Here is a 114307-nt window from a genome sequence, read left to right on the forward strand (position 1 = left end):
CACCGTACTGCACATAGGTGGGCGCATCGGTGGCGCGCACAATCACCACCCGCACATCGGGCCGGTTGGTGCCGATGATGAGCTTGCGGGAGGTTTCCGGATCTTCCGTAGGAACGATACCGGCTGCCGCCAGAAGGGGCAGGGTTTCGTCGAAAATGCGGCCCTTGGAAAGGGCGATGGTAATGCCGTTCAAGGCCAAATCCCGTGCAAAAGCTTGATTTTACCGTAACGGCTCGGGTTTTTCTTCTTTACCGTCAAGACCCTCCTGAAGCCTGGCCCCGCCGCCCGGAACAGAGCGGCCCGGGGCCAGCCCTCAATCAGCAGCCGCCAAGGCCTGGGCGGCGACTTCGTCCTGGGTCAATTCCTCCGGCAGACAGCCCACGGGAGGCCCCAGTTGCTCATTCGCCTGTTCAAAGCGCACCAGGTAGATGAACTGCTCTTCCGGCCCCATCCCGGCGGCCACCCGGCCGATCTGGACCACCACGCCCCGGTCGCCGGGGGCGGCCAAGCCGGCCTCCGCCGGAATATCCGGAATATGGCCGTCGTTGTAGAGGGCCTCCCGGGCGAAAACGATGTCGCCGATCTGAAACATTGCGCTCATGCCGTACTCCTTGGGTTTGGGGGATAAGTCCATCAAGCAAGGGGGATACCAGGCCTCTGTTTCCTGGGCCCCGCGCCTAGCCTGCCAGGAAGGCACCAGGCCCCTGTCAGCTTTGCGACACAGGGGGATGTCCGGATTTTCCCTTTCCCGGGGAAACTCCCGGGCATTCCATCTGTCCTACCAGCGCCCCAAGGCCCAGGGACCGCCTGACAAGGTCCCGCCGGGGGCCACGGACCCCGATCCGTGTCCGCCACCCCCACCTCAACCGGAGACCCCCTTCGCTATGCTTTACCCCGAACTCTTTCACAGTCTGGAAAAAGCCCGCTGGAACATGGCCACGGACATTCCCTGGGACCAGTTTGCGCCCGATCGCCTGAGCGACGAACAGGCCCTGACCGTGAAGATGAACGCCATTACGGAATGGTCGGCCCTGCCCGCCACGGAAATGTTCCTGCGGGACAATCGGGAGGATTCGGACTTTTCCGCGTTTATGTCCATCTGGTTTTATGAAGAGCAGAAGCATTCCCTAGTGCTCCAGGAATATCTGCGCCGCTTCCGCCCCGAACTGGCGCCCACGGAAGCGGAATTGGACAAGGTGCGTTTCGAGTTCGATCCGGCCCCGGCCCTGGAAACCCTCATGCTCCATTTCTGCGGCGAACTGCGCCTCACCCAGTGGTATCGGCGCGCCAGAGAATGGCATACGGAACCGGTGATCAAGTCCATCTACGACCACATTTCCCGGGACGAGGCCCGCCACGGGGGCGCTTATCTGAAATACATGAAGCGGGCCATGGACCGGTTTGGTGACACGGCCCGCACGGCCTTTGCCAAGATCGGCATGCTCATGGCCAGCTCGGGCCGCTCCGGCAAACCCCTGCACCCCACCAACCTCCACGTGAATCAGTCCCTTTTCCCCAACGACACCATCCAAAGCCGTTTGCCCGACCCGGACTGGCTGGAACACTGGCTGGATAAGCAAATTCAATTCGACAAGACGTGGGAGAGCCGGGTGGTCGGTGGTATCCTGCGCAACTTATCCAACCTCTTCGGCCAGACCTTCGAGACCCTGCAGGATCTCAACCGCTACAGAAAGGCCCTGGCCCCAGCTTAATCCCCCATGGTGTCCTCCCACTTCGCCCTCGATACCCGCTCCCTGTTGGCTATGGCGGTGGGGCTTTCCGGGCTGTGGTGTGCCGCCATGTGGCTTAACTGGCGGCGCCATCGCGCCATTCCCGGTCTGGGGGCCTGGACGGCAGCCGCCGGCTTCATCATGGTGGGCACCCTGGGCCTGGCCCTGCGGGAGCAGATTCCCGGCTTTGTTTCCATTGTTCTCTCCAACACGGCGGTGGTTCTGGGCAATGCCCTGCTCTGGTCCGGCATCCGCAGCTTCCGCTTTCGCAGCCCGGGGTATCCCCTGGTCCTGGTGCTGGTACTGGTCTGCGCCCTAGTCCAGACCCTGGCTTCTTCCGTCCTGGATTCCCTCCTCTTCCGGGTCGTTTTCATCTCCTCCCTGCTGGGCGTCCTGGATCTGCTCTGCGCCTGGGAGCTGGTCCGGGCCGGTCCCTGGCCGACCCGCCGCCCCGGCCTCATCGCCACCTGGCTGACCCTCTTCAATGCCTTCGGCCACTTCCTCCGGGTCGGCGCCACCCTGCGCTATCCGGAAGCGACGTCCTACCTGATGGCGGCCAACACCATGCATGCGGAATTCACCTTCTGCTTCATCCTGCTCCAGATGGGACGCATGTTGTGCCTGCTCACCCTGGTCAGCGACCGGCTCCAGGAAACCCTCAACCAGCTGGCCACCCGGGACCCCCTGACCCGCCTTTTCAACCGCCGGGCCTTTCTCGAGCAGGCCGAACTGGAACGCTCCCGGGCCAACCGGAACGGCCACAACAGCGTGGTGCTGATCCTGGACCTGGACCATTTCAAGGAACTCAACGACAGCCACGGCCACAACCACGGGGATTTGGCCCTGGAAGGCTTCGCCGGCATTCTCACCCGCAGCCTGCGCCAGCACGATCTGGCCTGCCGCTGGGGCGGGGAGGAATTCTGCGTTCTGCTGCCGGAAACGGAAATGGAAGAAGCCCTGGTGGTGGCGGAACGCATCCGCCTGCGCTGCGAAGAGCGGGCCAGCCGCTCGGAAACCTTTACCACCGTCAGCGTCGGTCTGGCCCTGCTGGGACAGAGCGGGGAATTGACGGATGCCATCACCCGGGCCGACCGGGAGCTGTATCGGGCCAAGGAGCAGGGCCGCAACCAGGTCCGTTCCAGCGACCGAGGGGATGCTTTAAGCAACGCCCCGGCGGCCTAGGGCCCCGCGCCCCCGTGCTATCCTTGCCCGGTTTTTGTTCTGGATTTCCCCATGTCCGCCTATCCCCTGCCCACCTTTGAAGACAAAATCTGCCCGCCGGACCAACTGGCCGCCCGGGCCGCCCAACTGGCCCATCCCCTGGTATTCACCAACGGCTGTTTCGACATTCTGCACCGGGGCCACGTCACCTATCTGGCCCAGGCTCGGGCCCTGGGCGCCGCCATGGTGGTGGCGCTGAATACGGACGCCTCGGTGAAGCGCCTGGGCAAAGGGGATGACCGGCCCATCAACTGTCTGGAAGACCGGCTGGCGGTCATGGCCTCCCTGGAATGTGTGTCCCTGGTCACCTGGTTTGACCAGGACACGCCCCTGGAAGCCATTCTGGCCAGCCACCCGGACATCCTGGTGAAGGGCGGGGACTGGGCCCCGGAAAAAATCGTCGGCGCCCGGGAAGTCCAGGCCTGGGGTGGCAGCATCCATTCCATCCCCTTTCTCCACAACCGGTCCACCACCGCCCTGGTGCAAAAAATCCGTAGCCTTTGACCCACGTCAAACGGAATATCCCTAAGAACAGGGACACTGACTTTTTCCCAAAATCTTCATAAATAGGTCAAACCATGAGTGGATTCCGCATTGCCGTCATCGGTGCCGGGGATACCGGTACGCCCTTGTTGAAACAGCTGCTGGCCGCACCTTTCGTCACCGTGCTGGGGGTTGCCGATCTGGATCTGTCCCTGCCCGGCATCGCCTTGGCCCAGGAAGCCGGTGTGCCCACCACCAATAATTTCATGGACCTGGCCAAGCTGGGCACCTCCGTGGACATCATCATCGATGTCACCGGCGCCGCTGCGGTCAAGGACACTCTGCGCAAATACATGGTGGAAAGCGGCAACGACCACACCCTGATCATGGCGGAACAAATCGCCCTCCTGCTCATGTCCCTCTCCGCTGGAGAGCTGGTGGATGGCAAGCACGGCACCCAGCACTACAGCTAGGCAAAGCCGCCCATCCGCCGGTCGCAGGGCCTTCCCCCACCGGCCCAATAAAAAACCGCCCCGAGAGGCGGTTTTTTATTGGGCGGCAATCACCCCAAACCTAAAGCACCACCTGGGTCCCCAGTTCCACCACCCGGTTGGTGGGAATTTTGAAAAAGGTGGTAGCCGACCCGGCGTTGCGGAACAGGGCCACAAAGAGCTTTTCCCGCCAGAAGGCCATTTCCGAACCCAGCCGGGGAATGAGGGTTTCCCGGCCAAGGAAAAAGGAAGTTTCCAGCATTTCAAAGCGCAGCCCCGCTTCCGCCGCCAACTCCAGGGCCCGGGGAATATCCGGATCGTCCTTGAAGCCGTACTGGACAATGACCTGGTAGAAATTTTCCTTGAGCCGGTGCACTTCCACCCGGTCAATTTCCGGCACATAGGGCACGTCGAAAATTTTCACGGACACAATGACGATGCGCTCATGGAGCACCTTGTTGTGCATCAGGTTATGCAGCAGGGCATGGGGCACCCCGTTGGGGTCCGCATTCATGAACACCGCCGTGCCCGGCACCCGCACCGGGGGCGCCACTTCGATGCTGTCGATGAAGGGCAGCAGTTGCAGGGCTTCCCCTTGCAGCCGTTCCGCCAGCAGTTGGCGGCCCCGCTTCCAGGTGGTCATCATGACGAACACCGCCACTCCCACCACCAAGGGGAACCAGCCGCCATCGGGAATCTTCATCACATTGGCGGACAGGAAGGTAAGTTCCACCACCAGGAAGCCGGTGAAGAGGGCGATGGCCCGGGGCCAGCCCCAGCCCCACACCCGGGCCACCACGGCGGTAGCCAGCAGGGAGGTAATAACCATGTCCCCGGTCACCGCAATACCGTAAGCCGCCGCCAGGTTATTGGAGGATTTGAAGCCCAGCACCAGCACCGCCACGGCACAGAACAGACCCCAGTTCACCCCGGGCAGGTAAATCTGGCCCTGTTCCTTTTCCGAGGTGTGCTGCACTTCCATACGGGGCACAAAGCCCAGCTGCATGGCCTGGCGGGTGACGGAAAAAGCCCCCGAAATCACCGCCTGGGACGCAATCACCGTGGCCACGGTGGATAAACCCACCAGGGGATACAGAGCCCATTTGGGAGCGGAAAGGAAAAAGGGATTCTGGATGGCGTCGCTGTGGGCCAGGATCAGGGCCCCCTGGCCGAAGTAATTGAGTACCAGGGCGGGCAGCACGAAGGTGAACCAGGCCAGCTGGATGGGACGACGGCCAAAGTGGCCCATGTCCGCATAGAGGGCTTCCGCCCCGGTCACCGCCAGCACCACGTTGCCCATGGCCACCAGGGCCATGGCCTGGTTGGCCAGGAGAAATTTCACCCCATAGAGCGGATTCAGGGCCAGGAGCACATGGGGATTGTGGAGAATGGCCCCGATGCCCAGGAGGGCCAGACAGGAAAACCAGAGCACCATGACCGGCCCGAAGAGGGCCCCCACGGTGGCCGTGCCCCGCTTTTGCACGGCAAAGAGGGCGAAGAGCACCAGCAGGGTAATGGGAATGACGAAGTGGTCCAGGCCGGGGGAGGCAATTTCCAGCCCCTCCACGGCGGAAAGCACGGACATGGCGGGAGTCACCATGCCGTCCCCGTAGAACATGGCTGCCCCCAAGATGCCGATGATCACCACCGCCTTCTGACGGCGCCGGTTACCCGCCGCATCGTGCAGGGCCAGGGCGATGAGGGCCATGATGCCCCCTTCCCCCCGGTTATCCGCCCGCATAATGAAAGCCACGTATTTCAGGGACACCACCACAATCAGGGCCCAGAAAAACAGGGACAGACTGCCCAGAACATTGGCCTCGTTCAGGGGAATGGGATGATTCCCGGCGAACACTTCCTTCATGGCGTACAGGGGACTGGTCCCGATGTCGCCATAGACCACGCCCAGAGCCGCCAGGGCCAGGGCCGCCAGGCGGGAATGGGAAGAAGCAGAAGAACCGTGCATGACTACTCCGACAAAAAAGACCGCCCGACCCCGGATATCACTCCGGCACCGGTCCGGCCATGCGTTGCTTGAGCTGTTCCCAATAGACCGACTCCAGGCTGAGATTAACCGCCTCCCCGCGCAACAGGGAAAGCCGGGTCATCAACAGACAGAGCCGCTTCCAGGCCCGGTCCCGCTCGCCTTCGTCGAGCAGTTCCAGCTGGCTGCGCAATTCCGCCACCTCCCGCCGTAATCCCACTTCCGGCGGCACAAAGCCCGCATTTTTGAGAATGCGATTGGCCATGCGCTGTTCCTCCGGCACCAGGGGATCCTCCGTCAAATCCAGGGGCTCACCGCTGCCCGGCAGATCGGATAACTCGCCCCGCTCCAGGGCTTCCTGGATGCGTTGCTCGGCCAGGGTGACAAAGGTGAACATGGACACCTCCCTCCCCACTAAACAATCTGGGTGAGAACGGTAAAAACGGGGTGTGGGCCTAGAACCGGAAAGGGTTCTGGGAAAAGGCGGAAAAGCGGGACGGCAGGTACATGGAAACCCCCAAAAACAGTTTTTTTCTAATATAAATTTTTCGCCATTCTACCCGCCCCCGGGCTTTGGGAAAAACCGGCGCCCCGCCGCCCCTTTTCCCTGGCGGATCAAGGCTATGCCAAATGCTTTAAGGGCCCTAATGGAGATGATTAAAAGCGAAAGCTTAGGGGAAACTCTTAAGCTTTCGCTTTAATCTGCCTCAAGCCTGATCCTGACCGTGCTCCGAGCTTCCCAGAGCCAGCCGGGCGGCCAAGGCACCCTTGACCGCGGCCACCACGGAGGCCCAATCGTCCGTTGTTTCCTGACGGAAAAGGCGCAGGGACGGATACCAGGGACTATCCTCCCGGCCCTGCAACCAGCGCCAATCGGGCTTGAAGCGGGACAACAAAAGCCAGGCGGGCAGCCCCAAGGCGCCGGCCAGATGCACCGCCGCCGTATCCACGGAAATAAGCAAATCCAGCTGCTCTAGCACCGCCGCCGTATCGGCGAAATCCCGTAATTCCGGCCCTACGTCCAGCAGGGGCAGGTCCGTGGGCAAGGTCACCCCCGGCCCGGGGGGCACCAGGCAGATCAGGCGCAGGCCGGGCAGGGACCAGAGGGGCGCCAGCCCATGGAGATCGGGCAGGGAGCGGTGCCGGTCATTTTCAAAGCGGCTATTGCCCCGCCACACCAGGCCCAGGCGAAAACCATCGGCGGGCAAGCGACAACGCCAGTATTCCCGCCGTTCCGGAGAAACGGACAGATAGGGGACGGTAGCGGGCAAATCCGCCAAAGTGGTATGAAAAAGAGCCGGCAGACTAAGGGGCAGGACGCAGAAATCGTGGGGAGCCAGCGCCAGGTCCGGGGACCAGGCCACCACCTGGTCAGGCCCGGACAGGGTCTGAAATAGGGGCAACAGGGGCGCCCGGCACACCAGGGTCAGGCGGCTCACCCCCCGGGCTTTGAGCAGGGGCACATAACGGCAGAACTGGATTTCATCCCCCAAGCCCTGTTCAAACCACACCACCAGGGAACGTCCCGCCAGGGGCTCCCCCCGCCATTGGGGAAAAGGTAGATCGGGCACATGGATGCCCAGACGGTTTTCCGGCGCCAGCCGGGCTTCCAGCAGGGGCCAGGCCTCGGCCCAACGCCCCTGACGCAACAGCAGATAGCTGTAATTGAAGCGGGCCTGGGCATGGTCCGGATTAAGAGCCAGGGCCTGGCGAAAGCAGGTCTCCGCGGCCTGATCTCGATTCAGGCAGGCTAGCAGCACCCCCAGATTGGAATGGGCTGGCCCCAGGCTGGGGTCCAGGGCCAGGGCCTGCCGGTATTCCGCCTCAGCCTCGGGGAAACGCTCCAGGTCTGCCAGGAGACGGCCAAAACTGTTGTGGATGGCCGCTATCCCGGGCAACAGGGTCAGGGCATTGCGGAAGCTGATTTCCGCCGCCCTGTGCCGCCCCACCTCCCCCAGAACAATGCCCAGATTGGCCCAGGCTTCCCCCAGACCGGGGTTGGCCTGCAAGGCCCCCAGGAAATGGTCGGCGGCCTCCGCTGGATTCCCCTCGGCAAGCAGGGCGCAGCCCCGATGAAAGGCCTCGGCCCCAGGCACCGCCGCCGTTTCCATATCCGTTCCCGTTTGGGACCCCAATGTTTCCCCATCCATGGTCCGCTCCCCCTCCACAAAAAAACAGGCCCGGAGCGCTAGGGCGGTCCGGGCCTGCTATTAAACGGCAAAGGCTGCCGAATTAAAACGGAATGTCGTCATCCATGTCGTCGAAAGACGGGGCCTTTTTCTTGGCCGGGGCGGGAGCGGCGGAGCGCTCATAGTCCCCACCGGCGCTACCGCCACCGTAGGAATCCCCAGCGGGGGCGCCGCTGCCTTCCCGGCGGCCCAGCATCTGCATTTCCGTGGCTTCGATTTCCGTGGTGTAACGCTCCTGGCCTTCCTTATCCTGCCATTTGCGGGTGCGGATGCGGCCTTCGATATAGACGGAAGAGCCCTTTTTCAGGTACTGGCCGACGATTTCCGCCAGCTTGCGGTAGAACACCACCCGGTGCCATTCGGTCACTTCCCGGCGTTCACCGCTAGATTTGTCTTTCCAGCTTTCGGTGGTGGCCAGACGGACATTGGCCACCGCATCCCCATTAGTCATGTATCGGGTTTCCGGATCGGCGCCCAGGTTGCCGACCAGGATTACTTTATTCACAGAAGCCATGCAGCCCCCCTTGAAAGTGTTGGTTTAAAAGAATTATTGCGCCTGCTGCTGGGAGCGGGGCGGCGGGACCACCATGGACAGGCTGAACACCAGCCAGGCCAGCCCCAAGACGGTGGTACATCCCCAGACCGCCCCGTTGCCCAGGCGATGGGCCAGGGTGCCCCCCACAGCCCCGCCGAGGAACAGGCCGATGGACTGGGTGGTGTTATAGATGCCCAGGGCCGCCCCCTTGGCTTCGGGGGGTGCGATCCGGGAAATCAGGGACGGCTGGGTGGCTTCCAGAATGTTGAAGGCCACAAAAAACAGGGTCAACCAGATGGCCAGGGGCCAGAGGCCACTGCCGAAGAAGAAAAAGCCCAGTTGCACTACTACCAGCAGGGCCACGGCGGCGTTGAACACCAGCTTCATCTTGCCGTACTTTTCCGCTGCGATCACGGCGGGCACCATGCCCACAAAGGAAATCAGCACGGCGGGCAGGTAGATTTTCCAGTGTTCCCCCACGGCCAGCCCACCGCTTTGCACCAGAGCGGAGGGAATGAGCACCCACATGGCGGTTTGCATGACGTGGAGGGCGAAAACGCCGAAATTGAGGCGCCCCAGACGACCGTCCTTCAACACCCGGCCAAAGCTGGCGTCCCCTTCCGCCTTCACCGCGGGGGGCGCGTCTGGCACCACCTTGAGCACTACCCCGATGGCCAGCACGGAAAGGGCCCCGGTAATGAGGAAAATACCCGGCATACCGATAAGGCCATACAGCACGGGAGCCGCCACCATGGAAAAGGCGAACACCAGGGCGATGGAACCGCCGATCATGGCCATGACCTTGGTGCGATGCTGTTCCCGGGTCAGGTCCGCGGCCAGGGCCGTGACGGCGGCGGAAATGGCACCGGCGCCCTGAATCACCCGGCCCACCAGGATCATGGGCAGATCCTGGGCCACAGCGGCCACAAAACTGCCAATAGCAAACAGCACCAGGCCGAAGACGATCACCGGCTTACGCCCGAAGCGGTCGGAGGCCAGGCCGTAGGGAATCTGGAAGAGGGCCTGGGTCAGGCCGTAGGCCCCGATGGTCAGGCCCACCATGGCCAGGTTGCTGCCGCTGGGCAGGGAATGGGCGTACACCGCAAAAACCGGAAGAATCAGGAAGAGGCCCAGCATGCGCAGGGCGAAAATACCGGCCAGGCTGACCCCGGCTTTCTTTTCCTGGGCATTCAAGCCGTCAGCGACGGCAGGGGAAACGGAAGACGACATGGGAGTGGTAAGGGAGATAAACCCAAAGAGACCGGTTTTCCGGCGGGAAGTTGCGTATCTTATCAGGTTTGCCCTGACCCCAGTCTGCCCGCCCAGCCCACCGAGGGGGGCGAAAAAAGCGGGGCGTGGCCGCCGCCCGGCCCGGATGGCGGTAGAATTCCCCCCGCCGTATGACCACCGCCCCACCCGCCCCGGCCCATTCCTCCGCCCAGCTTTATCCTTGGTAATGGCCGTCCGAATTCCGTATATTTCAAGGTTTGGCCTCGGGCCCCTGGCCCCGCCCTCACCCCACAGCTGAAAATCCATGGACGAAATCAAGATCCGCGGTGCGCGGACGCACAATCTCAAAAACATCAGCCTGGACCTGCCCCGGGACAAACTTATCGTCATCACCGGCCTTTCGGGCTCGGGCAAATCCTCCCTGGCCTTCGACACCCTCTATGCGGAAGGCCAGCGCCGTTATGTGGAGTCCCTTTCCGCCTACGCCCGCCAGTTTCTCCAGCTCATGGAAAAACCGGATGTGGATTTGATCGAGGGTCTGTCCCCCGCCATTTCCATCGAGCAGAAGGCCACCAGCCACAACCCCCGGTCCACCGTGGGCACGGTGACGGAAATCCACGATTACCTGCGTCTCCTCTTCGCCCGGGCCGGCACCCCCTATTGCCCGGAGCACGGGGAGCCCCTGGAGGCCCAGACCGTCTCCCAGATGGTGGATGCGGCCCTGGCCCTGCCGGAGGAAACCAAGCTAATGATCCTGGCCCCCGTGGTGGCCAACCGGAAAGGGGAACAGCTGGACCTGTTCGCCGACCTTCGGGCCCAGGGCTTCGTACGCCTGCGGGTGGACGGCAAAATTTACGAAATCGACGCCCTGCCCAAGCTCACCAAAAGCCAGAAGCACAACATTGACGTGGTGGTGGACCGGCTCAAGGTACGGGAAGACATGCGCCAGCGCCTGGCGGAAAGCTTCGAAACCGCCCTGCGCCACGCGGACGGCCGGGCCATCGCCCTGGAAATGGATTCGGGCACGGAACATCTGTTTTCCGCCAAATTCGCCTGCCCCATCTGCTCCTACGCCTTGCAGGAACTAGAGCCCCGGCTCTTTTCCTTCAACAATCCCATGGGCGCCTGCCCCAAGTGCGACGGCCTGGGGGTCATCCAGTTCTTCGACCCCAAGCTGGTGGTAGCCCATCCGGACCTGTCCCTGGCGGCGGGAGCCATCCGGGGCTGGGACCGGCGCAACCAGTTCTACTTCCAGATGCTGGGTTCCCTGGCGGACCACTACAGTTTCGACGTGGACACCCCCTTCAAACAGCTCCCCGACGCCATTCGGGAACTGGTGCTGTTCGGCTCGGGCAAGGAGGAAATTCCCTTCCGCTATATGAATGAGCGGGGCCGGGTGGTCATCAAGGAACACCCCTTTGAAGGCATCATTCCCAACCTGGAACGGCGCTACAAGGAAACGGATTCCATGGTGGTGCGGGAAGAGCTGGCCAAGCTCATCAACAACCGCACCTGCCCCCATTGCGAAGGCAGCCGCCTGCGCCTGGAAGCCCGCAATGTGCGGGTGGGCAGCAAGACCCTGCACCAGATCAGCCACCTGCCTCTGGCCGAAGCCCGGGAATATTTCCAGCACCTGGAACTCCATGGGCACAAGGCTCAGGTGGCGGAAAAAATCCTCAAGGAAATCGTCGCCCGGCTCCAGTTCCTCATCAACGTGGGCCTGGATTACCTGTCCCTGGACCGGTCGGCAGAAACCCTGTCCGGGGGTGAAGCCCAGCGTATTCGCCTGGCTAGCCAGATCGGTTCCGGCCTCACCGGGGTCATGTATGTGCTGGACGAGCCCTCCATCGGCCTGCACCAGCGGGATAACGACCGGCTCCTGAAAACCCTGGCCCAGCTGCGAGACATCGGCAATACGGTGATTGTGGTGGAACACGACGAGGACGCCATCCGGGCCGCGGATTACGTGGTGGATATCGGCCCGGGGGCCGGGGTCCATGGGGGCTACGTCACCGCCGAAGGCACTCCGGAACAGGTGGCCGCCAATCCCCAATCCCTCACCGGCGCCTACCTGTCTGGGCAAAAGAAAATCGCCGTACCGGCCCAGCGCCGCCCGGCGGACCCGGAACGCCAGCTGCGCATCATCGGCGCCAAGGGCAACAACCTGAAAAACGTCACCCTGGAAGTGCCGGTGGGCCTGTTCACCTGCATCACCGGGGTGTCCGGCTCGGGCAAATCCACCCTGATTAACGACACCCTGTACGCCGTGGCCGCCCGCCACCTCTACAACGCCTCCACCGAACCGGCGGAATACGAGGAAATCCAGGGGCTGGACCACTTCGACAAGGTCATCAACGTGGATCAGAGCCCCATCGGCCGCACCCCCCGCTCCAACCCGGCCACCTACACCGGGGTCCTCACCCCCATTCGGGAGCTGTTCGCCGGGGTGCCCGAATCCCGCTCCCGGGGCTACGGTCCGGGCCGCTTTTCCTTCAACGTCAAGGGCGGTCGCTGCGAAGCCTGCCAGGGGGACGGGGTGCTCAAGGTGGAAATGCACTTCCTGCCCGACATTTACGTACCCTGCGACGTCTGCCACGGCCATCGGTACAACCGGGAAACCCTGGAAATTCTCTACAAGGGCAAAAACATCCACGACATCCTGGGCATGACCGTGGAACAGGCCCGGGAATTTTTCGACGCCGTACCCAGCATTGCCCGCAAGCTCCAAACCCTGGTGGATGTGGGTCTCTCCTACGTCACCCTGGGGCAAAGCGCCACCACCCTCTCCGGCGGCGAAGCCCAACGAGTCAAGCTGGCCCTGGAACTCTCCAAACGGGACACGGGCCGCACCCTCTACATCCTGGACGAACCCACCACCGGCCTCCATTTCCAGGATATCGCCATGCTCCTCAAGGTGCTGCAACGCCTGGCGGATAACGGCAATACGGTGGTGGTCATCGAGCACAACCTGGACGTGATCAAAACCGCCGACTGGCTGGTGGATCTGGGGCCGGAAGGGGGGGACGGGGGCGGCCGCATCATCGCCACCGGCACCCCGGAAGCCATCGCCGCCACCCCGGACAGCCACACGGGACGCTTTTTAAAGCCCCTGCTGGCCCGCTAGGCCCAAAGGGCCAGGTCCGCTCCAGGACCTGGCCCCCACCCGGCCGTCTATTTACCGAAGTGGGCATACCGCTGCTCCCCCGGAAAAAACGTGGAATATTGCCGCGAAAATTCCCCCCGTCCCTTCCATACTCATCACTAGGCCATTCGTCATAGACAAATTACCAAGAGGTGAGGCCATGAAAGCCACCCGCCATCGCCAGGTCCAGGACCGGCGCCAAACAGAAAGCGGCCCCCCTGCGGGCTGGAAAGACCGGCGCAGCGGCGTAGAACGCCGCCTGCCCCAGGTCATCGAAAACGAGGTCAGCCTGGCCGAATTTTTCGCCGCCTATCAGCAGACCCAAACCGTCCTGCGGGAATCGGCGGAAGACACCGTCCCCCTTCCGATTCCACCCCTTACCAAGATAGTTTGAGGGAGGGATAGGCACGGGGAACGGTGTGATTTTCGGCCTTGCCCCCCATCCCTGGGCCACGAAACCTAGCCCCATTCCCGGGCGCCAGCCTTTTATCCCGGTAAACGAAAAAAGCCAATGAATCTGCATTCATTGGCTTTTCCAAATCTTTTGGTGGAGCGGATGAGGATCGAACTCACGACCTTCGCATTGCGAACGCGACGCTCTCCCAACTGAGCTACCGCCCCACACCGAGGAGGCGGATTATAGCAACTCCGCCGCTCTTGTCAAAAAACCACCCGGCTCTTGGGGGGTTCGGGAGGCCTGGAGAGAATCCGGGGCCCGGGCAATACGCGGGAAGGGAAGAAAGCACCGGAAAGCTATCCGGAAGGATTCTCCAGCCTAAGCCAACAGCCCTGCCCCCTACAACCTCGCCAGACAGGGCCTAGCGACCTTGCCCGGCCCCGAAGGCGGCGCGGCGCAGGCGGTCGGCCACGGCGGTCCAGTCCGGGCCGGTGGGGATGGCTTCCACCACGATTTCCTCCGCGCCGGATTCATCCGCCGCCCGCAGGGCGCCGTACAAATCCCGGGCGTAACCTTCCGGGGTGATGGGCAGCATGCGCCAGAAATGGGGCATCCCGGCCTGGGGCGGATGGCTGTGGGCCAGTACGGCGCAGCGGCCGCCGCGATGGCGCACCACGTTGAGGTAATCCAGCAGCCGCTCCGGGGCCAGGATGCGCAGAGCGGTGCGGGGCGCATAGTGCCCCGGCAGGGTGCCGGAGGCCCGGGGAGAGGCGGCGTCGGGACGCTGGGGCAGGACGCCGATCACGGCGGCAATCTGTTCCGGGGTGATGTGGCCCGGGCGCAGCAGATGGGGCTCGCCCCGGGAAAGGTCGATGATGGTGGATTCAATCCCCACCCGACAGGGGCCCCCATCCAGCACCATGGCCACCCGATCCCCCAGTTCGCTGACAACGTGGGCGGCTTCCGTGGGGCTGATGCGGCCAAAGCGGTTCGCGGAAGGGGCGGCTACCCCGCCGCTCCCCCCGGCGGCGGCAAAGGCCCGAAGCAGGGCCTGGGTCACCGGATGGGCGGGAATGCGGATACCCACCGTGTCCTGGCCGCCGGTCACTGCATCGGGCACTCGGGGCGTCTTTTTCAGAATCAGGGTCAGGGGGCCGGGCCAGAAGGCTTCCGCCAGCTCCCAGGCTTCCCCGGGAATGTCCATGGCCCAGTCTTCTAGGTAGGAAGCATCGGCCAGATGGACGATCAGGGGATGGTTGGCCGGGCGGCCTTTGGCGGCGAAGATATTGGCCACCGCCTCCGGATTAGCCGCATCCGCCGCCAATCCGTAGACGGTCTCCGTGGGAATGCCGATCAGGGCGCCCGCCTGGAGCAGGGCCACCGCCCGGTCAATATCCGCCTGGCTGACCGTGTTCATGGTTTAGGGCTCCCCGATACCCAGGGCACTGCGGGCCGCCAGGGCGGCGGCCTGAACCTGGGCGGGGTCGCTGCCGATCACCGTAAAGTGGCCCATCTTGCGCCCCGGCCGAGCCTGACGCTTGGCGTAAAGGTGGAGCTTGAGATTGGGCACGGCCAAGAGGCGCTGCCAATCCGGCTCCCGATAGGTGCCGTCCGCCCCGAACCACAGGTCCCCGAGAATATTTACCATCACCGCCGCCGAGTGGGCCCGGGCTTCCCCCAGGGGCAGCCCGCAGAGGGCCCGCACCTGCTGCTCGAACTGGCCGGTGACACAGGCATCCAGGGTGTAATGGCCGCTGTTGTGGGGCCGGGGCGCCATTTCATTGACCACCAGCTTGCCCCGGGTGACGAAAAATTCCACCCCCAGGGTGCCGATGTACCCCAGCCGCTCCCCGATGCGCTCCGCAATAGCGTGGGCGTTATCCAGGGTGCAGGTGGAGGCCCGGGCAGGGACGATGGAAACATCCAGAATGCCGTTACGGTGCTGATTCTCCCCCGTGGGGAAGCACTGCACCCGGCCTTGGGCGTCCCGGGCTAGAACCACGGACACTTCGTAGTCCAGGGGCAGCTTCTGCTCCAGCACGCAGGCCTCTTCCTTAAAGCCCCGGAAAGCGGCCAGAGCTTCGTCCCGGTTTTCCACCACCGCCTGGCCCTTGCCGTCGTAACCGAAGCGGGCCACCTTGAGAATGGCGGGGAACAGGGCCCCATCGGCCCGCTCCAGGTCGGCCACGCTGCGGATCACGGCAAAGGGGCCGTGGGGCAGACCGTTGTCCCGCAGGAAGGTCTTTTCCGCAATGCGGTTCTGGCAAATGGCCACGGCGGCGGCGGAAGGATGAACCGGCTTGCTGCGGGCCAGGTATTCCAGGGTTTCCGCCGGCACATTTTCAAACTCGGTGGTAATGGCGGCACAGGCGCCCGCCAGCTCGTCCAGGGCACCCCGGTCGCTGTAACCGGCCTGGAGATGGCGGTCCGCAATGCGCCCCGCCGGGCTTTCCGGGTCCGGGTCCAGCACCCAGACCTGATAGCCCATTTCATGGGCTGCGGTGACGAAAAAGCGGCCCAGTTGGCCGCCGCCGAGCATACCGAGGGTTGCGGGAGGAAGAATCATGATCTTGCTTTACTGGCTCCAGGGAAGGGACGGGGCCTCACGGGCCCCGCCCCCGGCACCGGCATACTGCCGGCGCATGAGAAATATCACACTTCCGGCAACTTCATGGCCAGCACTTTGGCGCTCTGGGCTTCCCGGAACTTGGCCAGCTTGGCCGCCAGTTCCAGGTCCCGGGTCGCCAGCTGGGCCACCACGAAGAGGGCCGCATTGGCGGCCCCCGCCTCGCCGATGGCGAAGGTGGCCACCGGAATGCCCTTGGGCATCTGGACGATGGAGTAGAGGGAATCCAGACCGGAAAGGGCCTTGGAAGTCACGGGCACCCCCATCACGGGCACGGTGGTCTTGGCGGCCAACATGCCCGGCAGGTGAGCGGCGCCCCCGGCCCCGGCGATAATGGCCTGGAGGCCCCGTCCGGCGGCGCTTTCCCCATACTGGAAGAGCAGGTCCGGGGTACGGTGGGCGGAAACCACCCGGGTTTCAAAGGGCACACCGAAATCCTTCAACTGCACGGCAGCGGCCTGCATCACCGGCCAGTCGCTGTCGGAACCCATGACAATGCCGACCAGGGGCTGGGAAGTCTGACTCATGGAAGCAATCCTTTCTGGGTCAAAAAGCCGGAGGGCTTAAAGCCCGGCCTTGCGCTCGGCGGCCTCAATGGTATTGGCCAGGAGCATGGTGATGGTCATGGGGCCGACGCCACCGGGCACCGGGGTAATGAGGGACGCCACTTCCTTGCAGGAGTCGAAATCCACGTCACCGCACAGCTTGCCCCCCTGTTCCGGCGGCAGGCGGTTGATGCCCACGTCGATAACCACGGCGCCGGGCTTGATCATGTCCCCGGTAATCATTTTCGGGCGACCCACGGCGGCCACCAGCACATCGGCCCGGGAGGTATGGAATTTCAGGTCAGCGGTACGGGAATGGCAGACCGTCACCGTGGCGCCCTGGGCCAGGAGCAGCATGGCCATGGGCTTACCCACAATATTGGAGCGCCCCACCACCACGGCTTCCTTGCCGCCCAAATCCACGCCGCCCTTTTCCAGCATTTTCATAACCCCGTAGGGGGTGCAGGGAATGAAGCGGGGATTGCCCTGCATCAGAGCCCCCACGTTTTCCGCATGGAAACCGTCCACATCCTTTTCCGGGGCAATGGCTTCCAGCACCTTATCCGCATCGAACTGGGACGGCAGGGGCAGTTGCACCAGAATGCCGTGGATTTTCGGGTCGGCGTTGAGTTCGGCAATCTTGTCCAGCACCACCTGGGGCGCCACATCCTTGGGATAGGTGAGCTTTTCCGAGTAGAGCCCCACCTTTTCGCAGGCATTGACCTTATTGCGCACATAGACCTGGGACGCGGGGTCTTCCCCCACCAGAATCACCACCAGGCCGGGACGGTGCCCCTGGGCCGTGAGGGCATCCACCCGGGCGCGGAAACTGGTGCGCAGTTCTTCCGCCAGGGCCTTGCCGTCGAGGATTTGAGCCGTCATGAATTCCCTTTTCGAGACGCTAGAACGTAAAAGGGGAAAGGCCGCTGCCTTTCCCGCAAAGAAAACAGTATTTTACACCATGGGACGGCCGGACACAGCCGCCCCGTCCGGGCCGCCCCGGCAAAGTAAAAAATGAAAATATGTGAAATTAAGCATTCCTTTTCTGGCCGTTTTATCGCAAGCTATAGTGACAAATAACAACCGCCGCACGCCCCATGTCAGCGGCGGGACCTGCTGGAGACGGAGATGAATGCTTTTTGGCGGCTGTACGAGACCGTAGAAGAAACTTTTTTTAATTCCCTGTCGAAAAAGCTCTCCAGCTTTTTTCTCCTGTTTCTGCTCAATCTGGCCTTCCTGGCCACCTATTTTTATTACATCGGCGACATTGAGCAGCTGGCCCGCCAAGGGGCGGCCGCCCAGGGGCAGATCCAGTCGCTCCTGGATAAAAGCTTTTATGTCATGGTGGGCCTCACACTGGTGAGCTTTGCCGCCACCATCGGCCTGGTGTTCTACCTGCGCTTTCTCATTGTCCGCCCGGTCAAGGGCATCACCCACATCTTCAATGAAATCGCCCGGGGCGAAGGGGACTTCTCCCGCAATCTGCCCCTCATTACCCACGACGAGCTGCGGGAATTAGCGGAAAGCTACAACCGTTTCGCGGAAAAAATGCGCCAGATCGTCAGCGAAGTGCGCAAGATGTCCGTGGTCATCGCCCGGGAAGCGGTGCACGTCAAAGTGCGGGTGGAGGCCAGCGCCACCAGCGCCCGGGAACAGGGGGATCTGACGGATCAGGTATTCACTTCCAGCAGCGAATCCACCCGGGCCATCGAAGAAGTGGGCTCCAGCACCCACGCCATTTCCGATTCCACCGCCGCCAATCTGGCCATGGCCCGCCAGTCCCTCCAGGAAATGCAGGAGGTGGCGGGCAAAATCAATTCGGTGAATGAAAAGGTGCTGCGCTTCAACCACACGGTGGATGACCTGTCCCAACGCTCCGCCAGCGTGAACACCATTGCGGCCCTGATCCGGGCCATTGCGGACCAAACCAATCTGCTGGCCTTGAATGCGGCCATTGAGGCAGCCCGGGCCGGGGAAGCAGGACGGGGCTTTGCCGTGGTGGCGGACGAGGTGCGCAAACTGGCGGAACGGGTGAACAAGGCCACGGAAGAAATTACCGGCAATATCACCGGCATGATCGACCTGGTGAGCAACACTCGGGCGGAAAACGACGAAATCAGCACGGACATCGGCCAGACCCGGGAGGTGGTGGACCGGGCCGCCCACCAGTTTGAACACATGGTGGAAGACTTCGGCAAGACCAGCGAAGCCCTGCTCCAGATCGCCTCCGCCATGGAGGAATTAAGCGCCACCAACGGCCAGGTCCATGACGACGTGACCGTGGTCCATGATCTTTCCGGCAAGGTGGCTCGCCATATGGAGGATTCGGAACAGCGCACCGCCAGCCTGACCTCGGCCACGGAAGCCATTCAGGAGCTAGTGTCCCGCTTCAAGATCGGCCAGGGAGCGTTCGACTTCGCGGTGAACCGGGCCCGCCAGTTCCGGGACCAGGTTCAGGACGCCCTGGAGCAGATCGCCCACAGCGGCAAAGACGTATTCGACCGCAATTACCGGCCCATCCCGGACACCAATCCCCCCAAATTTCGGGTGGTGTGGGGCGAAGACTTCTCCCGTCTGGCCCAGGAAACCCTGGACAGCTGTCTGCGGGACATTCCCGGTGCCGCCTTTGCGGTAGCCGTGAATACGGACAGCTACCTATCCACCCACAATCAGAAATTTTCCCAGCCTCTCACCGGGGATTACGAAAAGGATCTGGTGGGCAACCGGACCTGCCGCAAATTCGAGCGGCCGCCGGAAATGCGGGCAGCCCAGAACAAGGAAGCCATGCTCCTGCAAACCTACCAGCGGGATACGGGGGAAGTGCTCTGTGATCTGGCCATGCCCATCCTGGTGGGGGGCCGGCACTGGGGCAATATCCGGGTGGGGGTACCCACGGAAGCCTTGCTGACCCACTGAGACAGCACTGGGCCGGCGCCCCGCCGTTCCACCGGCGCCACCCAATAAAAAAGCGGGCATGTAGCCCGCTTTTTTATTGCCCGGTCGAGCCTCAGTTTTCCTCCCCAAGGCCAGGGAGCCCGCCCGATATCAGGCCGAGGGGCGGCTGCCCACCCCCAACACGCACTGAACCAGTTCCGCCAGGGAACGCACCCCCATTTTTTCCATCACCCGGGCCCGGTGGGCTTCCACGGTTTTCATGCTGATGTTCAGGTCGTCCGCAATCTGCTTGTTGAGCTTACCTTCCACCACCCGGTCCATCACCTCCCGCTCCCGGGGGGACAGGCTTTCCAGGCGGGTAGCCACGGAGCGCTGCCGATCCCGCTGGGCGCGCCGATCCCGCTCTTGCAGCAGGCAATGCTGGATGAGGCGCAGCATATCGCTGTCGTTAAACGGCTTTTCGATGAAATCCACCGCCCCCCGCTTGAGGGCCGCCACGGCCATGGGCACATCCCCGTGGCCGGTAACGAAAATCACGGGCAGGGTGGATTGGCGGGCCGCCAACCGCTCGTAGAGCTCCAGCCCGCTGATGCCCGGCATACGCACATCCAGCACCAGGCAACCGGCCAGACCATCGTGGTAGAAATCCAGGAATTCCTCCGCCGTGGCGAAGCTCTGTACCCGGTAACCATCGGATTCGATGAGCCAGACCAGGGAATCCCGCATGGCTTCATCGTCATCCACCACGAACACCCACTGTTCGACGCCGTCGGTGTCGGCGGGAAGATGGGTCATAGCTCACGCTCCAGAGGCAAGGTAAATTTGAAAAGGGCGCCGCCGTCCGGGTTGGGCTCGGCCCACAGGCGCCCCTGGTGGAACTCGATCATGGAGCGGCAAATGGAAAGCCCCATACCCATCCCTTCGGTCTTGGTGGTGAAAAACGGGGCAAACAGCTGGTCGGCGCTCTTGTCGCCCAGACCGTGGCCATGGTCCGCCACCGTCACCTCCACCGTCCAATTGTCCGCCAGCCGCGCCGAAACCGTCAATTGACGCCGCTCCCGGGGCACTTCCCCCATGGCTTCGATGCCGTTTTTGACCAGATTGAGGAGCACCTGCTCGATCATGATCCGGTCCGCCCAAAGGGGCGGCAGCTCGGGGGGCAGGTCCAGGCAAATCATCACTTCCAGGCGATGGGCTTCAATATTGGCAAAGCCCAGGGTTTCTTCCACGATATCCGCCAGGGCCACGGCGGCCCGGTGGGGCTCGCTTTTTTTCACGAAATCCCGCATCCGGTGAATGATTTTGCCCGCCCGCTCGGCCTGGGCGCTGGCCTTGGCCATGGCGGACAGGAGTTCCTCCGGCTTGCCCCGACCGCTTTGCAGGCGTTTAACGCAACCGGCGCAATAGGCGGCAATGGCGGCCAGGGGTTGATTCAACTCGTGGGCCAGGCTAGAAGCCATTTCCCCCATGGTAATGAGGCGGGAGGTCTGTTCCAGGCGCTTTTGCTGTTGCAGATTCACCTCGTCCAGGCGCTTGCGCTCGGAAATGTCCGTGGCAATCTGGACCCGCACCACCCGACCATCTACCCAGCGGATAGCCCGGTCATGGAGGTGGTACCAGGCCCCCGTTTCCTCGTTGCGCACCTCCCCGTCGAAGAGGGGACGGGGCAGCACTTCCGGGGACAGGAGCCGGGGATCGCAGTCGAAGGCGCCCCGGGGCGGGCGGCAGGAGCCGGTCACTTCCCAGCAGTCCCGGCCCACCGCGTCGGCGCCGAACAGATATTTGAAGGCCCGGTTGGCGAAGAGAATTTCGTTGCTATCCACGTCCGCCACATAGACCGCCGAATCCAGGCCATCCAGCACGGTGACAAAACGTTCCTGGGAACGCTCCAGCTCGGCCCGCACCCGCTTGGGCTCCGTGATGTCGGTCATGGAGCCCATCCAGCCGGTCTGGCGGCCATCCCCGTCGATCAGGGGGGAGATGTAGAAGCGCACGTCAATACGCTCCCCGTTTTTGCGCATCACCCGCTGCTCAAAGCCCCGGGGGGGAATTTTGCCCGCCAGGGTCTGGGCGAAATTGGCTTCCAGAGTGGGACGTTCCTCGGGGGGCCAGTAGGGGAAAGGGGGCTTCAAGCCCAGGAGTTCGGTCTCGGACCAGCCCAACATGCGACAAAAGGCCGGATTGACGTCGATGATCCGGCCTTCCAGGTCAATGGCCCGCAGCCCCGTGGAAACGGATTCCTCAATGGCCTTGCGAAAGCCGTATTCCTCCAGCACCGCCGCCTCAGCTCGCTTGCGGTCCGTGATGTCGTGGGCCACCGCGTAAAGCAGGCCGTCCTGGGGAGCCGGATTGAGATTCCACAACAGCCATTTTTCTCCGCCACTGGCACAACGGAAGCGCCCTTCGAATTCCCAGGGCTTGCCCTGGGCCAGGCGGGCCAGGCCATCTTCCACCTTGGAATCGTCCGGGGCCACCGCCAGTTCCACCAGGGAACGCCCTACCAATTCTTCCAGCCGATAGCCCAGCACCCGCTGGAAAGCCGGATTGGCCCGGCGAATGCGCCCCCCCAGGGTAGCCACGCAGAGCAGGCCCAGGGAGAGGGAAAAAAGCCGATCCCGATCCCGTTCCACCTTGCGCCGGGAGCGGCGCTCCCAGAGGAAAGCCCCGGCCGCACCGGCACCGAGCAGAAGCCCGGGAATCAGGCCATAACGCCAATCGGTACCGGAAACGGGGGTTGCCTCAGGGGCCGGGATGTCGGGCGTTGTCGCGGAAGCCGCCGGCACCGGGTCCGCCCCGGGGGAAGGCATGGACGCCGCATCACTGGCAGGCGAGGTCTGAAGATTTCCCGCCCCGGCCCGATCCCCGGCGCTGCCCCTGGAGGAGGTGCCATGACGGACCGGAGCTGGCTGGCCGGTCTCCCGCCCCCAGCCCACCTCGTCGGGGGCGGGCATGGCCAGGCCGTTGCCGCCCCCCACGGGGCGCAGGCCGGCCCCTTCGCCCCAGGCGGGAGCACCGCCTGCAAGCAGCAGCCCCCCGGCTAAAGCCAATAGGGACGCCCGTTTACGGGGAAAAAAGAAAACCGGGGAAGTACGCATGAAAAAATCAAACCGCATGACAGGGCCAGGGCAATCGGCAGCAGGGCCCTATTGTAAAGCCAGCAGCCCCCTTTCCCGGGGAAAACTTCCGGAGAATGGGCATAGAAGCGGCGGGCAACCCAGCTTTTTGCCCCGCACCGCCGCTTGGCGGAGAAATCCCACCCGGGTCCCCATCCGCCGGGCTTTTCCTCCGGAGCATCCCCTCTCACCGGGGAATTTAGGCCCCATTTCCCCCGCTTTTCCCACTCCGCCCCAAATGGGGAAAGCCAGGACTGGCGCTTGTTGCGCCGCAATATTGCACATTACGAACCTCGTTTTTATAATGCGGAACGACGCTAGGCGAAGTCCCCATTTCGATCTAAGCTAGGCATTGCTCCATACCCTGGAGCGATGCAAGAGCGTCCATCCAGGCCTAACAAGACCGACATTCAGGAGACAAAATCATGGCAGCTCCCTCCCCTTCCCCCCTTTCTCCCAACCCCGATCTGGACCCCGGTGAAACCCGGGAATGGATTGACGCCCTGGCCGGGGTCATCGATAAGGAGGGCCCGGACCGGGCCCATTTCCTCCTCTCCCGCCTGATTACGGAAGCGCGGGAGGACGGCATCGACCTCCCCTATAGCGCCACCACCGAATACATCAACACCATCCCGGCCAATCAGCAGCCCAAATACCCGGGGGACCCGGACATGGAGGAAAAAATCCGCTCCGTGATCCGCTGGAATGCCGCGGCCATGGTGGTCCGGGCCAACAAGCACACCAACGTGGGAGGCCACATCGCCTCCTTCGCCTCCAGCGCCGTGCTCTACGACGTGGGCTTCAACTGGTTCTGGCGCGCCCCCACGGCGGAGCGGGGCGGGGATCTGATTTACTTCCAGGGCCACTCCGTGCCCGGGGTTTATGCCCGGGCCTTCATGCTCGGTCGCCTCACCGAAGAGCAAATGGACAGTTACCGCCAGGAAGTGGACGGCAAGGGCATTTCCTCCTACCCCCACCCCTGGCTGATGCCGGATTTCTGGCAATTCCCCACCGTCTCCATGGGCCTGGGGCCTTTGCAGGCCATCTATTCCGCCCGCTTCATGAAATACCTGGATAGCCGGGACGTGGCCAAAACCGCCGGTCGCAAGGTCTGGGCCTTCCTGGGGGATGGGGAAATCGACGAAGTGGAATCCCTGGGGGCCATCGGTATGGCGGCCCGGGAAAAGCTGGATAACCTGATTTTTGTGGTGAACTGCAACCTGCAACGGCTGGACGGCCCGGTGCGGGGCAACGGCAAAATCATCCAGGAACTGGAAGGGGACTTCCGGGGCGCTGGCTGGAATGTCATCAAGCTCATCTGGGGCACCCACTGGGACGCCCTCTTCGCCCGGGATAAAAAGGGCATCCTGAAAAAACGCATGATGGAATGCGTGGACGGGGAATACCAAACCTTCAAGGCCAAAAACGGGGCCTATGTGCGGGAGCATTTCTTCAACACCCCGGAACTGAAGGAACTGGTGGCGGACTGGACCGATGACGACATCTGGGCCCTGAACCGGGGCGGCCACGACATGTTCAAGATTTACACCGCCTTCAAGGCTGCCACGGAAACCCAGGGCCAGCCCACGGTCATCCTGGCCAAGACCATCAAGGGTTACGGCATGGGGGTGGCCGGGGAAGCCATGAACATCGCCCACCAGGCGAAGAAAATGGGCACGGACGCCTTGAAGCGCATGCGGGACCGTTTCGGCCTGACCATTCCGGACGACCAGATCGAACAGGTGCCCTACCTGAAATTCCCGGACGATTCCCCGGAAGTGGCCTACATGAAGGCCCGGCGGGACGCCCTGGGGGGCTATATTCCGGCTCGGCGGCGTACTGCCGAAGCCCTGCCCATGCCTCCCCTGTCCGCCTTTGACAGCCTGCTCAAGGCTTCCGGCCAGGGTCGGGAATTTTCCACCACCATGGCCCTGGTACGCATCCTCAGCCACCTGCTCAAGGACAAGGCCCTGGCCAAACACATTGTCCCCATCGTGCCGGATGAATCCCGCACCTTCGGCATGGAAGGCATGTTCCGCCAGTTCGGCATCTGGAATCAGGAAGGCCAGAAGTACGTGCCGGAAGACCACGACCAGCTGATGTTCTACAAGGAATCCCGCACCGGGCAGATCCTCCAGGAAGGCATCAACGAAGCGGGGGCCATGGCGGACTGGATCGCCGCCGGGACCAGCTACAGCACCCACGGGGTGCAGATGGTGCCCTTCTACATCTTCTATTCCATGTTCGGCCTGCAACGCACCATGGATCTGTGTTGGGCGGCCGCCGACCAACGCACTCGGGGCTTCCTCATCGGGGGCACCTCCGGGCGCACCACCCTGAACGGGGAAGGGCTGCAACACGAGGACGGCCATTCCCACCTGCTCTCCGCCGCCATTCCCAACTGCATTTCCTACGACCCCACCTTCGCCTATGAAGTGGCGGTGATCGTCCAGGACGGCCTGCGCCGCATGTATGTGGAGCAGGAAGACGTCTATTACTACATCACCGTGCTCAACGAAAACTACGAGCACCCGGAAATGCCGGAAGGAGTGGAAGCCGCCATCCTCAAGGGCATGTACCAGCTGAAGAAGGGGGTGGCGTCCGACGGTCCCCGGGTGCAACTGCTCGGCTCCGGTTCCATCCTCCGGGAAGTGATCGCCGCCGCCGACCTGCTGCGTCAGGACTGGGGCGTGGAAGCAGACATCTGGTCCTGCCCCAGCTTCACCGAGCTGTCCCGGGACGGCTACGCCGCCCAGCGCTGGAACATGCTCCACCCCCTGGAAACGCCCCGCCGTTCCCACGTGGAAGCCTGCCTGGAAGACACCCGGGGCCCCATCGTGGCGGCCACCGACTATGTGCGCCTGGTAGCCGACCAAATCCGTCCCTTCCTCAACCGCCGCTACACCGTACTGGGCACGGACGGCTTTGGCCGCTCCGACACCCGGGCCAAGCTGCGCCACTTCTTCGAAGTGGACCGCTACTGGGTCACCCTGGCCGCCCTCAAGTCCCTGGCGGACGACGGGCTCCTGGCCCGGGAAAAGGTGGCCGAAGCCCTGACCAAATACGGTCTGGACCCGGAAAAACTCAACCCCCTGCACGCCTGATGCCCTGACGGAGACAAACCATGAGCCAAGTGATTGAAGTGAAGGTTCCGGACATCGGGGATTTCAAGGATGTGCCGGTCATCGAAGTAATGGTCAAACCCGGGGACACGGTCCAAGTGGACGACGCCCTGGTCACCCTGGAATCGGACAAAGCCACCATGGACGTGCCCTCCCCGGCCGCCGGGGTGGTCAAGGAAATCAAGGTACAACTGGGGGACCGGGTTTCCGAAGGTAGCCTGGTTGTGCTGCTGGAAGCCTCCGGGGACGCCACCGCAGAAGCGCCCGCCGCTCCGGCGGCAGCGCCCACCCCGAACGCCCCGGCCCCCGCAGCAACGACCGCCCCCGCCCTGGTGGAAGTGACCGTGCCGGATATCGGGGACTTCAAGGACGTGCCGGTCATCGAGGTATTCGTCAAACCCGGTGACCCGGTGAAGGTGGATGACGCCCTGGTGACCCTGGAATCGGACAAGGCCACCATGGATGTGCCCTGCTCCGTGGCCGGGGTGGTCAAGGAAGTGAAGGTGAAGCTGGGGGACAAGGTGTCCCAAGGGGTCGCCGTGGTGGTGGTAGAAACCGCCGCCCAGGCATCCGCCCCGGCCCCGGCAGAAGCCCCCGCCGCCCCCTTCCGCATCACCCCCCCGGAATTTACCGGCCCGGCCCCCACCCAGCCCTACGCCCCGGCGGCCCTGGCCCCCGTACCGCCCCTGGGAGGCAAGACCCACGCCTCTCCCTCGGTACGGGCCTTCGCCCGGGAACTGGGGGTGGATTTAACCAAGGTGGCCGCCACCGGCCCCAAGGGTCGCATCCTCAAGGAAGACGTGACGGCCTTCGTCAAGGGCGCCCTGTCCGGCGCCGCTCCGGCTGCGGCTCCTGGCGGCTCCCTGGGCGGTGGGCTGGATCTGTTGCCCTGGCCCAAGATCGATTTCAGCAAATTCGGGGAAATCGACACCCAGCCCCTGTCCCGCATCAAGAAAATCTCCGGTCAGAATCTGTCCCGCAACTGGGCCATGATTCCCGCCGTGACCTACCATGAGGACGCGGACATCACGGACCTGGAAGCCTTCCGGGTCCAGCTCAACAAGGAAAACGAAAAGGCGGGCATTAAGCTCACCATGCTGGCTTTCCTCATCAAGGCCAGCGTCCGGGCCCTGCAGCAATTCCCCGAGTTCAACGCCTCCTTGGATGGGGAAAATCTGGTGCTGAAAAAGTATTTCCACATCGGTTTTGCCGCCGACACCCCCAACGGTCTGGTGGTGCCCGTGGTGAAAAACGCGGATCAGAAGTCCATCGTGGAAATCGCCCAGGAAAGCGGTTCCTTGGCCAAACAGGCCCGGGACGGCAAGCTCAAACCGGCGGACATGCAGGGGGCCTGCTTCACCATTTCCAGCCTGGGAGGCATCGGCGGCACCTACTTCTCCCCCATTATCAATGCGCCGGAAGTGGCCATTCTGGGGGTGAACAAGAATGTGATGAAGCCGGTCTGGGACGGCAAGGCCTTCGCGCCCCGGCTCATGCTGCCCCTCTCCCTGACCGCCGACCACCGGGTCATCGACGGGGCCCTGGCGACCCGCTTCAACGTCTATCTGGCCAAGCTCCTGGCGGACTTCCGCCGGGTCATGCTGTAAAGGGAGACGGATATGGATCTGATCGAAGTGAAAGTGCCGGACATCGGGGATTTCAAAGATGTGCCGGTGATCGAGCTGCTGGTCAAAGCCGGGGACACGGTCCAGGTGGATGACGCCCTGGTCACCCTGGAATCGGATAAGGCCACCATGGACGTGCCCGCCCCCACCGCCGGGATCATCCGGGAAGTGAAGGTGCAATTGGGGGACCGGGTTTCCGAAGGCTCGGTGATCGCCCTGGTGGAAGCCGTTGCCACGACCGCCTCCAGCCAAGGGGAAAGCGCCCCGGCGGCCCCCGCCGCCGCCCCCACGCCAACGGCCAGTGCGCCAGCCCCGGAAGCGGGCAGCTTTGCCGGCCAGGCGGACGTAAGCTGCGACATGGTGGTGCTGGGCGCCGGGCCCGGCGGCTATTCCGCCGCCTTCCGGGCGGCCGACCTGGGACTCTCCACCGTACTGGTGGAACGTTACCCCACCCTGGGGGGCGTCTGCCTCAACGTGGGCTGCATTCCCTCCAAGGCCCTGCTCCACGTCGCCCAGGTGCTGGAAGAAGCCCAGCATCTAAGCGCCGCCGGGGTGAGCTTTGGGGCACCCCAGGTGGATCTGGATAAGCTCCGGGAACACAAAAACCGGGTGGTGGGCAAGCTCACCGGCGGTCTGGCGGGCATGGCCAAGGGCCGCAAAGTGCAGCATCTCCAAGGCCTAGGCCGCTTCCTCGACCCCCATCATCTGGAAGTCACCGCCGCCGACGGTACCCGTCAGGTGGTGCGCTTCCAGAAGGCCATCATCGCGGCCGGCTCCCAGCCCGTGGCCCTGCCCTTCATGCCCAAGGACGATCCCCGGGTGGTGGATTCCACCGGCGCCCTGGAACTGCGTACCCTGCCGAAGAAAATGCTGGTCATCGGCGGCGGCATTATCGGTCTGGAAATGGCCACGGTGTATAGCGCCCTGGGGGCCCGCATTACCGTGGTGGAACTGGGGCCCAAGCTCATGCCCGGGGCCGACCGGGATCTGGTCAAGGTGTGGGAAAAGAAAAATGCCCCCCGCTTCGACCGCATTCTCCTGGGCACCGGGGTCACCGCCGCCGAAGCCAAACCGGAAGGGGTGGAAGTCACCTATTCCACGGGGGAGAAGGAAGCCTTCGACCTGGTACTGGTGGCCGTGGGGCGCACCCCCAACGGCAAGAAAATCGCCGCCGAAGCCGCCGGAGTAGCCGTCACCGAACGGGGCTTCATCAACGTGGATGCCCAGCTGCGCACCAACGTGCCCCACATTTTTGCCATCGGGGACATCGTGGGTCAGCCCATGCTGGCCCACAAGGCGGTCCACGAAGCCCATGTGGCGGCGGAGGTGGCGGCTGGGGAAGTGCAGGGCAAGGCGGAGCTGGCCCGGGCTGCCTTCGATGTGCTGCAAATTCCCAGCGTGGCCTACACCCATCCGGAAATCGCCTGGGCAGGCAAGACAGAGGAACAGCTCAAGGCGGACGGGGTGGCCTACGAAAAAGCCCTGTTCCCCTGGGCCGCCAGCGGCCGGGCCATTGCCAACGGGGCGGAGGACGGCTTCACCAAGCTGCTCTTCGACCAGGCCAGCCAGCGCCTACTGGGGGGCGGCATTGTGGGCATGGGGGCCGGCGACCTGATCGGGGAAGTGTGCCTGGCCGTGGAAATGGGCTGCGATGCGGTGGATATGGGCAAGACCATCCATCCCCATCCCACCCTCTGCGAATCCGTGGGACTGGCGGCAGAAGCGGCCCATGGCAGTTGCACCGATCTGCCCCCGGCCCGGAAAAAATAGGCCCGTTTCGGGTATACCCACGCCGCCTGCGGGCGGCGTTTTTTTTTGGCCTCGTCCCCATCCTGTCTGCGGAATTGCTGCCCATTTTGGTAAAGCCAAGGTAAAAGGGTATAAATGTCAAAAATTTGTGGAATGGGTCACTGACATAGCTAGCTACCCGGGGCTAAGATAATCGGCCAGACAAAAGTCATAGTCCCCTAATATTTCCGGAGTTCGCCGCCCCCATCGACGACCCCCCAAGGCAGCCACCGCCCCATGTTGAACTGGATACTGTCCCGTATTCGCTCCGAAGACGTGAGCCACCCCCTGGGCAGCGAAAAAGCCATCGCCGCCTATCTGGCCCAGGTCCCCGTGCTCAATCCGGGCAAGACCTTGCAGGAGCTGGGCCTGTGGCTGGGCAATCCGGACCGGCTGGCCGCCGAATTGCCTCCCACGGCCCTAGCCCGGGCGGTGGAACGCCTGGACGAATTCGCCCAGCCCGCCGCCGTGCTGTGCCTGGATGCCTATCTGGCGCAAAAGCAGCAGGACTACGCCGCCGAGCAAAGCCTGCGGCCCCTGGAAACCTATTTCCATCAGGCGGCCCTGGCCAACCGGCTGACCCTGGACCGGCTCCTGCTGGTCTTCAAAGACCCCAAGCAACGGGAAAGCAACCGGGCCACCCTGGCCAATTTCGCCGTGCGGGCCATGTACGCCCTGGTGCAGGAAAAGAAGCTGACCCGCTTCACCTACCGGGAAATGGACGCCACCTGGTGGGAGGCAGTGCACCAGCTGCTCTACCTGGCCCGGGACATCGGCATCATCCACTACATCCAGCCCCCCTATCCGGATAGCCCAGCCCTCACCTCCGTCTGGCGGGAATATCTGGCCGGAGTCTTTCTGGAAGTGGCGCCGGTCTCCAATCTCACCCCCCTGCGCCTGGAAGTGACGGACCGCCTCATTCACCGGGTCAGCGAACATTTTCTATTTGTGGACAGCTTCTCCCCCCACACCCCCTACCGTATCCGTCTGGATGGGGATCAGGGACCGGAGCGCTGCACCCCGGATCAGCCCAGCGGCCCCACCTGGCGCCATTTCGGCGCCGGTGCGGCCCACGCCCAGCTGATTCGCCTGCGGGCCACCATCCAGCTCAGCAAAGAAATTCCGGAATGGCTGGAAAGCAGCCACGCAGACCTGCTGGACATTCTGGATGTGCTGCAACTGCTGATCCAGCATTGGTCCCTGACCCCGCCCCGCCGGGAAAAGGAGCGGCAAAAGGTAAAGCGCCCCCTGCTGGTGGTGTCCGGCCTGCAAACCATCCGCCGGGCCCTGGCCGCCACGGAATTCGCCAAATCAGGCCGCCGCCTGGACTATGAGGGCCACATCCGGGTTCTGGACCTGCAACGGGAGGGGGGCGCCCGTCCCTCGGAAGTGCCGCCGCCCCCCCAGAATCCGGCGGAAGTCCTGGCCCTGCTGGAGAGTACGGGCATCCGCAGCGTGGTGGAGGAATGGGACAGCGCGGACGTGAGCCCGGGGGGCATGGGGGTGCGCTTTCTGTTCCGCAAGCCCTGGCAGGCCATTGGTGCCCTGGTGGGCTACCGCTGGCAGGACGAACTGGAATGGCGGGTTGCCGTCATCCGCCGCCTGGGCCGCAGCCACGGGGTACCCAACGCAGGCCTCAGCCTCTTCCCTGGCCAGCCCCTCTGCGCCCAGATTCAGCTCATGGATCAGGAGGACGACAGTCCCTGGAGCCAGCAGGCTGGGGATGGGGGCAAGAGTGGCTTGCAGGACGCCATTCTCCTCAGCCCGGAGCACCGGATGCTGCTGGTGCCACCGGACACCTTCCGGCCGGATCGGCGCATTGATCTGGTAGTGGGGGGAAAGCGCTACCCGGTGCGTCTGGCCGGGCTCCAGGCCCAGGGCGGCGACTACGAACTGGTGCTGTTCCGGGGCGCCTGAAGCCCCGGTTGGGGCGCTTTTCCCGGACGGCCCGGGCCGGCTCCGGTAAAATGACTGGCCTCTTCCACCCATTTTTCCCTCCCCATGACCCAGGATGAATTGAAACAGGCGGTGGCCAAAGCGGCCGCCGATTACGTGAACCGGACCGTGGCCGATGGCGCCATCATCGGCGTCGGCACCGGTTCCACGGCCAATTATTTCATCGACGAACTGGCCAAGGGGGCATCCCGCTTCAAGGGCGCCGTAGCCAGTTCGGAAGCCACGGCCAAGCGTCTGGCCGGTCACGGCATCCCGGTTCTGGACCTGAATGACGTCACCGACCTGCCGGTCTATGTGGACGGGGCCGATGAAGTCACCCCGGGCCTGCACATGGTCAAGGGCGGCGGCGGCGCCCTGACCCGGGAAAAAATCGTCGCTGCCGTGGCCCAAACCTTCGTCTGCATTGCGGACGGCTCCAAGCTGGTGACCACCCTGGGCAAATTTCCCCTGCCCGTGGAAGTCATTCCCATGGCCCGGGCCCAGGTGGCCCGGGAACTGGCCCAGCTGGGGGGTACGCCCCGGCTGCGGGAAGGCTTTGTCACCGACAACGGCAATGTGATCCTGGATGTTCACGGCCTCACCATCACCGACCCGGTCGCCCTGGAAAGCCGCATCAACCAGATCGTCGGCGTGGTGACCAACGGCCTCTTCGCCTGCCGGGGTGCCAATCTACTGCTCCTGGGCACGGCGGACGGGGTGCAGCAACTGGAAGCCCGGGTTTAATTGGGGCTGCAACTTTCCTGTCACAAACCTCTGCTAAGTTTGCCGGTTCCCATCCCCCGAACGGCAACGATCATGGACGCTATGAGCGAACACACCTACAAGCAATTCGACATTGAACTGGAAACCCTGCGCACCCGAGTGCTGCAAATGGGCGGGCTGGTCGAACAGCAGGTCAAAAAGGCCATGGAAGGCCTCTATGAAGGGGACACGGGTCTCCTGGAACTGGTAGTCAAGGAAGACGCCCGGGTGAACCAGCAGGAGGTGGAGCTGGACGAGGCCTGCAATCAGATGATTGCCAAGCGCCAGCCCACGGCCATCGACCTGCGCATGGTCACCACGGTGATCAAGTCCATCGCCGACCTGGAAAAAATCGGGGACAAGGCCCACAAAATCGCTCGCCTGGGCCTGGCCCTGAACAACCAGCACACCGGCTTCACCCCGGAAGTGGAATTGCGCCACATGGCGGAGCTGTCCCTGTCCATGCTGCACACCGCCCTGGACGCCTTCGCCCGCCTTAATGTGGTAGCCGCTGCCGAGGTGGTGCACCAGGACGAACACGTGAATACGGAATACGACTCCGTGGTGCGCCAGCTCATCACTTACATGATGGAAGATCCCCGCACCATCTCCCGCTCCCTGGACATCATGTCCATTGCCAAGGCCATCGAGCGGGTCGGTGACCACGCCAAAAACATCGCCGAATACGTCATCTACATGGTGAAGGGCCTGAACGTGCGCCACTCCACCCTGGACGAAATCGACCGGGAAATCGCCAACGGGGATTGAGCTTTCCCCGCCCAGCAAAAAGGCCGCAATTGCGGCCTTTTTTTATGGTGCCCGGCATTGGCTCCGGGCGAAGCCCAATGTCCCTTAGTTGGCGGGAGGCACATAACCCTGGACCTGTTCCGCCCCTTCGCCGAAGAAGTGCTTTTCCATTTGTTCGGCCAGATACTGACGGTGGCGGGGATCGGCCAGATTCAGGCGGTTTTCATTGATGATCATGGTCTGGGTACGAATCCACTGCTGCCAAGCTTCCTTGGACACGTTTTCAAAAACCCGCTTGCCCAGTTCGCCGGGATAAGGCTGAAAATCCAGGCCTTCCGCTTCCCGGCCCAGCTTGACGCAGTTCACCATTCTTGCCATGGGTTTCTCCAGTTGGTTGGTCGCCCCAATTATAGCGGCAGGCCCCCGCCTCGGCAGGGCTTTTTGTCCCGCTTTTTACCCCTGATGGCAGCAGGGACAAGCCTTTGCGGGCCATTCCCACCTACGCCTATGGTGATATGACTATAGCCATCATAAGGGCTGGCCCATGGGAAGGGCCCGGGGCCGTTGCTACACTGGTTGCGCATAGAGAATCTTTTATTCCCAACAATTACCCCAACCTCCAGGAGAAACCCCCATGCTGCTTTCCCGCCTCAAGCGCGCCAGCGCCTGTCTGGCCCTGGCCCTGGGCGTCGCCGCGCCCAGCTTCGCCGCCGATCCGGTCAAAATCGGCTTCGTCTATCTGGGCCCCACGGGCGACCACGGCTGGACCTTTGCCCACGATCAAGGCCGCAAGGCCCTGGAAGCCAAGTTCGGCAACAAGATCAAGACCACCTTCGTGGAAAACGTACCGGAAACCGCCGATTCGGAGCGGGTCTTCCGCCAACTGGCCATGGATGGCAATAAGGTTATTTTCGGCACCTCCTTCGGCTACATGAACCAGATGGTCAAGGTAGCCAAGGAATATCCGGGGGTGATTTTCGAGCACTCCACGGGCTACAAGACCGGCAAGAATCTGGGGGTCTATAACATCCGCCATTACCAGAGCGCCTATCTGGCCGGGGTCTTGGCCGGGAAAATGAGCAAGAACGGCAAGCTGGGCTTTGTCGGCTCCATCCCCATTCCGGAAGTGCTGCGCAACATCAACGCCTTCACCCTGGGGGCCCGCAGCGTCAATCCCAAGATCACCACCCGGGTGGTCTGGGTGAACAGCTGGTTTGACCCGGGCAAGGAACGGGAAGCCGCCCTCAGCCTGATCTCCCAAGGGGCCGACGTGCTCCTGCAAAACACCGATTCCCCTGCCGTGGTTCAGGCCGCCCAGGATAAGGGCGTCTATGCCTTCGGCTGGGATTCGGACATGGCCAAATTCGGGCCCAAGGCCCACCTGGCCGCCGCCGTGCTGCACTGGGGCGTGATCTACGACGCCGTGGTCACCGAAGTTATTGAAAACAAGTGGAAGAGCGGCAACATTTTCTGGGGCATCGAGCGCAATGCGGTGGACCTGGAAAACTATGGCCCCATGGTGCCTGCCGACGCCAAGAAGCTCCTGGCGGAACGCCGGGCCGAGCTGAAGAGCGGCAAGCTCAACGTCTTCGCCGGCCCCCTGAAGAACCAGGCCGGGGCGGTCATCGTGCCCGCCGGCAAAGCCCTGGGCGACGCCGATCTGGTGAAGGTGAATTACTACGTGGAAGGGGTGGAAGGCGCCCTGCCCAAGTAAGCCCCGCGTCTCCGACCCGGGAAAGCGTCCCCCGCTTTCCCCTTTGGACTCCCCGCCCCGCCTCCCCCGGCCGGGCGGGATTTTTTTTATGGGAGCTGGAGCCACAGCCCCACGCAGGGAAAACGGCAGGGGAATGGCATTAAGAAACGAATGACAGCGCCTCGGAGCAAAGGACGAGCGGTATCCCCTGCCCCTGCCCCGGAGCCAGAGCCAGGAAGCATAAGGGGCAGCGGCAGCCTTTACGCCACCCATCCGGGCACTAGCCAATCGAAACCGCAGGCTACCGCCCGCTGCCCAGGTACAAAAAAGGGGCGCCTCTCACGGAGCGCCCCCAGGTCATCCGGTAGGAAGGATTCAGGCCTCTTCCGGCTCCCCTTCCTGGGCATGGGGCAACTGGGTGGCCAGCACCTTGTCCACCCGGTTCCGGTCCATATCCATCACCTCGAAACGCCAGCCTTCCACTTCAATACGGTCCGCCGTGGCCGGAATACGGCCCAGGACGTGCATGAGCAGCCCCCCCAGGGTATGGAAATTGTGGCTGCTTTCCCCGGGCAAGTCCCCGTCGATGTCCAGCACGGACTTCAGGTGTTCCAAGCCCACGTCCCCATCCACCAGCCAGCTACCGTCGTCCCGCTGGACCATGTCCTGATCCCCGGCGGCTTCCGTGGTGGCGATGTCCCCCACAATGGCGGAGAGCACGTCGGTCATGGTCACCAGACCTTCCACTTCCCCGTATTCGTCCACGATCAGGGCAAATTGGAGCCGGGCCCGGCGGAAGCTTTCCAGCAGCTGGGCCGTGGTCACGGACACAGGGACGTAGAGGGGCGGATGGAGGACCGCTTCGATGTCTTTCAGGGTCACGGCCTGACCGGGCACCAGCTTGCGCACGAGTTCGCCGGTCTGTAACACCCCGAGAATGTGGTCCAGGCCATCCCGGCACACCACCAAACGGGAGAATTCGCTGGCGGCGATCTGTTCCCGCACCGCCGTTTCCCCGTCATCCAGATCAATCACCGCCATTTCCCGGCGGGGAGTCATGATGGCGGCGATCTGTTGTTCGTCCAGGCGCAGCACGTTGGACACCAGGGCCTGTTCCCCTTCGTGGAACACCCCGGCTTCCGCCCCCTGCTCCATCATCACCTTGATTTCATCGTCCGTCACCGGCGGTTCTTCCGAGCGGCGGGCCCCCAGGAGCCGCAGCAGGGCAGCGGAGGAAACGGAGAGCACCCCCACCACCGGACGGGTCAGGCGGGACAGGGTCACCAGGGGACGGGCCATGAGGGAGGCGATATGTTCCGGCGCCAGCAGCCCCAGTTGCTTGGGCACCAATTCCCCCACCACCACGGAAAAATAGGTCAGGGCCAGCACCGTGACGGTCAGGGCCACGCCCCGGGCGTAGGGCGCCAGCAGGGGCAGTTCGGCCAGCCAGGTTTGCAGGGGATCGGCCAGGGCCGATTCGCCGATAGCGCCGCTCAAAATGCCCACGGAGGTAATGCCCACCTGGACGGTGGACAAAAAGCTGGTGGGCTCCTGATGCAGGGAGAGGGCCGTCTGGGCGCCGCTCCGGCCTTCATCGGCCATGTTCTGCAAGCGGGCCTTGCGGGAGGAGACCACGGCAATTTCCGACATGGCGAAAAGGCCGTTAATCAAGATCAACAACAGCAGTAAAACTATGTCCATAGAAGAAGCCCTCCAATACCTGACGGCCAGGGCTTCGGGAGTTGAGGAAGCTGCATTTTAACAGCAGAACGGCGCCATATCCGGTCCTTCCTCCATGAAGGGAAAGACCGCCTTAAGCCCCCCTCCCTCAGGCCACGCCACAAGGCCTGTCCCCGAAGATCGGCGCGCGCCCCAAGAAAAAGGCCCGGACAAGCCAAGCTTGTCCGGGCCCTGGGCGCCGGAGCCCTCCGAGGGCCCGGCAGGGGAATGCCCCGGGAGATGACCGCAGGCTCAGGCGGCCGGGCGAATCACCCCGTATTCCAGGCCCAGGTCCAGCAACCAGCGCCGGTACTGGGCAGAAAGAAGGTCCGCCGGTTGGGGCATTTCCGCCCGGGGGTCCAGGGGCAGCTTCACCGGCACCTGGTTTTCCACAATGGGCAGATCCTGCAGGAAGATGGTGTCCTGGAAGGAGCGCAGATCCTCTTCGCTTTGCTCGAAGTTGGTCATGGAAAGGATGATCCAGGCCTTCACATGTTCCTCGTCCAGGGGCTGCAAGGTGAGCAGAATGGATTCGCTGTAGCCTTCCTGGGCCGCCGGTTTCTTGGTGAGGATGGCGGTGAAGGGACGGGGGCAACGGTAGGCATATTCCACGTCACTGCCCCCATGGATCAGGGCATTGGTCTGGGGCTGCCAGAAGTGGAGATCGGTGGCCACCACGCCGCAGCCGTCCACATCCCGTGCCACCTTGTAAGGCTTCACTTCCGCCTTTTCTTCCAGGCCCAGAATGCCCGCATGGACATAGGAAAAGTGGGCCTGATCCAGGAAGTTTTCAATTACCCGAGGGGGCGCTGCCGCCACGTCGTAGGGCCCGCAGAGCACTTGGCGCAGCTTGGGGTTCTGGAATTCCGGGTAATCCAGCACGGGCTGGGCCGGAGTGCCCAGGCACACCCAGATCAGACCGTAGTGTTCTTCCACATGGTAGGGCTTAGCCTGGATGGCTTTCGGCACTTCCTGATGGGGATGGGCGGGACGCAGGGTGCAGGCGCCGCTGCCGGCGAATTCCCAGCCGTGGTAGGGACACACCACCTTGTCGTTTTTCACCTTGCCGATGGAAAACCGGCAACCCCGGTGGGGACAGCGGTCTTCCCAGGCATGGACCTGGCCGTCGCTACCGCGCCACAGGAGCACTTCCTCCTGCATCAGTTTCACCGACAGCAGATTGCCCGCCGCCAAATCCCGACTGGCCGCCACCACATGCCAGTCATCCAGAACCACTCGATCGGAAATCATTTGCTTCCTCGCTTGGGCCCCGCTCCACCCCCCGTAGAGGGCGAGCCGCCACATCTAAGATGTTTAAACAGGGTTGAATGCCGCGGCCCCTAGCAGGCGTCGACAAAAACCATGCTAGCACCAGGGAAATGGAGGAGGGGTGATAGGCCCTATAACCAAAGTCAGATAATAAAAAGCCCGCCAAAGGCGGGCTGGGAGGCGGGGTCCCGGGGCGGCCAGGAACAGGGGCTAACGCTCAGGGCTCCAGGGTTTTCATCAGGACTTTGGAACGGCGCTGATAGTTGTACATGAGCCGCTTTTTGCTGGGCAGGGCATCCACCGTAGCCAGTTCAAAACCCCGCTCGATAAACCAGTGGGTGGTCCGGGTGGTGAGCACGAACAGGCGGGAAACCCCGATCTGACGGGCCTTGTCCGCAATATGGTGCATCAGCCGCTCCCCATACCCCCAGCGCCGGTGTTCATGGGAAACGGCCAGGCAGGCCAGTTCGGCGGTCAGGTCCAGGTCCCCCTCGTCCCCGTAGGGGTAGAGGGCAGCGCATCCCACAATCACCCCGTCGTGCTCAATGACGGAAAAGCGGCCGATTTCCTGTTCCAGCAGCTCCCGGGGCCGGGGCACCAGGGTGCCGTCCGCTTCCAGGGGCGCAATCAGGGCCACCAGGCCGCCGATGTCGTCCGGCTTGGCTTCCCGCAAGGTATCCAGGGGGGCCCGGGTTACCACCGTGCCCACCCCGTCGTGGGTGAACAGTTCCTGCAATACCGCCCCATCCTGGGCATAACCGATGATATGGACCCGGGAAACCCCGCGCCGGCTGGCCCGCACCGCACAGGGCAGATAGCGCTTCAGGTCCGGGGACAGCCAATCCCCCACCCGGCTAAGCTGTTCCGCCCCGTCGGCGGTAAGTTCATCCAGCAGATGGCCTTCCGCATCCGTGGCCCCCGGGCTATCGGTGAGGAAAATGAGCTTTTCCGCCTTGAGGGCGGCCCCCACCTGTTCCGCCACCTCTTCCATGGAGAGGTTGAAAATTTCCCCCGTGGGGCTGGCCCCCAGGTTGGAGAGCAGGACGATGTTGCCCAGGCCCAGCTGGGCCTTCAGTCCTTCCGCATCCACCTTGCGCACCGCCCCCGTGTATTGGAGATCCACCCCATCCACCACCCCCACCGGCCGGGCGGTAATGAAATTGCCCCCCACCACCCGGATGGTGTTACCGGCCATGGGCGTATTAGGCAGGCCCTGGGAGAGCAGGGCTTCCACTTCCAGATAAACACTGCCCACGGCGTCGATGACGCAATCCAGGGTGTCCGCATCGGTGACCCGCAGCCCGGCGTGGAAGCGGGATTCCAGACCTTTTTCCTGGAGTTCTTCCTCGATCTGGGGCCGGGAACCATGGACCAGCACCAGATGCACCCCCAGATTGGCCAGCAGGCTCACGTCGTAGGCGAAGGTGCGGGCCAGGGGGCCGGAAAAGGCCTTGCCGCCAAAGGCGATGACAAAGGTCTTACCCCGAAAGGAGTTGATATAGGGAGCGACAGACCGGAACCAGGAAACGAACTGGGCGGGGGAGGCGGCTTGGGCGGGGGTATCGGACATGGGGACGATGGGCGAAAAATCAGTTTTTGGCTTTTTTAGCGGGCTTTTCCGTGGTTTTGCCGCTCTTGGGCTTGGGCCCCAGGGCGGATTCCAGACGCTGGCACAGGGTGCTCAGCACCATGATGCGGGCAAAGTTCTTGTCCTCAGCGGGCACCAGGCTCCAGGGGGCGATTTCCGTGCTGGTGCGATCCACCATGTCGCACACCGCCTCCTCGTAGGCATCCCACTTTTCCCGGTTGCGCCAGTCCTCGTCCGTAATTTTGAAGCGCTTGAAACGGGTGTCCTCCCGCTCCTTGAAACGGCGGAACTGCTCTTCCTTGGAAATGGACAGCCAGAATTTGACCACAATGGCCCCATGCCGGGTGAGCTGGTCCTCGAAATCGTTGATTTCCGCATAGGCCCGCATCCAGTCCGCTTCGCCGCAGAAGCCTTCAATACGCTCCACCAGCACCCGGCCATACCAGGAGCGGTCGAAAATGGCGACCCGGCCATGGCGCGGCACCCGGCGCCAGAAGCGCCAGAGATAGGGCTGATCCCGCTCTTCCTCGGTGGGAGCGGCAATGGGCACGATCTGGTACTGGCGGGCGTCCAGGGCACCGGTAATGCGCCGGATGGAGCCCCCCTTCCCCGCCGCGTCATTGCCTTCAAAGACGATGATCAGGGAGCGGTTGCGGAAGCGCTCGTCCATGGTCAGGGTGTGGAGCCGCCCCTGCCATTCCGCCAACAGGCTTTCATATTTCTTCTTGGCCAGGGCCTGGCTCAGATCTAGGGCGGACAACAGGTTCTTGCCCTCCAGCACCCGCTGGAAGGGAGCGGCGGACACCCGGTGATTGATGTCCGGCCGGGCCAGGCGGCGCTGCATGGCGTCCAGCAGAATTTTGCCCACGGTCATGGAGCGGTAGCGGGCGTCATAGCCATCCACCACGGTCCAGGGGGCGAAGCCGGTACTGGTCTGGCGCAGCACATGCTCGCTGAAGCGCTTGTATTCTTCGTAATGCTCCCAGCGCCACCAGTCCAGGTCCGTCACCCGCCAGGCCGTCTTGGTATCGGCGCCGAGGAGCTTGAGGCGCCGCTTCTGGTCCGCCTTGCCCAGGTGAAACCAGAATTTGAGCAGCAGCACCCCTTCGTCCGTGAGCATTTTCTCGAAGCGGGTGATTTCCTCCATGCGCTGATCCAGTTCCGGCCCCTTCATTTCCCCGGCCACCCGCTGCTGGATGGGCTCGGTGTACCAGTTGCCGAACATGATGCCGACCCGCCCCTTGGGGGGCAGGGCCCGCCAGTAGCGCCACATGTGGGGCCGCTCCTGCTCCTCGTCGGAGGGATCGGAAAAGGCGTAGGTGTCGATGTTCCGGGGGTCCATCCAGGCATTGAGGAGATTCACCGTCTCCCCCTTGCCCGCCGCATCCAGGCCATTGACCAGAATCAGCACGGCAAAGCGCTTGGCCTGGAGCACGTCATACTGGGCATCGAGCAAATCCGCCCGCAGCTGGGGTTCCTCCCGGCTGTAATCCTCCTTGCTCACCTTGTGTTCCAGTTCCGCCGATTCAAACATCGCTACTCCCCCCGAAATCGCCCCATAGGGCATGAATGGCGGCCAAGGCCGCAAGTCCGGCTGTTTCCGTGCGCAGCACCCGGGGCCCCAGCACCAGGGGCAAAAAACCCGCCCCCTGAGCTTGGGCCACCTCTTCCGGCGCCAATCCCCCTTCCGCCCCCACCAGCAACTCCACGGCTCCCTGGGGCCGGGGCAACTGGCACAGGGCCGTGGCGCCTCCGGGGGACAGCACCAGACGCAGGGTGTCCGGCGCGGCCGGCCGGGCCAGATATTTCTCCAGGGTGAGGACCCCTTCCACGGCCGGCACCCGGTTGCGACCGCATTGTTCGCAGGCGGACACCGCCACCCCGCGCCAATGCTCCACCCGCTTATCCGCCCGCTCCCCGGCCAGACGCACCACACTGCGCCGGCTGGCCACGGGCTGGAAGCGGCTGACCCCCAGCTCCACCGCTTTTTGCACGGTGAAATCCATTTTGTCCGCCCCCTGGACGGCCTGTACCAGAACCAGGTCCAGCAGGGATTCCCGCTCCACGGCCTGGTAATCCTCCAGGCGTACCTGCACCTGATCTTTGCCCGTGCTCTGAATAACCCCCAGGTATTCCCCCCCTTCCCCGTTAAACAGGGTCAGGCAGTCCCCTTCGGCCAGACGCAATACCCGCACCGCATGGCGGGCAGCAAAGGGAGGCAGGGCAACCAGAGCCCCCTGGGACAGGGGCAAAGGGCAAAAAAAGCGGGGCGCGTTCATCCCGCCATTATAGGCTGAAACCGGCCTGGCTCCGGCGCTCCGGGCTTACCGGAGCGGGACGGGCCCAAGCCCCGAACCAGGGGAATCCACGGTCCACGAAAAAAGCCCGGAGGCGAAGAGCCCCCGGGCTTTCATAGGCGTGAAACCTGAAACGCTCAGGCCGGATTGATCAGGTTCACATTCACCCCCATGATCAGGGCCGTTTCCGCCGTGGAGGTACCGCTAAAGGTCTTGCTGGCCGCATCCGCATGCCAGCCGGAAGAAGCGCTGCCGCCACCGCCGGAAAAGTCGAAGGGACCGATGCGCAGGCCGCCGCAGACTTGCCACTTTTCCGAGAAGGACTGGAAGGTGGAGGAACTGACCGTGATGGAGAAGGAAGGTTTGTAACAGACCACCATGCCCACCTTCTGCACCGTCATGATGCCCTTGGGGCCCCACACCGCTTGGCTACCCCCATCCCCGTAGGGCGTATAGCCCCGGACAAAGGGACCGTTAGCGATGGAGGAGACAAAAGAACCGTTGTACCAGCGCCCAGCCTGGATGGAAATCTGGTCCCAGGCCTTGAAATTGATGGAAACTTTGAGGGAGGAATCGCTGGCGAATTCGTCAATCCGCTCCCAGGAGCCCCCCACATTCACGCTCCAGAAGAAGTTGCCCACGGAGGTGCTGCCCTTGGCCCAGGTCTTGGAATAGTCGTAATCCGACTGGGAGTTGGAAAAGCCGATGGAGCCGCTACTGCCTCCGGTCCCGGACAGCACCTTGCTCATCCAGGTGGTGGCGTCCATGCTCAGGGAGTAGGCCGGTACCAAGGGGAAACCGGATAGGCTGGAATCCTGGAACTGGGTGTAGTAATCCTTGTTGTTCGATCGGCTCAGAGCATCCGTGAGGCCGGGGGTGGCGGTTTCGGAGATCAATTCGTTTAGAACAGCTTGCTGAGAATCCATATTCTTACCCGCCGAATCCAGTTGGGATTGCCACGCTTTCCCTCCCATGGACCCCAACCAGAGCTCGAAGACCGGATTGTTGGTCCCCCCGGTTGCCTTGATATAGTCCGCCTGAGCCTGGGCATAAATGGTTTTGTAATTATTGACAGCAATCTGATACATATTGCGAGCCTGATCAATCTGGGCCTGCAATCGGGGATCGGAGGTCGCGGCACTGACCACGCTGAGCATAGTCGTATAACTATCATTGAAGGTCGTGCCAGCAGAAGTGTATTGGCCGGTGGCGCTGAACTGGGGCACTTCCGCACAGAAATCCCACTGGGCGGCGGCGGTGTAACCGCTATTCGCAACCGGCCAATTCCAGGTGGTAAAGGGGTAAACCAACTGGAAATTCTGGGGGCTCACCCCCAGACCATCCACGATGGCGCCATAGAGGTGATTCCAGGCCTTATCGTTGACGTCGGCCGCCTCCACGGTGGTCAAGGGAAACTCACTGGTGGTAGCCAGGGGATGGCGGGTATTGCGCATATCCAGGGTAGTCAGCAGCGCCCCGTCTTCCAGGGTAGGTGTGAAAAATTTACGCATGGTCTTTCTCCGAACAATGGGTGCATCGCGAAAGAAACAGCTACGTGGTCAAAGCCCCGGCCACGCCGGAGAAAACGGCACTTAACCGCCATCACCGGGAGCCCATTGTGCGCCCCAAAAAATAAATGACAATTGAATTTAATGATCGATTTGTCATATATCCGTAACAGGCCTTTGAGCCCGGCGAGAACAGGCGCCCTCCTCCAGGTATCAGCGTTCGGGAAAGGGCGCCAGCAACGGGTTCGCCCGGGGGAACACCTCCCAAACGGCCGACAGGCAACGTGCTATCATCCCTCGAACTTTTTGCAGCGCCCGTCCTGGGGCTCCTGGCACCGGGGCGGAAACCGCGTATTTCTGAGGTTTCCCATGGTCAGTCTCACCACTCCGGTCTGCGACTTCGGTTGGCAGGCACCGGATTTTGACTTGCCCGGCACCGACGGGCGACGCCACACCCTGGCTTCGGCAAAAGGCCCCCGGGGGCTCCTGGTAATGTTCATCTGCAATCACTGCCCCTATGTGCAGGCCGTTGCCCCCCGGCTGGTCACCGACAGCCGCCGCCTGATGAGTGCGGGCATTGGCTGCATTGCCATTCTCAGTAACGACGCCACCGAATACCCGGAAGACAGTTTCGAGCACATGGTGGCCCAGGGCCGGGAATGGGCCCTGCCCTTCCCCTATGTTTGGGACGGGGACCAGACGATTGCCAAGGCCTATGGGGCTGTATGCACCCCGGACTTCTTTGGCTTCAACGCCGATCTGGGCCTCCAGTACCGGGGCCGGCTGGACGACACGGGGCGGAATCCGCCCCGGCCCGATTCCCGCCGGGAACTGGTGGAAGCCATGCTCCAGGTGGCCCGCACGGGCCAAGGCCCGGCGGAGCAGATTCCCAGCATCGGCTGCTCCATCAAATGGAAGGCCTAGACTTTTCTCCCCACCGGGCCCGCCCCTGGGTCGAGGCGGTCATCGCCGCCGTGCACAAGACGGCCCGGGAGGAAATCGTGCCCCGCTTCATGGGGGTCACCCAGCAGGTCAAGGACGACGGCACCCTGTTTTCCGAGGCCGACCTGGCCTCCCAGCGCTCCCTGGTGGAGAGCCTGCCCCGCATCGTGCCCTGCCCGGTGATCGGGGAGGAAATGTCCCGCAATCACCAGGAAATCGCCCTCACCCAGGGGGGCGGGGACGTGTGGTGTATCGACCCCATCGACGGCACCACCAATTTCATCAACGGCCTGCCCTTTTTCGCCGTCTCCGTGGCCCTGTTGCACAACTACCGGCCCTGGCTGGGGGTCACCTACAACCCCATGAGCAATGAGCTGTTCTATGCCTGGGAAGGCGGCGGGGCCTACCTGAATGGCAAGCCTCTGCCCCTGCGCCAAGTCACCCAGCGCATCGGGGAAGCGGTGGCCAATGTGGACCTGAAACGGCTGGATAAGCCTTTGGCGGAGCGCATTGCCAGCGCCCCGCCTTTTTATTCCCATCGTAATTTTGGCAGCAGCACCCTGGAATGGTGTCAGGTGGCCGCAGGCCGGGTGGACGCCTATCTCCACGGCGGCCAGATGCTCTGGGATTACGCCGCCGGCAGCCTGATTCTGAAGGAGGCGGGGGGCTATATGTGCACCCTGGCCTGCGACGACTTTCACCAGGACAAGCTGTGGCGCCGCCAGGTAGTGGCGGCCCTCAATCCCACCGTATTCACCGCCTGGCGGGACTGGCTGCGGGCCAATAACCCGCCGCCCCCCCAAGCCTAGAACCGGCCTAGATCCGGTTGCCCTGGGGCGGCTGCCAATGCCGCTCCAACACGTTCCGGGCCGGACGGCCCACGTAGTAGCCCTGGGCCAGATCAATGCCCATGCGGCCCAGCTCTTCCAGCACTTCCTTGCTTTCCACGTATTCCGCCACCACCCGGATATTCAGTTCATGGGCCAGGGCATTCATGCTCTGCACAAAGGCCCGATCCTTGGCGTTATTCAGGATATTGGCGACAAAATCCCCTTCCACCTTGAGGAAATCCACGGGGAAGCGGCGCAGATAGTGGAAGGAAGAAAAGCCGGAGCCGAAGTCGTCGATGGCCAGCTTAAAGCCGTCGAATTTCAGGTCATTGAGGAAGCGCTCCAGCAGGGAGAGGTTTTTCACCGTATCCCGCTCCGTAATCTCAAAGACGATGCGGTCCGGCTGGATGCCGCTATCGCTGACGATCTGGCGCAGGGAGCGGGCAAATTCCTTGAGCACCATGGCCCGGGGCGACAGATTGATGAAAATGAAGCCGTCGTGGCCCGAATCCTTGAGCTGGTCTAAAGCCTTCTCGATTACCAAGCAATCCAGGCGATGGATGACGCCGATCTTTTCCGCCAGTTCGATGAATTCATCCGCCCGCAGCAGATGGCCATCCACTTCCATGCGGGAGAGCACTTCGTAGGCCATGACCTCCTGGCCCTGAATGTCCAGAATGGGCTGGTAGAAAGGAATGATGGCCTTTTCTTCCACGGCGGTAAGGATGGTGACGCTGCGCTGGGAAATATCCCGGAACACTTCCATGGCGTCCTCGGCGGTGGGCACCGCCACCCGCTCTTTCCCTTCCGCCTTAGCCTTGTACATCATGTTGTCGGCGAAGAGGAACAGGTCCTTGGCCTCCGTGGCATGGTCCGGATAAACGGACAGGCCGATGGAGGCGGAACAATGGAGCCCTTCCCCGCCCGGCGCCTGGACCGTGGTATTGCGGGCCGCATCCAGGATGCGATAGGCCACGGTACAGCTTTCCTGGAAATCTGCTTCGGGCAGCACCACCACAAATTCGTCCCCGCCGTAGCGGGCGAAAATATCCCCGCCCCGCAGGGCACCCCGCACTTCCCGGGCGAATTGCTGGAGGAATTTGTCCCCCACCGCGTGGCCGTAGTTGTCATTGACCAGCTTGAAGTTGTCCAGGTCGATGAGCAACAGCCCGAAATGGAGCTGGTGACGTTGAGCCCGGCCCACTTCGTAGCCCAGCATTTCCCAAAATACCCGCTGGTTGAACAGGTCGGTCAGGGGGTCCCGGGTGGCGTAATACTCCAAATCCTTGGTGTACTTGTAGATGGCCTTCACCGAGCCCACCACATTGAGCAGGGTGGAAAGCACGCTGTCCAGCACCAGATGGCGGGTATCGTCTTCCAGCTCGTCGGCCTGGACCCCAATGCCCACAATACCGCCGATCTTGGGGGTATCCACGAAGAAGGATTTGACCCGCAGGCGCACTTCCTCTTCCCCCAGCTCCACCGGCTCGCCGCCCAGCTGGGCCACGTGATGGTTGATATGGACGCTGGTCAGGTCAGAAAAGCGGGGGTTGTTGTTCAGCACTTCCCGGATATAGCGCTCCACCCGTTCCTTGGTCATGGACGTGGGGGTGCGGTACCAGAAAATTTCCAGGTCAAAGAGTTCGTCGTCGATCTGGAAAATGGAAAAGAGCACGTGGGCATTGAGCACCTTGTTGATATCCACCACCAGGTGATTCACGTACTCCCGCCAGTCCCGGATGATGTCCGAGGTAATGACGAATTTTTCCAGGAGGCCGATTTCGAACTTGAGCATGTCCTTATCCACCGCGATAGTCCGCAGCTTGCTCACCAGTTCCTCGATCGCCTGAAAAATGCGCCCCAGTTCCGTAAAGGTGGGGCGCTGCTGGCCTAATTCCAGCTTCCGTAGATCGGACACCCCATTCACCCCGGCCACACCGTCCTCCACCGCCCGCAGGGCGGATTCCAGCCGGTAATTGACCCACCACACGGCGAGCAGGGCCACCACGCCGCAAAGGGGAATAAGGGCAGCCAGGGACCAGAAAAATTGCTTGCGCGCCTCGGTCACCTCGGTCTGAAGATTCTGCCGGACCTCAATGACCCCCAGCACATCCCCTGACACCACATTGGTGTGACAGCCCAAGCAACGTTGTTCCGCCTTCAGGGGATAGACAAAGCGCACCGTCCGCCCTTCCACCGCCTGACCGGATTGGCCACTGGCAAGGGCACCGCGCAGCAGGCCGTCCAGGGGCGGCTGGCCGATTTTGCCGAAGCGGGCCTCCACCCGGGGGCCCCGGTAAATACCCACCTGGGTACGGGAATCCTTGGTGGCCTCCCGCAGACCACCGAGAAAATGTTCCGCCTGGGCCCGACTCCAGCCCGTGCTCATTAATTCGAACATGGCGGCAAAAGTGGTCTGGGCCGTCACTGCCGCATCTGTCTGGGCCTTTTCCTGCACCGTGGCATCAAAAGCCCGGCTCACCGCCCAATAACCGCCGCCGAAAAAAACCAGGGCCACGAGAGCCGAGGTGGCCAGCACAAAAGTCCGAATTCGCATGTTTCCTCACCTAAAGGCCCCGTCTGCCGGGGGCCAGGGTTCAACCGTGTTGTTTTTATGGGTTGTCGCACCGCCAAGGCGAGATTCAAAACCAATGCGCCGTCCCAGGCCAGGAAATATTCCATGAAAAGCCCCGAGCCCCCAAGCTTTTTCCGCATTTTCTCCCCACCAATAGGGATAACCCCTAGGAGCGGTCCGCCGGGGCGGGGGAAAGAGTAGAATCCGCCAGCAGAGTGCCGAGGTCTGCGCCGCAGCCCGGCCTTTCTTTTTGACCCCTGTTTTTCGGAGTATCGATGTCCCGACTGTCCTTGAGCCGCTATTTGACCGAAACCCGGCGCCGTCAGCCCACCTTGGACACCTCCCTCTGCCAGTTGGTAGAAGGGGTGGCGGAAGCCTGCAAAGCCATTGCCGCCGCCATCGGCAAAGGGGGATTGGCCGGAGTGCTGGGGGAAGCGGGTAGCGACAATGTGCAGGGGGAAGCCCAGAAAAAGCTGGACGTGATCTCCAACCAGGTGCTGCTGGACACCAACAGCCACAGCGGCCTCCTGGCGGGCATGGCGTCGGAAGAGATGGAAGTTCCCTTCCCCATTCCGGAGGGAGCGCCCCAGGGCAAATACCTGCTGCTGTTCGATCCCCTGGACGGCTCTTCCAACATCGACGTGAACATTTCAGTGGGCACCATTTTCTCCATTCTGGCCTGTCCGGACGGGAGCAACGGCGCCCATGAAAGCGCCTATCTCCAGGCGGGCAGCCGTCAGGTGGCCGCCGGTTACGTGGTCTACGGCCCGGCCACCCAGCTGGTGCTGACCCTGGGGGCCGGGGTGCATAGCTTCACCCTGGACCGGGAGACGGGCACTTTCCTCCTCACCCAGGAAAACCTGCGTATTCCGGAAGAAACCCGGGAATTTTCCATCAACATGTCCAACCAGCGCTTCTGGGAGGCCCCGGTGCAGCGCTATGTGGCGGAATTGCAAGCAGGCAAGACCGGGCCCCGGGGCAAGGACTACAACATGCGCTGGGTGGGCTCCATGGTGGCGGATGTGCACCGCATCCTGACCCGGGGCGGAGTCTTCCTCTACCCCTTGGACAGCAAGATGCAGGACAAGGGGGGCAAGCTGCGCCTGTTGTATGAAGCCAATCCCATGAGCCTGCTGGTGGAACAGGCGGGAGGCGCCGCCAGCACGGGCCGTCAGCCCATTCTGGACATCGCCCCCGGCGCCCTGCACCAGCGGGTGCCGGTGATTCTGGGCTCCCGGGCAGAAGTGGCCCGGGCCGTCGCCTGCCACCAAGAAGCCTGAGCCATGTCCGTCCAGCATCCCATCATTGCGGTCACCGGCTCCTCCGGCGCCGGGACCACCACGGTGCGCAAGACGTTTGAACGCATTTTCTGGCGGGAAAACGTCAATGCGGCCCTGGTGGATGGGGATGCCTTCCACAAATACACCCGGGCGGAAATGGGCGCCGCCATTCGCACAGCGGAAAACTCCGGACACCAGCCCCCGTCCCACTTCGGTCCAGGCAGCAACCTGCTCCCCGAATTGGAAGAGCTGTTCCGGGAGTACGGGGAACAGGGCACGGGGGAATTCCGCCACTACATCCACGACGAGGTGGATGCGGCGGCCTGGGGCCAGGAAATCGGCACCTTTACCCCGTGGACGCCCCTGCCGGAAGAAACGGATATGCTGTTTTACGAAGGCCTCCACGGCGCCTTCAAGCACGGCACGGTGGATGTGGCCAAGCACGTGGATTTGCTCATCGGCGTGGTGCCCACCATCAACCTGGAGTGGATTCAGAAAATCCATCGGGACACCCACATGCGGGGCTATTCCCTGGAAGCGGTGACCCAGAGCATCCTGCGCCGGATGCACGACTACGTGCATTACATCACCCCCCAGTTTTCCCGCACCCACATCAATTTCCAGCGGGTGCCGGTGGTGGACACCTCCAACCCCTTCATCGCCCGGGATATTCCGGCCCAGGATGAAAGCATGGTGGTGATCCGCTTTGCCGACCCCCGGGGGGTGGATTTCCCCTATCTGGTGACCATGATCAACGATTCCTTCATGTCCCGGGCCAACACCATCGTGATCCCCGGAGGCAAGCTGGACCTGGCCATGCAGCTCATTCTCACGCCCCGCATCTGGCGCCTCATGGAACAGCGGGAACGCCGCAGCTAGGCCCCTCCCAGGGGTTTTCCCCTAGCCCCCACGGCTGGCAAAAAGGCCTGATAAAGCGGATAATTCCGGCTTTTTCCAACGGTCATTGCCGCCCAGCGGCCGCCCCGGAGCCCCATGCAATACAGTCCCCTTACCAGTGCCATTCGCGCCCTCGCCATGGACGCGGTTCAGAAAGCCAATTCCGGTCACCCGGGCATGCCCATGGGCATGGCGGAGATTGCGGAAGTCCTGTGGCGCCGCCACCTGAAGCACAATCCCAACAATCCCCATTGGGCGGACCGGGACCGTTTTGTGCTCTCCAATGGGCACGGCTCCATGCTGCTCTACGCCCTGCTGCACCTGACGGGCTATCCGGTAAGCATTGAGGACCTGAAGCACTTCCGCCAATTCCAGTCCCGTACCCCGGGCCACCCGGAAGTGGGCCACACCCCTGGAGTGGAAACCACCACCGGCCCCCTGGGCCAGGGCATCACCAACGCGGTGGGCATGGCCATTGCCGAAAAGCTGCTGGCTGCCGAATTTAACCGGCCCGACCACCCCATCGTGGATCACCACACCTACGTCTTCCTGGGGGATGGCTGTCTCATGGAGGGGGTTTCCCACGAAGCCTGCTCCCTGGCGGGCACCCTGGGCCTGGGCAAGCTCATCGCCTTCTACGACGATAACGGCATTTCCATCGACGGCAACGTCCAGGGCTGGTTCACCGACGATACCCCGAAGCGCTTTGAAGCCTACGGCTGGCAGGTGATCCCCAACGTGGACGGCCACAGCAGCGCCGCCATCGAGGCCGCCCTGGTGCAGGCCCAGGCGGAAGGCAACAAGCCCACCCTGATCTGCTGCAAGACCAAGATCGGCATGGGCTCCCCCAACAAGGCGGATAGCCACGATTGCCACGGTTCCCCCCTGGGAGACGAGGAAATCGCCGCCACCCGCAAGGCCATCGGCTGGGATTACCCGCCCTTTGAAATTCCCGCGGACATCTACGCCGCCTGGGACGCCAAAGCCAAGGGCGATGCGGCGGAAGCGGCCTGGAATCAGGCCTTCGCTGCCTACCAGGCCGCCTACCCGGAACTGGCCGCCAGCTTCACCCGGCGCATGTCCGGGGAACTGCCCGCCCAGTGGGACGCAGCCAAGCAACACTACCTGGAAGCCACCCGTGCCAAGGCGGAAACCATCGCCAGCCGCAAAGCCAGCCAGAACGCCATCAACGGCTACGCCCCGGCCCTGCCCGAACTGCTGGGCGGCTCCGCTGACCTGGCCGGTTCTAACCTGACCCTCTGGAAGGGGGCCCAGGGCGTGACCCGCAACGGGGGCGGCAACTACCTCTTCTACGGGGTGCGGGAATTCGCCATGACCGCCATTGCTAACGGCCTGGCCCTGCACGGGGGCTTCATCCCTTACACCGCCACCTTCCTGGTGTTTTCCGATTACGCCCGTAACGCCATCCGTATGGCCGGGCTGATGAAAATCCGCCAGGTGATGGTGTACACCCACGACTCCATCGGCCTGGGGGAAGACGGTCCCACCCACCAGCCCGTGGAACATATTCCCTCCCTGCGCCTGATTCCCAATGTGGACGTATGGCGCCCGGCGGATGCCACGGAAACCGCCGTGGCCTGGGCTTACGGTATTGAACGCCGGGACGGCCCGTCCATCCTGGCCCTCTCCCGCCAAGGCCTGCCCACGGTCACCGGGGCCATTGATCCGGCCCAGATCCGCAAGGGCGGCTACATTTTGTCTGACGCCCAGGGCACCCCGGCCGTGGTGCTCATCGCCACCGGCTCCGAGATCAAGCTGGCCCTGGAAGCCCAACAGGCCCTGGCGGCGGAAGGCATTGCCGCCCGGGTGGTTTCCATGCCCAGCACCAACGTCTTTGACCGGCAGGACCCGGATTACCAGCGTCAAGTGCTGGGCCGGGGCATTCCCCGGGTAGCCATCGAAGCCGCCCATCCGGACCTGTGGCGCAAGTACGTGGGCCTGGAAGGGGCGGTCATCGGCATCGCCCGCTTTGGCGAATCCGCCCCCGCCGGCAAGTTGCAGGAATTCTTCGGCTTCACCGTCGCCAACGTGGTTCAGGTGGTCAAAGCCACCCTGGCTTGACCCCCCGTTTCCGGCCCCTTTGGGGGGCCGGAAACCCAACCGACAGATTTTTCGAGAGAGGAGAAGTTTGCCATGGCAATCAAAATCGCCATCAACGGTTTCGGTCGTATCGGCCGCTGCACTCTGCGCGCCATTTACGAACAAGGCCTGCAAAACGAATTCGATGTAGTCGCCATCAACGCCTCCGGCGACCTGGCTACCAATGCCCACCTGCTGAAGTACGACACCACCCACGGTCGTTTCAACACCCCGGTGGAAACGGAGGGTGACGCCACCCTGATCCTGGACGGCAAGAAAATCCCCTTCTACTCCACCAAGGACCCCAAGGGGGTGGATTGGAGCAAGCACGGGGTGGAAGTGCTGCTGGAATGCACCGGTGCCTACACCTCCAAGGCCAAGGCCCAGGCCCTGCTGGACCAGGGTGCCAAGCGGGTACTGATTTCCGCCCCCGGTGGCGACGACGTGGATGCCACGGTGGTTTACGGCGTCAATGAAGGCGTCCTCAGCGCCGCCATGACCGTCGTCTCCAACGCTTCCTGCACCACCAACTGCCTGGCCCCCGTGGCTAAGGTGCTGTCCGACAACATCGGCATCAAGCAAGGCCTGATGACCACCATCCACGCGGTGACCAACGATCAGGTCACGGTGGACGTGCGCCACAAGGACCTGCGCCGCGCCCGGGCTGCCTTCGCCAACATCATCCCCACCAAGACCGGTGCCGCCAAGGCCGTGGGCCTGGTGCTGCCCCAGCTGGCGGGCAAGTTCGACGGCTTCGCCCTGCGGGTGCCCACCATCAACGTCTCCCTGGTGGATCTGACCTTCACCGCCAACCGGGCCACCACCAAGGAAGAAATCAACGCCCTCATGACCGCCGCTGCCAACGGTCCCCTGAAAGGCGTCCTGGCCGTGAATAACGAGCCCCTGGTCTCTTCCGACTTCAACCACACCACCGTCTCCTCCACCTTCGACGCCACCCAAACCCGGGTCATCAAGGGCGAAGACGGCTCCGTGCTGGTGAAAGTGCTGGCCTGGTACGACAACGAATGGGGCTACTCCTGCCGCATGCTGGACGCCGCCCGGGCCTGGGCTGCCGCCAAGTAAGCGCCAGCTTTACCCCAAAGAAAAAAGCCGGTCCCATAAGGGCCGGCTTTTTTTATGGGCTTCGAGGGAAAACGCCCCCCCTCACTCTGTTCACGCGCAAATTATTAGAGGACAAGCCAGTCCCGTCTAATCCCCGGCCCTGCACAGGGAACAGACAATCAAACATTGATTTGACCACATGGAATCAACGCAATAAGATTAATGACAAATAAATTCAGACTACGCCACTTCCCAGCCTAGTCCCCAAGAGCTGCTGTATCACCGCACAAAAAAATGAAAGTTTGTAATTCTTCTATGCGCATAGTTTCTCTTTTCGCGGGGGTGATATTAAGTCTGTTGACGATCGGCGCCCTAGCGGAGGGCGCCACGGTAGTTCCCCTCACCCCTTCCAGCTATGCCGAAGGCTCGGCCACAAAAGGCATTATTCTCTTTTCCATTCGATGGGACCGTCGATGGAAGTGCGCTGGTTTTGAGAATGCACAATTACGGCGCCTCGCCTTCGACAAAATGCCCGTTACCCGAACCAGTAACGACCCTCATGCCGATCTGGTACTGGCCGATGCGCCACTACTCCTGACCCACCCTCAATTTGATGATTACGCTTTTGTTGTTGAGCCTGGCGAATATGCGCTGGTCGGCTTCGATATTAAAGTCGCTGCATCCATCACGGACGTCCGCATCGGCCGAGTTGACCGGGAGCGCCTGATAAAAGAAGGGAAACCGGACGGGGGATCGTTTGATGTCGCCCCAGGCGAGGCGGTGTACATCGGACATTTCTATCTGGACTGTGCAACGGAGCCGATGCCCTGGAGATATTACCTAAGCGGTCAAGAAGCCTTTGACGAATACACTGAAAAAATCAAAAAACAGCACCCGGAACTTGACGCCACAAAAATCCAGTATCGTTTATTTAAAACAAAGCTCCTTGGCCGTAATTTCGAACTAAAGTAAAAGAAAAACCTAATCACTCCTACTGCCTTTACAGAGGAGCGCAACCAATTAAATTAAATAGAGAAATTTGGTATTTTTCATTCCAGGATTACGCACTTGGCCACCACAGAAGGCAGGCTTTAACTATCTGATATTTCACCTATAACCCAGCCAAGGTAAATTACCGCTCCACTTTGAATTGTTAGCCAATCTTCCCCCTATATGCCCTGGACCTTTGCCCACCCTGCCGCAATCCTCCCCCTCCGCAAGCTAGGCCCCATAAGAATGCCTCTGGCTGGGCTGGTGTTGGGTAGCCTTATTCCCGATTTAGGCTACTACATTGGGCGCTTTGATTTAGCCACCTATGCCCACACAATGGCCGGCGTCTTATTTTTTTGCCTCCCTACCGCATTCATTCTCGCTTTTTTCCTAGTTCATTGCCGCCAGTTTCTCCTGGCCCCTTTGCCCAATCCCCATCGTACGGCTTTGGCCCATCTCTCCCCGCAGCCCCTCTGGCCTCTACCCCAGGCAGCAAGCATGGCCGCATCCATAATCCTGGGTGCCGCAACCCATCTTGCCTGGGATGCCTTCACCCACGTAAACGGCCCGGCCGTTAAGGCCTTACCTCTCTTGCGGGAAGTTGTATTTGTATTCGGGAATCACCCTTTCCCCGCATACAACCTGTTGCAACATTTCAGCACCCTGCTAGGGCTGTTGATTCTCTCCATCTCCTACAATCGCTGGTTGAAGCGCTCCACTCCGCCAGGAATCTCCCTGGGACAGGGGAATCTCATTTGCTACGTGCGCTTGTGTATTGCTGCCCTTCTCTCAATCTTCCTCGGTTTTATCTTCGCATTTCTAAGTGCAAAACAAGGGATACCAACCTCAAATATCCTAATTCGAGGAATTCTTAATACAACGGTGGTATTTCTGTTAACTTATATCGCACTAGCTTTACGGACTAGAAGCACCAGCCCCCGTTAATTTTCTGAGGCATGGGCAGTATATTTCGGCTTCTTTCCCCATCCTCTACTTTATGACAGAAAAGGAATATTTCATGACCCCCCTCAAATATCTCTTTCTCGCTCTTTTGCTTGTTTCCGCCACCGCGTCAGCTACCCCGGCCAGCGAGGAATCGGTCAAGCAATTGATGGTCGTCACCCAGTCCCAGAAGCTTTTGGATGGAATGCAAAAGCAAATCGACGCTTTGATGACCAATGCGGTACGCCAGGGACTGCAAGGAAAAACACCCTCCCTCAAACAACAACAGGCGATTGAAAAATTCAAAAACAGCATTGCGGCGGTGGTGAAGGAACAGCTCTCTTGGGAAAAGCAGGAGCCCATGTACGTTCGCCTTTATCGGCAAACATTTACGGAAGAAGAAATAACCGGGATGTTGGCCTTCTATAAAACCCCGGCCGGGCAGGCCGTCATCAACAAAATGCCCGCTTTGATGCTACAAACCCTGGCGGAAATACAAAAGCAAACCGTGGAAATGGCGCCGAAAATGGAAAGAATAAAACAGCAGTTCTATGCAGATATGGCCGCCGCCAAGGAGTAGCAACTAATATTTATCTGCCCCCGGGGAACATCCCCGAGGAGCATTTCCCTAAACCGACAGATCTCCATGAACGGCCCCAGCCCTCAAGATAAGCACCCTATGGCGGGATTTCCCCAGGTGTGCTTTATCAAAAATACCGTCACTAACCCCAATATCCTGATCGGGGATTACACCTATTACGACGATCCGGAGGATTCGGAAAACTTTGAGCGCAATGTGCTCTACCATTTTCCTTTTATTGGCGACCGGCTGATTATTGGCAAATTCTGCGCCCTGGCCCGGGGCGTCAAATTTATTATGAATGGGGCGAACCACAAGATTTCCGGCATTTCCACCTACCCGTTCCAGATTTTCGGCCATGGCTGGGAAAAGGTTAGGCCCCAGCCGGAAGACCTGCCCTATAAGGGGGACACGGTGATTGGCAACGATGTGTGGATCGGCTATGACTGCCTCATCATGCCCGGGGTAAAAATCGGCAATGGGGCCATTATTTCCTCCCGCTCCGTGGTGGTGGCCGATGTGCCGCCCTACACGGTGGTGGGGGGCAATCCGGCCAAGCCCATCCGGCAGCGCTTTGCCCCGGAGGCGGTAGGGGCCTTGGAAGCCCTGGCCTGGTGGGATTGGCCCATTGAAATGATCAGCCAGCACCTGGATCTGATTACCGCCGGGGACGTGGCCGCCCTGCAAGCCTGCGCTCCGATGCAAGAGCCCGGGTAAGCCCAAAAGTATCAGGAGCAGAGGAAGGCCCTTCCGCCCCTAGGCCAACCTTCCGCGCCCCAAAGGAATTCGCCTCGCCGCCCCCTTGATCCGGGGACCTACGGCCAGAGGCAAGAATGGAGCCCATCCAGGGCGCCCCCGATGTCCTTAGGGAGGAACCACACCATGCTCGGCTACATCCTCGGCACCATGCTGTTGGCGGGAATTTTTGGCGGACTGATCAATTCCTACCTCTCTGACCCCCAGGTGGAGAAGCCCCTGGCCCAGTGGCAGCATGTGGTGGTGGGCATTGGCGCCGCCTTCATGGTGCCGGTATTTCTCAACACCATCTCCAGCCGCCTCATCGCGGAAATCACCGGGCCGGACCTCACCTCCGACATGCTCTCCAAGCTCCTCATCCTGGCGGGCTTTTGCCTGCTGGCGGCGGTGTCCTCCCGAGCCTTTATCCGCTCCATGACGGACCGTCTGCTGCGTGAAGTGGCCGATGCCCGGAAGGAGGCCCAGGCCGCCAAAGACCAGGCCGCAAGCGCCGCTGCCATCGCCAATCTGACCGTGGAACCGGACACTCCCCCCGTCACCGCCACCCGCGCCCTGCTGGGGAGCGGCGAAGAACCAGGGGGGGCCCCCATGGGGGAAACGGAACGCCAGGTACTGACCGCCCTGGTGCACAGCCGCTACACCATGCGTTCCGTCTCCGGCATTGCCCAGGACACGGGTCTAGCCCGGCCCACGGTGGAAAGCACCCTGGCCGAACTGGCGGACAAATCCCTGGTAACGGAAAGTCAAAGCCAGACCGGCCAGCCCCGCTGGTATGCCACGGCCCAAGGACATCAGGTGCTGCCGGAAAGTTAATGGCCAGGAAGGGCCGTGGGGGAAAGGCTGGGCTAAGGCCTGGGTTCCGCTAAGGCGCCCCCCAGGAGCAAAGCCCCTTTTAGCCGGGAAGAGAAGGTAAGGTCCCCAGCCATTCTGGGTCACCCAGGCCCCATCTCCACGCCAGCCCACCGGGCTTCGCTGCGCCGCCCAGGCCGAGGCAAAGACCGCCTGTGGCCCCTATCCCGCCCCTTTAGAGCATGGAGATAGCCGGGCTGGCGTTGGTGCCGGAAGACCCGGTGCCCGAACCGGTAGCGCTCTGATTCCCCGCCGCATTGGTACTGCGGGCATTTTTGATTTTTTCCGCCAGGAGGGCGGCGGCGCTCATTTGCTGTACGTCGAATTCCGACGGGGACTTGTTTTCGGCCAGGAGCCGTTCCTTGATGCGGCGATCAATGTCCGCCTCCACGGCGGCCCGCTTTTCCGGCGGCATGGCCTTGAGATCGTCCTCGGTCAGGCCCATTTCCTTGAGAATGGCTTCCCGCATGTGTTCCGCCGGGCTTTTGCTCATGTAGTCGGCCAGGTCCTGGCGGGCCTGGGCCAGGCGAGCCTCATCTTCCTTCTGGCGCCGCTCGGCCCGGCTCAGATGGCTACCGCTGGCGGAACCGGTGCTCCCGCTGCTGCCGCTGACCCCGTTCCCCGTGCCGTCTGAGCTATCGCTCCCACTGGCGGCGGCCGCCTGGGCCTGCTGGAGCAAATCCTGAAATTTTGACCCGCTGCTAGCGGAGGCGCTGCTGCCCAGGGCAGAAGTCAGGGTACCGAGCAGGGCGGTGGGGGACAGGATCAAGGACATGGCAACTCCCGAGCAAAGGCAATGGACCGGCTAACTTATGCAAAATGCGGACCATCTCCCGGGAATAAGGAAATACCAAGAAAATGGTTGGGGAAGCCCTATTCAGGCGGCAATATGGCGCCCAGCCGCCCTTGGGAAACGGCGCTTTTTGCCGCTTTCCGGGCCCCGGCGTCCCGCCTGAGGGCAGCCCGGTGCCCGTCCCCATCCCAACGCCCCCCGGAGAGGGGCGGAAAAACTCGGTTTTCCCCGTGCAACCCGGTAAAATCCACCCTTTATGCCGTTCTTCCCTTCCCCCATTCCCGTGTCCACCTCATCCCCCCTGTCTCGCCCCCTGCGTCTGGGCATCAACGGTTACGGCCGCATCGGCCGCTGTTTTCTAAGGGCTCTCTACGAGCGGGAGGTGGCGGAGCGCTACCAGGTGGTGGCCATCAATGAGCCGGCGGACCGGGAGAGCATCGCCTACCTGACCCGTTTTGATTCCACCCACGGCCGCTTTCCCGTGCCCGTGGCCCTGGAGGATGAGGGCCTGATGGTGGGGGGACGCCGTCTGGCCCTCTGCCACGCTACGGAACCGGAAGAGGCTTTCTGGAAGGAACAGGCCCTGGACCTGGTGGTGGAATGCTCCGGCCGCTACGGCCAGCGCCGGGATTTGCAGCGTTTTATCGCCGCCGGCAATCCCCGCCTGCTCCTTTCCCACCCGGGGCAAAGCGCCGCCGACGTGGATGCCACGGTGGTCTTCGGCATTAACCAGAACGAACTGAACGGCCAGGAAACCATCGTTTCCAATGCCTCCTGCACCACCAATGCGGTGGTGCCGGTGCTGGAGCGCCTGCACCAGGCCGTGGGGGTGGAACATGTGGTGCTCACCACCCTCCATTCGGTAATGAACGACCAGCCCCTCATCGACGGCTATCACCATCCGGATCTACGCCGTACCCGCTCCGCCATGCAGTCCATTATTCCCGTCTCCACCGGTCTGGCCCGAGGAGTGGAACGGCTGCTACCGGTCCTGGCCGGGCGGGTGCAGGCCAAGGCCATCCGGGTGCCCACCACCAACGTTTCCGCCATCGACGTGACCCTCACCGCTGCCCGGGATGTGACGGCGGCAGAAATTAACCAGATCCTGGCGGAGGCCGCCGCCCAGGGCCCCCTAGCCGGGCTGCTGGACTATACGGACGAGCCCCACGCCTCCGTGGATTTCAACCACGATCCCCATTCCGCCATTGTGGACGGCAGCCAGACTCGGGCCAGCGGCCCCCGGCTCATCAATCTGCTGCTCTGGTTCGACAACGAATGGGGCTTTGCCAACCGGATGGTGGACGTGCTCCAGCACTGGTCCGGCCGCTGGTGAGCCCGGTGCGCCGCCCCGGCCCTGCCCGCCCTAGGCCTGACCTCACGGCCCCCCGGCCCGACCCTTTTTCCTATTTCCCTCTGGCCTTGGGCCAAAGGGGCTAAACCTACCGCACCACGCCCTACTTTCAGGAGATCACCATGGACGTACTCAAGCTCGCCAACCTGGATGTGAAAGGCAAACGGATTTTCATCCGCGCCGACCTCAACGTGCCCCAGGATGAAACCGGCCGGATCACGGAAGACACCCGCATCCGGGCTTCCCTACCCTCCATCCGCTACTGCCTGGAACAGGGCGCGGCGGTGATGGTCACCTCCCACCTGGGCCGCCCCACGGAAGGCCAGCCCAAGCCGGAAGACACCATGGCCCCCATCGCCCAGCGGCTGGCCGAGCTGCTGGGCCGCAAGGTGCCCCTGGTGGATAACTGGGTGGATGGCCATTTCGAGGTCAAGCCCGGGGAAGTGGTGCTCCTGGAAAACTGCCGCCTGAACAAGGGGGAAAAGAAAAACAACGACGAGCTGGCGGAAAAAATGGCCAAGCTCTGCGACATCTACGTGAATGACGCCTTCGGCACTGCCCACCGGGCGGAAGCCACCACCCACGGCATCGCCAAGTTCGCCCCCGTGGCCTGTGCCGGCTTCCTCCTCTCCGCCGAACTGGACGCCCTGTCCCGCGCCCTGGAAGCCCCCAAGCGGCCCCTGGTGGCCATCGTGGCCGGGTCCAAGGTCTCCACCAAGCTAACCATTCTCAAGTCCCTGGCGGAAAAGGTGGATCAGCTCATCGTCGGCGGCGGCATCGCCAATACCTTCATGGCCGCCTGCGACCTGCCCATCGGCCAATCCCTGGCGGAGCTGGACCTGGTGGAAGAGGCCCGCAACATCATGGACATCATGGACCAGCGGGGCGCATCCGTGCCCATTCCGGAAGACGTGGTGGTGGCCAATGAACTGTCCGCCCACGCCCGGGCCAACCGGGTGGATGCCCAGGAGGTGCAGGCGGACGACATGATTCTGGACATCGGTCCCAAGACCGCCGCCAATCTGGCGGGCATCCTGGCCCATGCGGGCACCATCGTCTGGAACGGCCCGGTGGGAGTGTTTGAATTCGACCAGTTCGGTGGCGGCACCAAGATGATCGCGGCGGCCATCGCCCACTCCCCCGCCTTCTCCATCGCCGGGGGCGGAGACACCCTGGCTGCCATCGCCAAATACGGCATCGAAAAGCAGATCGACTACATCTCCACCGGCGGCGGCGCCTTCCTGGAATTCCTGGAAGGCAAGCAGCTCCCCGCCGTGGCGGTACTGGAACAACGGGCCAAGGGCTGAGTTTTCCCTTAAGCAAAAAAAGGCGACCTCCGGGTCGCCTTTTTTCGTTTCAAAGCCAGGCCTATTGCTCGGCCTATTCCCGGCCCGGCCCCCTAACCGCCACGCCCATAACGGGCCAGCTTGCGTTGCAGGGTACGCCGGTGCATGCGCAGGGCTTCGGCGGTGGCGGTGATGTTGCCCCCGTGGTCCGCCAGCACCTGACGCAGATAATCCCGTTCCAGGCGACGTACCGGAGTGCGATTCCCCCCTACCTGGGCGGCAGGGGACGGCCCCCCTTCCTCTGAGCCCCTGGCTTCCGCCCCGTCCGGCAGGCCCAGATCTCCCAGAATTTCCCCCAGGTCCACGGGCTTGATGAGGTAATTGCAGGCCCCCAGCTTAATGGCGTCCACCGCCGTGGCCAGGCTGGCAAAGCCGGTGAGGACCAGCACCCGGGTGTCTGGCGCCCGGTGGCGCAGGGCGGGAATCAGGGGCAGGGCAGACTGGCCCGCCAGATTGAGATCCAGCACCACATGGGTGGGGCGGAAGTCCTCCGCCACGGCCAGGGCCTGGCCCTCCTCCCGGGCCCCCCGGGCGCCGTAGCCGCGCCGGTTCAGGGAACGGCACAGGGTATCGTTGAAACAGGGATCATCTTCCACCACCAGGACACGGGTTTGGGCATCGGCCATCGGAGTCACCTCAATCGGCTGTACGCCTCCGGCATGGGGCCGGAGCGCTGCGCATTATGGGGAAAAGGGGCCGAATCTGTCCCGTGACACCTTGTCGCGTGGCATTTAGTCACTTCCGCACCCCCGCCCCCACGGCCAGAATGCGCCCGTTCCCCGATCTACCGACCGGGATCAACGACTAGGATTGACGCCCCGGTCCGGGGCGTCCTTTTTTTCCTGAATACTTGGGCTGGAGGCGCGTCCTGTCCGGCCCGTCCGGGGAGGGCTCCATGACCGACACCCAATCCGCCGGAAAGACTTCCGGCCACTCCACCCCACCCCGCGCCCCCCGCTCCTTTTCGCCCCTGGCGCGCCACCTGACGCTCCTGGTGCTCCTCAAGATGGTCCTTCTGGGCCTCCTCTGGTACTTCCTGATCGCCCCCCAACGCCAGACGGTGGATAGCACCGCACTGGGACGCCATCTGGTGGCCGGAGATGTTTCGCTTTCAAAACCAACGACTGCAAGGGAGGTTCTTCGTGATTGATCCAAACGTGGTTGATTTGTCGCGGGCTCAGTTCGCGGCAACAGCGCTCTATCACTTTCTTTTCGTACCCCTGACCCTGGGGCTGTCCTGGCTGCTGGTGATTATGGAAATTGCCTATGTGGTAAGCGGCAAGACCATTTACCGGGACATGACCAAATTCTGGGGCAAGCTCTACGGCATCAATTTCGCCCTGGGGGTCACCACGGGCATCACCATGGAATTCCAGTTCGGCACCAACTGGGCCTATTACTCCCATTACGTAGGGGATATTTTCGGCGCCCCCCTGGCCATTGAAGGCCTGGCCGCCTTTTTCCTGGAATCTACCATGGTGGGCCTGTTCTTCTTCGGCTGGAACCGGCTCTCCAAGGGAGGCCACCTGGCGGTCACCACCTTCATGGCCCTGGGTACCAATCTTTCCGCCGTGCTGATCCTCATCGCCAATGCCTGGATGCAGGACCCGGTGGGTTCCCAGTTCAATCCGGTGACCATGCGCATGGAACTCACGGATTTCGCCGCCCTGGTCTTCAATCCCGCCGCCCAGGCCAAGTTCGTCCATACCGTCTCCGCCGGTTATGTGACGGGTTCCCTGTTCGTGCTGGGCATTTCCTCCTGGTATCTGCTGAAGGGCCTGCATCGGGACTTTGCCCGCCGCTCCTTCCGCGTTGCTGCCGCCTTCGGCCTAGCCGGGGCCGCCTCGGTAATCGTCCTGGGGGATGAATCGGGCTACGCGGTGTCCAGCTCCCAGCATTCCAAAATGGCGGCCATCGAAGCCATGTGGGATACGGAGGCGGCTCCCGCCGGCTTTAACGTCATCGCTTTCCCGGATGAGGAAAAGCAGACCAACTCGGGCAGCCTCCGCATTCCCTACGTGCTGGGCCTGCTCGGCACCCGCTCCACGAACCAGACCCTGCCCGGCATCAAGGACATTCAGCGGGATAACCTGGTGCGCATCCGCTCCGGCGCCGAAGCGGTGCTGGCCCTGGAACAGCTGCAACGCCAGCCCGGGGATAAGGACGCCCTGGCCAAGCTCAAAGCCCATCAGGACGACCTGGGCTACGGCCTGCTGCTGAAGCGCCTGACTCCGGATCTGGCCAAGGTGACGCCGGAGCAGATCGCCCAAGCGGCCCGGGAATCTACCCCCCGGGTCACGCCCCTGTTCTGGACCTTCCGCCTCATGGTGGGTCTGGCCTTCGCCATGCTGGTGCTCTTCGCCCTGGCCTTCTGGCACGCCCACCGGGACGACTACAACCGCCGCACCTGGCTCCTGCGCTGGGCCCTGTGGTTCATTCCCGCCCCCTGGCTGGCCGCCGAAGCGGGCTGGTTCGTGGCGGAATACGGGCGCCAACCCTGGACCGTGTTCGGCATTCTGCCCACCCACCTGTCCGCCTCCAGCCTCTCCGCCGCCAGCCTGTGGGGTTCCCTGGGCGCCTTCGTGGGCTTCTACACCCTGCTGCTAATCGCGGAAATGTTCCTCATGTTCCGTTACGCCCGCCTCGGTCCCACGGTTCTGCAAGCCTCCGGCGCCCAACAATAAGGAGATTTTCACCATGGTCGATTACTTCGTTTTGAAACTGATCTGGTGGGGGCTGGTGGGCGTGCTGCTCATCGGCTTCGCCATCATGGACGGCCACGACATGGGGGTGGGCATCCTGCTGCCCCTGCTGGGCCGGGACGACACGGAACGGCGCATCATCATCAACAGCGTGGCGCCCCATTGGGACGGCAACCAGGTGTGGTTCATCACCGCCGGGGGGGCCATTTTCGCCGCCTGGCCCTTTGTCTATGCCACCGCCTTCTCTGGCATGTACTGGGCCCTGCTCCTGGTGCTTTTCGCCCTCTTCTTCCGCCCGGTAGGCTTTGAATACCGCTCCAAAATGCCCGGCGCCACCTGGCGCAAGGCCTGGGACACGGGCATTTTCGCCGGGAGCGCCGTGCCCGCCCTGGTGTTCGGGGTAGCCTTCGGCAACCTCTTCCAGGGGGTGCCCTTCACCCTGGACGAAACCATGCGCTCCACCTACACGGGCAGCTTCTGGGCCCTGCTCAACCCCTTCGCCCTGCTAGCCGGGGTCGTCAGCCTGTCCCTGCTGACTCTGCAAGGAGCGACCTTCCTCTCCCATCGGACGGAAGGGGAATTGCAGGACCGGGCCCGGCGGGCCGGCACCTGGGCCGGGATCGTGCTGCTCCTAGCCTTCTCCGGAGCGGGCCTGTGGGTTTCCCAACTGTCTGGCTACACCATCACCCAGCAGCCCGATCCGGCCGGGATACTCAACCCCCTGATGAAGCAGGTGGCCCTGGTGAAGGGCGCCTGGCTGGGCAATTTCGCCCATCAGCCCCTGCTCTGGGTAGTGCCGCTCCTGGCTTATCTAGGCGCCCTAGGTGCCATCCTAGCCCTGAGGGCACGCCGCACCCTGCTGGCCTTTTGCGGCAGCTCCCTGGCCGTGGCCGGGGTCATCCTCACCGCCGGAGTCGCCCTCTTCCCCTTTGTCCTGCCTTCCTCCCTCAACCCCACGGCTGGCCTGACCCTGTGGGACGCCACCTCCAGCCAGGTGACCCTGAACGTGATGCTCTACGTGGCAGTGATCTTCACCCCCCTGGTGCTGGCCTATACGGGCTGGGCCTATCGGGTCATGGCCGGAAAGCTGACCCGGGATTACATCACCGCCAATGACAAGGCGCTCTACTGAGCGCCGGAAAGGAAAACAACCATGTGGTACTTCACCTGGATACTCGGACTGGGCTTTGCCGTATTTTTCGCCGTGCTCAACACCCTGTGGCTAGAGCACAAGGAAACGGAAAAAGCCGGGGAATAGGCTTTTTCCCCCACCCCAAAACCGGACCTTGGGGGTCCGGTTTTTTTATGGCTGACGCGACCTTATGTCACATTCCGGAAAGTCATAGCCTCTCCCAAAATGCTCCCTTTAAAAAAAGGGGTCATCAAATGGGGTTCTCCGTCCGTCCCGTGCCAGCCGCCGTCGGTCTGGCCTGCCTGACCATGGGGCTCAATGCCGCCTGGTCCGAAGAAAATTCAACCATTCCCCAGTTGGGAGAAGTGGTGGTCACCGGCAAGCCTCTGGTGGACCTGCCCGCTGCCAATCGGGTGGAGGAGGATAGCCGCCACGCCCTGGGCGCCAACACCAGCGACGTGGTAGGCCTGTTGCGTAACGCTCCCGGGGTTAGCGCCTACAGTGCCGGGGGGGTCTCCAGCCTGCCGGTCATCCACGGCTTTGCCGATGACCGGAACCGGATCAAGGTGGACGGCATGGATCTGATTGCGGCCTGCCCCAATCACATGAATTCCCCCCTTTCCTATCTGGACCCCTCGGCCCTGGGGGAATTGCAGGTCTATACAGGCCTCACTCCGGTGAGCGTCGGCGGAGACAGCATCGGCGGGGCCATTGTGGCCAATAGCAAGGGACCGGAATTCGCCCCCTCCGCCGACAAACTGCTCACCAAGGGGGAACTGGGGGCCTATTACCGCTCCAACGGCAATGCCAACGGGGTATATGCCACCGCCACCCTGGCCAGCCAGAGCCTGGCCCTGACCTATGCAGGCTCCACCAGCGAATCCGACAATTACAAGGCGGGCGGGGAATTCAAGAATTTCCTCGCCAGCGGCCGCCCTGGCCATAACCTGGCCCGGGACGAAGTAGGCTCCACCGCCTATAAGAGCCGCAACCAGTCCCTGGGCATTGCCACCCGCTGGGATAACAACCTCCTGGAAGCCAAGTTCAGCATCCAGGATATTCCCTACGAGCTTTACCCCAATCAGCGCATGGACATGCTGGGCAACAAGGAAGAACGCACCAGCCTGCGCTATCTGGGCCAGTTCGACTGGGGCAGCCTGGAAGCCCGGGCCTATCAGGAACACGTGCGCCACCACATGGATTTTGGTGCGGACAAGCAATACATCTACGGGGCCGCACCCAGCGTCGTCGCTCCAGGCATGCCCATGGATACCCGCAGCGACACCACCGGGGCCAGCGTCAAAGGGGAAATCAAGCTCAATCCCCGGGATTTGCTGCGCCTCGGCGGGGAATTCCAGACCTATCGCCTGAACGACTGGTGGCCTCCCTCCCCCTCCGTGCTGCCTGCCGGTTTCTCCATGGGCGGCATGGCGCCCAACACCTTCTGGAACATCAACAACGGCAAACGGGATCGCAACGCCCTCTACGGGGAATGGGAAGCCCGCTGGTCCGAGCGCTGGCAATCCCTGATCGGCCTCCGGGCGGAACAGGTAAAAACGGATGCGGGCACGGTACAGGGCTACAACAACAGCATGGGGGGCTATGTGCTACCCGCCGCGGCTTTCAATACCAAAGACCGGAGCAAGACCGACAACAACCTGGATTTGACCGCCCTGGGCCGCTATACCCCGGACGTCACCCAGAGCTATGAATTCGGCTACCAGCAGAAAACCCGCTCACCCAATCTCTATGAGCGTTATTCGTGGTCCCAGAACAGCATGGCCCTGATCATGAACAACTTTGTCGGGGACGGTAACGGCTACCTGGGCAATGTGGACCTGAAGCCGGAAGTAGCCCACACCCTGAGCTTTACCGGGGACTGGCACAGCACGGATCGGGAATGGCAATTGGTAGCCTCCCCCTACTACAGCCGGGTGACCAACTACATCGACGCGGTCCGCTGCCTGGGTAGCGGCACCGGCATGAACGCCCTGTGCGGCGGAGCTGCCAACAATACGGCCAGCAACAAGTTCGTCCAGCTCCAATACGCCAACCAGAGCGCCCGCATCTACGGTCTGGACCTGTCCGGCAAAATGCCCCTGGGCCTTACCGGCTGGGGCCGTTTCGGCCTCCAGGGCCTGCTCAACTACACCAAGGGCAAGAATCTGGATACGGATGACGGGCTCTACAACATCATGCCCCTCAACACCCGCCTGACCCTGACCCACCAATGGGGCGGCTGGAACAATGCCCTGGAGGTGGTGGCGGTCAAGGCCAAAACGGATGTCTCCGACGTGCGCCAGGAGATCAAGACCCCAGGCTATAGCCTAGTCAATCTGCGGGGTAGCTATTCCTGGTCTTCCGTACGGGTGGATTTTGGGGTGGAAAACCTCTTCGACAAGCTTTACTACCTGCCCCAGGGCGGCGCCTACGCGGGCCAGGGGATGACCATGAGCACCAACGGCATTCCCTGGGGTATCGTAGTGCCCGGCATGGGGCGTTCTGTCTACGCCAGCGTCAATGTGAAGTTCTAGGCCCCAGGCGCTCCGCCAAGGCATCCGTCGCGACGGATGCCTTTTTTATGCCTAGCCGCCAGGTCGAAATCCGCCCCGGACAACGAATGCGACAATTTGCCACATTCCGGTAAGTCATAGCCCGGACCACAATTCCCCCCTTTAAAAAACCAAAAAAGGGGTACAGCAATGGGGTTCCGTATTCGTCCGCTGCCGGCCGCCGTCGGTCTGGCCTGCATTTCCATGGGCATGTCCGCCCTCGCCTGGTCCCAGGAAAGCACCGCGCCCATTCCCCAACTGGGGGAAGTGGTGGTCACGGGGGACCGGATTTCCGATGTGGCGGAGCCGACCCGGGTGGATACCAACACCCTGCGGGCCCTGGCCGCCGGCACCAGCGATACGGCCACCCTACTCCGGGATGTGCCGGGGGTGGCCATGAGCAGCGCGGGGGGGGTCTCCAGCCTGCCCGTAATCCATGGCCTGGCGGATGACCGGAACCGGATCAAGGTGGACGGCATGGATTTGATTTCCGCCTGCGGCAATCACATGAACTCCCCCCTGTCCTACATCGACCCCACCAATGTGGAAAGCATCCAGGTGTATTCCGGCGTCACCCCGGTGAGCGTGGGGGGGGACGCCATTGGCGGCACCGTGGTGGTGAAGTCCCGGGGGCCCCGTTTCGCCCAGCCTGGGCAAGGCCTGCTGACCACTGGGGAATTGGGCGCCTTCTACCGCTCCAATGGCAATGGCAACGGCGCCCACGCCAGCGCCACCTTGGCTTCGGAAAACCTGTCCATCACCTTCAACGGTTCCACGGCGGAATCGGATAATTACAAGGCAGGGGGCAATTTCAAACCGGGCACCGCCTCCCTGCACACCACCACCGACCACTGGATTTCTGGGGATACGGTGGGCTCCTCCGCCTACAAGGCGCGCAACCAGTCCATTGACATCGCCGCCCGCAATGGCAGCCATGTGGTGGATTTGAAAGTAGGCACCCAGGACATTCCCTACCAGGGCTTTCCCAATCAGCACATGGACATGACCAGCAACAAGAGTGATCAGGTCAATCTGGGCTATTCGGGGCTTTACGACTGGGGCAAGCTGGAAGCCCGAGTGTATTACGAGCACACCCGGCACAAGATGAATTTCTCCGACGACAAGGAATTCTGGTACGCCAACGGCTCCAACTACAACATTCCTGGCATGCCCATGGCCACGGACGGCAAAAACACCGGGGCCACGATCAAGGCAGAAATCAATCTGAATCCCCGGGATATCCTGCGCCTGGGTTCGGAATTCCAGCATTACCGCCTCAATGATGAGTGGGCCCCCTCCGGCGGCATGATGTCCCCCAATACTTTCGTCAACATCAACGACGGCAAACGGGACCGGTTCGATGTCTTCGCCGAATGGGAAGCCCGCTGGAACAATCAATGGGGCTCCCTGCTGGGTATTCGCAGCAGCACGGTGAAGACCGATGCGGGCAAGGTTCAAGGTTACCGGGACACTCCGGCCACCCTCTACCTGAATGACGCCAATGCCTTCAACAACCGGAACCGGAGCAAGACGGACAACAACCTGGACCTGACGGCCCTGGCCCGTTATACCGCCAACGCCAACCTGGAATATGAAGGGGGCTACTCCCGCAAGACCCGCTCCCCCAGCCTCTACGAACGCTACACCTGGTCCACCGGCGGCATGGCCATGGCTATGAACGACTGGGTCAATGATGGCAATGCTTACAAAGGCAACGTGGATCTGAAGCCGGAAGTAGCCCACACCTTAAGCTTCACCGCCGACTGGCACGATGCCAGCAAAACGGAATGGGGACTGCGGGTCACCCCCTACTACAGTCTGGTCAAAGACTACATTGATGCCACCCGCTGCAGCCCGAGCAATAGTGGCTGTGTCAAACCCAGCACCAATCTAGCGGGCAACCAGTTCGCCTATCTCACCCTGGCCAATGAAGAAGCCCGCCTCTACGGTCTGGATATTTCCGGCTTCTTCCCCATCGCCAAGTACACCGGTTTCGGCTCCTTCACCGGTCGGGGTCAGTTGAGCTACACCCATGGCAAGAACCAGGATACGGGGGATCACCTCTACAACATCATGCCCCTCAACGCCAAGCTGGCGGTGGATCACCAGTTAGGCAATTGGACCAATACGGCAGAAATGATCCTGGTGAGCCGCAAGGATGACGTGTCCTCCGTGCGCAACGAAATGGAAACGGGGGGTTACGGCCTACTCAACCTGCGCAGCAGCTACAACTGGAAACAGGCCCGCCTGGATATCGGCCTGGACAACGTCTTCAACCGGCTCTACAGCTCCCCCCTGGGCGGCGCTTACATCGGGCAAGGGATGACCATGGCTATCAACAAAGCCAGTGCTCCCTACGGCATTACGGTGCCGGGCATGGGCCGTTCCCTCTATGCTGGGGTAACGGTGAAGTTCTAAAGACACTTCAGGAAAAACCGCTGATGAATCCGGCCCTAGGGCCGGATTTTTTTTGCGCCCTATTCCCCCTAGGCCGGGGAAACGGGCCCACAACCGGGCGTCCCCCTCAGGGCAGCGCCGCCAATTCTTCTTCCCCAAATCCCGCCTGGCGCCGGGCCGCCAGATTGTAGGGCCCCCGCCGCCGGGGTGCCCCGTAGGCCCGGGACAACGGCTCATAGGCGTCCTCCGGAACCAATCCCCGCTGGTCGCATAGGTAGCGATACCAGCGTAAGCCCGCCCCCACGTGGCCCACCTCATCCCGCAAAATGACGTCCAGAATAGGCCCGGCAGCCGGGTCCCCCGCCTGCACCAGCTTATCCCGAATGGCCGGGGACACATCCAGGCCGTGGGCTTCCATGGTGCAGGGCACCAGAGCCATCCGGGCCAGGGGATCGTCCGCTGTCTTTTCCGCCATATCCCACAGCCCCCGGTGGGCGGGGAAATCCCCATAGGTATAGCCCAGGGAAGCCAGATGGTCGTTGATCAGGGTGAAATGCCCGGCTTCTTCCTTGGCCACCCGGGCCCAGTCCCGATAAAAATCCTCCGGCAACCCGGGAAAACGCCATACCGCATCCAGGGCCAGATCAATGGCATTGAATTCAATGTGGGCCAGGGCATGGAGCAAGGCCCCCCGCCCCTCCCGGGTATGCAGGCCGCGTCGGGGCACCTGGGCTGGAGGCACCAGGATAGGCCGTTCTTCCCGCCCGGGGAGGGTGGTCCGGGGAACCAGCACCGACTCCGGAACCACGGCCAAGCGATCATCCAGCGCCCGGGCCGCCGCGACTTTTTCCCCAATGGGAGCGGTTTCCAGAATGGCGAGGGCGAGGGAGCGCAGCATGGAAAAAATGGGGCAAAGGAAAGGCGGGCAGTTTGCCACCGGAGCGCCCCCTCCGCCAGCCTGCCCGGGGCGTAAAAGGACGGCTAGAATGGGCGTCTAACTCACTAGACGGAATAGGACCATGTCCCGCCATACCAAAATCGTCGCCACCCTGGGCCCCGCTTCCACCGATCCGGATGTTCTGGAAAAACTCATTTTGGCGGGGGTGGATGTGGTCCGCATGAATTTTTCCCACGGCACCCCGGAGGACCATTTGCAGCGGGCCGCCACGGTGCGGGAAATCTCCACCCGCCTGGGGCGCCCGGTGGGCATTCTGGCGGATTTGCAGGGCCCCAAGATTCGGGTGGGCAAGTTCGAGGCAGGCAAGGTGCTGCTGGAAAAAGGCGCCCCCTTCATTCTGGATGCGGCCTGTGCCCTGGGGAACCGGGAACGGGTGGGGCTGGATTACAAAGACCTGCCCCGGGATGTGGGGTCGGGGGCCGTGCTGCTCCTGGACGACGGACGCATCGTGCTGGACGTAGTGCGGGTGGCTGGCACGGAAATCCACACCGTGGTGCGCCAGGGCGGGGAGCTGTCCAATAACAAGGGTATCAATCGCCAGGGCGGCGGACTGTCCGCCCCGGCCCTGACCGCCAAGGACATGGAAGACATCAAGACCGCCGCCCGCCTGGATGTGGATTATCTGGCCGTCTCCTTCCCCAAGAGCGCCGCTGACATGTACATGGCCCGTCAGCTGATGCGGGCCGCCGGGGGCCGAGCCCTGACCATCGCCAAAATCGAGCGCACCGAGGCAGTGGATGCCCTGGATGAAATCCTCGCCGCCTCCGACGGGGTCATGGTGGCCCGGGGGGACCTGGCCGTGGAAGTGGGGGATGCGGCGGTGCCCGCCCTGCAAAAGAAGATGATTCGCCACGCCCGGGAAATGAACAAACTGGCCATCACCGCCACCCAGATGATGGAATCCATGATCCATTCCCCCGTGCCCACCCGGGCCGAGGTGTCGGACGTGGCCAACGCGGTACTGGACGGCACGGACGCGGTCATGTTGTCCGCCGAAACCGCCAGCGGCGAATACCCGGTGGAAACGGTGGAAGCCATGGCCCGGGTGTGTCTGGAAGCGGAGCGTTCCGCCGAAGTCTCCCTGGACCGGGAATTCCTGGACCGGGTTTTCGCCAGCATCGATCAGTCCATTTCCATGGCCGCCATCTGGACCGCCCACCACCTCAAAGTCAAAGCCATCGCCACCCTTACCCAATCCGGCTCCACCGCCCTGTGGATGAGCCGGCTCAACTGCGGCGTGCCCATCTACGCCCTCACCCCGAGCCAGGGCGCCGTCACCCAAATGGCCCTGTTCCGGGAAGTGAGCCCGGTGCTCATGAGCCAGCTGCACACGGACCGGGACGTGCTGCTCTATGAGGCGGAGCAACTGCTCATCGCCCGGGGCGCCGTAGCCAAGGGGGATTTGATGGTCCTCACCGTGGGAGAACCCATCGGCACCCCCGGAGGCACCAACACCCTGAAAATTATCCGGGTCGGAGAGCACCGCCTGCCCACGCCTCGGACGACGGATCAGGAGTAGCCCCGCCTCCCGGGGAGAGTTCGGTCCCCCGGCGCACGGGCTGCGGGCTGCGGGCTGCGGGCTGCGGTTTGCGGTTTGCGGTTTGCGGTTTGCGGTTTGCGGTTTGCGGTTTGCGGTTGCGGTTGCGGTTGCGGTTGCGGTTGCGGTTGCGGTTGCGGTTGCGGTTGCGGTTGCGGTTGCGGTTGCGGTTGCGGTTGCGGTTGCGGTTGCGGTTGCGGTTGCGCCCGGGCTGCCCGCCTGCCGTCAGCCCGGGCTGATAAAATGGGTCCTGGTCGCCCACCGTGGCGGCCCCACGTCCCCCGGTGCCCATCAGGGAGAATCGGGAATACGGTGCGGCAGGCGGAGCTTCAGCCCCCCTGCCTATTCCGCAACGTGCCCAACGCTGTGAGGGGGATTCCCGGTGCAGACGCCACTGGCCTTGGGCCGGGAAGGCGCGCCGGGAAAGGGAACCCGAGTCAGAAGACCGGCCGGGGGAAGCTTCGGACGCGCCAGGCCGGGTGCGTCCCCACCGCGCTTCTGAAGGGGACTCCATGAAGACCGCCCAGCCGCACGCCACCTCAATCAACTGCACCACCCTTAGCCCCGCAGCCGCGGAGAAGACGGGGGCCACACCGGCCGCCGCCACTCTCCCCATTGCCGCCACTCCCACCGCTTCCACCCCGGTTTACGCCAACGCGGCCGGAGTTCTAGCCCAGGCCCAGGAAGAGCAAGCCTTTCCTGAGGCCCTACGGGATGCCCTGTATCACACCATTTTTTCCCGCCGGGACGTGCGGGGCCAGTTCAAGCCGGACCCGGTGCCCGACGCCGTCCTCTCCCGCCTCCTCACCGCCGCCCATTTCGCCCCCTCCGTGGGCTTCATGCAGCCCTGGAGCTTTCTCCTGCTCCGGGACCTGGCGCGGCGCCAGGGCGTCCACGACCTGTTTCTCCAGGCCAACGAAGAAGCCCGGGCCCGCTTTGGCAGCGATCAGGGCCGACTCTACAGCCGTATCAAGCTGGAAGGGATTCTGGAATCCCCTCTCAATTTGGTAGTCACCTGCGACCGGGACCGGGCCGGACCGGTGGTGCTGGGGCGCACCCACATTCCCACCATGGACCTGTTCAGCACCGTCTGCGCCGTGCAGAACCTGTGGCTGGCGGCCCGGGCCGAGGGCCTGGGGGTGGGCTGGGTGAGCATTTTCGATCCCCAGCGAGTCCATGCCCATCTGGGACTGCCGCCCCAGGTGGAGGTGGTGGCCTATCTGTGCCTGGGCTATGTGCGCCATTTCGAGAGCCAGCCGGAACTGGAAACCCTGGGCTGGCGCCACCGCTTGGATCTGGCGGAACTGGTTTATGAGGATGCCTGGGGCCAGGCCGCCCCCGCCAGCCTGCAAACCCAGCTGCGCCAGGATCAGGCCCGGGCGGCAAAAGAGCGCCGTCTCTAGACCCGGCCCCGGGGAAACTCGCGCCCGCCGCCCAAGGCAGTTAAAATCACCGGTTTCCGAGCATCCCCGGGCCACTCCCGGAAAAAGATGCCGTCACCCTTGGAGGAACACCATGCCCATCGTATCCATGCGCCAACTCCTGGACCATGCCGCTGAAAACGGCTACGGCCTGCCCGCTTTCAACGTCAATAACATGGAGCAGGTCTGGGCCATCATGGAGGCCGCCAATCAGGTCAATGCCCCGGTCATCATGCAGGCCTCCGCCGGCGCCCGGAAATACGCCGGGGAAGCCTTCCTGCGCCACCAGATTCTGGCCGCCGTGGAAGCCTATCCCCACATTCCCGTGGTCATGCACCAGGACCACGGCCAATCCCCCGCCGTATGCATGGCGGCCATCGCCTCCGGCTTTTCTTCCGTGATGATGGACGGATCCCTCCAGGAAGACGGCAAGACCGCCGCCTCCTACGAATACAACGTGGCGGTGAGCAAGAAAGTGGTGGAATTCTCCCATTACATCGGCGTCACCGTGGAAGCGGAACTGGGGGTGCTGGGCTCCCTGGAAACCATGAAGGCGGATAAGGAAGACGGCCATGGGGCGGAAGGCCACATGACCCGGGACCAGCTGCTCACGGACCCCAACCAGGCCGCCGACTTCGTCAAACAAACCAATTGCGACGCCCTGGCCATCGCCATCGGCACCAGCCACGGGGCTTACAAATTCACCAAGAAGCCCACCGGAGACATCCTGGCCATTGAGCGCATCAAGGAAATCCACGCCCGCATTCCCAACACCCATCTGGTCATGCACGGCTCCTCCTCCGTGCCCCAGGAACTGCTGGCGGAAATCCGGGAATTCGGCGGCGACATGAAGGAAACCTACGGGGTGCCCGTGGAAGAAATCGTCATCGGCATCAAGCACGGGGTGCGCAAGGTGAATATCGATACGGATATCCGCCTGGCCATGACCGGGGCCGTCCGCCGTTTCCTGGTGGAAAACCCCACCAAGTTCGACCCCCGGGAATTCCTCAAGCCCGCCCGGGAAGCAGCCAAAAACGTCTGTCTGGCCCGCTACCAGGCCTTCGGTTGCGAAGGCCGGGCTGCCCAGATCAAGGCCGTGCCCCTGGAAAAAATGGCCCAGCGCTACAAGGCCGGGGAACTGAACCAGATCGCCAACTGATCCGGCCCCGCCCACGGCCTTCCGCCCGGCCCACCGGGGGAAGGCCGTTTTTGCGTCTGGTCTGGGGGAAAGGAAGCCGTTGCCCCGCCCGGGTTCCGGCCCGGTCCCCAGCCCCTTGTTTGGCCCTTACCTAGCGCTGACCTGGCCCTGCCCGGACCATTTCCGGGGCCGATCCCGGTTTCGCTGCCCGCCCCATTTCCCGTCCAGGTAAAATTTGGGACCGGAGCCGGTTTCCTCGATTTTCCGGGCCCAGCCCGTACTTAGCCCCTTTTCCCCCTATCCCCACCATGCCCCATTTCTTTGCCGACGACGGCGAAAAAATCCATTACGCGGAAAGCGGCAGCGGCCGCCCCCCCATCGTCATGCTCCACGGCTGGACCTCCAGCCACCAGGAATGGTTTCCCTTCATCCCCGCCTTGAGCGCCCACCACCAGGTCTGGCGCTGGGACGCCCGGGGCCACGGGGGCCATGCCCTGACCCGGCCTGCCGCCCCCACCGTCACCCGCATGGCCCGGGACTTGCACAATCTCCTGGAACAGGCGGATCTGGAACAAGTGGTGGCCGTGGGCCATTCCATGGGCGCCCTGACCCTCTGGCAGTACCTGAAGGATTACGGCTGCGAGCGCATCGGCAAGCTCTGCCTCATCGACCAATCCCCCAAGCTGGTCACCGGGCCGGACTGGCCCTACGGTATTTACGGGGATTTCGATGCGGTACGGTCCGCCCGGTTTATCGAGGAACTGCGCCAGGACTTCCCCGAATCCGTGCTGCGCCTGGGGGCCCTGGGCCTCAATGACCGGGCCCGGCAAAAGTACGAGGAAAACGCCAAGGGTTGGGCCAAGGCCAGGAGCTTCCTGGAAACCCTCCAGCCCGGCCCCCTGATCCAGTGCTGGCAAAGCCTCACGGAGGCGGATTACCGGGAGGTACTGGAACGCATCGCCGTCCCCGCTCTGCTCATTTTCGGCGGCCAGAGCAATTTCTACCGGGCCGACACCGCCCATTTCGTGGCCCAGAAAATCCCGGATGCCAAGCTCCACATCTACGAAGGCACGGACCACTCCCCCCACCAGTGGCAGCGGGAGCGTTTCGTCACAGATCTGCTGGCCTTCATCCAAGCCTAACCCGGCGGGGAAACCAAAGAAAAAGCCGCCTTTCGGCGGCTTTTTGCATGGACGCAAGGCTTACTCAGCGGCAGGCCAACAGCTCCACCTCGAACACCAGGGTGGCATTGGGGGGAATGACCCCACCGGCGCCCCGGGCCCCATAACCCAGTTCAGCGGGAATGGTCAGGCGGCGGCGCCCGCCCACCTTCATGCCCGCCACCCCTTCGTCCCAACCCGCGATCACGTGGCGGGCTCCCAGCATAAATTCAAAGGGATCGTTCCGGTCCAGGGAAGAATCGAACTTGCTGCCATCGGTCAGCCAGCCGGTGTAATGGACCGTGACAATATCCCCCGCCTTGGCTTCGGGACCGTCACCCACCAGGCTGTCGTCAATTTCCAGGCCGGACGGAGTGGTGATTGTGCTCATGGAGACTCCTGAAAGATAAGGCGGCCCAGGGGCCAGGCCCCGCCGCCGAAGGGGGCATTGTAAAGGAAGGGCCCGGGCCCCTCCTAGTCATCCCCATCGCCTTCCGGCAACAGACGGGGATGACCGGCAAAAGCGGCCCGCAGCCCGGCCAGCTTGGGGCCGATCACCCCCTGGCAATAGGGGGCGCCCCCATGGCGCCGGTAATAATCCCAATGGTCCGCCTCCGCCGGCCAGAACCGGTCCAGGGGCCCCACCTGGGTAACGATGGGGTCCGGCCAGTCAGGCTGATGCCGGGCAATGGCGGCCCGGGCGGCCTCTTCCTGAGCCCGGTCCCCGAAGAGAATGAGGGAGCGGTACTGGCTACCCAGGTCGCAGCCCTGGCGGTTCAAGGTGGTGGGATCGTGGGCCGCAAAAAAGATGTCCAGCACCAGGTCCAGGGGCAGGCGGGCCGGATCAAAAACCACCTGCACCACCTCCCCGTGGCCCGTCTCCCCGCCGCATACCTGTTCATAGGTGGGCCGGGCCAGGGTGCCGCCCCCGTAACCCGGGGTCACGGACAGCACCCCGTCCCAGGACTGGTACACCGCCTCCAGACACCAAAAACAGCCGCCCCCCAGGACCAGGGACTGTTTTTCCGGCGAGTAGATAGATTCCATGGCTTTTTTCTCCCAAGCTTTCTCCTCAAAAGACGGTCCGGGGAGGAAAGGGTTCCCCAAAAATCCCCCCGGAGTCCGGCGGAATACTTAGTCCTTCGGGCGAAGCCCTTATTCCACGCCACTTTCAGCCGCATGACGGGGGAAAGGGGCTAGAATGATCCTTCATCCTTACGGAATGCGCTTTTGGCTTTTCACCCCCTCCGCCCCTTTTTCAGGCGTCTGGCCAACCCGGGTTACGCCCTGGGTTTTGCCGCCCTGATCCTGAGCCTGATGGTCGCCGCCCTGGCCGTATGGCAGGCGGTGGAGCGGCGTCATGCCCTGGACGGGCAGATGGAGCGGGAAAGCCATCTCATCAACATCGCCCAGGGTCAGTATTTGAGCCGCAATCTCCAGGCGGTGGATTTGATGCTGGCTTACGTCAATGAGCGGCTGGGGGAACTGGATCTGGATTCCGACCTGGGGCGTCGCCAGGCCACCGCCATGCTCCGCTCCCTGGGCACCACCATTCCGGTGGCCAACCACATCAATGTTCTGGATGCCCAGGGCCGCCTGCTGGCCAGTTCCCGCCCCATTCCCAACCCGGCCCCCCACTATGAGGACCGGGATTATTTCCGCTATCAGGCCACCCAGGGGAGCGGCAGCCATATCCACGTGGATAGCCTGATTCTGGGGCGCATGAGCGGTCGTCCAGTGCTCTCCACCTCCCTGCGCCGCAACGGCCCCGACGGGCGCTTTTTAGGCGTCATCTGGGCCGGGGTGGAAATCTCCCGCCTGGACAGCTATTTCGCCTCCATCAGCCCCTACCCCAACAGCACCTGGGCCCTTTACCGGGAGGACGGCACCCGCCTGGGCGGTTCGGCGGAACGACGCCGGCCGGCCCTGCCCGACTTTCTCCCCCTGGCCCACAACGGCACTGGGGACAACGCCCCCGTCCTCACCCATTTCCACGCCCTGCCCGAATTCGGGCTGGTGCTAGGGGTAGGTATCGACCGCAGCCCCCAACTGGACCACTGGCGCCATCAGGTGGGCCGGGACGTGGGGGTGGGGCTTGCCGCCTGCCTGCTGATTCTCGGCCTGCTGGGCCAGCTACGCCGCCACATCCGCCTGGGGGAAAGCCAGCAGGCCCAGCTGACGGAAAGCGAAAACCTCTACCGGGAACTGGTGCTGAACACCCCCGCCGCCGTGCTCCTGCATCAGGACGGCCGGGTGGTATTCGCCAATCCCCCCGCCGCCACCCTGCTCCACGCCAATTCCCCGGGGGAACTGATCGGCCTGGAACTGCTACCGGATATCGTCCATCCCGCCTGCCGGGGCCAGGTGGCGGCCCGCATTGCCCAGCTGGCCAGCCAGCCCGGCCCCATGGACCCCCAGGAGCTCCAATACCTGACCCGGGACGGGCGCAGTGTAGATGTGGCGGCCAACGCCAGCGCCATCACCCTCAACGGCCGCCCGGCGGTGCTCACCCTGGCCTGGGACTTAAGCGAGCGCAAGCAGCTGGAGGCCCAGCTGGCCTGGCAGGCCAATCACGACGCCCTCACCGGCCTGCCCAACCGCTATTTGTTCGAAGACGCCCTGTCCCGAGCCCTGAAGACCGCCAAACGTAAAAGCCAGCGGCTGGCCCTGCTCTTCCTGGACCTGGACAATTTCAAGCACATCAACGACAACCTGGGCCATCACCTGGGGGACCGGCTCCTGGCCGCCACGGCGGAACGGCTCCAGGCCCGGGTGCGGGACAGCGATACGGTGGCCCGCTTCGGCGGGGACGAATTCGTGGTCCTGCTGCCGGACGTGGGGGATGCGGGCCACGCCGAACATATCGCCACGGACATCCGCCAGGTCTTTGAATCCCCCGTCACCCTGGGGGGCGGGGACGTCACCGTCTCCGTGAGCATCGGCATCAGCCTGTACCCGGAAGACGGCCACAGCGCCACCCAGCTCCTGGCCAACGGGGACGCGGCCATGTACCGGGCCAAGCAGGCCGGACGCAACCAGGTCGCCTTTTTCGACCGGGACACGGCAGCCCGGCTTTCCAGCCGCCTGCAAATGGAAAACCTGCTGCGCCAGGCCCTGGCCCAGGGGGAACTGGAAGTGCGCTACCAACCCGTGGTGAGCTGTGCCAGCGGCCGTATCGTGGGGGCGGAAGCCCTGCTGCGCTGGAACAGCCCGGTACTGGGGGCCGTCTCCCCCGCCGTCTTTATCCCGGTGGCGGAGGACACGGGCCTGATCCTGGGCCTGGGCGCCTGGGTGCTGCGCCAGGCCTGTACGGAAGCAGCCGCCTGGCCCGTGGCCCCGGGGCGCTCCCTGCTGCTGGCGGTGAATGTGTCCACCCGCCAGTTCGAGCAGCCCGACTTCGCCGCCCGGGTAGTGGAAATCCTGGCCGCCACCGGCCTGCCCCCCGCCCGTCTGGAACTGGAAATCACCGAAAGTCTCCTGGTCAGCGACCACGCCCAGGTGGGCAAAAACATGGCCCGGCTGCGGGAACAGGGAATACGGCTGTCGGTAGATGACTTCGGCACCGGCTATTCCTCCCTCTCCTACCTGGCCCATCTGCCCGTTTCCACCCTGAAAATCGACCGGGCCTTTGTCGCCCGCCTGGGGGAAAGCACCGGGGATACCCTGGTGCACGCCATCATCGCCCTGGCCCGGGGGCTGGGACTGCGTACCGTGGCCGAAGGCATCGAAGAAGAACGCCAGTATCTGGCCCTGCGCCAGGCGGGCTGCGACGATATGCAGGGCTTCCTTTTCGCCCCCGCCCTGAACCGGGGCGCGTTTCTTGAGCGGATTCAAGCGGATAAGGCGGAAACCTAGAGCCAGAGCCAATTTAAGGCAAAAATAGTTGGCCAAAATGTCATCCCAACGCCTTCTTCCTCCCGTATGATGGAGGTGTATTTCGGCATACCAAACGATGTTCGACTCATTGCGTAAGAACCAGGAAAGGAGACATCCCATGAATGCACAAAACGGCTATGACATTGAGGATTTGCAACCGGGCATGAGCGCCCATCTGGCCAAGACTGTCACCGACTCCGACATTGTGCTGTTCGCCGGTGTGACCACGGATACCAACCCGGTGCATCTGGATGAGGAATTCGCCAAAACCACCGCCTTCGGTGGCCGCATCGCCCACGGCATGCTGTCCGTCGGCTTCATTTCCGCCGTTCTCGGCACCCGCCTGCCCGGTCCGGGCACCATCTACCTGGGCCAGACCCTGAAGTTCAAAGCCCCGGTGCGCCCCGGCGACACGGTGACCGCCACGGTAACGGTGAAGGAAATCATCCCGGAAAAGAAGCGGGTGATTCTGGAAACCGTGTGCACGGTCCACGGCAAACCGGTGATCGAAGGGGAAGCCACTATGATGTGCACCTCCCGCAAGGACAGCGCCGCCTAACTGGCGGAACATTGGCTGGCTTGGCCTAGCTCAGGTCCCCCACGCCGGCCAAGGCTGAACTAGGTTGAACTAGGCCCCTAGCCTGCCCTACCGCTAGTAGCGGGCCCCAATAAAAAGGGGAAGGTTCCCAAGGAACCTTCCCCTTTTTTCATGGTTTTTTCAGCGAGGCTTACACATTGCCCCGGGGCTTACGGGGACCGGTGCGGCGGCGGAAGGCTTGCTGGCCGTTGCCACCATTGCCCCCATTCCCTCCGTTGCCATTGTGACCGCCGCCCACATAGGCCTTGTTGCCATGGGCTTGCAGACGCTGTTCCTGATTCACATAGCCCACTTCCTGGTTATTGGTGTTGCCCCACCGGCGGGGTTGGCGCTGGGGTTTGGCCGGCACCACCACGGATTCCCCATCCAGACGATGGATGAGCAGGGGGCTTTGCCGCACTTCCACGTCGTGGAGCACGTGCAGTACGTCCTTGGGCAGGCTTTCCGGCAGTTCCACCGTGCTGTAATCGTCAAAGAGGGCGATGTGGCCGATGTAACGGCTCTGAATGTTGGCTTCGTTGGCAATGGCGCCCACGATGTCCTTAGGCGTAGCGCCCTGGTTGCGGCCCACTTCGATGCGGTAACGCACCATGGCGCTTTCCGGCAGTTCCCGACCCCGGCCCCGGTCTTCCCGGTTGCGCTTTTCCCGGGGTTCCCGAGGAGGACGCCCTTCCCGACTATCCCGGGCGTCCCGGTCAAATTTCCGTTCCCGGTTGCCGTCCCGTTCCGGACGGGCCCGGTTGCCTTCCCCTTCCCGGACATCGGGACGGACCGGCTTTTCCTGGAGTTGCAGGGGACGCCCCTTCTGGGCCATGAAGGCCAGGGCGGCGGCGACCTGCTTCATTTCCACCTCGTGTTCTTCCTCGATACCGCCCACCAGGTCGGAGAAGAAGCTCAGGTCTTCGTTTTCCATCACTTCCATGACCCGTTCCTTGAACTGGGCCACGCGACGGTCGGTCACCGCTTCCCGGGAGGGCAGGGAAAGGGGAGCGATGTGCTGCCGGGTCGTGCGTTCGATGGTGCGCAGCATGCGCATTTCCCGGGGCGCCACGAAGAGAATGGCATTGCCCTGGCGCCCGGCCCGGCCGGTACGGCCGATGCGGTGCACATAGGCTTCCACGTCGTAGGGAATGTCGTAGTTGATCACGTGACTGATACGGGGCACGTCAATGCCCCGGGCCGCCACGTCCGTGGCGATGACGATGTCCAGGCCGCCGCTCTTCAGCTGTTCAATGGTCCGTTCCCGCAGCTGCTGGTTCATGTCCCCGTTCAGGGCGGAGGCGGAATAGCCCCGGGCTTCCAGCTTCTGGGCCAGTTCCACAGTGGCGGTCTTGGTGCGCACGAAAATGATGGCCGCGTCCAGATCCTCTTCCACTTCAAGAATGCGGGTCAGGGCATCCAGCTTGTGCAGGCCGGAGACCTGCCAGTAACGCTGGCGGATGGCTTCCACCGTGGTGGTGGTGGATTTGATCTTCACTTCCTGGGGATTGGCCAGATACTTCTGAGCCACCTGGCGGATGGCGTCCGGCATGGTGGCGGAAAACAGGGCGGTCTGGTGGGTTTCCGGGGTCCGTTCCAGAATCCAGGACACGTCGTCGATGAAGCCCATGCGCAGCATTTCATCCGCTTCGTCCAGCACCACGGTCTTGAGCTGGGACAGGTCCAGGCTCTTCCGCTCCAGGTGGTCCATCACCCGGCCCGGAGTACCGATCACCACGTGTACGCCCCGGGACAGCTGCTTGAGCTGAATCCCCAGGCTTTGGCCGCCGTAGATGGGCACCACGTGGAAATCGGGCATAAATTTGGCGTAGCTATGGAACGCCTCCGCCACCTGAATGGCCAGTTCCCGGGTGGGGGCCAGGACCAGGGCCTGGGGCTGGCGCAGGGACAGGTCCAGGCGTTGCATCACGGGCAGGGCGAAGGCCGCGGTTTTCCCCGTACCGGTCTGGGCCTGGCCCAGCAGATCGTGGCCTTCCATAAGGATGGGGATGCAGCCCGCCTGGATGGGCGACGGGGTTTCATACCCCACGGCCTCCAAGGCTTGCAGCAAAGGTTCAGAAAGGCCCAGTTGGGCAAAGGTTTCGATGGACGACGTCATACTTGGTCTTTCGATAATTGGAGGCCACCGCCACTGCGGGGCAACAAGCAAAGCGCTCGGAGCGCAACACCGGCAGGCACCGGGCCTTTCCAGGACCCCGGCATCACACCCGACCGGAACGGGGCAATAAGCCTAAATTTCCACTCAATTGATGACCGGCTCATCCTGGTGGATTTCCGGCCCACATCACCACAGGCTCCACCGCTGCGGAGCCCTCCCTCGGGCCACCCGGCAACCCCGGATCGGCCCATTTTTCAGGCGGTTCGTCATATTCCCGTCAGGACAGGGCTTGGGGCCACTGATCCACAGACTTCTCTACCGCTTTTGTGGAAACTTCCGGGGCGATCCCCCGGGCAAAAACGGTTTAACGACCCGCCTGGTCCGCCGCTTCCTGCAAATGCTGTTGTTCCTGCCGATTGGCCTGATTCAGCTGCTGCATCAGGCGCTCCTGGGTGGCCTTGGCCTGGGAAACTTCCCGGGCCTGGGTGGCCCCGGCAGCCGCCGAGGCGGTGGCCGTATCCGTCAAGCCGCAGGCGGCCACTGCCGTCAGGCAGAGCACTAGGCAAGCACGGAGAAAATTCAGGAGGATTCCCATGATTTGGGGTCGGAACAACCGCTCTTGGAGAGAAGCGGACGGCGCATTTTACGCCTAACTCCCGATCCCGGCAGGATTTTTTCCATCCCACCCGCTGCCGCCCCCCTTGGCGACGGCAGCGCCAGGACCACGGCCCCTTCCGGGGCACGGGCCTTCAGAAACGCTCGTTGGGGCGCAGGTAGCGCCACTGGCCCAGGGGCAAATCCCCCAGCCGTACCCGGCCGATACGCACCCGCTTCAGGCCCACCACCTTGAGTCCCACCAGTTCGCACATGCGCCGGATCTGGCGCTTGCGCCCTTCCTTAAGGAGGAAATGGAGCTGGTCCGGATTCAGCTGCTTGACCCGGGCCGGGCGCAGGGCGCGGTCGTCCAGGGACAGGCCGTGGTTGAGCAGAGCCAGCCCCTCCGGGGTCACCTCCCCTTCCACCCGCACCAGATATTCCTTTTCCACATCCGAGTCTTCCCCAATCAGGCTGCGGGCAATGCGCCCATCCTGGGTCAGCACCAAGAGGCCGGTGGAATCGATATCCAGCCGCCCCGCCGGGGCCAGGCCCTTGAGCATGGAAGGATGGAAATCCGGGCCGGAGGAGGCGGACCACTGGTTTTCCGGGCGAATCAGCACCACCGCCGGTTCATAGCCCGGTTCGGGCTGGCCGGAAACATAGCCCACGGGCTTGTGCAGCAGCACGGTCACCCGCTGGTTCTGGTTTTCCCGGGCATCCGCCGCCAGGGTTACCTGGGCTTCCGGATCGATCCGGGTACCCAGCACATCCACCCGCTGGCCATCCACGAAAACCCAGCCCTTTTCGATGAAATCATCCGCTTCCCGGCGGGAACACAGGCCCCGATCCGCCATGACCTTGGAAAGGCGCACCCCTACCGGGGTTTCCCGGGGCACGGCAGGAGCTGGAGCCGCCGGGCGGGGTGCCGGACGGGGCGCCGGGGCGCCGTCCGGGTTGCGGGGACGATCGGCAAAAGTGCGCCGGGGACGGTCATCCCCGGCCCGGGCCTTGGGCTTATCCCCCTGCCGCCGGGGCCGCTCCCCTTCTCCCCCGTCCCGGCTCGGTCGCCCGCCCCGTTCCGGACGCGCCCCACCAGGAGCGGGCCGCCCGGCGCGGGGCGACCGTTCCGACCGTTCCGACCGTTCCGACCGCTCTGACCGCTCCGGGCGGGGAGAACGGGCTTTCCCCTCGGGTCGGGCCGGACGATCCTGGCGGTTCTGGCGCTCCGGGCGATCCTCCGTCCGCAAACGCCGCCGGGGGGCTTCCAAAGCCGGCCTTTCCGCCACCGGTGCCCGGGCCGTCCCTTCCCGATCCGGAGCATCTGCCGCTGGAGCGGGCGCCGCTGGGGGCGTCTCCACCGGAGGCACCGGCTGGCGGCTGCGGGGAGCCCCGCCCCGCAACGGGGGGCGCCGGGTGTTGCGGTTGGTCGCCCCGGGCTTCAGGGTCAGGGTTTTACGGGGAGAATCCGAGGACATGGGAACACCGGGTAGGAGGGAAGGGGCGCAGTCTAGCCCATGGCGCAGCCGGAGGAAACCGGCAGGGCCGGGCCCGGGTTGCCGCCCCAGGGCAGAGAAGGGATGGGGAATGGCGGGGAATGGCTAAAAACAGGCCATCACGCCCCAGGGAGGCCGCCCCAGCACATTCCACTTGAATAACCAGCAGGTCGACCTATAGTGAAAGCAGGGAAACGGACCAGGAAGGGCCGCTTTCCCGGAGGCCCGGTGCCACGCACCCGACTCGGTTACATGCCAGGTCGCCACCGCCCGAGGCGCCTCCCCGGCCTCCGTTTCCCGACCAAAGCGCCGCCGGTCCCTGTGGGGCCGGGGCTGCGGGAGACCATCATGTGCTACTTCGATTCCCCCATCGGCCGTTGCGAAGCGGTCAAAGAAATGGTCCTGATGGACCAAACCCAGGGCCAATGCGCCCGGGAACACCATTGCCCGGCGGGCCGGACCTGCCCCCTGGCCGGGTGCTTCACCACCTGTTCCGGGCTTTACGAAGAAGATGCCGGGCTCATGCCCCCGGCCAAAGGCGGCACGGTAAGCGCCGCCCGGGCCCATTGAGCAGGAGCTGGGGCGGCCTGCCGCCCTACGCTGAACGTCGGCACGCCCGGGCATTCCGGGCATTCCGGGCATTCCGGGCATTCCGGGTGTTCCGGGTGTTCCGGGTGTTCCGGGGGCTCTGAGGACATCAGTACTTCAGGGACGGCGAGGACATCCAGCCCACAGCCCTCTCCCCCACGCCAACGCCCTGCCCCGCCCCCCCTCTCAGGCGGCGACTAGGGGCGTGGGGGTGTAGTGGGCGTTGCGCATATGCACGGCCAGGGCCGTGTCCATGGTGGCGGCGTGGTTATCGAACCAGCCCACCAGTTCTTCCACGGCCCGGCGGCCGATGGCCACATCCCCCCGCTCCACCATTTTGCGCAGGCTGCGCAGGGTGGCCAGTACCCGCTCGTGTTCCCCCACATGGCAATGGAGGGGCGGGAAATCGCTTTCTTCCATCCACTGGTTTTCCTGGGCGAAATGGTGTTCCGTGTGGGCGAAGAAGGCGTCAAACTGGGGCAGGAACTCCCCATCGGGCAGCCCGGCCAGACGGTTGATCCAATCCACGAATTCCCGGTGGGTGTCGTCCATGGGGGCGCACCCCAGCTGGTAGCGGGGCAACCATTGCATGAGGTCCATCAGCTTCTCCGGAAAAGATTGAAATTTCGCGGGATTATGGCAAGCTCCCGGGCCGGGGGGTTTGATGCAAGTTAAAAAACAAAAATAAGCCCACCCCACCCGGTTTTCCTGGATGATCCCGCCCCGGGGTCCGAATCGGCGGCCCCCTTCCCCCCACAAGGGCCCACCGCCAGCCAAGGGAGTTCTCATGGTCACCGCCCATCACCCCATCATCCGCGATCCGGAAATGTTCCAGGATTTCGTGGATTCCCTCACCGATCAGATTCCCAATGTGGAACGGGACATCGCCAAGCTGAAGCAGACGCCGGACGACCGGAGCATTCTGGCGGACCTGTTCCGGGCCATCCACACCCTGAAGGGGGATGCCTCCCTGTGCAAGCTGGAGTTGGGGGTGCGCATCGCCCACCCCATCGAAAGCCTGCTGGCCCGGCTGCGGGAGGGCAAGCTGGTATTCACCGACCTCTTCGGGGAAGCCCTGCTCCTCGCCCTGGACCGGCTGGAACTGGCGGTGGACGCCATTGCCCACGACAAGCCCCTGAACAACCTGCACCTGGAACGGCTGGTTTTAGGCCTGGATAACCTGGCGGAAGCCGGAGCCAAGGAAATCAACCAGGCCGCCGCCACCCTCATTGAAAGCGTCACCGGCTTTCGCCCCGCCTCCCTGGCGGCCCGGGAGCCCCAGCCCCAGGCCAGCGTTTCCCTGCGTCCGGACGAGGCCACGGCCGCCGATCTACAGTTTTTCCACAGCCTGGCCCAGCAGTTTGAAAGCCGCTCCCCCCTCTACCAGGGGCGCAGCAGCCGGCTGCTGAAACTGGCCCTGGAAACCAATCAGGAAGCGGGTAAGCCGGTGGATTCCACCCAGCTGGCCGCCGCCGTCTATATGCACGATGTGGGCATGATGTTCCTGCCCGAATCGGTATGGCTCAAGGAAGGTCGGCTCAGCGACGAGGATCGGGCCACCCTGGCCCTCCACCCCTCCCTGGGGGCCGGGCTTCTGGGGCGCATGGAAGGCTGGCACGGGGCGGCGGAAATGGTGGCCCAGCACCACGAAATGCCCGATGGCACGGGCTATCCCCGGGGCCTGAAGGGCGCCCAGATTTGTCCCGGGGCCTGCATTTTGGCCATTGTGGATGCCTTTGAGGCGGTCACCCTGAAGCACAGCCAGCGGGGCCAGACCCGCTCCCTGCTGCGAGCCATTGCGGAAGTGAATGCCTGTGACAGCCAGTTTGCCGCCGAATGGGTGGCCCCCTTCAACGCGGTCATTCGCCGCCAGATGGATAACGGCCAGAGCTGAAGCGGCTCCCGCCGGGGGCGGAGGTCGGGCCAACGCCCGGCGCCGCCCCTTTTTTATTGGCTGAGAATTTTCAGAGCCACGCTGGCGGCGGCCAGCCCCACGCTGGCCGTCACGCAGACGGAGGAGCCGAAGCCCGCGCAGCTCAGGCCCGCCGGGCCCCGGGGCTCCGCCTCGCAGCTTTGGGCCGGTTCGGGATAACGCAGGGGTTCGTCGGAAAACACCGCCGGCACGTTGAACTTCTTTTTCGGGTCCCGGGGAAAGCCGTGGAATTTGCGCAGCTGGCCCCGCACCTTGGAAAGCAAAGGGTCCTGGATGGTGCGGGACAGGTCATCCACCCGGAGCCGGGTGGGGTCCAGCTGGCCCCCCGCCGCCCCGGCGGTGACCACGGCCAGCCCCCGGCGCCGGCACCAGGCAATGAGGGCGGTCTTGGCCCGCACCCCGTCGATGGCATCCACCAGCAGGTCAAAGGGCCCGGCGGGCTCCAGCAGTTCATCCAGATTATCCGGCGTGACGAAATCGTCGATCCAATCCACCCGGCAGGCCGGGTTGATGGCCCGGATGCGGGCAGCCATGGCCTCCACCTTGGCCTGGCCCAGGGTGTCTTCCAGGGCGTGAATCTGCCGGTTCATATTGGATTCGGCCACATGGTCCAGATCCACCAGGGTGAGCCGCCCCACGGCGCTGCGGGCCAGGGCTTCCGCCACCCAGGAACCCACCCCGCCAACCCCCACAATGCACACATGGGCGGCCTGAAAACGGGCCAGGGCCGCCGGACCGTAAAGCCGGGCCACGCCGCCGAAACGGCGCCCGTAATCCGGGCCCGCCGCCTCGGGCAACAGGGGCGCCGCCCCGCTCTCCGCCGGGGAAAGGGAGGGAGCCGTTCCCGCCGCCACGGCAGCGTCCGGGATCGGGGATTGGGGAGCCAAAGGGGGAGTCGCCATAGGGGCGGGATCATACACAGTCCCCGGCCCCTGGTCAGCCCTCCGGGGCGCCTGCTACCATTCCCGGGTCATGAAACGCCACGCCAAACTCCGCTCCCGCAAAGCCGGCCTGCCCGCCGGGTCCCTGGTCCACCTGGGGGAGGTGCGCATGGCCACCCCCACCATGCACCTGCTGGAATACGACCCGGAGGGGCTGGAAGAGCGGGAACTGGGGAACAAGGACCAGGTGCTCAATCTGGAACGCCGGCGCCAGGTGCTCTGGCTCAATGTTTACGGCCTCCACGACGCGGCCCTCATGGCCGCCATCGGCCAGCGCTTCAAGCTCCACCCCCTGGTGCTGGAAGACATTCTGAATACGGACCAGCGGCCCAAGGTGGACGATTACGGGGATTACCTCTTCATCGTCGCCCGGCTCTACGCCAGCGCGCCGGAAGGGGGCGCCCTGACCAGCGACCAGGTGAGCATCATCCTGGGGCCGGACTTCGTTCTCACCTTCCAGGAGCGCCCCCTGGGGGCCTTCAACGCCCTGCGGGAGCGCCTGCGGGGCAACCGCAATCAGGTGTTGCGCCTGGGGGCGGACTATCTGGCCTATTCCCTCCTGGACACCCTGGTGGACCGGTATTTCGCCCTGGTGGAGGAGTTTTCCGACCGGGCAGAGGACGTGGAAGAGGTGATTCTGGATAAGCTCCGCCCCGGGCTAATCCAGGACATTCACTGGATCAAGCGCCAGGTCACCGCCCTGCGCCGCTCCATCTGGCCCCTGCGGGAGGTGCTCAACACCCTGCAACGCAGCCACGGGGACTTTTTCCGCCCGGAAACCCAGCTCTACCTGCGGGACGTATACGACCACACGGTCCATCTTCTGGAATCCCTGGAAGACCTGCGGGACCTGCTCACGGGCCTGCTGGACATCTACCTTTCCACGGTGAGCAACCGGATGAACCGGGAAATCCGGGCCCTCACCGTGGTGGCCACTGTGTTCATGCCCGCCGGGCTCATCGCCGGGATTTTCGGCATGAATTTCCACCACATGCCCTGGCTGGACGAACCCCACGGCTTCGCCCTTTCCCTCGCCCTCATGGGCACCATCGCCAGCGTCATGCTGGGCATTTTCCTGCGGCGCCGCTTTACCTCCTGAAACGGCGAAAAAGGGCGAATGGTTGGAGACGCCCAAGGCACGGTTATCTTCAACTGCAACAGGTGAAGATCGGCCAAATACGCCGCTTTCCAGGCGGCAAAAAGCAAGAATGGCTTGCTGCTTCCCTCTCCAGGCCGTTTTTGGGGCCGGGCAAAACCACTTCGCCGCCGTTCCCCGGTCCCTGTTCCCCGCCTCCTATCCCCTGCCCGTCGTTCCCCTGTTCCTAGTTCCCCTGCCCCGCTCCCAACCCCGGCCGCGCCAGCGCCACCCCTAGCCCCATAAAAAACGGGAGCCCACCGGCTCCCGTGCTTGCTGTCGCCCCAGGGGAAAGCCCCCCGGGCAAGCCGGACCTAATGCCCAGCCTGAGCGTCCAGCCACACTTCCAAGCCCTGGGCGTCCAGCTCAATATCCATGCCCCAGACCCGGAAAATTTCCTCGTCCGGCAGGGTCCAGCCGTAGCGGGCCTTTTCCCCCCGGAACAGGTCCTGAATGCCCGCCACCAGCAGGCCGTGCCGTTCTTCCCCCGCCTTCTGGTGCTTCAAGGCCAGTTCCACCAGGGCGTCCAGCAGCCGGTGCAGGTCCGCCCCCAGGCGGGCCACGTCATGGACCCGGCTGTAGTGGGTCAGGTACATATAGGGCAGGCCGAAGGAGAGGAGCAGGTCGATGGAGCGGTGCATGGCCTCCGGATCGAACTGGACCGGGGTGGTGGTGGGGAAAATGTACTGGCGCACCTGGCCCCCCACGGTCTGGTCCAGCTCCCGATAGGAAAGGCCGAAGGTATCCCCGGTGAAAATGCCCTGACCCTTCTTATCCACAATGCAGATGTGGTGCTTGGCGTGGCCCGGGGTATCCAGGCAGAGCAGCTCCCGCCCGGCCAGATCTAGCACGGTTTCGTGGTGGGCTTCGATAATCCGGTCCGGGTCGATGGGCAGAATGGTGCCGTAGAGCTTTTGCGCCTGCTCCGCCCCATACACTTCCACCGTGCCCGCCCAGAGCTTGCTGGGATCGGCCATGTGCCGGGCGCCCCGGGGATGGACCACGAGCCGGGCCCGGGGAAAAGCGGCCATAAAGGCCCCGGCGCCCCCCGCATGGTCCAGGTGAATGTGGGTAAGGATGACGAAATCCACCGCCTCCGGCCCCAGGCCCAGACGCCCCAGTTGGGCCTGAACCCGGGCCAGGGAAGCGCTATTCCCCGTATCCACCACGGCCACATGGCCGTCTTCCACAATCAGGTGGATGGAATCGAGAAAGGGACGGACATAACCGGAATCCAGGGCATAAATACCGGCATCGAAACACATAGGATCGGACAACGGGAGGGTCATGGAAACCTCGCGGCAAAGGTGGGGAAAACGGGCCATCCGCCCTACCGTCCGGCGGCGGGTCCCGGGTTGGGCATTGTAGCGGGAAGGGGGGGAATGGGGGAGGCAGCAAACGGCCATGAGCAGACCTTAGCTGTAATTGCCCATAGCAGACACCTGAGGTGGGCTTATGCTAATGTGCTGACCTGCCACTTTTCACGGATTTTTAGTAGCCATGTCCTCCAAATCCAACCCCGCAAAAACCTGTAGGCGTGACAGTTTCCGGCGATATGACGCCCCCAAGTTAGGGAGGCAGGCGCCCAAGTTATGCGTCAAAACTGCTCCCTAAAACAAGGTTAGCGCTCGCAGAACAACCGTAGCTCCCGAATAGCATAGGAGAGTGGAAGCATGACAGCCATTAGAGTATTGATTCCAGGCGATGACCAAAGTGAAGAGGTCATCGCTCTTGCCTTTGGATATGCAGATGAAATCTGCAAATTGAGCCAGGGGAAGGTTCAAGAGGCGATCCTGTTTGTTCCGGGAAAAGATAGTGTTAAATACACCACCCTTACGTCGGCCTTGGGAGAAAGAAATGCGAAGAAACTCCACGGCGGCGGCGTTGTCGCTTTGCCATCCGGAGTGCCTATGCGCTTGGAGAGCATTCGAACACTGAGGTGGGTCACCAAGCCCAGCGTGCTTATCTCTATCTACTCGGACCAGAAGATGCTTGATCAAGTAGATTCGATAAAAAATCTATTCGGAATCGTAGCGGTTCCACATGTTCCGGAAGCTCTTGAAGGGTGGCAAAAAACGTGGTCCCCCACTGTTCATGGGGTACCGAAGCAGTCCGCACAGACGCTGATTAGCGACCCTATTGTTGAACAAGCTCTCCGCTCACTTACCCACGGCATCAATTTATCGCACAGCTTGTTGAATCCTCGCGACAAAGAGCACGCCGACAGAACTTTACGCATCCTTCGAGCAAATGATCACGTCGAGAAACCAGAGAACCTTCGGGCATGGGCGATAAAAAACGGGTGGCACCCGAAGGCAGCAGACGAATTCGAGAAGTTGGCCATCAAAGTACTCTCGCTGAAATCAAAGCCTCGACTGCAGGACCTTGACGTTGCAAAAAGAACGTATGACTACTGGTGCTCTAAGGTCTGAGGTGAATCTGCGAGCGCTAACCCATCATTCGAGCGGACCTGCGTAAAAAACTGCGCAGTCCGCTCAATTCAAACGTTGGGCCGCAAAAATGAGCACCCGCCCAGTGTCAACGCGAGATACTGGATCGCTACGCTACAAGTCGCAGTTTCGGCCTCGCTTGCCGCTGATGTGCTTTGGCATCCGCCAGTTCCAATGCGCGGCGTGCCGCGTCGCGGGCAGCTTGCACAATAATTCTGTCCATGCCTCCAGCATCCGATATACGGACGTTACGTGCGGCTCCCCCGCTGACGATCTTTCCAGTTCTTGCCCGTACCGGGTTTCATTCCCCATTAGAACCTGTTCACGATCTTCTGAGTAAAAGCGCGAGGAAGGCAAGGTGGATGAACTGCAGACTGGTGTTGAGCTTGCGCTCGCAGTTTTTCCACAAACGGCGGCATTTCTCGATCCAGGCAAAGGATCGCTCAACTACCCAGCGTTGGGGCATGATGGCAAAGGTGTGTAGCTCACTGCGTTTGGCGATTTGAACCTGAGCGCCGAGAAGTTCTTCAACGGCATGGGCAAATGGCTGACCGACATACCCGCCATCGGCCAAGATGCTCTGGACAGCTTGCAAATCGGCAGCGCAGCGGCCCAGAGCAAGCAATGCGCCCTTGCGGTCGGTCACTTCGGCTGTTGTAACGGCGATGGCGTGGGGTAAGCCCTGCGTATCGACGGCAATGTGGCGCTTGATTCCCGATACCTTCTTGCCGGCGTCGTAGCCTTTCTCGCCCGCGCTATCCGTGTTCTTGACGCTCTGCGCGTCGACGATCAAAAAGCTCGTTGAGGATTTGCGCCCCTGTCTTGTACGAGCCGCGCCAACCACATTTTTTTAAAGCCCGCTCCAAAACGCTGAAACCGTCTGGACCAGGCTCGCTCCTCTTGGCGAAGTAGGCATGCACCGTTCTCCATTTCGGGTATTCACTGGGTAGCATCCGCCACTGGCAGCCACTTTTCAGCAAGTACAACACACCGCAGAACACCTCGTATAAATCAACCGTTCGCGGTTTGGTCTGCTTGCGTACGCTTTCCAGCAAGGGCCTGATCTCTTCAAAGGCTTCCTTGCTGATATCATTGGGATATTTCTTTCTCATGCCCCAGTTTACGACATGCGATTGATTGTGAACAGCCTCTTAGCAGTAGGTAGCGCCGCAATTTCGGCACTTCCCATTAAAGACCGTCAATTTGTCACAGTTCGCACACTTAGAACCCCGGCCGCCTTTCCCCCCATTCGGCGGCAGCTTCATCTGATGGCCACACTTCGTGCACTCTCTCCCCGTCGAAGTCTCGAAGAAAGTTTGCTTGTCGCACTTCGGACACCGCTTTCCTGCCATCGCCTCACCTCATGAGTATGTGTGTAAGTGTGAGTGTTTTTACTTTATCGGCAGGGCGTTGTCAATAACCCCGTGCGCCCTCTTGCGGGGCTTGCGGCCCAACCCGGCAATCGAGCGGACCTGCGCAAAAAGCCGCGCAGGCCGCTCACTTCTACGTTCCTGAACGTCCGCTATTCCAAGGCACAACCGGCAGCAAAGGGTCGAATCAAGCCATCCCCCGCAAATGTAATTCTCCCTTTCCCCCTCACAGCCTCCCACTAAACCCAACAAACACCTGCCTGGGCGCCCCTTCCAGCAGGGTGGCGAATTGGCCGTTGGGGTCGGCGGTGACGAAGCCGTTGGTGCCTACGGTGCTGAAGTAGCGTTTGTCGAACAGGTTGCTGACCCCCAGTTGCAGGCTGGTTTCCGTGAGGGGGCCCATTTTGCCGGGGCGGTAGCCGGCGCTCAGGTTCCATAGCCAGAAGGAGGGCACGGCGGCGTCGTTGGTGTAGGAGTAGTAGCGCCGGTCCGTGTATTTGCCCCCCAGGCGGGCGTACCAGGGGCCCGGCTCGTAGGTGAGTTCCGTGGCCCACATGCGCCGTGGGGTGGCCACCACCTGTTTGCCGTCGGCCTGAACCAGGGCGGTGCCTTCCCGGTAGTTGGAGCGGTAGCGGGAGTTATCCAGGGTCAGGGCGTTGAACCAGGTCCAGTGCTTCACCGGGTTCCAGGAAAGGGCCCCTTCCAGGCCGTCGCTGGAGACCCGGCCCACATTCACCAGGGTAGCCGGGCAGCCCACCACCCCGTCGCAGGTGGCCACGCTCAGCAGACGATCATGAAAATCTACGTGGTAGGCGGCTAAAGACGCCTGCACCGGGCCACCCTGGTAGCGGTAGCCCACCTCATAGGTTTGGGAGGTTTCCGGGCGCAGCCGGGCAGCGGACAGGTCATAGACCGGCTGCAATTGGGCGAAGGGGCCCGCCACCCCGGGCTGGTAGGCCCGCATGTTTTCCGTGTAGGAGGCGAACACTTCCTGGCCCGGGGCGAGCCGGTAACTGGCCCCCAGGGCGGGGAGGAAGGATTTGCTGGCGGTGAGCTGCCCGGAGGCCAGGGGCCCCACCGGATTGGCCGCCTCCATGCGCACCCGGGGAGTTTTAAAGCCCAGGTTGAGGTGGAGCCGATCCCCCAGCAGGCTCAAGGTGTCTTGGAGGTGGAACTGGCGGGTGTCGGTGACGTACTGCTGCTGAAAGACGGTGGCCGTGGGGTTACCGAGAAAACTGTCCCAACTCACGGGCCCGGACACAGCCTGGAAGCTCATGGCCGTGTAATGGCGGCTGTGTTCCACCCACAGGCCCCCGTTCACCGTATGGACGCCGGATTGCCAGGTGAGGGCCGTGACCACCCCGGCCCGCTCCACCCGGTAATCCATGAGGCGCAGGGCCAGGGGCTCCACCAAAGAGAGGGGATTGGTGAGGGACGGGGGGGAATACCAATGGCCCTGGCCGTCGTCGTGGTGGGTGTAGAGGGTGGTCTTCCACCGGGTACTGGGGCTGAGACCCAGGTCCAGGGCGGCGGCGGCCAGATCGTCGTTGCGCAGGCCGGAGGCCTGGTAATAGGCGTCATTGCCGCTGGTCACGCCGCCGGAATAGTGGCCCTGGGCGGCGGCCACGGCCCGGGACCAGTCCGGGGCGTAGTTGTCCCAATTCCAGCCCAGGCGCTGGACGCTGCTCAGGGAAAGGTCGGCGTAATCCACCTCCCGGCGCTGGGAGTGATCGTAAAACAGGGTCAGGAGATGGTCGCCAAAGCCGTGCACCAGCTTGGCGTTGAACTGGTCCTGGCCCTGACTGCCCTGGCCCTTCCACTTATCCGTGCCCTCCTGGCTGAAGCTCAGATAGGCCCGGATGCCGCTTTCCAGCTTGCCCGTTTCCAGGCGGGCGAAAGTCCGGTGGAAGCTGTCGCTCCCCAGGGTCTGGGCCAGATAGGCGCCGGGCTTCATATCCGGGTCCCGGGAGAGAAAGCGCACCGTGCCCCCCAGATTGCCCGTGGCGGCGGTGCCCACATCCCCGGAGCCCTGGGAAAGGAGCACCTGATCCAGGTTTTCCCCACTGATGGCCCGGCCAATGTGCAGGCCGTTGTTATTGGTGTAGCTCATGTCCCCCAGGGGCACGTCATCCAGGGTAAAGCCCAGGTAATTCTGGCCGAAACCCCGGAGATTGAAGCGGACGGACCATTCGTAACTCCCCTGGGCGTCCGCCCCCTGAAAATCCACCCCGGGCAGGCGCCCCAGGGCGGCCAGGGGATTGGCGCCGGGGGGAGCCTTATCCAGATCGGCCCGATCCAGGCCCTGGGTCTGGCGGGTTTCCCCGGCGCTGAAAATGCGGATTTCCGGCAGGGTGGGGATGCCCTCCTCCCCGGCCAGGCCTATGCCCGGCACCCCACCGGTCACCCCGGCAAGGGCGGTCCAGAGGGCGCCCAGGGCCCAGGCGGGGCGGGGCACGGGCTGGCGGCCCCGGTCAGGACCACGCCCCGGCTTCCGGCCTAGGGCCAAGGCCCCACCCTCCGTACCGACCTGCTTAGCCATTTTCCGAGCCATTCCCCGGGCCCCACGCGCCGCCCCGGCCCCTGCCGCCCCTTGCTTCATCCTGCTCCCCTGGTCATGCCCGGTTCTCTTCCGGAACCGGCCCCGGAACGGCCTGCACCGTCCGGCGGACGGGTCGCCCCCGGGGCAAGCAACACCGGCCCCAGCCGACCCGGCTTAAGGATTGTAAAGGGGCGCATCTTAACCCGTGCGGGGGCTAATTTTAGCGACAGGCGTGGTTTTCCCTAACTTGTCTTTCCCCCGCCCGCCGGGCAAGATGGCCCGCAGTCCAATTTCCACCCCGTTTGTCACCCATGACCGCCCCCCTGCCCCTCGCCGAACATCCCCTGCGCCAGCGCCTCAACGACGAAGTCCATGCCCGGCCCCCCATGGTGCTGGGGGCCGAGGAATGGATCAGTTATCTGGCCGTAGTCCATGAGGGCACGGGCCGGGAGGCGGAAGAAGCCCATCTGCACCGCCTCTGCAACCTGCTGGGGGCCCGGCTCTGCCCGGTCATCCACGGGGACCACTGGGTCATGGAGGCGGGGGAACTGCGCCTCAAGTGGGAACGGCACAACGAATTTTCCGGCTACACCTTTTTCCTCGCCCGGCGCCCGGAACACGGGCCGGACACCACGGCCCTGGCCGCCCTGCCCCAGGACTGGCTGGGGGCCATTCCCGGCTCCCTGATGGTGGCCACCCACCTGGAATTCCGCCCGGCCACGGAAGGCGCCCTGGACGCCGCCCTGGCCGCCCTGAGCCAGGAAAGCGACACCGTGGTGGCCGCCGCCGTGGCGGACGGGGCCGCCTGGGTACTGTCCGACTTTCGCCTCAAGGAGGGATTTTCCCGCTATCTGGTGCTGGACCGTCACCTCCAGCACCGGCAGGCCGGGCGCACCGTGCAACGCCTCCTGGAAATTGAGACCTACCGGGTCATGGCCCTGCTGGCCTTCCCCATGGCCAAGGAGGTGGGCCGCTTCCTCGCCCAGGCCGAAGAGGAACTGGCCCAGCTCATGGACGGCATGGGGGACACCACCAGCACGGAGGAGGAACGCCAGCTCCTCAACCGGCTGACCCGGCTGGCGGCGGAGGTGGAACGCTCGGTGAGCCGCAGCGCCTACCGCTTCGGCGCCGCCGAGGCCTATTACGCCCTGGTTCAGCAACGCATCCACGACCTGCGGGAGCAGCGGGTGGACGGCTATCCCCCCATTAAGGAATTCATGGAACGGCGTCTGGCCCCAGCCATCAACACCTGCCTTTCCATCGCCCGGCGCCAGAATGACCTGTCCACCCGCATCGCCCGGAAGAGCGCCCTGCTGCGTACCCGGGTGGATATTGAGTTGGAAAAGCAGAACCAGCTCCTGCTGGCCCAGATGAACCGCCGCTCCCGCCTGCAACTACGGCTCCAGGAAACGGTGGAAGGCCTGTCCGTGGTGGCCATCACCTACTACGCCTCCCAGCTGGTCACCTATCTGGCCAAGGGCCTGAAAGCGGCCACCGGCAACGGTCTGGAGCCGGAAATCGTCACCGCCGTGGCCATTCCGGTCATCGCCGCTACCGTATTTTGGGGCATGGCCCGCATGCGCAAGGCCCTGGCGGCCTCGGAAGATCACGGGGAACACTAAGGCGGCTTAAGCCCCGCCCGCCGGGGGGGGCCCGGAGGACGGCGGCCCGCCCAAACGCCTGGGACCAGCCCTCAGGCCAGCTTTTCCAGCACCACTTCCTGATACAGGCCGCCGAACCGGGTGCGGCGGCTTAAGCGCACCGGCACTTCCGGGGGCAGCCAGTGTTCCAGGGGATGGCGCCACAAATCCAGGGCGAAGGGTTCCAGGGTCTTGAGAATGGCCACCATGGGCCAGTACAGGGGATGCCAGGGCCGGGGCCGGTGATAGTCCATAATTACCAGACGGCCACCGGGGCGCAGCACCCGCAGGGCTTCCGCCAAGGTGCGGCGACGCACCGCCTCGGGCTGCTCGTGGAGTAGAAAAAAGAGCAGGGCCCGGTGAAAACGGCCCGTCTCCAGGGGCAGGTCGGCGCTGTCCCCCAGGCCCAGGCTCACCCCATGGCCCCGGGGCAGCTTGCGCTCCAGATTGGCCAGCTGGTCCGGCACCACATCCACCACCGTGAGAGCCCCGTCGGCGGGCAGGGCCCGGGCCAGACGGGGGCTCAGATCCCCGTAAACGCAGGCGATTTGCAGGGTCTCCCCGGACAGATCCGGGCCCAGGGCCCCCAGGGCGGCATTTTCCAGAGCCCGGTAATTACCCCACAGAATCAGATTCACCAGCCAGGGCCGTTCAAAAAAGCGGATGGCCTTGGGGGACACATAGGCCCACCAATAGGTCTGCACCAGATAGTCGGGCACACCCGGGGGAACGGCGCGGGGCGGAAGATGCATGACAGGTTCCTGCCGTAAAGGATGGTCTAGCTTAGCAGATGCGGTAACAACGGGGGCTGGCGCGGCTCTCCGGGTTTTCCCTCGCCCCGGGGCGCCCGGGGAGCCATCCGGCGCCCTCCCCCCGGGCGGGAAGCCCCGCCAGACCCGGATTACCGGGAACATTGGCCGGAGCCCCCCCGAACCGCCTATAATTCCGCCTTTCCCTCCTCCGCTTTTCCAGGAAACCACCGTGACCGCTGCCCTCTTCGAGTCCTCCATCTCCAGTCTGCCCCTGATCGCCAAAGGCAAGGTGCGGGACATCTACGCCGTGAATGAGGAACATCTGCTCATCATCACCACGGACCGCCTCTCCGCCTTCGACGTCATCCTGCCGGACCCCATTCCGGGCAAGGGCAAGGTGCTGACCCAGGTGGCCAATTTCTGGTTTGAAAAGCTGGGCCACATTCTCCCCAACCAGCTCTCCGGCATTGCCCCGGAAGACGTGGTGAAGCCGGAAGAACGGGATCAGGTAGCCGGTCGGGCCCTGGTGGTGAAGCGCCTGAAGCCCCTGCCCATCGAAGCAGTGGTGCGGGGCTACCTGATCGGCTCCGGCTGGAAGGATTACCAGGCCACCGGCGCGGTGTGCGGCGTGGCCCTGCCCGCCGGCCTGCAAATGGCCTCCCAGCTGCCCCAGCCCATTTTCACCCCGGCCACCAAGGCGGACGCGGGTGAACACGACATGAACATTTCCTTTGACGAGGCCAAGACCCACTGCGCCGACCGGCTCTCCCAGGACCTCTGGGGCACGGGCAAAAACGGCGCCGAACTGTGCGCCCAGGCCAAGGACGCGGCCATCGCCCTCTATACGGAAGCCGCCGCCTATGCCAAGGGCCGGGGCATCATCATTGCCGACACCAAGTTTGAATTCGGCATCGATAAAGCGGGCACCCTGCACCTGATCGACGAAGTGCTGACCCCGGATTCTTCCCGCTTCTGGCCCGCCGACAGCTACCAGGAAGGCACCAGCCCGGCCAGTTACGACAAGCAGTTTGTCCGGGATTACCTGGAAACCCTGACCTGGTGGAACAAACAGGCCCCCGGCCCCAAGCTGCCGGCGGAAGTAATCAGCCGTACCGCCGCCAAGTACCGGGAAGCCTACGAACGGCTCACGGGCAAACCCCTGGCCCTGTAATTCCCCGTTTTTCGGGACCGGGGCCTTTCCTACCCGGAACCGCTCCCGGTCTCACCAGACGCCCCTGCCTATCCGGCCGGGGCGTTTCCTTTTGGAGGCTACCACACCCCCCTGGCCTCCCTGCCTCCCTGCCTCCCTATCGCCCTATCGCCCTATCGCCTTATCGCCCCTAGGGGAATTTTGCTGCACTGCGGGGAACCGGTACGCCCCGCCACGGTCCCACATCTAGAAACACGCCTCCCACCCCTGCCGGGCCGGGTTACGGTCCGACAGCACACCCCCTCGGGGGAAAGGAGCTGGACATGGACGCCCTGGAACATCTGGCAAGCCGGAATATCCCCCGGATTCGCACCGTGGCCTGGTATCGGCCCCTGATCTGGCTCCTGGACGCCCTGGAGGACATGGGCCGCAGTCCCAGCCTGAGTCTGGCCTGGGGCAGCCTGTTTTCCCTGGGCGGCCTGCTCTGCTACCAGTGCGCCCGGGGGCGGCCCAGTCTGGTGCTGGCCTCCATGGCCGCCTACCTGGTGGTGGCCCCCCTGCTGGCGGTGGTTTTCTACCAGATCAACCGCCTCCGGGAAGCCCGGGGAAACGGGCTGGAGGCCCGGCCCGGGGAGCAGCTTTTCGCCCCCGTGCTGGCCCGCTGGCAGCCCCTGGCCCTGTTCGGCCTGCTCCTGGCCGCCCTCTTCCTGTTCTGGTCCCAGATCACCGCCCTGCTGGCCATGGAAGCCCTGGACGGGGATGGGGCCGGGCCCCTGGGGATGGTCTGGGAACACCTGCGGCAGCGCCAGGACACGGGCCCCCTGCTGCTCTGGGCCTTAAGCAGCCTGCTCCTGGGTCTGCTGGCCTTCGCCTGCGGCGTGGTCACCGCCCCCTATCTGCTGGACCGAGAGGGAGACGTGGGCCAGGCGGTGGCGGCCAGTCTCCAGGCCTGCCTGCAAAACCTGCCCGCCATGGGGGTATGGCTGGCGGCCATCCTGGCCCTCAGCGCCCTGGGTTTCGCCACCCTGATGCTGGGCTTCACCATGGTTGCCCCCCTCATGGGCTATGCCACCTGGCGCGCTTACCGGGAGCTAGTAGAATAGGGAGCTTCCGCCGGGGGCCGGTTAGGGCTGCAACCAGGCGGGAGTCCGACGGCTCTAGCTTCGATTCAGCCCGGGGCCGGGACTCCCACCGGGCCTAGCCTTGGGACTGGGCCCGGGTAACCGGCTTGGGCTTTGCCGCCCCGGCCTCCGGCCCGCACGACCGGCCCGCCGCACGCCTCCACAGTCAAGCCCCGTTGGGCCCAGCGGTTGGCAACGATTATCCGGTTTTGCTCCAAGGGCCCGGTATTCCGACCCTTGGGGCCTGGCCTTTTTCTCCGACTTTTTTGTCTACCTCTACCGATTTCCTTCCCTCCCCACCATGACCCAGAATCCCCTCCTCGACTTTTCCGACCTGCCCCGTTTTGACCTGATTCAACCCGAACACGTCCAGCCCGCCATTACCCAGTTGCTGGCGGAGGCCCGGGCCCTGGTGACCCGGCTCACCGCCCCGGACGTGCCCCCCACCTGGAAGGATTTCGCCGCCCCCCTGGGGGACGGTCTGGAAGGCCTGTCCCGGGCCTGGGGCGTGGTGGGCCATTTGCACGGGGTAAATGACGTGCCCGCCTGGCGGGAGGCCTACAACGGCCAGTTGCCGGAAGTCACCCGGTTCTTCACCGAACTGGGCCAGAACCTGGCCCTCTTCCAGAAGTACAAGCAGCTGGCCGCCTCCCCGGAATACGTGGGCCTCTCCGCCGCCCGCAAACGCATCGTGGATAATGAAATCCGGGATTTCCGCCTTTCCGGCGCCGAACTGGCGGACAAGGACAAGCCCCGCTTCCAGGCCATACAGGAAGAGCTGGCGGCCCTGGCGGCCAAGTTCTCGGAAAATCTCCTGGATGCCACCAACGCCTTTGCCGAAGTGGTCACCGATCCCCTGGAACTGTCCGGCCTGCCCGACGATGTGCAGCGGGCGGCCCGGGCGGCAGCGGAGAAAGAAGGCAAAACCGGCTGGAAATTCACCCTCCACGCCCCTTCCTACGTTCCGGTCATGCAATACGCGGACAGCCAGCGGCTGCGCTACGCCCTCTATCGGGGCTACGCCACCCGGGCCTCCGAATTCACCGAAGGCAGCAACCGGGCGGAGTGGGACAACGCCCCCCTGATCCGGCGCATTCTCGCCCTGCGGGCGGAAGAAGCCCGGCTTCTGGGCTATCCCACCTACGCCCACGTTTCCCTGGTGCCAAAAATGGCGGACAACCCGGAGCAGGTGCTAGGCTTTCTCCGGGAGCTGGCGGCCAAGGCCAAGCCCTTTGCCAAGCAGGACGTGGCCGAATTGCAGGCCTTTGCCAAGACGGAGCTGGGCCTGGACGCCCTCCAGCCCTGGGACATGGGCTGGGCCTCGGAAAAGCTCAAACACGCCCGCTACGCCTTCTCCGACCAGGAGGTGAAGCAGTATTTCCCCGAGCCCCAGGTACTGGGCGGCCTGTTCCGGGTCATCCAGACCCTTTTCGACGTGCGCATCCTGCCGGACAGCGCCCCCGCCTGGCATCCGGACGTGCGCTTTTTCCGCATTCAAACCCCGGACGGCAAGCTGGTGGGCCAGTTCTACCTGGACCTCTACGCCCGGGATACCAAGCGGGGCGGTGCCTGGATGGATGAAGCCATCACCCGGCGGCGCATCGACCAGGGCATCCAGACCCCGGTGGCCTACCTGAACTGCAATTTCCCCGCCCCGGTGGGGGACAAGCCCGCCACCTTCAGCCACGACGACGTGATTACCCTGTTCCACGAAACCGGCCACGGTCTGCACCACCTGCTCACCCGGGTGGAAGACGGAGCCGTATCCGGCATCCACGGGGTGGAATGGGACGCGGTGGAGTTGCCCTCCCAGTTCATGGAAAACTACTGCTGGGAATGGGAAGTGCTGCAAGGCATGACCGCCCATGTGGATAGCGGCGAGCCCCTGCCCCGGGCCCTGTTCGACAAAATGATCGCCGCCAAGAATTTCCACAGCGGCATGCAGACCGTGCGCCAGCTGGAATTCGCCCTCTTTGACCTGCGCCTGCACTACGATTTCGACCCGGAAGGTAGCCGCAGCGTCCAGGATCTGCTGGACGAAGTGCGCCGGGAAGTGGCGGTGCTGGTGCCCCCCGCCTGGCACCGGTTCCAGAACAGTTTTTCCCACATTTTCGCCGGGGGCTACGACGCGGGTTACTTCAGCTACAAGTGGGCGGAAGTGCTGTCGGCGGACGCCTATGCAGCCTTTGAGGAAGCGGGCAGCCCCTTCGACCCGGAAACCGGGCGCCGCTATCTGGAGGAAATTCTCTCCGTGGGGGGCTCCCGCCCGGCCATCGAATCCTTTGTCGCCTTCCGGGGCCGGGAACCCAAGGTGGATGCCCTGCTGCGCCACAATGGTATGATTCCGGCCTGATTTCCGGCCCACCGGTCGGATCGCCGGCGCCCGGGGCGGGGCCTCCCCGTCCCGGCTCCGGGAGGAGCCTTCGCCCATGTCCGCCGCCATGCCTTTCTCCCTCTCTGCCCTCCGCCGTCCGGGCGCCCTTCTGGCCCTGGCGGCCCTCTGTACCCTTTGGGGCGGAGCCCGGGCCGATACCTACCGCTGGATCGATCCCCGCAGCGGCAATCCGGTGCTCTCCGACCGGCCGCCCCCCGCCGGGGTACGCCATTACCGCCGCATCCAGGAAGGGGCGAGCCCCGATGACGCCCCGACTAAGGATGGGGTGGATCTGGCGGGCCAGCCCTACGAAAACCGTCTGGCCGCCGCCAAGTACCCGGTACTGCTCTACGTCAGCCCCAACTGCGGGGAAGGCTGCACCCAGGCCCAGGACCTGCTCCGGGAACGGGGCATCCCCCACCGGGAAATCAACGTCACCCCCACGGATCAGGCCGCCCAGGAGGCTCTCTCCAAAGAGAGTGGCAACCGCCAGGTGCCCTTTCTCAAGGTGGGCACCCGCAGCCAGCTGGGCTTTCAGCGGGATGCCTGGAACCGGCTGCTGGACGCGGCAGGCTACGCCAAAAAAGCCCCTTAACCCCTATTGAAGCCCTTCTCCATGAAACTTGCCGCCTGGAACGTGAATTCCCTCAAGGTCCGCCTGCCCCATCTACTGGATTGGCTGGCGGACCAGCAACCGGACGTGGTCTGCCTCCAGGAAACCAAGCTGGAAGACCACAATTTTCCCCAGGCCGACCTGGAAGCCGCCGGGTATCAGGTGGCTTTCGCTGGCCAGAAAACCTACAACGGGGTCGCCCTCCTCTCCCGCCATCCCTTGAGCGACGTGGTGCGGGGCAATCCCCATTACGACGATCCCCAGAAGCGGCTGGTGGCGGCCACCGTGGCCGCCCCGAGTGGGCCTCTGCGCATGGTCTGCGCCTATTTCCCCAACGGCCAGGAGGTGGGCAGCGACAAATACGCCTACAAGCTGGCCTGGCTCGCCGCTCTGGAAACCTGGCTGAAAGAGGAACTGGCGGCCCATCCCCGGCTGGCCCTGGCGGGGGACTTCAATATCGCCCCGGACGACCGGGACGTGCATAACCCGGCGGCCTGGGCCGGCAAAATTCTCTGCTCCGAGCCAGAACGGGCGGCCTTCCAGCGCCTGCTGGGCCTGGGGCTAGCGGACAGTTTCCGCCTCTTCGACCAGCCGGAAAAAACCTTTTCCTGGTGGGATTACCGCATGTTGGGTTTCCAGAAAAACCAGGGCCTGCGCATCGACCACATCCTGCTTTCCGCCCCCCTGGCCGCCCATTGCACCGCCTCCCTGGTGGATAAGGCACCCCGCAAGCGGGAACGGCCCTCGGACCACGCCCCGGTGCTGGCGGAGATCACCGAATGAGCGCCCCGGATCGGGCCCAGGTTCAGGCCCTTTACCCTTCCCTGGCGGCTCTGCCCGCCGCCCTGCTGGATCAGGCCCTGCGTCCGGAAGCCCTGCTCCACCTCCCCGCCGGGGCCCAGATTTTTGCTGAGCGCCAGCCCTGCCAGGGCTTTCCCCTGCTCCTGGAAGGCACCATCAAGGTGGTGAAGACCGCCCCCAGCGGCCGGGAAATGCTCCTCTACCGGGTGGAACCGGGGGAATCCTGCATCATCACCTCCAGCTGCCTGCTGGGCCACGCCCCCTACACGGCTCGGGGGGTGGCGGAAGCCCCCCTCACCCTGCTGCTCCTGCCCGCCCCCCTCTTTGACCGGCTGGTGGCGGAATACGCCCCCTTCCGGGATTTCGTTTTCCATCTCTTTTCCGCCCGGCTGGCGGAACTCATGGAACTGGTGGAAGAGGTGGCCTTCCAGCGCCTGGACCAGCGTCTGGCCCGGCTGCTGCTAGCCAAGGGGGCAGACACCCTGATCGCTACCCACCAGCAATTGGCGGAGGAACTGGGGAGCGTCAGGGAAATTGTCAGCCGGCTGCTCAAGGGCTTTGCCGCCCAAGGCCTGGTGGCCCTGGGCCGGGAACAGATCGCCATCAAGGATCGGGAAGGGCTTAAAGCCTTGGCCGGCGCGGTGCGCTAACGCCGCCCAGGGGCGCCAGATCAGGCGCTCCGCCCCTTTTCCCGGCCAGCCCGGAAAGCCCCTTGCCCCGATTGCCCCATCCCCCCCCACTCCTGACCATCCCATCCGCATGTTTTACCTTAAACTCACCGGGGGGAAAGCAGCTCTGAACCCCGGACCGGGATCTGTAACCTAGGTTACAGACACCCCCCGGGCCGCCCCGTTATGCTGGCGCCGTTAATTCTTCCAAAGGAGAAGGTGTGATGAAAGCCAATGTGGGTGGTATCGACAAGATTCTGCGTATCGTGGTGGGTCTGGCCCTGGTAGCCTGGGCCGTGATGGGTGGCCCGATTTGGGCCTGGATCGGCGTCGTGCCCCTGGCCACGGGCCTCTTGGGCTGGTGCCCGGCCTACACCCTGCTGGGCATCAAAACCTGTCCCATGAAAAAAGACTGAGGCTGCACGCCCCCTGCAAGCCCCGTCGATCAGTTTTTTCCGACTAGGAAGCGCGCTCCGGCGCGCTTTTTTTTATTCAGCGACAAGGGTCGGGCGCCAGGTAACACCGGCAGCGCCGGACCCCAGCCCGGCTCAGGCCGCCCCGTCCGCCGCGGGCGCCACCGGGTGGTCCGCCAGATGATTGGCCAGACGCACGTAATCCGCCACCGGCACGTCTTCCGCCCGGGCCGTGGGGGCAATACCCAGGCTTTCCAGCAGGGCTTCGCCCCCCAGTTCCTTCAGGGTATTGCGCAGCATCTTGCGCCGCTGGGAAAAGGCGGCGCTCACTACCTGGCCCAGCAGGGCCGGGTCCCGGGCCTGAAGCTCGGCCAGGGGCCGGGGAATCAGGCGTACCACGGCGGAATGGACCTTGGGGGCCGGCGTGAAGCTTTCCGGCGGCACGTCCAGGAGCCAGTCCAGGTAGAAGCGGTACTGGAGCATGACCGACAGGCGGCTGTAATCGCTGTCCCCCGGGGCCGCCACCATGCGGGCCACCACTTCCTTCTGGAGCATGAAGTGCATGTCCCGTACCTGTTCCGCAAAGGTGGCCAGGTGAAACAGCAGGGGGGTAGAGATGTTGTAGGGCAGATTGCCCACCACCTTGAGTTCGGGCCCCAGGGCGCCGAAGTCGAAGGCTAGGGCATCCCCTTCGTGGATGGTAAGCCGGTCCTTCGGATAGCGCTGTTTCAGCCGGGCGATCAGATCCCTGTCGATTTCCACCACATGGAGATGGTCCAGCCGGGCCAGCAGGGGCTCGGTGAGCGCCCCCAGCCCGGGCCCGATTTCCACCACCCGTTCCCCCGGATGGGGATCCACGGCCCGGACAATGTCCCCGATGACCTGGGCGTCCTGAAGGAAATTCTGACCGAAACGTTTACGGGCGACGTGGGCTTTCATGGCGGGCCGGGTAAAAGGAAAGGAGCGCTATTTTGAGCGTTTTTGCCCAAAGCCGCACCCGGAATGACGCCGCCCCGGTTGGCGTCCCCCGGTTTGCAGGCGGGAGAAGCCCGCTCCGCCGCCCCTTTTCTTCACTTCCGCCCGGCGCCTGGCCCCGGGGGCGGCCCTATACCTTGAAGCGGGACACCGATTCCCGCAGTTCCTGGGCCTGGGCTTCCAGGGCCTGGACATTCAGGTTGGCCTGGGCCACCGAATTCACCGACTCTTCGATCATGCCGGAGATTTGCTCCACATTGCGGGCCACGGCGGCGCTGGCTTGGCTTTGTTCCGTGGTGGCGGAGGCCACGTCGCTGATATTGGCCAGGGCCACATCCGAGGCCTGGCTGATTTGCTGCAGGGCGGCCCCGGCCTTTTCCACCATCTCCACCCCGGACGCCACCAGGGGCCCCACCGCCTCCATGCTGGCCACCACCCCGGCCGTATCCCGGTGAATGGCCTCGATCATTCCAGTGATTTCGTCCGTGGCCCGCCCGGTGCGTTCCGACAGCTTGCGCACCTCGTCGGCCACCACCGCAAACCCCCGCCCGTGTTCACCGGCCCGAGCCGCTTCAATGGCCGCATTCAAGGCCAGGAGATTGGTCTGGTCGGCAATTTCCTTGATCACCATGGCAATGCCACCGATTTCCCGGGACCGGTCTTCCAGGCCGCCGATCTGACCGGAGGCCTCCGTCACCTGGGTGGCCACCCGGCGGATTTGCTCCCCGGCCTGCTGCACCTGGGTCTCCCCGGCCCGGGCCAGGCCGGTGGCCCGGCTGGCGTTGCTTTCCGTGTCTTTGGCGCTCTGGGAAATGTGATCCACGCTCACCGCCATTTGCTCAATGGCCGCCGCCGAGGAGGCAATGGCGTCGGAAGACTGCTGGGAGGCCTGGTTGATCTGGGCCATCTGGTCGCTGAGCCCGGTGGCCGCCTGGCCCACCTGGGCCGTGCTGGACTGGATGCGCATGATGATGTTCCGCAGGGCGTCCTGCATCTGGGCGATGGAGGCCAGCAGGCTGTGGGAGTGCTTGACCTGTCCCAGTTGCAGGGTCAAATCCCCCTCCGCAATGGCCCGGGCCACCCCCATGGCGTATTCCGGCTCCCCGCCCAGGCCCCGGAAGAGACTGCGGGCCATGAGCACCGTACCCCCCATCACCCCGAGGAAAACCACCAGGCCGATGAGGCCAAAGCGCAGAGCATAGGTCCGGTAGGCGGCGTCAATGTCATCCACGAACATGCCGTAACCCACCAGCCAGTCCCAATCCGGAATCCGCTCCAGCCCGTTGATCTTGGGAATGAAGTCGTCCTGACCCGGACGCTTGGCGTAAATATCCACCACCGCCTCGGTCCGGTTTTCCAGGGCGGACAGGTAGGCCTGCATCACGGTACGGCCGTCCGGCAGCTTGCCTCCTGAATCGATCTTGCCCTGTTTGCGGACATCGGGATGGACCAGCACATAGCCGTCCGTGCGCCGGGCGAAAACATAATCCCCTTCCACTCGCAGGCTGCCCAGGGCCTGGATGGCCCGCCGCTGGGCTTCTTCCCGGGTCAGGGTGCCGGCCTTTTCCTGGGCCACGAAGGATTCCACCAGCTTGCCGCCGTAACGCACCACGGACAGGATCTGGCTTTGCCGATCTGCCAGCATGGAATCGTGAAGGGTGTGCAGGGCCAGGGTAACCAGCACCAGAATACCCAGGGCGGTACCGCCCACAATCAGACTCAGACGGGTAGCGAGCTTCATCATTCCTCCGGGAAAGGGAAACAGGGGACGCCCCCATCGATGCAGCCTCATTATTTTGGCATAAGCCTCCGGCCCCCGCTCCCTATTCTGGAAGAAAAATCAGCCAGTTATCCAGCGCCGATGTCCACCCCGGTTTTTTTAACCGGGCGGAGAGGGAAAGCGCTATCCTTGCCCCCCTGTTTTTCCCTCCGCCTTGCCCTGCCATGTCCCCCTTACCCTCAGAGCTGCCCGTTCCCGCCGAACCCATGGTTTTCGTCGACCTGGAAACCACCGGGGCCAATCCGGTACGGGACCGGATTACGGAAATCGGCATCGTCTCCGTATCGGCGGCGGGGGTGGAGGAATGGAGCAGTCTAGTCAATCCGGGCCAGCCCATTCCCCCCTTCATCCAGGAACTGACCCATATCGACGACGCCATGGTGGCCCAAGCCCCGGCTTTTGCCGATCTGGCTCCGGAGGTGCTGGAGCGGCTCAAAGGGCGCCTCTTCGTGGCCCATAACGCCCGCTTTGACTACGGTTTCCTCAAAAACGAATTCCAACGCCTGGGCATCCGCTTCCAGGCCACGGTGCTCTGCACCGTCAAGCTGTCCCGCAAGCTCACCCCGGAACATTTCCGCCACAGCCTGGACGCCCTCATCGAGCGCTGGGGTCTTTATGATCCGAGCCGCCACCGGGCCCTCTCCGACGCCCGGCTGATCTGGCAGTTCTGGCAGAAACTCCACGGTCCCTTCAGCCCGGAAGCGGTCCAGGAAGCGGTGGATCAGCTCACCCAACGCCCCGTGCTGCCCCCCCAGCTGGATGGGGAAAGCCTGGACAATCTGCCCGAACTGCCCGGGGCCTATGTGTTTTATGGCGACCCGGCGGAAGGGGCCGGGGAAGTGCCCCTCTATGTGGGCCGGGGCACCAATCTGCGGCAACGGGTGTTTTTCCACTTTGCCCCCGGGGGCAAGGGAGATCCGGAACTGAATCGCCGGGTGCGCCGGGTGGCATGGCAGGAAAGCGCCGGGGAACTGGGGGCCCAGCTGCTGGAGAGTCGCCTCAAACGGGAATTACGCCCCCAACTCAACACCCTGCCCAAACGGGCGCCGGAACTCTGCGCCTGGCGCCTGGTAGAGCGGGAGCGGGGGGACTGGCGCCCCGAGCTGGTAATGGCCGCCGATCTGGATTTTGCCGGGCGGGACGACCTTTTCGGCCTCTTTAACACCCCCAAGGAAGCCCGCAACAGCCTGAAAAAAATCGCCGACGCCCACCAGCTTTGCCATGTGCTCCTGGGCCTGGAAAAGCCCCGGCCCGGCAAGGGCTGCTTCGCCTTCCAGCAACAGGGCTGCTACGGCGCCTGCGTCGGCAAGGAGCCCCTGGGGCACCACAGCGCCAGGCTCATGGCCGCCCTGGCCAAGCTCAAGGTGCGGGACTGGCCCTATGGGGGCCCCATCGCCCTCAAGGAAAAGGACGACTTCAATTCCACGGAGGACTGGCATGTGGTGGATCGCTGGTGCTACCTGGGCACGGCCCGCAATGAGGCGGGGGTGTGGGAATTGCTGGAGGCTCCCCGTCCGGCCTTCGACCAGGACAGCTATCGCCTACTGAGTAAAGCCCTGGCCCAGGACAAGGTGGAAGTCCAGCCCCTGACCCGGGCTAAAGCCTAGGCCCTCTTCGGGCGGGGGAAACCCCTCCGCAAGGAGGGAAACGGCGCCCCGGGGCGCCTCCCTCCCAAACGTCTAAGCTAGGAAAGTACCTGATCTCGACCGGCCTGCTTGGCCCGGTAAAGGGCCTGGTCGGCCCGCTGCAACAGGGCATCCCCATCTCGGTCTTCCGGACTCAGGCTGGCCACCCCCAGGCTCACGGTGCACCGCAGCCGTTCCAGACCGGGCAGGCGCAGACGGCGCACCTCGTCCAGCAGGCGCTGGCCGATCTGGTGGGCCGTGGCGGCATCGGTCTCGGGCAGCATCAACGCAAATTCTTCTCCCCCCAGGCGGGCCAGCAAATCCCCCATACGCAACCCCCGGCGCATGGCCGCCACCAGGGCGATCAGAACCCGGTCCCCCACCCCGTGACCGTATTCGTCATTGACCGCTTTGAAATGGTCCGCATCCACCATGAGGATGCTCAGACGGTGGTCGTAGGTCCGGGCCTTGATAATTTCCTGGCTGAGAATCTGTTCCCAGGCCCGCCGATTGGGCACCCCGGTAAGGGCGTCCGTGTAGGCCAGCTGGGCCAGTTGGGCTTCCATGCGTTTGCGGGCGGTAATTTCCCGCCACACCAGCACCCGGCCAAAGGGCCGCCCTGCCCCGTCTTCCAGGGGGGAACCCCGCACCTCCCAATGGCCCCCTTCGGGGAGCAGGATTTCCGTAGTGCTGGCCGGGCCCATGGGCACCACGGGCCGGGAGGCGGGAATACGGGCAGCCAGGGGCAGCCCCACCAGGGCATCCGGCTCCGCCGCGCACAGATGCCCGGCCGCCGGATTGGCGGAGACGATGCGCCCTTCCTGGTCGAGGACGAAAATGGGGTCTTCCAGGCTGCGGAAAATTTCGTGGCGGGCCACGGGCAGGAGATCCAGCAGATGTTCCCGCAGGCAGGCCCAGGCCAGCAGGGCGGCACCGATATTGAACACCGTGGGGGTGGGGTCCATGTTGCGCACCGGACTCAGCCCCACCACAAAGAGGGCGCTGGCCCCCATGGGCAGCAGGACGGACATCAGGGCCAGGGACATTTGATGCCGCTGGGAGCCTTGCAGGGAGCGCATCTCCAGGGCCATGAGTACGATCCCCAGGGCCATGATGCTATAGCTGTAGGCGATGAAGAAAATGTAGAGGGGCCCGTGTACATTGGCCAGGGTGGGAAAGGGGGTGGAGTAATCCACCCACAACCGCTCCCAGATCAGATGGTGGTATTCGTTGGTCCAGGCCCCCACCAGGGTGACCAGGGGCACCAGGGCCATGGCGGCCACCACCGGGGGCCGGAGCCAGTAGCCCCGTCCCGAATAGATGATGGCGAACAGGGTGATGGCTAAAGGAGCGGCGCAAATCCCCAGGTATTCGGACTTCCACAGCAGCAGAATGACGGCGGGGCTGAAACCACCGAAGGACAGGCCTTCCATCAGGGCCCACCAGCCCGCCCCCAGGGCTACCCCTACCAGGGCCGGGGCGCCCCGCTGCTGGCGCCGGTGCCAGGCCAGGGCAGCCACCACCACCATGGCGCAGGCGGCGGCCACGTTGGGGAGCATGTAAAGGAGGCGGGAATCGGGCATGGGAGGTGGGGGCGGAGAGCAATGGGCCGAGCCTGGCGAATCCCCCGGAGAAGGGCATCCCGCAAGCCATCGGGCTTTTTGTCAGGATTATTCCAAATCCTTAGGGGATAGGACAGGGAAAATTGCCTGGGCGGGGGAAATTCTCCTCCCCCCCGCCCAGGAAGGGACTATTTATAACATCAAAGAATAAGCGGAAAACTAATAATTATTTTTTTATATAACGTCATTTTCCTAGAATCCCCCTGTCACCTAAAAATTCATGGAGATTTTCAATGAAAGACGCCCGTCATCTGCTCTCCGGCCTGGCCGCCACCCTGGCCCTGAGCCTCGCCGCCCCGGCCTGGGCCGGCACCACCCTGCTCAATGTCTCCTACGACCCGACCCGGGAACTGTATCAGGATTACGACAAGGTCTTTGCCAAATACTGGAAGGCCAAAACCGGGGAAAGCGTCACCATCAAGGCCTCCCACGGGGGCTCGGGGAAACAGTCCCTGGCGGTCCAGGACGGTCTGGAAGCGGACGTGGTAACCCTGGGCCTGGGGGGAGACATCGATCCCCTGGCGGACAAGGGCCTGGTGGCGCCGGACTGGCAGAAGCGCCTGCCCCACAATGCCACGCCTTACACCTCCACCATCGTTTTTCTGGTGCGCAAAGGCAATCCCAAGCACATCCGGGACTGGAATGATCTGGTGAAACCCGGGGTGGGCATTATCACCCCCAATCCCAAGACCTCCGGCGGCGCCCGCTGGAATTACCTGGCCGCCTGGGGTTATGCCCTGAAGCAGCCGGGGGGCAACGCCGCCAAGGCCCAGGACTTCGTTACCAAGCTCTATAAAAACGTGCTGGTGCTGGATTCCGGCGCCCGGGGCGCCACCACCACCTTTGTGGAGCGGGGCCAGGGGGATGTGCTGATCGCCTGGGAAAACGAAGCCTACCTGGCCGTCAAGGAACTGGGGCCGGATAAATTCGACATCGTGACCCCGTCCCTCTCCATCCTGGCCGAGCCTCCCGTAGCCGTGGTGGACAAGTACGCGGATAAGCACGGCACCCGGAAGCTGGCCCAGGCCTATCTGGAATATCTCTACTCCCCGGAAGGTCAAGCCCTGGCGGCCAAGCATTACTACCGCCCCCGGGACCCGAAAATTGCCGCCCAGACGGCCAAGCAGTTCGCCAAGGTCAATCTCTTTACCATTGACGCCGTGTTCGGCGGCTGGCGTAAGGTCACCAAGGAACACTTCGCCGACGGAGCCATCTACGACCAGATCCAAGCCCATCTGCACCACTAAGCCGGATTTGTTCCATGAAAAAGGGCGCCTTTTGGCGCCCTTTTTCTATTTTTCCCCAGGGGAACAGCGGGGTTGGGGTTGGGGTTGGGGTTGGGGTTGGGGTTGGGGTTGGGGTTGGGGTTGGGGTTGGGGTTGGGGTTGGGGTTGGGGTTGGGGTTGGGGTTGGGGTTGGGGTTGGGGTTGGGGTTGGGGTTGGGGTTATTTTTTGCAACTTCGCCTCCTGACCGGCCCCCAGGGCCTGATCAGGAGACGGGGCATTCAGCGCAGCTGGGCGGTGGAGCCGCCCTTCCCTTCCCGATCCACGTCCGGGCTTTCGGCCTGAACCGAGGCGGAAACCGGCTCCCGCAGACTGCGGGCGGAGGCGGAAACATTGACACCGTTACCGACCGCGGTGCCGACACAGAAGACGCTGGCGGTCACCAGCAACATGGTGCGAGCGTTGGCGAGCATGGTGCGATCCATCATTTCCTGTCTCCCGAAGAGAGGTTCCGTCACATCCTGGAACCGGGCTGGTAAATCATTCATGGGGCCATTCTAAAAAAGCCGGAGCGCCCCGTCTGTCGGCCCTCTGTCCCACGGGGTAACGTTTTTTGATGGCCTGTGACAGGACGTGACAAAAACGTAAGGGAATAAAAAAAAAACCCGCACCGGGGGGAGTGGTGCGGGTTGAGAGAAGGCCCATCCAGGGGGGAGGGGGATGGGACTTGGGGGAGTCAATGCACTTTCAACGCCAGTGCAGTGTAGAAAATTCCCCTGGCGCCGTCTGTCGTTGCTCTGTCCCGGCGGGTAACGCTCCATGATGGGCTGTGACACTTCGTAACCGGGTGCCAAGCAACGCAAAGCAAGGCAAAAAAAACCCGCACCGGGAGGAGGTGCGGGCGGAGAGAAGGCCCATCCAGGGGGGAGGGGGATGGGACTTTGGGGGAGTCAATGTACGCTTTCAACGCTTTGCATTCTAAGGACCCGGCCCCGTGGCGTCTGTGGCGATTGGTGGGGGGTTCTGTAACCCGGGGTAAGCTTTCTTGACGGTTTGTAATCACAGCGTCACACCGGGAGGAAAGCCGCGAAAAGCGGAATGCCTTGCCGCCGAGGGCCCTGGGCGGCAAGGCTCCTTCTCCCAGGAGGCCGTCGCCCTCGCCCCGTTTTCCCAACGGCCCGAACCAAGGACAGCCGCCAACCTTGGCCCCGGAGGCCGCAATGTAACGGGACAGGAAAGGTAAGCAGAGAAGGGGCTTAGCGGGAGCTGGGAGACGCCCCTCGGCGGCCTTTTAGCGGCGGTGGCCGAGGCAGCGGCAGCGCCAGAGAAACAGCACCAGGCCGAAGACAGCAGCGGAGAGCACCGCTTTGAGGATATGGGGGCGACCGTCCATGATCAGGTCGAAGCCCAGAACGCCCACCAGGACGCCGAAGGTTTCCGCCACCGGCAGACAACGGCGCCAGCGCAGGCAGCGTTGGCGCCAGGGCCGCAGCATATTGCGCTCAACCATGACGCGGGGCAGGAGGAAGGGGAAGCATGGCGTGGATTTTAAGCATGGACCCGGGGGCCGTCTTGGCGGCTTGCGTGAGCATTTGTGACCGACTGTAACGGTCCCCGCCCCGGCCCGGGGCCGTCCTCACCTCCCCCCCTCAAGCCCGGGGCCAGATCAGGGTGAAGCGGGCGCCCCCCAGGGGGGATGTTTCCGCCAGGGCGCGCCCGCCATGGGCTTCCATGACCTGCCGGACAATGGCTAGGCCCAGGCCGTAACCGCCGCTAGCCCGGTCCCGGGAGCGGTCCAAGCGGGTAAAGGCATCGAAGATGCGCTCCCGGTCCTCTTCCGCCACACCGATGCCGTCATCGTCCACATGGATCAGGGCCTGGTCCCCCTTCAGCTCGGCGCTGACCTGCACCCGGCTCTTGGCATATTTAAAGGCGTTGCGCATCAGGTTACGCACCGCGTAGGGCAGGGATTTCTTGTCCAGGGCCACGGCAGGTGCGCCAGCCAGGGCCCCCAGATCCAGGGTAACGGCCAGGGTCGGCGCCAGCACCCGCAGTTCTTCCACCTGGCCCTCCAGCCAATGGGCCAGATCCGTTGGCACCGGGTTCAAAGCCGCCCCTTCCCGGACAAAGCGGGCATGGGTCAGGCTGGAATCGATCAGGTTGTCCAGTTCTTCCAGATCCCCCTCCATGCCCCGCCAGAGCCGTTCCCGTTCGGACCGTTCGTCGGTGCCGGAGAGCATTTCCAGGGCGAAGCGGAGACGGGCAATGGGGGTGCGCAATTCGTGGGAAATGGCACTGGACAGTTCCCGCTGGCTGGCGATCAGGGTCTGGATGCGGTCTGCCATGCGGTTCAGGGTTTCGGACAAGAGGCCGAACATGGTGCTGCGGGCCGGGGGGGCGCGCACGTCCAGGCAGCCGTCCCCCAGGGAGCGGGCGGTCTGGCGCAGGGATTCCAAATCCCGCCAGATGGGCCGAATCCACATCCACACCAACACGGCGCAGATGAGGCCGATACCGCTCCAGGTCAGGAGGCGGATGCGCAATTCCAGGGGAATGGTGCGCTGATACTCCGGATTCATGTCCGGACTTAAGGGGCCCACCTTGAGCACCAGGCCGGTGCCCTGGATGGGGTGGTACATCACGTCCGACTGGCTGTCGATGCCGATGTCCCCCACGGTCAGCTTGGCCTGCTGCTTGGCAGACAGCTTCACCTCCTCCGGCGTCACCAGGGCCAGGGGATAGGCGAATTTATTGTCCAGTACCAGGATTTCCTTGTGCCACTGGCTCCTGGGATGGCGCTTCAGTTCCTGCTCCACCAGCACAATGGTGCCCCGCATGAAACGGCGGGAATAATCGTCGGTGATGCCTTGCAGGGCAGTGGAAATGGCAAAGTCGGCGATCATCGCCACGCCGACGAAGGAGCCCATGGCCAGCAGGTAAAAATTGAAGAATAGCCGGGACAGGCTGTAGCGGCCCCGGGCCTGGCGGTCGCTCCCCTTTTCCTCTT

At 63.4% G+C, this 114307-nt stretch carries 94 protein-coding genes, 1 tRNA gene and 1 riboswitch (2 of these 96 cut by a window edge); of the genes, 53 read left to right on the forward strand and 42 right to left on the reverse strand.

The features are described from left to right. On the reverse strand, nt 1-193 hold the start of the coding sequence (hisG, locus tag Azoinq_RS03545) for an ATP phosphoribosyltransferase (RefSeq protein WP_216125993.1). 458 nt of this gene lie to the left of the window's left edge; the window shows 193 of its 651 coding nt (coding positions 1-193); its start codon is at nt 191-193; the stop codon falls past the left edge of the window. A gap of 120 nt (nt 194-313) precedes the next feature. Beyond that, on the reverse strand, nt 314-601 hold the full coding sequence (locus tag Azoinq_RS03550; RefSeq protein ID WP_216125969.1) for a nitrogen fixation protein NifZ: 288 nt from the start codon (nt 599-601) through the stop codon (nt 314-316). Nucleotides 602-884: 283 nt separating this feature from the next. On the opposite strand from Azoinq_RS03550, the gene Azoinq_RS03555 reads away from it, so the two are divergent. The 4 genes from Azoinq_RS03555 (at nt 885) to Azoinq_RS03570 (ending at nt 3907) form a co-directional block, all read left to right on the forward strand. Continuing rightward, nucleotides 885-1712, forward strand: a complete 828-nt coding sequence (locus tag Azoinq_RS03555) for a ferritin family protein (protein ID WP_216125966.1) — start codon at nt 885-887, stop codon at nt 1710-1712. A 6-nt stretch (nt 1713-1718) separates the two neighbouring features. Continuing rightward, a complete protein-coding gene (locus Azoinq_RS03560) occupies nt 1719-2912 on the forward strand; it encodes a GGDEF domain-containing protein (RefSeq protein ID WP_216125965.1) in 1194 nt (397 codons plus the stop codon). 51 nt (nt 2913-2963) lie between these two features. Then, the gene (rfaE2, locus tag Azoinq_RS03565; protein ID WP_216125959.1) at nt 2964-3455 is read left to right on the forward strand and encodes a D-glycero-beta-D-manno-heptose 1-phosphate adenylyltransferase; all 492 of its coding nucleotides are present in this window, start codon (nt 2964-2966) and stop codon (nt 3453-3455) included. A 74-nt stretch (nt 3456-3529) separates the two neighbouring features. Further along, a complete protein-coding gene (locus tag Azoinq_RS03570; RefSeq protein WP_216125957.1) occupies nt 3530-3907 on the forward strand; it encodes an oxidoreductase in 378 nt (125 codons plus the stop codon). 100 nt (nt 3908-4007) lie between these two features. On the opposite strand, the gene Azoinq_RS03575 is transcribed toward Azoinq_RS03570, so the two are convergent. The 5 genes from Azoinq_RS03575 to Azoinq_RS03595 form a co-directional block, all read right to left on the reverse strand. Then, nucleotides 4008-5891 (reverse strand): potassium transporter Kup, encoded by a 1884-nt coding sequence (locus Azoinq_RS03575; protein WP_216125956.1) that lies wholly within the window; start codon nt 5889-5891, stop codon nt 4008-4010. A gap of 37 nt (nt 5892-5928) precedes the next feature. After that, nucleotides 5929-6306 carry a DnaJ family domain-containing protein gene (locus tag Azoinq_RS03580; RefSeq protein ID WP_216125953.1) on the reverse strand — a complete coding sequence of 126 codons (378 nt, stop codon included), beginning with the start codon at nt 6304-6306 and terminating at the stop codon, nt 5929-5931. 310 nt (nt 6307-6616) lie between these two features. Continuing rightward, a complete protein-coding gene (locus tag Azoinq_RS03585) occupies nt 6617-8059 on the reverse strand; it encodes a tetratricopeptide repeat protein (RefSeq protein ID WP_216125950.1) in 1443 nt (480 codons plus the stop codon). Between the two features lie 82 nt (nt 8060-8141). Next, nucleotides 8142-8612 carry a single-stranded DNA-binding protein gene (gene ssb / locus Azoinq_RS03590; protein ID WP_216125948.1) on the reverse strand — a complete coding sequence of 157 codons (471 nt, stop codon included), beginning with the start codon at nt 8610-8612 and terminating at the stop codon, nt 8142-8144. Between the two features lie 33 nt (nt 8613-8645). Further along, nucleotides 8646-9863 (reverse strand): MFS transporter, encoded by a 1218-nt coding sequence (locus Azoinq_RS03595; RefSeq protein ID WP_216125945.1) that lies wholly within the window; start codon nt 9861-9863, stop codon nt 8646-8648. Between the two features lie 304 nt (nt 9864-10167). Here Azoinq_RS03595 and uvrA point away from each other — a divergent pair, with 304 nt between their 5' ends. Together uvrA and Azoinq_RS03605 are read left to right on the forward strand one after the other, a co-directional pair. After that, entirely contained in the window at nt 10168-12987 is a 2820-nt protein-coding gene (gene uvrA / locus Azoinq_RS03600) for an excinuclease ABC subunit UvrA (RefSeq protein ID WP_216125930.1), read from the forward strand. 178 nt (nt 12988-13165) lie between these two features. Beyond that, complete coding sequence (locus Azoinq_RS03605) at nt 13166-13399, forward strand: hypothetical protein (protein ID WP_216125908.1); 234 nt, start codon at nt 13166-13168, stop codon at nt 13397-13399. A gap of 151 nt (nt 13400-13550) precedes the next feature. Here the strand turns inward: Azoinq_RS03605 and Azoinq_RS03610 are convergent. The 5 genes from Azoinq_RS03610 to folD form a co-directional block, all read right to left on the reverse strand. Further along, nucleotides 13551-13626 (reverse strand) — tRNA-Ala (locus tag Azoinq_RS03610). A gap of 197 nt (nt 13627-13823) precedes the next feature. Then, complete coding sequence (locus tag Azoinq_RS03615; RefSeq protein ID WP_216125904.1) at nt 13824-14819, reverse strand: L-threonylcarbamoyladenylate synthase; 996 nt, start codon at nt 14817-14819, stop codon at nt 13824-13826. A gap of 3 nt (nt 14820-14822) precedes the next feature. After that, nucleotides 14823-15968: a 5-(carboxyamino)imidazole ribonucleotide synthase gene (locus Azoinq_RS03620; RefSeq protein ID WP_216125889.1), complete on the reverse strand. Its 1146-nt coding sequence runs from the start codon at nt 15966-15968 to the stop codon at nt 14823-14825. Nucleotides 15969-16054: 86 nt separating this feature from the next. Beyond that, complete coding sequence (gene purE, locus Azoinq_RS03625; protein WP_216125885.1) at nt 16055-16555, reverse strand: 5-(carboxyamino)imidazole ribonucleotide mutase; 501 nt, start codon at nt 16553-16555, stop codon at nt 16055-16057. A gap of 36 nt (nt 16556-16591) precedes the next feature. Further along, complete coding sequence (gene folD, locus Azoinq_RS03630; protein WP_216125882.1) at nt 16592-17455, reverse strand: bifunctional methylenetetrahydrofolate dehydrogenase/methenyltetrahydrofolate cyclohydrolase FolD; 864 nt, start codon at nt 17453-17455, stop codon at nt 16592-16594. A 246-nt stretch (nt 17456-17701) separates the two neighbouring features. Here folD and Azoinq_RS03635 point away from each other — a divergent pair, with 246 nt between their 5' ends. Then, the gene (locus tag Azoinq_RS03635; RefSeq protein WP_216125879.1) at nt 17702-19489 is read left to right on the forward strand and encodes a methyl-accepting chemotaxis protein; all 1788 of its coding nucleotides are present in this window, start codon (nt 17702-17704) and stop codon (nt 19487-19489) included. Nucleotides 19490-19618: 129 nt separating this feature from the next. Here Azoinq_RS03635 and Azoinq_RS03640 read toward each other — a convergent pair whose 3' ends face one another. Further along, nucleotides 19619-20263: a response regulator transcription factor gene (locus Azoinq_RS03640; RefSeq protein WP_216125872.1), complete on the reverse strand. Its 645-nt coding sequence runs from the start codon at nt 20261-20263 to the stop codon at nt 19619-19621. Then, nucleotides 20260-22563 (reverse strand): PAS domain-containing sensor histidine kinase, encoded by a 2304-nt coding sequence (locus Azoinq_RS03645; protein WP_232368546.1) that lies wholly within the window; start codon nt 22561-22563, stop codon nt 20260-20262. The genes Azoinq_RS03640 and Azoinq_RS03645 overlap by 4 nt, the downstream gene beginning before the upstream one ends. 443 nt (nt 22564-23006) lie before the next feature. Here Azoinq_RS03645 and aceE point away from each other — a divergent pair, with 443 nt between their 5' ends. The 6 genes from aceE (at nt 23007) to phoU (ending at nt 32581) form a co-directional block, all read left to right on the forward strand. Beyond that, the gene (aceE, locus tag Azoinq_RS03650; protein WP_216125867.1) at nt 23007-25685 is read left to right on the forward strand and encodes a pyruvate dehydrogenase (acetyl-transferring), homodimeric type; all 2679 of its coding nucleotides are present in this window, start codon (nt 23007-23009) and stop codon (nt 25683-25685) included. A 20-nt stretch (nt 25686-25705) separates the two neighbouring features. Further along, nucleotides 25706-27310, forward strand: a complete 1605-nt coding sequence (gene aceF, locus Azoinq_RS03655) for a dihydrolipoyllysine-residue acetyltransferase (RefSeq protein WP_216125864.1) — start codon at nt 25706-25708, stop codon at nt 27308-27310. A 12-nt stretch (nt 27311-27322) separates the two neighbouring features. After that, nucleotides 27323-29098, forward strand: a complete 1776-nt coding sequence (lpdA, locus tag Azoinq_RS03660; RefSeq protein WP_216125861.1) for a dihydrolipoyl dehydrogenase — start codon at nt 27323-27325, stop codon at nt 29096-29098. Between the two features lie 255 nt (nt 29099-29353). Beyond that, a complete protein-coding gene (locus Azoinq_RS03665) occupies nt 29354-31033 on the forward strand; it encodes a hypothetical protein (RefSeq protein WP_216125850.1) in 1680 nt (559 codons plus the stop codon). Nucleotides 31034-31117: 84 nt separating this feature from the next. Next, complete coding sequence (rpiA, locus tag Azoinq_RS03670; RefSeq protein ID WP_216125847.1) at nt 31118-31795, forward strand: ribose-5-phosphate isomerase RpiA; 678 nt, start codon at nt 31118-31120, stop codon at nt 31793-31795. A gap of 72 nt (nt 31796-31867) precedes the next feature. Beyond that, entirely contained in the window at nt 31868-32581 is a 714-nt protein-coding gene (phoU, locus tag Azoinq_RS03675) for a phosphate signaling complex protein PhoU (protein WP_216125844.1), read from the forward strand. An 84-nt stretch (nt 32582-32665) separates the two neighbouring features. Here the strand turns inward: phoU and Azoinq_RS03680 are convergent, their stop codons facing one another. After that, complete coding sequence (locus Azoinq_RS03680) at nt 32666-32938, reverse strand: oxidative damage protection protein (protein WP_216125841.1); 273 nt, start codon at nt 32936-32938, stop codon at nt 32666-32668. A gap of 256 nt (nt 32939-33194) precedes the next feature. Here Azoinq_RS03680 and Azoinq_RS03685 point away from each other — a divergent pair, with 256 nt between their 5' ends. Continuing rightward, a complete protein-coding gene (locus Azoinq_RS03685; protein WP_216125838.1) occupies nt 33195-34274 on the forward strand; it encodes a BMP family ABC transporter substrate-binding protein in 1080 nt (359 codons plus the stop codon). Between the two features lie 354 nt (nt 34275-34628). Here the strand turns inward: Azoinq_RS03685 and Azoinq_RS03690 are convergent, their stop codons facing one another. The 6 genes from Azoinq_RS03690 to Azoinq_RS03715 form a co-directional block, all read right to left on the reverse strand. Beyond that, nucleotides 34629-35954, reverse strand: coding sequence for a hemolysin family protein (locus Azoinq_RS03690; RefSeq protein WP_216125835.1), 1326 nt, complete (start codon nt 35952-35954; stop codon nt 34629-34631). Nucleotides 35955-36224: 270 nt separating this feature from the next. Then, nucleotides 36225-37223 carry an aromatic ring-hydroxylating oxygenase subunit alpha gene (locus tag Azoinq_RS03695; RefSeq protein ID WP_216125832.1) on the reverse strand — a complete coding sequence of 333 codons (999 nt, stop codon included), beginning with the start codon at nt 37221-37223 and terminating at the stop codon, nt 36225-36227. Between the two features lie 235 nt (nt 37224-37458). After that, nucleotides 37459-38811, reverse strand: a complete 1353-nt coding sequence (gene argA, locus Azoinq_RS03700) for an amino-acid N-acetyltransferase (RefSeq protein WP_216125830.1) — start codon at nt 38809-38811, stop codon at nt 37459-37461. Between the two features lie 19 nt (nt 38812-38830). Then, nucleotides 38831-40363 (reverse strand): polyphosphate:AMP phosphotransferase, encoded by a 1533-nt coding sequence (pap, locus tag Azoinq_RS03705; protein ID WP_216125826.1) that lies wholly within the window; start codon nt 40361-40363, stop codon nt 38831-38833. Then, complete coding sequence (locus Azoinq_RS03710; protein ID WP_216125822.1) at nt 40356-41108, reverse strand: 16S rRNA (uracil(1498)-N(3))-methyltransferase; 753 nt, start codon at nt 41106-41108, stop codon at nt 40356-40358. The genes pap and Azoinq_RS03710 overlap by 8 nt, the downstream gene beginning before the upstream one ends. A 155-nt stretch (nt 41109-41263) precedes the next feature. Further along, nucleotides 41264-42637 (reverse strand): hypothetical protein, encoded by a 1374-nt coding sequence (locus Azoinq_RS03715; RefSeq protein WP_216125819.1) that lies wholly within the window; start codon nt 42635-42637, stop codon nt 41264-41266. Between the two features lie 366 nt (nt 42638-43003). Between Azoinq_RS03715 and Azoinq_RS03720 the strand changes: the two genes are divergently transcribed. Both Azoinq_RS03720 and Azoinq_RS03725 read left to right on the forward strand, forming a co-directional pair. After that, the gene (locus Azoinq_RS03720; protein ID WP_216125816.1) at nt 43004-43558 is read left to right on the forward strand and encodes a thioredoxin family protein; all 555 of its coding nucleotides are present in this window, start codon (nt 43004-43006) and stop codon (nt 43556-43558) included. Further along, entirely contained in the window at nt 43546-44385 is an 840-nt protein-coding gene (locus tag Azoinq_RS03725; RefSeq protein WP_216125813.1) for an inositol monophosphatase family protein, read from the forward strand. Before Azoinq_RS03720 ends, Azoinq_RS03725 begins: the two co-directional genes overlap by 13 nt. A 7-nt stretch (nt 44386-44392) precedes the next feature. Here Azoinq_RS03725 and Azoinq_RS03730 read toward each other — a convergent pair whose 3' ends face one another. Continuing rightward, nucleotides 44393-46963, reverse strand: a complete 2571-nt coding sequence (locus tag Azoinq_RS03730; RefSeq protein WP_216125810.1) for a putative bifunctional diguanylate cyclase/phosphodiesterase — start codon at nt 46961-46963, stop codon at nt 44393-44395. A 293-nt stretch (nt 46964-47256) separates the two neighbouring features. Between Azoinq_RS03730 and Azoinq_RS03735 the strand changes: the two genes are divergently transcribed. From Azoinq_RS03735 to Azoinq_RS03775, 9 genes are all read left to right on the forward strand, one after another. Next, nucleotides 47257-48261 carry a class 1 fructose-bisphosphatase gene (locus Azoinq_RS03735; RefSeq protein ID WP_216125808.1) on the forward strand — a complete coding sequence of 335 codons (1005 nt, stop codon included), beginning with the start codon at nt 47257-47259 and terminating at the stop codon, nt 48259-48261. Between the two features lie 3 nt (nt 48262-48264). Further along, the gene (locus Azoinq_RS03740) at nt 48265-49140 is read left to right on the forward strand and encodes a phosphoribulokinase (protein ID WP_216125805.1); all 876 of its coding nucleotides are present in this window, start codon (nt 48265-48267) and stop codon (nt 49138-49140) included. Between the two features lie 114 nt (nt 49141-49254). Beyond that, nucleotides 49255-51240 carry a transketolase gene (gene tkt / locus Azoinq_RS03745; protein ID WP_216125793.1) on the forward strand — a complete coding sequence of 662 codons (1986 nt, stop codon included), beginning with the start codon at nt 49255-49257 and terminating at the stop codon, nt 51238-51240. Between the two features lie 72 nt (nt 51241-51312). Further along, nucleotides 51313-52341, forward strand: coding sequence for a type I glyceraldehyde-3-phosphate dehydrogenase (gap, locus tag Azoinq_RS03750; protein ID WP_216125791.1), 1029 nt, complete (start codon nt 51313-51315; stop codon nt 52339-52341). 273 nt (nt 52342-52614) lie between these two features. Further along, the gene (locus tag Azoinq_RS03755; protein ID WP_216125789.1) at nt 52615-53292 is read left to right on the forward strand and encodes a hypothetical protein; all 678 of its coding nucleotides are present in this window, start codon (nt 52615-52617) and stop codon (nt 53290-53292) included. Between the two features lie 201 nt (nt 53293-53493). Continuing rightward, nucleotides 53494-54255 (forward strand): DUF4184 family protein, encoded by a 762-nt coding sequence (locus tag Azoinq_RS15205; protein ID WP_216125787.1) that lies wholly within the window; start codon nt 53494-53496, stop codon nt 54253-54255. Between the two features lie 73 nt (nt 54256-54328). Then, nucleotides 54329-54832 (forward strand): DUF2059 domain-containing protein, encoded by a 504-nt coding sequence (locus Azoinq_RS03765; protein ID WP_216125785.1) that lies wholly within the window; start codon nt 54329-54331, stop codon nt 54830-54832. Nucleotides 54833-54898: 66 nt separating this feature from the next. After that, a complete protein-coding gene (locus Azoinq_RS03770) occupies nt 54899-55549 on the forward strand; it encodes a Vat family streptogramin A O-acetyltransferase (protein WP_216125783.1) in 651 nt (216 codons plus the stop codon). A 165-nt stretch (nt 55550-55714) separates the two neighbouring features. Then, nucleotides 55715-56401 (forward strand): YEATS-associated helix-containing protein, encoded by a 687-nt coding sequence (locus Azoinq_RS03775; RefSeq protein ID WP_216125781.1) that lies wholly within the window; start codon nt 55715-55717, stop codon nt 56399-56401. Nucleotides 56402-56612: 211 nt separating this feature from the next. Here Azoinq_RS03775 and Azoinq_RS03780 read toward each other — a convergent pair whose 3' ends face one another. Next, nucleotides 56613-57212, reverse strand: a complete 600-nt coding sequence (locus Azoinq_RS03780) for a hypothetical protein (protein ID WP_216125773.1) — start codon at nt 57210-57212, stop codon at nt 56613-56615. Nucleotides 57213-57486: 274 nt separating this feature from the next. Between Azoinq_RS03780 and Azoinq_RS03785 the strand changes: the two genes are divergently transcribed. Together Azoinq_RS03785 and Azoinq_RS03790 are read left to right on the forward strand one after the other, a co-directional pair. After that, entirely contained in the window at nt 57487-58563 is a 1077-nt protein-coding gene (locus Azoinq_RS03785; protein WP_216125769.1) for a type I glyceraldehyde-3-phosphate dehydrogenase, read from the forward strand. A 140-nt stretch (nt 58564-58703) separates the two neighbouring features. Continuing rightward, the gene (locus tag Azoinq_RS03790; protein WP_216125765.1) at nt 58704-59888 is read left to right on the forward strand and encodes a phosphoglycerate kinase; all 1185 of its coding nucleotides are present in this window, start codon (nt 58704-58706) and stop codon (nt 59886-59888) included. A 92-nt stretch (nt 59889-59980) separates the two neighbouring features. On the opposite strand, the gene Azoinq_RS03795 is transcribed toward Azoinq_RS03790, so the two are convergent. Next, the gene (locus tag Azoinq_RS03795; RefSeq protein ID WP_216125762.1) at nt 59981-60553 is read right to left on the reverse strand and encodes a response regulator transcription factor; all 573 of its coding nucleotides are present in this window, start codon (nt 60551-60553) and stop codon (nt 59981-59983) included. Between the two features lie 269 nt (nt 60554-60822). Here Azoinq_RS03795 and cydP point away from each other — a divergent pair, with 269 nt between their 5' ends. The 6 genes from cydP to Azoinq_RS03825 all read left to right on the forward strand — a co-directional run bounded on the left by cydP (nt 60823) and on the right by Azoinq_RS03825 (nt 68731). Next, nucleotides 60823-61077 carry a cytochrome oxidase putative small subunit CydP gene (gene cydP, locus Azoinq_RS03800; protein ID WP_216125760.1) on the forward strand — a complete coding sequence of 85 codons (255 nt, stop codon included), beginning with the start codon at nt 60823-60825 and terminating at the stop codon, nt 61075-61077. Next, nucleotides 61070-62611, forward strand: coding sequence for a cytochrome ubiquinol oxidase subunit I (locus Azoinq_RS03805; protein WP_216125758.1), 1542 nt, complete (start codon nt 61070-61072; stop codon nt 62609-62611). The genes cydP and Azoinq_RS03805 overlap by 8 nt, the downstream gene beginning before the upstream one ends. 13 nt (nt 62612-62624) lie before the next feature. After that, nucleotides 62625-63761: a cytochrome d ubiquinol oxidase subunit II gene (gene cydB / locus Azoinq_RS03810; protein ID WP_216125756.1), complete on the forward strand. Its 1137-nt coding sequence runs from the start codon at nt 62625-62627 to the stop codon at nt 63759-63761. A 21-nt stretch (nt 63762-63782) separates the two neighbouring features. Continuing rightward, on the forward strand, nt 63783-63887 hold the full coding sequence (cydX, locus tag Azoinq_RS03815) for a cytochrome bd-I oxidase subunit CydX (RefSeq protein WP_216125754.1): 105 nt from the start codon (nt 63783-63785) through the stop codon (nt 63885-63887). A gap of 128 nt (nt 63888-64015) precedes the next feature. Then, a complete protein-coding gene (locus tag Azoinq_RS03820; RefSeq protein WP_216125752.1) occupies nt 64016-66295 on the forward strand; it encodes a TonB-dependent receptor in 2280 nt (759 codons plus the stop codon). A gap of 168 nt (nt 66296-66463) precedes the next feature. Continuing rightward, nucleotides 66464-68731 carry a TonB-dependent receptor gene (locus tag Azoinq_RS03825; protein ID WP_216125750.1) on the forward strand — a complete coding sequence of 756 codons (2268 nt, stop codon included), beginning with the start codon at nt 66464-66466 and terminating at the stop codon, nt 68729-68731. A gap of 106 nt (nt 68732-68837) precedes the next feature. On the opposite strand, the gene Azoinq_RS03830 is transcribed toward Azoinq_RS03825, so the two are convergent. Beyond that, on the reverse strand, nt 68838-69608 hold the full coding sequence (locus tag Azoinq_RS03830) for a ferritin-like domain-containing protein (RefSeq protein ID WP_216125747.1): 771 nt from the start codon (nt 69606-69608) through the stop codon (nt 68838-68840). A 121-nt stretch (nt 69609-69729) separates the two neighbouring features. Here Azoinq_RS03830 and pyk point away from each other — a divergent pair, with 121 nt between their 5' ends. From pyk to Azoinq_RS03850, 4 genes are all read left to right on the forward strand, one after another. Further along, nucleotides 69730-71187: a pyruvate kinase gene (pyk, locus tag Azoinq_RS03835; RefSeq protein WP_216125744.1), complete on the forward strand. Its 1458-nt coding sequence runs from the start codon at nt 69730-69732 to the stop codon at nt 71185-71187. Nucleotides 71188-71482: 295 nt separating this feature from the next. Further along, nucleotides 71483-71662: riboswitch (cobalamin riboswitch) on the forward strand. Nucleotides 71663-71717: 55 nt separating this feature from the next. Beyond that, a complete protein-coding gene (gene bluB / locus Azoinq_RS03840) occupies nt 71718-72608 on the forward strand; it encodes a 5,6-dimethylbenzimidazole synthase (protein ID WP_216125741.1) in 891 nt (296 codons plus the stop codon). Nucleotides 72609-72720: 112 nt separating this feature from the next. Beyond that, entirely contained in the window at nt 72721-73785 is a 1065-nt protein-coding gene (gene fba / locus Azoinq_RS03845; RefSeq protein WP_216125738.1) for a class II fructose-bisphosphate aldolase, read from the forward strand. 287 nt (nt 73786-74072) lie between these two features. Continuing rightward, complete coding sequence (locus tag Azoinq_RS03850) at nt 74073-74906, forward strand: alpha/beta fold hydrolase (protein WP_216125736.1); 834 nt, start codon at nt 74073-74075, stop codon at nt 74904-74906. Nucleotides 74907-74970: 64 nt separating this feature from the next. On the opposite strand, the gene Azoinq_RS03855 is transcribed toward Azoinq_RS03850, so the two are convergent. After that, nucleotides 74971-75315 carry an FKBP-type peptidyl-prolyl cis-trans isomerase gene (locus Azoinq_RS03855; RefSeq protein WP_216125733.1) on the reverse strand — a complete coding sequence of 115 codons (345 nt, stop codon included), beginning with the start codon at nt 75313-75315 and terminating at the stop codon, nt 74971-74973. 83 nt (nt 75316-75398) lie between these two features. Continuing rightward, the gene (gene msrA / locus Azoinq_RS03860) at nt 75399-75971 is read right to left on the reverse strand and encodes a peptide-methionine (S)-S-oxide reductase MsrA (protein WP_216125730.1); all 573 of its coding nucleotides are present in this window, start codon (nt 75969-75971) and stop codon (nt 75399-75401) included. A 183-nt stretch (nt 75972-76154) separates the two neighbouring features. Between msrA and Azoinq_RS03865 the strand changes: the two genes are divergently transcribed. Both Azoinq_RS03865 and Azoinq_RS03870 read left to right on the forward strand, forming a co-directional pair. Beyond that, nucleotides 76155-78779, forward strand: coding sequence for a bifunctional diguanylate cyclase/phosphodiesterase (locus Azoinq_RS03865; protein WP_216125727.1), 2625 nt, complete (start codon nt 76155-76157; stop codon nt 78777-78779). A 139-nt stretch (nt 78780-78918) separates the two neighbouring features. Further along, a complete protein-coding gene (locus tag Azoinq_RS03870) occupies nt 78919-79359 on the forward strand; it encodes a MaoC family dehydratase (protein WP_216125724.1) in 441 nt (146 codons plus the stop codon). Nucleotides 79360-79528: 169 nt separating this feature from the next. On the opposite strand, the gene Azoinq_RS03875 is transcribed toward Azoinq_RS03870, so the two are convergent. The 3 genes from Azoinq_RS03875 to Azoinq_RS03885 form a co-directional block, all read right to left on the reverse strand. Next, a complete protein-coding gene (locus Azoinq_RS03875) occupies nt 79529-81496 on the reverse strand; it encodes a DEAD/DEAH box helicase (protein ID WP_216125721.1) in 1968 nt (655 codons plus the stop codon). 364 nt (nt 81497-81860) lie between these two features. Beyond that, a complete protein-coding gene (locus Azoinq_RS03880) occupies nt 81861-82091 on the reverse strand; it encodes a hypothetical protein (protein ID WP_216125717.1) in 231 nt (76 codons plus the stop codon). Nucleotides 82092-82245: 154 nt separating this feature from the next. Then, nucleotides 82246-83568: a pseudouridine synthase gene (locus Azoinq_RS03885; RefSeq protein ID WP_216125714.1), complete on the reverse strand. Its 1323-nt coding sequence runs from the start codon at nt 83566-83568 to the stop codon at nt 82246-82248. Between the two features lie 366 nt (nt 83569-83934). Here Azoinq_RS03885 and Azoinq_RS03890 point away from each other — a divergent pair, with 366 nt between their 5' ends. Next, nucleotides 83935-84156 (forward strand): hypothetical protein, encoded by a 222-nt coding sequence (locus Azoinq_RS03890; protein ID WP_216125710.1) that lies wholly within the window; start codon nt 83935-83937, stop codon nt 84154-84156. Nucleotides 84157-84360: 204 nt separating this feature from the next. On the opposite strand, the gene Azoinq_RS03895 is transcribed toward Azoinq_RS03890, so the two are convergent. Next, nucleotides 84361-84774 carry a hemerythrin domain-containing protein gene (locus Azoinq_RS03895; RefSeq protein WP_216125707.1) on the reverse strand — a complete coding sequence of 138 codons (414 nt, stop codon included), beginning with the start codon at nt 84772-84774 and terminating at the stop codon, nt 84361-84363. Between the two features lie 187 nt (nt 84775-84961). On the opposite strand from Azoinq_RS03895, the gene Azoinq_RS03900 reads away from it, so the two are divergent. Then, a complete protein-coding gene (locus tag Azoinq_RS03900; RefSeq protein ID WP_216125699.1) occupies nt 84962-86068 on the forward strand; it encodes an HD domain-containing phosphohydrolase in 1107 nt (368 codons plus the stop codon). A gap of 53 nt (nt 86069-86121) precedes the next feature. Here Azoinq_RS03900 and Azoinq_RS03905 read toward each other — a convergent pair whose 3' ends face one another. After that, complete coding sequence (locus tag Azoinq_RS03905; RefSeq protein ID WP_216125697.1) at nt 86122-87009, reverse strand: tRNA threonylcarbamoyladenosine dehydratase; 888 nt, start codon at nt 87007-87009, stop codon at nt 86122-86124. Between the two features lie 70 nt (nt 87010-87079). Between Azoinq_RS03905 and corA the strand changes: the two genes are divergently transcribed. After that, complete coding sequence (gene corA / locus Azoinq_RS03910; RefSeq protein WP_216125695.1) at nt 87080-88147, forward strand: magnesium/cobalt transporter CorA; 1068 nt, start codon at nt 87080-87082, stop codon at nt 88145-88147. A 350-nt stretch (nt 88148-88497) separates the two neighbouring features. On the opposite strand, the gene Azoinq_RS03915 is transcribed toward corA, so the two are convergent. After that, nucleotides 88498-89472, reverse strand: coding sequence for an MBL fold metallo-hydrolase (locus Azoinq_RS03915; protein WP_232368547.1), 975 nt, complete (start codon nt 89470-89472; stop codon nt 88498-88500). Between the two features lie 384 nt (nt 89473-89856). Between Azoinq_RS03915 and Azoinq_RS03920 the strand changes: the two genes are divergently transcribed. Beyond that, the gene (locus tag Azoinq_RS03920; RefSeq protein WP_216125693.1) at nt 89857-90615 is read left to right on the forward strand and encodes a hypothetical protein; all 759 of its coding nucleotides are present in this window, start codon (nt 89857-89859) and stop codon (nt 90613-90615) included. A gap of 340 nt (nt 90616-90955) precedes the next feature. On the opposite strand, the gene Azoinq_RS03925 is transcribed toward Azoinq_RS03920, so the two are convergent. Both Azoinq_RS03925 and Azoinq_RS03930 read right to left on the reverse strand, forming a co-directional pair. Continuing rightward, a protein-coding gene (locus tag Azoinq_RS03925; RefSeq protein WP_408627097.1) for an IS5 family transposase occupies nt 90956-91745 on the reverse strand; the annotation gives its coding sequence in 2 pieces (ribosomal slippage) (nt 90956-91484 and nt 91483-91745; 792 coding nt in all). 484 nt (nt 91746-92229) lie between these two features. Beyond that, the gene (locus Azoinq_RS03930; protein ID WP_216125689.1) at nt 92230-94542 is read right to left on the reverse strand and encodes a TonB-dependent receptor; all 2313 of its coding nucleotides are present in this window, start codon (nt 94540-94542) and stop codon (nt 92230-92232) included. Between the two features lie 311 nt (nt 94543-94853). Here Azoinq_RS03930 and Azoinq_RS03935 point away from each other — a divergent pair, with 311 nt between their 5' ends. Next, nucleotides 94854-96164 (forward strand): DUF3422 family protein, encoded by a 1311-nt coding sequence (locus Azoinq_RS03935; protein ID WP_216125681.1) that lies wholly within the window; start codon nt 94854-94856, stop codon nt 96162-96164. Nucleotides 96165-96235: 71 nt separating this feature from the next. Here the strand turns inward: Azoinq_RS03935 and rquA are convergent, their stop codons facing one another. Further along, nucleotides 96236-96934 carry a rhodoquinone biosynthesis methyltransferase RquA gene (rquA, locus tag Azoinq_RS03940; protein WP_216125678.1) on the reverse strand — a complete coding sequence of 233 codons (699 nt, stop codon included), beginning with the start codon at nt 96932-96934 and terminating at the stop codon, nt 96236-96238. A 229-nt stretch (nt 96935-97163) separates the two neighbouring features. Between rquA and Azoinq_RS03945 the strand changes: the two genes are divergently transcribed. The 7 genes from Azoinq_RS03945 (at nt 97164) to Azoinq_RS03975 (ending at nt 104077) form a co-directional block, all read left to right on the forward strand. After that, the gene (locus Azoinq_RS03945) at nt 97164-98105 is read left to right on the forward strand and encodes a phosphoribosylaminoimidazolesuccinocarboxamide synthase (protein ID WP_216125675.1); all 942 of its coding nucleotides are present in this window, start codon (nt 97164-97166) and stop codon (nt 98103-98105) included. 302 nt (nt 98106-98407) lie between these two features. Continuing rightward, entirely contained in the window at nt 98408-99187 is a 780-nt protein-coding gene (locus Azoinq_RS03950) for a DUF2189 domain-containing protein (protein WP_216125672.1), read from the forward strand. Between the two features lie 319 nt (nt 99188-99506). Further along, nucleotides 99507-101558: a M3 family metallopeptidase gene (locus Azoinq_RS03955; protein ID WP_216125670.1), complete on the forward strand. Its 2052-nt coding sequence runs from the start codon at nt 99507-99509 to the stop codon at nt 101556-101558. 76 nt (nt 101559-101634) lie between these two features. After that, complete coding sequence (locus Azoinq_RS03960; RefSeq protein WP_216125667.1) at nt 101635-102174, forward strand: glutaredoxin family protein; 540 nt, start codon at nt 101635-101637, stop codon at nt 102172-102174. Nucleotides 102175-102195: 21 nt separating this feature from the next. After that, entirely contained in the window at nt 102196-102975 is a 780-nt protein-coding gene (xth, locus tag Azoinq_RS03965; RefSeq protein WP_216125665.1) for an exodeoxyribonuclease III, read from the forward strand. Beyond that, nucleotides 102972-103643 (forward strand): Crp/Fnr family transcriptional regulator, encoded by a 672-nt coding sequence (locus Azoinq_RS03970; protein ID WP_216125663.1) that lies wholly within the window; start codon nt 102972-102974, stop codon nt 103641-103643. Before xth ends, Azoinq_RS03970 begins: the two co-directional genes overlap by 4 nt. Before the next feature lie 242 nt (nt 103644-103885). Beyond that, entirely contained in the window at nt 103886-104077 is a 192-nt protein-coding gene (locus Azoinq_RS03975) for a YgaP family membrane protein (protein WP_216132233.1), read from the forward strand. A 132-nt stretch (nt 104078-104209) separates the two neighbouring features. Here Azoinq_RS03975 and rsmA read toward each other — a convergent pair whose 3' ends face one another. Both rsmA and Azoinq_RS03985 read right to left on the reverse strand, forming a co-directional pair. Further along, nucleotides 104210-105013, reverse strand: a complete 804-nt coding sequence (gene rsmA / locus Azoinq_RS03980) for a 16S rRNA (adenine(1518)-N(6)/adenine(1519)-N(6))-dimethyltransferase RsmA (protein ID WP_216125662.1) — start codon at nt 105011-105013, stop codon at nt 104210-104212. Between the two features lie 166 nt (nt 105014-105179). Next, nucleotides 105180-106793, reverse strand: a complete 1614-nt coding sequence (locus tag Azoinq_RS03985; protein WP_216125660.1) for a methyl-accepting chemotaxis protein — start codon at nt 106791-106793, stop codon at nt 105180-105182. 242 nt (nt 106794-107035) lie between these two features. Between Azoinq_RS03985 and Azoinq_RS03990 the strand changes: the two genes are divergently transcribed. Further along, the gene (locus Azoinq_RS03990; protein WP_232368548.1) at nt 107036-108436 is read left to right on the forward strand and encodes a 3'-5' exonuclease family protein; all 1401 of its coding nucleotides are present in this window, start codon (nt 107036-107038) and stop codon (nt 108434-108436) included. A 77-nt stretch (nt 108437-108513) separates the two neighbouring features. On the opposite strand, the gene Azoinq_RS03995 is transcribed toward Azoinq_RS03990, so the two are convergent. Continuing rightward, the gene (locus Azoinq_RS03995) at nt 108514-110037 is read right to left on the reverse strand and encodes a histidine kinase N-terminal 7TM domain-containing diguanylate cyclase (protein WP_216125655.1); all 1524 of its coding nucleotides are present in this window, start codon (nt 110035-110037) and stop codon (nt 108514-108516) included. A 272-nt stretch (nt 110038-110309) separates the two neighbouring features. Between Azoinq_RS03995 and Azoinq_RS04000 the strand changes: the two genes are divergently transcribed. Next, nucleotides 110310-111323, forward strand: a complete 1014-nt coding sequence (locus Azoinq_RS04000) for a sulfate ABC transporter substrate-binding protein (RefSeq protein ID WP_216125647.1) — start codon at nt 110310-110312, stop codon at nt 111321-111323. 258 nt (nt 111324-111581) lie between these two features. Here the strand turns inward: Azoinq_RS04000 and Azoinq_RS04005 are convergent, their stop codons facing one another. From Azoinq_RS04005 to Azoinq_RS04015, 3 genes are all read right to left on the reverse strand, one after another. Continuing rightward, nucleotides 111582-111788 (reverse strand): hypothetical protein, encoded by a 207-nt coding sequence (locus tag Azoinq_RS04005; protein ID WP_216125644.1) that lies wholly within the window; start codon nt 111786-111788, stop codon nt 111582-111584. Between the two features lie 803 nt (nt 111789-112591). Further along, nucleotides 112592-112810 (reverse strand): hypothetical protein, encoded by a 219-nt coding sequence (locus Azoinq_RS04010; protein ID WP_216125642.1) that lies wholly within the window; start codon nt 112808-112810, stop codon nt 112592-112594. Between the two features lie 139 nt (nt 112811-112949). Continuing rightward, nucleotides 112950-114307, reverse strand: partial view of an ATP-binding protein gene (locus Azoinq_RS04015; protein WP_216125639.1) — the 3' portion only. 25 nt of this gene lie beyond the right edge of the window; 1358 of the gene's 1383 nt are visible here — the last part of the coding sequence; its start codon lies off the right edge, out of view; it ends in the stop codon at nt 112950-112952.

Source organism: Azospira inquinata (assembly GCF_018905915.1).
Classification (GTDB): Bacteria; Pseudomonadota; Gammaproteobacteria; order Burkholderiales; family Rhodocyclaceae; genus Azospira; species Azospira inquinata.

Excerpts from the sequence above, each read along its gene's own strand:
- Azoinq_RS03935 (WP_216125681.1), top strand. The coding sequence starts at position 94,854 with ATGACCGCCCCCCTGCCCCTCGCCGAACATCCCCTGCGCCAGCGCCTC.
- Azoinq_RS03725 (WP_216125813.1), top strand. The coding sequence starts at position 43,546 with ATGGAAGGCCTAGACTTTTCTCCCCACCGGGCCCGCCCCTGGGTCGAG.
- Azoinq_RS03770 (WP_216125783.1), top strand. The coding sequence starts at position 54,899 with ATGAACGGCCCCAGCCCTCAAGATAAGCACCCTATGGCGGGATTTCCC.
- Azoinq_RS03875 (WP_216125721.1), bottom strand. The coding sequence starts at position 81,496 with ATGACGTCGTCCATCGAAACCTTTGCCCAACTGGGCCTTTCTGAACCT.
- Azoinq_RS03555 (WP_216125966.1), top strand. The coding sequence starts at position 885 with ATGCTTTACCCCGAACTCTTTCACAGTCTGGAAAAAGCCCGCTGGAAC.
- phoU (WP_216125844.1), top strand. The coding sequence starts at position 31,868 with ATGGACGCTATGAGCGAACACACCTACAAGCAATTCGACATTGAACTG.
- Azoinq_RS03615 (WP_216125904.1), bottom strand. The coding sequence starts at position 14,819 with ATGAACACGGTCAGCCAGGCGGATATTGACCGGGCGGTGGCCCTGCTC.
- rsmA (WP_216125662.1), bottom strand. The coding sequence starts at position 105,013 with ATGAAAGCCCACGTCGCCCGTAAACGTTTCGGTCAGAATTTCCTTCAG.
- cydX (WP_216125754.1), top strand. The coding sequence starts at position 63,783 with ATGTGGTACTTCACCTGGATACTCGGACTGGGCTTTGCCGTATTTTTC.
- Azoinq_RS03880 (WP_216125717.1), bottom strand. The coding sequence starts at position 82,091 with ATGGGAATCCTCCTGAATTTTCTCCGTGCTTGCCTAGTGCTCTGCCTG.
- bluB (WP_216125741.1), top strand. The coding sequence starts at position 71,718 with ATGAAGACCGCCCAGCCGCACGCCACCTCAATCAACTGCACCACCCTT.
- Azoinq_RS03790 (WP_216125765.1), top strand. The coding sequence starts at position 58,704 with ATGGACGTACTCAAGCTCGCCAACCTGGATGTGAAAGGCAAACGGATT.
- Azoinq_RS03570 (WP_216125957.1), top strand. The coding sequence starts at position 3,530 with ATGAGTGGATTCCGCATTGCCGTCATCGGTGCCGGGGATACCGGTACG.
- Azoinq_RS03665 (WP_216125850.1), top strand. The coding sequence starts at position 29,354 with ATGTTGAACTGGATACTGTCCCGTATTCGCTCCGAAGACGTGAGCCAC.
- Azoinq_RS04010 (WP_216125642.1), bottom strand. The coding sequence starts at position 112,810 with ATGGTTGAGCGCAATATGCTGCGGCCCTGGCGCCAACGCTGCCTGCGC.
- fba (WP_216125738.1), top strand. The coding sequence starts at position 72,721 with ATGCCCATCGTATCCATGCGCCAACTCCTGGACCATGCCGCTGAAAAC.
- xth (WP_216125665.1), top strand. The coding sequence starts at position 102,196 with ATGAAACTTGCCGCCTGGAACGTGAATTCCCTCAAGGTCCGCCTGCCC.
- Azoinq_RS03820 (WP_216125752.1), top strand. The coding sequence starts at position 64,016 with ATGGGGTTCTCCGTCCGTCCCGTGCCAGCCGCCGTCGGTCTGGCCTGC.
- rpiA (WP_216125847.1), top strand. The coding sequence starts at position 31,118 with ATGACCCAGGATGAATTGAAACAGGCGGTGGCCAAAGCGGCCGCCGAT.
- Azoinq_RS03795 (WP_216125762.1), bottom strand. The coding sequence starts at position 60,553 with ATGGCCGATGCCCAAACCCGTGTCCTGGTGGTGGAAGATGATCCCTGT.
- Azoinq_RS03735 (WP_216125808.1), top strand. The coding sequence starts at position 47,257 with ATGTCCCGACTGTCCTTGAGCCGCTATTTGACCGAAACCCGGCGCCGT.
- rfaE2 (WP_216125959.1), top strand. The coding sequence starts at position 2,964 with ATGTCCGCCTATCCCCTGCCCACCTTTGAAGACAAAATCTGCCCGCCG.
- Azoinq_RS03895 (WP_216125707.1), bottom strand. The coding sequence starts at position 84,774 with ATGGACCTCATGCAATGGTTGCCCCGCTACCAGCTGGGGTGCGCCCCC.
- Azoinq_RS03580 (WP_216125953.1), bottom strand. The coding sequence starts at position 6,306 with ATGTTCACCTTTGTCACCCTGGCCGAGCAACGCATCCAGGAAGCCCTG.
- Azoinq_RS03645 (WP_232368546.1), bottom strand. The coding sequence starts at position 22,563 with ATGCGTACTTCCCCGGTTTTCTTTTTTCCCCGTAAACGGGCGTCCCTA.
- folD (WP_216125882.1), bottom strand. The coding sequence starts at position 17,455 with ATGACGGCTCAAATCCTCGACGGCAAGGCCCTGGCGGAAGAACTGCGC.
- Azoinq_RS03690 (WP_216125835.1), bottom strand. The coding sequence starts at position 35,954 with ATGGACATAGTTTTACTGCTGTTGTTGATCTTGATTAACGGCCTTTTC.
- Azoinq_RS03695 (WP_216125832.1), bottom strand. The coding sequence starts at position 37,223 with ATGATTTCCGATCGAGTGGTTCTGGATGACTGGCATGTGGTGGCGGCC.
- Azoinq_RS03595 (WP_216125945.1), bottom strand. The coding sequence starts at position 9,863 with ATGTCGTCTTCCGTTTCCCCTGCCGTCGCTGACGGCTTGAATGCCCAG.
- Azoinq_RS03640 (WP_216125872.1), bottom strand. The coding sequence starts at position 20,263 with ATGACCCATCTTCCCGCCGACACCGACGGCGTCGAACAGTGGGTGTTC.
- Azoinq_RS03960 (WP_216125667.1), top strand. The coding sequence starts at position 101,635 with ATGTCCGCCGCCATGCCTTTCTCCCTCTCTGCCCTCCGCCGTCCGGGC.
- lpdA (WP_216125861.1), top strand. The coding sequence starts at position 27,323 with ATGGATCTGATCGAAGTGAAAGTGCCGGACATCGGGGATTTCAAAGAT.
- Azoinq_RS03850 (WP_216125736.1), top strand. The coding sequence starts at position 74,073 with ATGCCCCATTTCTTTGCCGACGACGGCGAAAAAATCCATTACGCGGAA.
- Azoinq_RS03825 (WP_216125750.1), top strand. The coding sequence starts at position 66,464 with ATGGGGTTCCGTATTCGTCCGCTGCCGGCCGCCGTCGGTCTGGCCTGC.
- Azoinq_RS03755 (WP_216125789.1), top strand. The coding sequence starts at position 52,615 with ATGAAAGTTTGTAATTCTTCTATGCGCATAGTTTCTCTTTTCGCGGGG.
- Azoinq_RS03765 (WP_216125785.1), top strand. The coding sequence starts at position 54,329 with ATGACCCCCCTCAAATATCTCTTTCTCGCTCTTTTGCTTGTTTCCGCC.
- Azoinq_RS03985 (WP_216125660.1), bottom strand. The coding sequence starts at position 106,793 with ATGATGAAGCTCGCTACCCGTCTGAGTCTGATTGTGGGCGGTACCGCC.
- Azoinq_RS03635 (WP_216125879.1), top strand. The coding sequence starts at position 17,702 with ATGAATGCTTTTTGGCGGCTGTACGAGACCGTAGAAGAAACTTTTTTT.
- Azoinq_RS03920 (WP_216125693.1), top strand. The coding sequence starts at position 89,857 with ATGACAGCCATTAGAGTATTGATTCCAGGCGATGACCAAAGTGAAGAG.
- Azoinq_RS03605 (WP_216125908.1), top strand. The coding sequence starts at position 13,166 with ATGAAAGCCACCCGCCATCGCCAGGTCCAGGACCGGCGCCAAACAGAA.
- Azoinq_RS03930 (WP_216125689.1), bottom strand. The coding sequence starts at position 94,542 with ATGGCTAAGCAGGTCGGTACGGAGGGTGGGGCCTTGGCCCTAGGCCGG.
- Azoinq_RS03890 (WP_216125710.1), top strand. The coding sequence starts at position 83,935 with ATGTGCTACTTCGATTCCCCCATCGGCCGTTGCGAAGCGGTCAAAGAA.
- purE (WP_216125885.1), bottom strand. The coding sequence starts at position 16,555 with ATGAGTCAGACTTCCCAGCCCCTGGTCGGCATTGTCATGGGTTCCGAC.
- ssb (WP_216125948.1), bottom strand. The coding sequence starts at position 8,612 with ATGGCTTCTGTGAATAAAGTAATCCTGGTCGGCAACCTGGGCGCCGAT.
- Azoinq_RS03720 (WP_216125816.1), top strand. The coding sequence starts at position 43,004 with ATGGTCAGTCTCACCACTCCGGTCTGCGACTTCGGTTGGCAGGCACCG.
- Azoinq_RS03855 (WP_216125733.1), bottom strand. The coding sequence starts at position 75,315 with ATGAGCACAATCACCACTCCGTCCGGCCTGGAAATTGACGACAGCCTG.
- Azoinq_RS15205 (WP_216125787.1), top strand. The coding sequence starts at position 53,494 with ATGCCCTGGACCTTTGCCCACCCTGCCGCAATCCTCCCCCTCCGCAAG.
- Azoinq_RS03550 (WP_216125969.1), bottom strand. The coding sequence starts at position 601 with ATGAGCGCAATGTTTCAGATCGGCGACATCGTTTTCGCCCGGGAGGCC.
- Azoinq_RS03685 (WP_216125838.1), top strand. The coding sequence starts at position 33,195 with ATGCTGCTTTCCCGCCTCAAGCGCGCCAGCGCCTGTCTGGCCCTGGCC.
- Azoinq_RS03975 (WP_216132233.1), top strand. The coding sequence starts at position 103,886 with ATGAAAGCCAATGTGGGTGGTATCGACAAGATTCTGCGTATCGTGGTG.
- Azoinq_RS03575 (WP_216125956.1), bottom strand. The coding sequence starts at position 5,891 with ATGCACGGTTCTTCTGCTTCTTCCCATTCCCGCCTGGCGGCCCTGGCC.
- Azoinq_RS03830 (WP_216125747.1), bottom strand. The coding sequence starts at position 69,608 with ATGCTGCGCTCCCTCGCCCTCGCCATTCTGGAAACCGCTCCCATTGGG.
- Azoinq_RS04005 (WP_216125644.1), bottom strand. The coding sequence starts at position 111,788 with ATGATGGATCGCACCATGCTCGCCAACGCTCGCACCATGTTGCTGGTG.
- Azoinq_RS03950 (WP_216125672.1), top strand. The coding sequence starts at position 98,408 with ATGGACGCCCTGGAACATCTGGCAAGCCGGAATATCCCCCGGATTCGC.
- Azoinq_RS03710 (WP_216125822.1), bottom strand. The coding sequence starts at position 41,108 with ATGAACGCGCCCCGCTTTTTTTGCCCTTTGCCCCTGTCCCAGGGGGCT.
- Azoinq_RS03995 (WP_216125655.1), bottom strand. The coding sequence starts at position 110,037 with ATGCCCGATTCCCGCCTCCTTTACATGCTCCCCAACGTGGCCGCCGCC.
- pap (WP_216125826.1), bottom strand. The coding sequence starts at position 40,363 with ATGTTTGAATCGGCGGAACTGGAACACAAGGTGAGCAAGGAGGATTAC.
- Azoinq_RS03905 (WP_216125697.1), bottom strand. The coding sequence starts at position 87,009 with ATGGCGACTCCCCCTTTGGCTCCCCAATCCCCGATCCCGGACGCTGCC.
- Azoinq_RS03620 (WP_216125889.1), bottom strand. The coding sequence starts at position 15,968 with ATGATTCTTCCTCCCGCAACCCTCGGTATGCTCGGCGGCGGCCAACTG.
- Azoinq_RS03990 (WP_232368548.1), top strand. The coding sequence starts at position 107,036 with ATGGTTTTCGTCGACCTGGAAACCACCGGGGCCAATCCGGTACGGGAC.
- Azoinq_RS03915 (WP_232368547.1), bottom strand. The coding sequence starts at position 89,472 with ATGACCCTCCCGTTGTCCGATCCTATGTGTTTCGATGCCGGTATTTAT.
- rquA (WP_216125678.1), bottom strand. The coding sequence starts at position 96,934 with ATGCATCTTCCGCCCCGCGCCGTTCCCCCGGGTGTGCCCGACTATCTG.
- Azoinq_RS03740 (WP_216125805.1), top strand. The coding sequence starts at position 48,265 with ATGTCCGTCCAGCATCCCATCATTGCGGTCACCGGCTCCTCCGGCGCC.
- Azoinq_RS03900 (WP_216125699.1), top strand. The coding sequence starts at position 84,962 with ATGGTCACCGCCCATCACCCCATCATCCGCGATCCGGAAATGTTCCAG.
- Azoinq_RS03680 (WP_216125841.1), bottom strand. The coding sequence starts at position 32,938 with ATGGCAAGAATGGTGAACTGCGTCAAGCTGGGCCGGGAAGCGGAAGGC.
- cydP (WP_216125760.1), top strand. The coding sequence starts at position 60,823 with ATGACCGACACCCAATCCGCCGGAAAGACTTCCGGCCACTCCACCCCA.
- Azoinq_RS03560 (WP_216125965.1), top strand. The coding sequence starts at position 1,719 with ATGGTGTCCTCCCACTTCGCCCTCGATACCCGCTCCCTGTTGGCTATG.
- Azoinq_RS03780 (WP_216125773.1), bottom strand. The coding sequence starts at position 57,212 with ATGTCCTTGATCCTGTCCCCCACCGCCCTGCTCGGTACCCTGACTTCT.
- corA (WP_216125695.1), top strand. The coding sequence starts at position 87,080 with ATGAAACGCCACGCCAAACTCCGCTCCCGCAAAGCCGGCCTGCCCGCC.
- Azoinq_RS03955 (WP_216125670.1), top strand. The coding sequence starts at position 99,507 with ATGACCCAGAATCCCCTCCTCGACTTTTCCGACCTGCCCCGTTTTGAC.
- Azoinq_RS03585 (WP_216125950.1), bottom strand. The coding sequence starts at position 8,059 with ATGGATGGGGAAACATTGGGGTCCCAAACGGGAACGGATATGGAAACG.
- Azoinq_RS03970 (WP_216125663.1), top strand. The coding sequence starts at position 102,972 with ATGAGCGCCCCGGATCGGGCCCAGGTTCAGGCCCTTTACCCTTCCCTG.
- aceF (WP_216125864.1), top strand. The coding sequence starts at position 25,706 with ATGAGCCAAGTGATTGAAGTGAAGGTTCCGGACATCGGGGATTTCAAG.
- uvrA (WP_216125930.1), top strand. The coding sequence starts at position 10,168 with ATGGACGAAATCAAGATCCGCGGTGCGCGGACGCACAATCTCAAAAAC.
- aceE (WP_216125867.1), top strand. The coding sequence starts at position 23,007 with ATGGCAGCTCCCTCCCCTTCCCCCCTTTCTCCCAACCCCGATCTGGAC.
- Azoinq_RS03730 (WP_216125810.1), bottom strand. The coding sequence starts at position 46,963 with ATGCGAATTCGGACTTTTGTGCTGGCCACCTCGGCTCTCGTGGCCCTG.
- Azoinq_RS04000 (WP_216125647.1), top strand. The coding sequence starts at position 110,310 with ATGAAAGACGCCCGTCATCTGCTCTCCGGCCTGGCCGCCACCCTGGCC.
- Azoinq_RS03775 (WP_216125781.1), top strand. The coding sequence starts at position 55,715 with ATGCTCGGCTACATCCTCGGCACCATGCTGTTGGCGGGAATTTTTGGC.
- argA (WP_216125830.1), bottom strand. The coding sequence starts at position 38,811 with ATGTCCGATACCCCCGCCCAAGCCGCCTCCCCCGCCCAGTTCGTTTCC.
- gap (WP_216125791.1), top strand. The coding sequence starts at position 51,313 with ATGGCAATCAAAATCGCCATCAACGGTTTCGGTCGTATCGGCCGCTGC.
- Azoinq_RS03715 (WP_216125819.1), bottom strand. The coding sequence starts at position 42,637 with ATGCGTAAATTTTTCACACCTACCCTGGAAGACGGGGCGCTGCTGACT.
- Azoinq_RS03870 (WP_216125724.1), top strand. The coding sequence starts at position 78,919 with ATGAATGCACAAAACGGCTATGACATTGAGGATTTGCAACCGGGCATG.
- pyk (WP_216125744.1), top strand. The coding sequence starts at position 69,730 with ATGTCCCGCCATACCAAAATCGTCGCCACCCTGGGCCCCGCTTCCACC.
- msrA (WP_216125730.1), bottom strand. The coding sequence starts at position 75,971 with ATGGAATCTATCTACTCGCCGGAAAAACAGTCCCTGGTCCTGGGGGGC.
- cydB (WP_216125756.1), top strand. The coding sequence starts at position 62,625 with ATGGTCGATTACTTCGTTTTGAAACTGATCTGGTGGGGGCTGGTGGGC.
- Azoinq_RS03785 (WP_216125769.1), top strand. The coding sequence starts at position 57,487 with ATGCCGTTCTTCCCTTCCCCCATTCCCGTGTCCACCTCATCCCCCCTG.
- tkt (WP_216125793.1), top strand. The coding sequence starts at position 49,255 with ATGCAATACAGTCCCCTTACCAGTGCCATTCGCGCCCTCGCCATGGAC.
- Azoinq_RS03885 (WP_216125714.1), bottom strand. The coding sequence starts at position 83,568 with ATGTCCTCGGATTCTCCCCGTAAAACCCTGACCCTGAAGCCCGGGGCG.